General features: G+C 51.5%; 55 protein-coding genes, 2 tRNA genes and 5 pseudogenes (2 of these 62 running past the window's edge). 45 read left to right on the top strand and 17 right to left on the bottom strand.

All coding sequences use genetic code 11. The features are described from left to right. From H581_RS0118545 to H581_RS0118445, 20 genes and pseudogenes are all read left to right on the top strand, one after another. A pseudogene (locus H581_RS0118545) lies at window positions 1-190 on the top strand (ABC transporter ATP-binding protein) (its annotated part extends 665 nt beyond the left edge of the window); the annotation flags it as partial. After that, window positions 190-993 (top strand): ABC transporter permease, encoded by an 804-nt coding sequence (locus H581_RS0118540; protein ID WP_028611326.1) that lies wholly within the window; start codon window positions 190-192, stop codon window positions 991-993. The pseudogene H581_RS0118545 and the gene H581_RS0118540, both read left to right, overlap by 1 nt. A 5-nt stretch (window positions 994-998) precedes the next feature. Then, on the top strand, window positions 999-1781 hold the full coding sequence (locus H581_RS0118535; RefSeq protein ID WP_028611325.1) for an ABC transporter permease: 783 nt from the start codon (window positions 999-1001) through the stop codon (window positions 1779-1781). A gap of 175 nt (window positions 1782-1956) precedes the next feature. Then, entirely contained in the window at window positions 1957-2409 is a 453-nt protein-coding gene (locus tag H581_RS0118530) for a GyrI-like domain-containing protein (protein ID WP_028611324.1), read from the top strand. 122 nt (window positions 2410-2531) lie between these two features. Then, a complete protein-coding gene (locus H581_RS0118525) occupies window positions 2532-3326 on the top strand; it encodes a PhzF family phenazine biosynthesis protein (protein WP_028611323.1) in 795 nt (264 codons plus the stop codon). 4 nt (window positions 3327-3330) lie between these two features. After that, the gene (locus H581_RS0118520) at window positions 3331-3585 is read left to right on the top strand and encodes a DUF2164 domain-containing protein (RefSeq protein WP_028611322.1); all 255 of its coding nucleotides are present in this window, start codon (window positions 3331-3333) and stop codon (window positions 3583-3585) included. A 433-nt stretch (window positions 3586-4018) separates the two neighbouring features. After that, window positions 4019-5134 (top strand): acyltransferase family protein, encoded by a 1116-nt coding sequence (locus tag H581_RS0118515; protein WP_028611321.1) that lies wholly within the window; start codon window positions 4019-4021, stop codon window positions 5132-5134. A gap of 223 nt (window positions 5135-5357) precedes the next feature. After that, a complete protein-coding gene (locus tag H581_RS0118510) occupies window positions 5358-7142 on the top strand; it encodes a sensor histidine kinase (protein WP_028611320.1) in 1785 nt (594 codons plus the stop codon). Beyond that, window positions 7120-8709 (top strand): response regulator, encoded by a 1590-nt coding sequence (locus H581_RS0118505; protein WP_028611319.1) that lies wholly within the window; start codon window positions 7120-7122, stop codon window positions 8707-8709. Before H581_RS0118510 ends, H581_RS0118505 begins: the two co-directional genes overlap by 23 nt. Window positions 8710-8899: 190 nt before the next feature. Further along, window positions 8900-10258, top strand: a complete 1359-nt coding sequence (locus H581_RS0118500; protein WP_051250944.1) for an ABC transporter substrate-binding protein — start codon at window positions 8900-8902, stop codon at window positions 10256-10258. Between the two features lie 79 nt (window positions 10259-10337). Continuing rightward, window positions 10338-12776, top strand: coding sequence for a polysaccharide lyase 8 family protein (locus tag H581_RS0118495; protein WP_036718803.1), 2439 nt, complete (start codon window positions 10338-10340; stop codon window positions 12774-12776). Between the two features lie 43 nt (window positions 12777-12819). Further along, complete coding sequence (locus H581_RS0118490; RefSeq protein ID WP_028611316.1) at window positions 12820-13722, top strand: carbohydrate ABC transporter permease; 903 nt, start codon at window positions 12820-12822, stop codon at window positions 13720-13722. 13 nt (window positions 13723-13735) lie between these two features. Then, window positions 13736-14623: a carbohydrate ABC transporter permease gene (locus H581_RS0118485; RefSeq protein WP_245600062.1), complete on the top strand. Its 888-nt coding sequence runs from the start codon at window positions 13736-13738 to the stop codon at window positions 14621-14623. Window positions 14624-14785: 162 nt separating this feature from the next. Next, the gene (locus H581_RS0118480) at window positions 14786-16282 is read left to right on the top strand and encodes an IS1182 family transposase (RefSeq protein ID WP_281169547.1); all 1497 of its coding nucleotides are present in this window, start codon (window positions 14786-14788) and stop codon (window positions 16280-16282) included. A 265-nt stretch (window positions 16283-16547) separates the two neighbouring features. Next, on the top strand, window positions 16548-17501 hold the full coding sequence (locus tag H581_RS0118470) for an ABC transporter permease (protein ID WP_028611312.1): 954 nt from the start codon (window positions 16548-16550) through the stop codon (window positions 17499-17501). Window positions 17502-17525: 24 nt separating this feature from the next. Beyond that, window positions 17526-18410, top strand: a complete 885-nt coding sequence (locus tag H581_RS0118465; RefSeq protein ID WP_028611311.1) for a carbohydrate ABC transporter permease — start codon at window positions 17526-17528, stop codon at window positions 18408-18410. 89 nt (window positions 18411-18499) lie between these two features. Next, window positions 18500-20095, top strand: a complete 1596-nt coding sequence (locus H581_RS0118460; RefSeq protein WP_028611310.1) for an extracellular solute-binding protein — start codon at window positions 18500-18502, stop codon at window positions 20093-20095. Between the two features lie 289 nt (window positions 20096-20384). Next, window positions 20385-22643 (top strand): helix-turn-helix domain-containing protein, encoded by a 2259-nt coding sequence (locus H581_RS0118455; RefSeq protein ID WP_245600061.1) that lies wholly within the window; start codon window positions 20385-20387, stop codon window positions 22641-22643. A 147-nt stretch (window positions 22644-22790) separates the two neighbouring features. After that, window positions 22791-25394, top strand: a complete 2604-nt coding sequence (locus H581_RS0118450) for an exo-rhamnogalacturonan lyase family protein (RefSeq protein WP_028611308.1) — start codon at window positions 22791-22793, stop codon at window positions 25392-25394. A 24-nt stretch (window positions 25395-25418) separates the two neighbouring features. Then, window positions 25419-26684, top strand: coding sequence for an FG-GAP-like repeat-containing protein (locus H581_RS0118445; protein WP_028611307.1), 1266 nt, complete (start codon window positions 25419-25421; stop codon window positions 26682-26684). Window positions 26685-26800: 116 nt separating this feature from the next. On the opposite strand, the gene H581_RS0118440 is transcribed toward H581_RS0118445, so the two are convergent. Together H581_RS0118440 and H581_RS39690 are read right to left on the bottom strand one after the other, a co-directional pair. Then, window positions 26801-28030 carry an RNA polymerase sigma factor gene (locus tag H581_RS0118440; protein WP_028611306.1) on the bottom strand — a complete coding sequence of 410 codons (1230 nt, stop codon included), beginning with the start codon at window positions 28028-28030 and terminating at the stop codon, window positions 26801-26803. A gap of 375 nt (window positions 28031-28405) precedes the next feature. Then, window positions 28406-28513 (bottom strand): annotated as a pseudogene (locus H581_RS39690) (NUDIX domain-containing protein); the annotation flags it as partial. Window positions 28514-28673: 160 nt separating this feature from the next. Here H581_RS39690 and H581_RS0118435 point away from each other — a divergent pair. Together H581_RS0118435 and H581_RS37245 are read left to right on the top strand one after the other, a co-directional pair. Next, the gene (locus tag H581_RS0118435) at window positions 28674-29144 is read left to right on the top strand and encodes a GNAT family N-acetyltransferase (protein ID WP_036718801.1); all 471 of its coding nucleotides are present in this window, start codon (window positions 28674-28676) and stop codon (window positions 29142-29144) included. A gap of 123 nt (window positions 29145-29267) precedes the next feature. Then, window positions 29268-29423, top strand: a pseudogene (locus H581_RS37245) (IS1380 family transposase); the annotation flags it as partial. 205 nt (window positions 29424-29628) lie between these two features. Here H581_RS37245 and H581_RS37240 read toward each other — a convergent pair. From H581_RS37240 to H581_RS0118405, 5 genes and pseudogenes are all read right to left on the bottom strand, one after another. Next, window positions 29629-29860: pseudogene (locus tag H581_RS37240) on the bottom strand (PQQ-dependent sugar dehydrogenase); the annotation flags it as partial. A gap of 163 nt (window positions 29861-30023) precedes the next feature. Then, a complete protein-coding gene (locus tag H581_RS0118425; RefSeq protein WP_028611304.1) occupies window positions 30024-30770 on the bottom strand; it encodes an SDR family oxidoreductase in 747 nt (248 codons plus the stop codon). A gap of 269 nt (window positions 30771-31039) precedes the next feature. Beyond that, a complete protein-coding gene (locus tag H581_RS0118415; protein ID WP_028611303.1) occupies window positions 31040-31627 on the bottom strand; it encodes a TetR/AcrR family transcriptional regulator in 588 nt (195 codons plus the stop codon). Between the two features lie 264 nt (window positions 31628-31891). Next, window positions 31892-32719, bottom strand: a pseudogene (locus H581_RS34460) (transposase); the annotation flags it as partial. Window positions 32720-33253: 534 nt separating this feature from the next. Next, window positions 33254-34414, bottom strand: coding sequence for a GGDEF domain-containing protein (locus H581_RS0118405; RefSeq protein WP_028611302.1), 1161 nt, complete (start codon window positions 34412-34414; stop codon window positions 33254-33256). A 132-nt stretch (window positions 34415-34546) separates the two neighbouring features. Here H581_RS0118405 and H581_RS0118400 point away from each other — a divergent pair, with 132 nt between their 5' ends. The 3 genes from H581_RS0118400 to H581_RS0118390 are packed head-to-tail and all read left to right on the top strand — an operon-like array spanning window position 34547 to window position 40301. Beyond that, a complete protein-coding gene (locus H581_RS0118400) occupies window positions 34547-35680 on the top strand; it encodes a glycosyltransferase family 4 protein (protein WP_028611301.1) in 1134 nt (377 codons plus the stop codon). Window positions 35681-35731: 51 nt separating this feature from the next. Beyond that, the gene (locus tag H581_RS0118395) at window positions 35732-37021 is read left to right on the top strand and encodes a metallophosphoesterase family protein (protein ID WP_028611300.1); all 1290 of its coding nucleotides are present in this window, start codon (window positions 35732-35734) and stop codon (window positions 37019-37021) included. Then, entirely contained in the window at window positions 37002-40301 is a 3300-nt protein-coding gene (locus H581_RS0118390; protein ID WP_028611299.1) for an AAA family ATPase, read from the top strand. The genes H581_RS0118395 and H581_RS0118390 overlap by 20 nt, the downstream gene beginning before the upstream one ends. A gap of 28 nt (window positions 40302-40329) precedes the next feature. Here H581_RS0118390 and H581_RS0118385 read toward each other — a convergent pair whose 3' ends face one another. Then, on the bottom strand, window positions 40330-41370 hold the full coding sequence (locus H581_RS0118385) for a YkvI family membrane protein (protein WP_028611298.1): 1041 nt from the start codon (window positions 41368-41370) through the stop codon (window positions 40330-40332). 180 nt (window positions 41371-41550) lie between these two features. Beyond that, a complete protein-coding gene (locus H581_RS36535) occupies window positions 41551-42264 on the bottom strand; it encodes a hypothetical protein (RefSeq protein WP_051250940.1) in 714 nt (237 codons plus the stop codon). Window positions 42265-42496: 232 nt separating this feature from the next. Here H581_RS36535 and H581_RS0118375 point away from each other — a divergent pair, with 232 nt between their 5' ends. From H581_RS0118375 to H581_RS0118365, 3 genes are all read left to right on the top strand, one after another. Beyond that, entirely contained in the window at window positions 42497-43066 is a 570-nt protein-coding gene (locus H581_RS0118375; protein ID WP_028611297.1) for a xanthine phosphoribosyltransferase, read from the top strand. An 82-nt stretch (window positions 43067-43148) separates the two neighbouring features. Continuing rightward, entirely contained in the window at window positions 43149-43469 is a 321-nt protein-coding gene (locus tag H581_RS0118370; protein WP_028611296.1) for a hypothetical protein, read from the top strand. A gap of 112 nt (window positions 43470-43581) precedes the next feature. Beyond that, window positions 43582-43797 (top strand): hypothetical protein, encoded by a 216-nt coding sequence (locus H581_RS0118365; RefSeq protein WP_028611295.1) that lies wholly within the window; start codon window positions 43582-43584, stop codon window positions 43795-43797. Window positions 43798-43959: 162 nt separating this feature from the next. On the opposite strand, the gene H581_RS0118360 is transcribed toward H581_RS0118365, so the two are convergent. Next, window positions 43960-44046, bottom strand: a tRNA-Leu gene (locus tag H581_RS0118360). Window positions 44047-44238: 192 nt separating this feature from the next. On the opposite strand from H581_RS0118360, the gene H581_RS0118355 reads away from it, so the two are divergent. After that, window positions 44239-44661 carry an Rrf2 family transcriptional regulator gene (locus H581_RS0118355; RefSeq protein ID WP_028611294.1) on the top strand — a complete coding sequence of 141 codons (423 nt, stop codon included), beginning with the start codon at window positions 44239-44241 and terminating at the stop codon, window positions 44659-44661. Between the two features lie 122 nt (window positions 44662-44783). On the opposite strand, the gene H581_RS0118350 is transcribed toward H581_RS0118355, so the two are convergent. Further along, a tRNA-Leu gene (locus H581_RS0118350) sits at window positions 44784-44870 on the bottom strand. Between the two features lie 133 nt (window positions 44871-45003). On the opposite strand from H581_RS0118350, the gene H581_RS34450 reads away from it, so the two are divergent. Next, a complete protein-coding gene (locus tag H581_RS34450) occupies window positions 45004-45912 on the top strand; it encodes a divergent polysaccharide deacetylase family protein (RefSeq protein WP_084134616.1) in 909 nt (302 codons plus the stop codon). On the opposite strand, the gene H581_RS0118340 is transcribed toward H581_RS34450, so the two are convergent. Continuing rightward, window positions 45877-46584, bottom strand: coding sequence for an N-acetylmuramoyl-L-alanine amidase family protein (locus H581_RS0118340; protein WP_028611293.1), 708 nt, complete (start codon window positions 46582-46584; stop codon window positions 45877-45879). The two genes, H581_RS34450 and H581_RS0118340, sit on opposite strands and share 36 nt — an antisense overlap. Before the next feature lie 132 nt (window positions 46585-46716). On the opposite strand from H581_RS0118340, the gene H581_RS0118335 reads away from it, so the two are divergent. Continuing rightward, the gene (locus tag H581_RS0118335; RefSeq protein WP_245600060.1) at window positions 46717-46920 is read left to right on the top strand and encodes a YqzE family protein; all 204 of its coding nucleotides are present in this window, start codon (window positions 46717-46719) and stop codon (window positions 46918-46920) included. On the opposite strand, the gene H581_RS36530 is transcribed toward H581_RS0118335, so the two are convergent. The 3 genes from H581_RS36530 to H581_RS0118320 form a co-directional block, all read right to left on the bottom strand. Continuing rightward, entirely contained in the window at window positions 46911-47816 is a 906-nt protein-coding gene (locus H581_RS36530) for a hypothetical protein (protein ID WP_156889604.1), read from the bottom strand. The two genes, H581_RS0118335 and H581_RS36530, sit on opposite strands and share 10 nt — an antisense overlap. A 121-nt stretch (window positions 47817-47937) precedes the next feature. Continuing rightward, a complete protein-coding gene (locus H581_RS0118325; RefSeq protein ID WP_028611291.1) occupies window positions 47938-48894 on the bottom strand; it encodes a YqhG family protein in 957 nt (318 codons plus the stop codon). Continuing rightward, window positions 48891-50720: a DEAD/DEAH box helicase gene (locus H581_RS0118320; protein ID WP_028611290.1), complete on the bottom strand. Its 1830-nt coding sequence runs from the start codon at window positions 50718-50720 to the stop codon at window positions 48891-48893. Before H581_RS0118320 ends, H581_RS0118325 begins: the two co-directional genes overlap by 4 nt. Before the next feature lie 289 nt (window positions 50721-51009). On the opposite strand from H581_RS0118320, the gene H581_RS0118315 reads away from it, so the two are divergent. After that, a complete protein-coding gene (locus H581_RS0118315) occupies window positions 51010-53625 on the top strand; it encodes an adenosylcobalamin-dependent ribonucleoside-diphosphate reductase (protein ID WP_028611289.1) in 2616 nt (871 codons plus the stop codon). A 244-nt stretch (window positions 53626-53869) separates the two neighbouring features. On the opposite strand, the gene H581_RS0118310 is transcribed toward H581_RS0118315, so the two are convergent. Next, complete coding sequence (locus H581_RS0118310) at window positions 53870-55462, bottom strand: esterase/lipase family protein (RefSeq protein ID WP_051250936.1); 1593 nt, start codon at window positions 55460-55462, stop codon at window positions 53870-53872. 473 nt (window positions 55463-55935) lie between these two features. Between H581_RS0118310 and H581_RS0118305 the strand changes: the two genes are divergently transcribed. The 12 genes from H581_RS0118305 to H581_RS0118255 all read left to right on the top strand — a co-directional run bounded on the left by H581_RS0118305 (window position 55936) and on the right by H581_RS0118255 (window position 113381). After that, complete coding sequence (locus tag H581_RS0118305) at window positions 55936-56991, top strand: efflux RND transporter periplasmic adaptor subunit (RefSeq protein ID WP_036719286.1); 1056 nt, start codon at window positions 55936-55938, stop codon at window positions 56989-56991. After that, window positions 56988-57677 carry an ABC transporter ATP-binding protein gene (locus tag H581_RS0118300; protein WP_028611286.1) on the top strand — a complete coding sequence of 230 codons (690 nt, stop codon included), beginning with the start codon at window positions 56988-56990 and terminating at the stop codon, window positions 57675-57677. The genes H581_RS0118305 and H581_RS0118300 overlap by 4 nt, the downstream gene beginning before the upstream one ends. Continuing rightward, the gene (locus H581_RS0118295; protein ID WP_028611285.1) at window positions 57674-58861 is read left to right on the top strand and encodes an ABC transporter permease; all 1188 of its coding nucleotides are present in this window, start codon (window positions 57674-57676) and stop codon (window positions 58859-58861) included. The genes H581_RS0118300 and H581_RS0118295 overlap by 4 nt, the downstream gene beginning before the upstream one ends. A gap of 45 nt (window positions 58862-58906) precedes the next feature. Beyond that, complete coding sequence (locus H581_RS0118290; protein ID WP_028611284.1) at window positions 58907-59488, top strand: RNA polymerase sigma factor; 582 nt, start codon at window positions 58907-58909, stop codon at window positions 59486-59488. A gap of 4 nt (window positions 59489-59492) precedes the next feature. Next, window positions 59493-60170: a 4'-phosphopantetheinyl transferase family protein gene (locus H581_RS0118285; protein ID WP_028611283.1), complete on the top strand. Its 678-nt coding sequence runs from the start codon at window positions 59493-59495 to the stop codon at window positions 60168-60170. Between the two features lie 243 nt (window positions 60171-60413). Then, the gene (locus H581_RS34440) at window positions 60414-61205 is read left to right on the top strand and encodes a thioesterase II family protein (protein ID WP_051250932.1); all 792 of its coding nucleotides are present in this window, start codon (window positions 60414-60416) and stop codon (window positions 61203-61205) included. A 21-nt stretch (window positions 61206-61226) separates the two neighbouring features. Beyond that, entirely contained in the window at window positions 61227-81497 is a 20271-nt protein-coding gene (locus H581_RS34435) for a non-ribosomal peptide synthase/polyketide synthase (protein ID WP_051250931.1), read from the top strand. Window positions 81498-81611: 114 nt separating this feature from the next. Further along, window positions 81612-89330 (top strand): non-ribosomal peptide synthetase, encoded by a 7719-nt coding sequence (locus H581_RS0118270; protein ID WP_028611282.1) that lies wholly within the window; start codon window positions 81612-81614, stop codon window positions 89328-89330. A 36-nt stretch (window positions 89331-89366) separates the two neighbouring features. Continuing rightward, on the top strand, window positions 89367-97076 hold the full coding sequence (locus H581_RS34430; RefSeq protein ID WP_051250929.1) for an amino acid adenylation domain-containing protein: 7710 nt from the start codon (window positions 89367-89369) through the stop codon (window positions 97074-97076). Between the two features lie 21 nt (window positions 97077-97097). After that, window positions 97098-109790: a non-ribosomal peptide synthetase gene (locus tag H581_RS34425; RefSeq protein ID WP_051250928.1), complete on the top strand. Its 12693-nt coding sequence runs from the start codon at window positions 97098-97100 to the stop codon at window positions 109788-109790. Between the two features lie 19 nt (window positions 109791-109809). Then, a complete protein-coding gene (locus H581_RS0118260; protein ID WP_156889603.1) occupies window positions 109810-111603 on the top strand; it encodes an ABC transporter ATP-binding protein in 1794 nt (597 codons plus the stop codon). Next, window positions 111600-113381 (top strand): ABC transporter ATP-binding protein, encoded by a 1782-nt coding sequence (locus tag H581_RS0118255; RefSeq protein ID WP_036718798.1) that lies wholly within the window; start codon window positions 111600-111602, stop codon window positions 113379-113381. The genes H581_RS0118260 and H581_RS0118255 overlap by 4 nt, the downstream gene beginning before the upstream one ends. 58 nt (window positions 113382-113439) lie before the next feature. Here H581_RS0118255 and H581_RS0118250 read toward each other — a convergent pair whose 3' ends face one another. Next, complete coding sequence (locus H581_RS0118250; RefSeq protein ID WP_028611279.1) at window positions 113440-114918, bottom strand: alpha/beta hydrolase family protein; 1479 nt, start codon at window positions 114916-114918, stop codon at window positions 113440-113442. 232 nt (window positions 114919-115150) lie between these two features. Between H581_RS0118250 and ectB the strand changes: the two genes are divergently transcribed. Then, a protein-coding gene (gene ectB / locus H581_RS34420; protein ID WP_051250926.1) for a diaminobutyrate--2-oxoglutarate transaminase crosses the window boundary here: on the top strand, window positions 115151-115343 show its beginning. 1091 nt of this gene lie beyond the right edge of the window; the window shows 193 of its 1284 coding nt (coding positions 1-193); the start codon lies at window positions 115151-115153; the stop codon falls past the right edge of the window.

The following is a 115343-nucleotide window of genomic DNA, read 5'->3' as shown; positions in this document are numbered from 1 at the left end:
TCAAATCGCCGGCGCGGTCGTCGAATCGTGGTCGCCGGAACGCGCCGTGCTTCGGGTAGACACGGAGCAAGCCGTCATTTCCGATGTGTTAATCGACTTGTCCAAGCAAGTAGAACTGCTTGATGTCGCGATTGATACGCAGCCGATTGAGGATTTGATCGTTCAATTGTATAAGGAGCATCAAATATAATGAAAGCGTATGTATCGGTTTTTAAGCTTAGGCTTTTCCATGGCATGCAGTACCGCGCAGCCGCGCTTGCGGGCATCGCGACGCAATTTTTTTGGGGTTTCATCATCATCATGGTTTACGAGGCGTTTTACAGCCAAGGGAGCATTGACGCGCCGATTTCGTTGGATGAACTGATAAGTTATATTTGGCTCCAGCAAGCCTTTCTGGCATTCATCATCCTATGGTTTAGGGACAATGAACTGTTCCAGCTGATTACGACCGGAAATATCGCTTATGAGCTTTGCCGGCCAAGCGGCATTTACGGCTTATGGTACGCTAAGCTGCTCGCGCAGCGGCTGGCCAGCGCGCTTCTGCGCAGCATGCCGATTATTGCGGTCGCCCTGTTTCTTCCTCAGCCTTATCAGCTGCTTCCGCCTTCAGATCTATCTACATTTCTTTTGTTCGCAATGACGCTGCTACTTGGCTTATTGATCATGGTGGCGCTCTCTATGCTCATGTATATTTCCGTGTTTGTGACGCTGTCCCCATCGGGATCGCTGCTCATGTTCGCCGTCTTGGGCGAGTTTCTGGCAGGTATGGTTATTCCGGTCCCGCTTATGCCGATTTGGCTTCAAAATATTGTAAATCTGCTTCCGTTCCGCTATTCGGCAGACTTTCCGTTTCGCGTATATTCCGGTCATATACCGTACAATGATGCGCTGACCGGAATCCTAATTCAGCTTGCATGGCTTGCCGCGCTCATTGGAATCGGATGGTTCGCAATGGCAAAAGCGCTGCGTAGAGTCGTCGTTCAGGGGGGGTAGCGGCTATGAGGCTTTATTGGAAATATGTCGTCATTTTATTCAAATCCCAGATGCAGTACCGCGCTTCGTTCTGGCTGCTGGCGTTAGGACAATTTCTTGTTCCATTCTCCGTATTCGCCGGATTGTACTTCTTGTTCGAACGGTTTGAGCAAATTGAAGGCTGGCAGTTTCATGAGGTAGCGCTCTGCTTTGCCGTTATCCATATGTCATTCTCGCTAAGCGAATGCTTTGCAAGGGGCTTCGACAATTTCTCAGGGATGGTCGCTAATGCAGAATTCGATCGTGTGCTGGTCCGTCCGCGAGGAACAATCATTCAGGTGCTAGGCTCAAAATTCGAGTTTACCCGTGCCGGGAGATTGGTACAGAGCCTGCTGGTGCTTGCGTGGGCGGTCAGCCGGCTTCCGGTAGAGTGGACCTTGCTGAAGGCCGTTACGCTGATGTTGATGGTGATAAGCGGAACGTTTATTTTTACGGGCATCTTTATTCTGGCCGCGACGCTTTGTTTCTGGACCGTTCAAGGTCTTGAAATTGTCAATATTTTCACCGACGGCGGCAGACAGATGGCGCAATATCCGCTCCAAATCTATAGAAAATGGGTGACGAGGTTTTTTACCTTCATTATTCCGTTCGGCTGCGTGAACTACTTGCCGCTGCTTTACATTTTGGATAAAGCGCCCGGAAATGAATGGCTGTATATGCTCGCGCCGCTTGCGGGGATCGTATTTATTCTGCCTTGTTTATTCGTTTGGAGAATAGGAGTCCGACATTACCGCTCGACCGGCTCTTAAAACGTATCGTGAATCGGTATATAGCCGCGCGGCATATCGGGGATCGGCAAAAGCGAGACGGCGCATGGAACGGCTTGAATTCGAGTAGCCATTTACTAGCAAATCATGGTACACTAGGAGCAGAGAAAGCTCATCCTAGCGTACAAGTCCTGACAGATCCGAAGGAGGAAATCGCGTGGAAAACTGCTCCATCGTTACAAGGCCTGCACTCCATTTGGCTGGAATTAGCTACTGCGGTCCATATTCAACCTTTCCGGATGAGGCGATTCGGCTGCAGACCGAGTTTCTGACTCGAAAGCACGAGCTCGGAGATGCAGCCAAGTCTACCGTATTGTATAGTCCTTATTTCGGGAATGAGGTTTTTGCCACCTATTGGGCTTGTTACGAGGTGCAGCATCTTGATGAGGTTCCTCCCGGCATGGTACAGTTTACGATTCCGGCGCACCGGTATGCCATGGTCGCCTGTTCGAACAAACGGATCGGCGAAGGTTATGAGCAGCTGCATACGTGGATTAACGAAATACGGCTGGAAAAGCATGAAAACGCCGTATCGCTGGAGTTATTTTATATTGACGAGCATCATTTGGAGGAAGAGCCTGTCGAGCTGCTCATTCCGCTCAAAGGATAATCGTCGGAAAGGACTTGCTTGCAAATGGAACAGACCGCGGATGATACGATTCGCTCCTGCCCCGTTTGGGAAGCAGGTTCTTTTTTTGTGAGGCAGGACCAAGCAGAAGGGATGTCGAGAGAATGAGTTACGCGATCTATATCGCCGATGCATTTACGAATGAACGATTTAAGGGAAATCCTGCGGCTGTTTGCTTTCTGGATGAACCTTGCGAGGAGGAATGGCTGCAGCAGGTTGCCGCCGAAATGAATTTGTCTGAAACGGCGTTTCTTGTTCCCGGCGGGGAAAGCTTCGGCCTGCGCTGGTTTACGCCGGAAGCCGAGGTTGATCTATGCGGCCATGCCACGCTCGCGGCCGCGCATATCCTATGGCAAACCGGAAGGCTGGCCAAGGACGAAAAGGCCTGCTTCATGACCAGAAGCGGGCTGCTAACGGCAAAATTAGCAGGAGAATGGATTGAGATGGACTTTCCCGCTGAGACGCCGGAGGCGGCGGTTGCTCCCGAGGAACTGCTGCAGGGGCTTGGGCTTATTCCGCGGTTTGCCGGACGCAACCGCATGGATTATTTCGTCGAGGCGGATAGCGAGGAGACGGTGCGGACGCTTCAGCCCGACTTCGGCCTGCTCGCCCGTCTGCCTGCCCGCGGCGTCATCGTGACCAGCCGTGCAGACGGAGGCGGTGGTTACGACTTCGTATCCCGCGCTTTTTATCCCGGAACGGGCATTGATGAGGACCCGGTAACCGGCTCTGCGCATTGCGCGCTCGCTCCATACTGGGCGAAGAGGCTGCGCAAGGAAGAGCTGGTCGGCTTCCAGGCGTCAAGCCGCGGAGGCATCGTGAAGGTGAAGCCGTCAGGAGACAGAGTGTATTTGTCGGGACAAGCGGTAACCGTGCTACGCGGACAATTGGAGGAATGAAGCGATGATGGGATTAAAACTGCCTAAGGAGCAGAAGGAGAGGCTCGTCGCGAGCGTCCAGCAATATTTCGAGCTCGAGCGCTCGGAGGAGATCGGGTCGATCGCAGCGGAACAGCTGCTTGATTTCATGATCAAGGAAATCGGTCCGCATCTATATAACCACGCCATTCAGGATGCCCGCAAAACCGTGATCGAGCGGATGCAATCACTGGAGGATGAGCTGTATGCATTGGAGAAGCCGTTGACGGCGAAGCGTTAGCATTCGGGATGGCACTCGCGACGTCATATAAACGGTTTACAGAAAGGACGCTTCTTTTGAAGCGTTCTTTTTTGCAATAAAACCAACCGATACCGTGATCACCCGATTTTGATTTACCGTAAAAGGGTATTCAATACGAATTGTTTTATTGTATACTATTATTCGAAATGAATAATTTATTGTTTTTTGTCTCATTTAACCGGAAGAAACAACAAAAACATGAATTCCCGGATAGACAACGCGATTATGCTCTTTCGGTGATTCTGCCGCTGCCGGTTCCGATGAATTCATCGGTAACGCGATGTTATCCGCTTAAGGTATGGTTTAGACCTCAACCGGGTCTATGAATAATTGGAAGGACGGTGAGGTTCAACAGCTTGATGACAGTCAGAGTCTAATAGATGAATAACTTTTTGACGAAGGTGGTCTTTTAATGGATAAAAAAATATCTTTTGAGATACTCATATTACGCTGTGTCGGGTGTCTGTTTGTTGTTATGGTTCATGCATTAATATTTACGGGCAGGATCCATGAACAAAATGCTTTATTGAGTGGGGCAAGGCTTATTTTCAATGTAGGTACTCCCGTATTCATTTTCATCACCGAATTTCTTATTGCCAAAAATTATAAAGGGAGCTTGCCAACCCAATTTATTTCCAAGCGGATTAAATATCTAATTCCCCCTTATATCGTTATGGCGATAATAGGCTCTATTTATAAGGTTCATGAGAGCAGCGAACCGTATACAACACAAAACATACTTACCGCCGCTTTCAGAAATATTTTTATGGCAGATTATAACGGTTACTTTATCTTGATCATTATTCAATTCATCCTTATTCATTACCTGTTTCATAACAAGCTGAAAAAATGGTCCGCCAAAGTTGTGCTTCCTGTCTCTTTCGCCATAAATGCCGCCTATCTTGCTTTCTTTAATTTCGTTCCGCCTTTTGGCTTTGCGAGTGAGAATATCGCTGAGTATATCTGGTATTATACAAGCTGGCTGCCATTTATCGGATGGGCTTTTTATTTTGCTTTAGGATATTACTGCGGCAAGCACTACGACCAGTTTATTGATGTGATAAACCGAAACAAACGTTTGGTGCTGGCGCTGCCGTTCATCACCGTCATCCCGGTTTTAGCATTGAAATTCTTTGATATATCGCCTGTTAGCAGCTCCAAAGGGATTGGTTATTTATTGTTCGCCCCCTCGATCATTTTTCTGATTTTTTATATTTCGAATCGGATTAAAAAAGTTCCCGACTTCGTCGTTTCCATTTCGGATCACTCTTTCGGGATTTATCTGACACATAGCGTATTCATGAGAGTTTTTGTCGTTCTGTACTTGCCCTTTTCTACAAACATGAACCAATTTATTACAATTCCGCTCATTTACGTCACCTGCCTTAGCGTAGCGTGGCTCACTACGAAATACATGAACAAGGTCCCATTCGGCAAGTTCATCGTTGGACCTGTCAGAAATAATTTAAAAACAGTCAAGGGCGATAAGATGATCCAACCAGCCCGTGTCGCGGAGAGGCGGATTTAGAATCAGAGATTAAGAAAATAAGCGTACGAATAAGAAATGAGCTGTCTTGCCGGGTCTCTTTTGACCTGGCAGGACAGCTCTTTTTTATTATAGAATACGGCTTTTCCGGTCGGCTACGACATACTTATAATTACAGGCGCCGAAGGAGACAAGCAATTGCGCATCAAGTACGCGTCAATACAGCGGATTATTCGATAAGCTGTCGATGGAAGGAGGCCTCACAATGTCTTACCTGCTGCCTCGTACTTTACGCGGTAAAATTGTTCTATCTCTGATTATTCTTATTTTTCTTCCGGTCGTTTTTATTATCTACCGGTTTTACGACTCATCCAGGAAAATCTTGGAGACTACGCTGTATGAGTCCAATCAAACGGCCTTAGAGAGAAAAGGCCTTGCTATGAACGAAGTTTTAGTACGAACGGTAAAGGCGTCCAACCTGATTATTAACGATCCGGACACTTTGAAGTATTTGCGTGATTCGACAAACTGGACGACGGAATACTCGGCCTTCAACCGTTTTTCCAATCTTCAGCGTAAATTGTCCAATATACGCGATGTATTGCTCGACAGCGATGCGTATCTGGCTCTATATGATTTCAGAGGATATATCAATACCAGCTGGGAGGGTACGATAAGAGCCCAAAATGAAAGCCTGGACAATCAACCATGGTTTGTCCGTACCTTGGAACTATCCGGTTCGCCGAACTGGACGCTTCCTTTTATCATGAAGGAAACGGAGCATAAACAGCCGTTATTGCTATTAACCCGTTTAATTAATTCCGAATGGAAATCGGGTAACGGCGTATTGATGATCGGGATTCCGACACCTGTTTTTTTCTACTCAAGCGAGGAATTAAGGTTCAAAGATCAGTCAGGCATCCATTCGCTGCTGCTTGATAACGAAACGGTGTTGTTGGGCGATTCAACGTTTAGTCCCGGAAACCGCCTCGTTCCTCTTGACGAGATCTATCAAGACAGCAGCGGCATTTCCCGAATTCAGCTTGAAGACAAGCAATTTCTGGTCAACCAGACAAGGCTGTCCGGTACGGGATGGATTTTATTGCAGCTGACCGAGAGCAAGGCTTTTAGTTCACAGCTTAATCAAGTAAAAAACCGGTCGATCGGATGGGTGCTGTTGTGGTTCACGTTATTTGCGGTCGCTTTTGTAGGTCTTACGTTTCGGTTTACACATCCGATCAAGGAATTGATTAAATCGATGAACCGGGTCGGAAGAGGGGATCTGAATAGTCATGTTGCCGTACGCGGCAGTGATGAAATCGCATTACTCGGTTCCAATTTCAATAAAATGGTTGGCCAACTCCAGGAACTGGTTACTCATTTGTCTGAAGAGCAGCAGCGAAAGCAAAAAGCGCAATTTCAAGCCTTGCAGGCGCAAATCAATCCTCATTTTTTGCTGAACACATTAAATTCGATCAAGTGGATGGCCTTGTTGTCCGGCGCCAATCATGTAAGCGACATGATAACGAAGCTGGGGAAGCTGTTAACCTTCACCATGCGGCAGCATGAAGAGATCGTTACGATTCGGGAAGAACTGGATTATTTAACCGTCTATTTGGCCATGCAGGAAATCAGATACCACGATCAGATCCAAGTTGATGTGCAGGTTCCGGAAGTGCTGCAAAATTGTGAAATCGTTAAGTTTACGATTCAGCCGATTATTGAAAACAGCATCATTCACGGCAACCGGTTTCCATTACGTATTCTGATCTGCGCGCGGGCGGAAGACGATACGTTAATACTGACCGTAACGGATAATGGCGTTGGCATGAGCGAGGAAGCGAGACGGCAAGTCGTTGAACAAATGAATCAGCCACATGCGAAATATAGCGGGATTGGCATTCGCAACGTCAATGACCGGATTAGGCTGGAGTATGGCCCCGAATACGGCATATTTCTCGACAGCGTTCCGGATTCGGGAGTGAAAGTGAGTGTTATGCTGCCATTGCGAAGGAGGGGGGAAGTTGATGAGGATTTTAATCGTGGATGATGAAATATTGGTTCGAATCGGTCTCAAGACGATTATTCCTATGGCAGATGAAGATTTTGAAATCATCGGCGAGGCGTCAAGCGGACTGGAAGCTTTAACGATATTGGAACAAACGCCATGCGATATTGTACTTACCGATATCCGTATGCCTGGGATGGACGGGTTGGAGCTTCTGAAGAGCATTCATGAACGGTGGCCGGAGATCAAAGTGTTCATGCTGTCCAACCACAATGATTTTCATTATGTTCAGACCGCTCTGCGCCTGGGAGCTGTCGAGTATATTATCAAATTGGAGATGGATCCTTCCGAGCTGCTCGATAAACTGCAGACGATCCGAAGCCGGTTGTTTGCCGAGCGCCAAAAAAATGAGGAAGTAACGCGGCTGGAAAATAAGGTGAACCTGTACGGACGTGAAGTGAAGGAAAAGCGGCTGCGCGATTTGCTGATGCGCCGAAGCACAGAGCGTGAAATGGACGAGCTGCTCCGTGATTTTCAACTGTTGTCATTTGAAGCGCCTTATACGGTTGCAGTAGCGAAAATTGAAGACTATGATTCTCTGCTTGACCATAACCGTTTTCAAAGTGAACGTCTGCTAAATTTTACCGTTGCAAATGTCGTAGCGGAAATTTGCAAAAAGTATGGCGGCGCAGAGTTTGTCGAGCTGGAACGCGGTCAGTTTGTCATTTTGAAACCGCAGCTTGATCCTCTATTTCTGGAAGAAATTCGCCATGCCGTCCGTACTTTCTTAAAGCTGTCTTTAAGCTTTGGCGTTTCCGTCTGCCATACTAATCCGGAAATTACCAAAGCGTTTATGGAGGCGAACGAAGCGCTGGAATACCGTTTTTACCGGGGCCGAGGCCAAATAATTAGATACGGCGAGCTTCCGGAAACGATGACGGATATGGTGCAACCGTTTGACTTTACGATCTGGTTGAAACGGATTGAAGAGCATGACGAAGCGGGCATCCTCCAATTGATTTCGGATTGGGTTCTATCCTGCAGCAAAAATCCCGTCTCTACTCCGAATGCGCTGCGCGAACAATGGATTCGATTGGCGGACACGTTCGCTCTAAGCTTAAAATCGGAACAATTGGACATTTATTCGGTGACCCTTCACGAGGGGAAATATCCTCATCATGTGATTCGCGGCGCCGAGACTCAACAAGACATTTATGAGTGGTTTATTGGATGGGTTCAGGTGTTTTTGAATTACAAAAAAAAGCATGGCCGGCAAAGATGGCGTCCCGAAATCCAGCATGTGATCGGAATCATTAATGACAGGTTGCATTTGCCGCTAAAGGTATCCGATCTCGCTGCGGAAGTCGGTTTTACGGAAAATTATTTAAGTATTTTGTTTAAGAGAGAAACAGGCGAAACGATTACCGATTGCCTCACCCGGATTCGGATGAAGAAAGCAAGAGAGCTTCTGAAGGAACCCGGCTTGAAAATATATGAGGTTTCCGAGCAAATCGGCTACGCGGATCCGAATCATTTCAGCCGCAGCTTCAAGCAGCTGGAAGGGATGTATCCGACCGAATACCGCAAGATGGTTTTAGGCAGAAGTTGAGAAGAAAAGGTTGAACTTCACAAAGAATTATCCAGAATCATTTCTGCTCGAAGCGATATCTCCATCCATCCGGTGAAATAGAAAAGAATTCAGCAGAAGGCGGAAAGGTTACGCCATTTTCTTCTAGATGCCTATTCATTATGATGAAGGTGATCTTAAAGATTACTCAAAATGAGGAGGGGATGGAACAATGAAAAAGGCTTCCTTTCTTACACTGGCCATCATATTATCTATGGCCTTACTGGTTGCGGGCTGCAGTAGCGCAAACAGCTCCAACTCCGGGAACACGCCTTCTGCGGTTCCAAAAGAAGAAAGCAAGGGCGAATCGAAAGAGCCCGTCAAGCTTAAACTATGGGGCGGCGTCCCGGCGGAAAGCGGTCCGCAAGAGGTGGTAGACAGCTGGAACCAGGAAAATCCGGATATTCAAGTAACCTATGAGCGTTATGTGAACGACGATGCCGGAAACCTGAAACTTGAAACCGCTCTTTTATCTTCAACCGACGGTCCCGATATTTTTATCACCTATGGCGATGAAAGGATGACCAAACGCGTAGATGCCGGAATGGCGGCTCCGCTTGACGATTTAATCTCGAAAGCGGGATTTGACGTTGAGGGAGTCATCGGCAGCTCGGACATCAAAAAATTCGAGGATAAGTACTACTATCTGCCGGGAACGCGCAGCAAAGCAGTCGTCATGATCAACAAGAATGCGCTTGATGAAATAGGAGAGACAGTGCCGACGGATTGGACATGGGATGATTTTGCCGCGCTTGCCAAAAAGTTGACCAACGGAAGCCGAAAAGGAACGATGACGGATCCCGCGATTCATACTTTAGGGGAGATGACGCTGGCAAGCTCCAAACCGCAGGACTCTTATTTGACGCCCGAGGGAATGTCCAACTTTGACAGCCCTGCTCTAAAGAAAGGTTTGGAAATTGAAAAAGAGCTGGAAGATTCGGGTGCAATGACGAAATACACGGACGTAACTGTCGGCAAGCTGTCGCTTCAAAACGAGCTGCTGAACGAAAAGGTGGCCATGATGCCGGCAGGTTTGTATCTTCTTCGTTATATCAAGGATACGCAGAACTTCCCGCATGATTTTCCGGTCGTATTTGCTCCGATGCCGCAATATGAAAAAGGCGGAAATGTCAATCCGATGGGCGGTACCGGCGATTATATTTCGATTAATAAAAACAGTGCCAATCAAGAAGCGGCTATGAAATTCGTCAGCTGGTACCTTCAAGGCGGAAACATAAAAATGGTGCCTGGCGGACGCATACCTTCGAACAAAAAAGCGGACAGCGCAGAAATCGCCAAGCTGTTGATCGGAGATTTCGGCCATCTGATTGACACGGCTTCTTTGACCGCCATTCTTTCGGCAACTTATATTTATCCTACCCAATATAACGTACCGGTTCCTACGGAATTAAAAGATTCCATTTATAAAGACGAATTGGAAAAGTATTTGCTGGATGTGCAATCGATTGATGTGACGTTGGCAAATATGAAAAAACGTGCGGACGAAGCGATTCAAAAAGCAAAAAAGTAACCGGCAGGCCGGGTTGTGAAAGTGGGTTGAGCAGTATTTGTAACTGCTCAACCCACACCTATTCTAAACCGAATGGAGGATGAATAATGTGCGCCATATCGTTAAACCAGCTTTTGCCTTCCTTATCGTTCTGGCTCTCCTCGTATCGTCGGCTTTTACCGTTTCCGCAGAATCGGAGGCTGCCTATGACGAACTTCGGAAGAAATGGAAAGATGTATTGACAGGCGGAACCCTCTATGATCCAGCGACTCCGGAAATCGCCGCGAAAATCAGACAGATCGAAGATACGGCCATCGGTTACCGGGATTCACTTCAACGGGGAACGGACCGCATCGATTGCAATTGCCTATGGCCGGCAAGCTCCTCGGAACTTTCCGCCAGAACTTATATTTTTAAAAGCTATGACCGGATCAAAGCACTGGCTCTGGCTTACACAACCCGCGGGAGCTCGCTTCAATACGACGACGCCTTGAAGACGGATATTATCGAAGCGTTGGACTGGTTGAACGCGAATCGTTTCAATTCGGCCAAACCCGGCCCCGGCACTTCGCAATGGTGGTATGTTGAAATCGGATCTCCGCTGCGGCTCGGAGAAATCATGGTGATGATGTACGACGATTTGTCCCCGGAACAAATCGCCGCTTGGACGGCCGCGATCGATTATAACAGCCCCGTCTCCTATAGCTCTGTCGAAGAATATAAATATATGGCCGCCAATCGGGTTTGGCGCGCCATCGTCCATGCCCTGCGCGGAATTACCGGTGAAAGCAGCGATAAAATGATTCAGGCGCGCGACGGTTTGAGCGATGTCACCGATGGCCGAAACGGCCGGTTTAACGTTTTTGCATACGCAACCAATGGCGATGGTTTCTATCCGGACGGATCCTTTATACAGCATGGCATATTCGCTTATAATGGCGGTTATGGCAACTCCCTCCTTAAAGACCTTTCCGATGTCATGTATCTATTGAAAGACACCCCTTGGGAAGTCACCGATCCGAAGAGCGCCAATGTTTGGAATTGGGTCTATGATTCCTTCGAGCCATTGTTGTATAAAACCGGTTTAATGATGGATATGGTCCGGGGCAGAGAAGTAGCCCGCTACAATTTCCAGGATTCCGTGGCAGGACATAAAGTGACCGCTAGCCTTATTCGTTTGTCTCAAATCGCTCCGCAAGCGGATGCGGCAAAGTTTATAAGCCTGGTTAAATATCTGGTCAGCAATGACAGCGGATTTTATATCGATGCCTCCATCGAGATGAATTGGAGAGCGGGTGAAATCGTGAAGGATCCGGCGATCCCTTCCCGCGGTGACATCTTCTATAACAAAATATTCAGCAGAATGGCCCGTGCCGTGCATGTGCGTCCCGGATTTGGCTTCGGCATCAGCATGTTCTCCGATAAAGTCGCAAATTTCGAAAACAATTTTGAATTGCGCAAAGGTTGGTACTCCGGTTCGGGAATGACCTACACCTATACGGAAGATAAAGAACAATACAGCGATCATTTCTGGGCGACCGTTGATTATAAACGGCTCCCCGGAACTACGGTCGATACAAAACCAAGAACGGTCAACGTCAATGAATCGGTTCACGTGAACTCGGATAATCGGGTCGGCGGCGTATCGGACGGACAATTCGGAGTAGTCGGAATGGGCCTCACGGCGCCAGGGGCATCGGGCACTTCGCTAAAAGGGAATAAATCGTGGTTTCTCTTCGACGACGAAGTGGTTTCGCTTGGATCCGGCATTCAGCTGGACGATGAAGAGGCTTACTCCGTTGAAACCATCGTGGACAATCGGAAGTTGAATGCGTCCGGAGATAACGCGCTGACCGTAAACGGAAAGGCCAAACTTACCTCGCTCGGATCGGAAGAAACGATGAACAATGTTTCGTGGGCTCACCTGGCGGGAAATGTTCCGAATTCCGACATCGGATACTATTTTCCAGGAGGACGGACCGTTAAAGGTTCGCGTCTGGCCAGAACGGCTAAATGGGGTGACCTGAACGTCAATCTGAAACCGTCGCCGGATAATCCGATTACCCGCAATTATTTGACGCTGCGGCTCGATCACGGCATCAGCCCGGACAACGCCGCGTACCAATACGTAACGCTGCCTAATAAAACGGCAAAACAAACGGCGGATTATGCCTCCAAACCGGATATCAGGATATTGGCGAACTCACCGGACGTTCATGCGGTGAACGAGAAAAAACTCGGTATCACAAGCGCTTTTTTCTGGAACAACGAGAAAACCACGGCAGGCGGAATAACCAGCAACAAAGTCGCCTCCGTAATGATCAAGGAAAAGGACGGTGAACTGACCGTTTCCGCAGCCGACCCGACTCGTGCAAATCACGGAACGATTGAGATCGAACTTGCCCAAAAAGCAATCGCCGTCATTTCCGCAGACCCCGGCATTACGGTAACACAGACGGTTCCAACCATCCGCTTCACGGTTCATACCGCGGATTCGGAAGGAAAGACGTTCCAGGTGAAGTTCAAAATTCCCAGTTAACCTATGAGTACCGTATAAGTAAAGTAGATGAGGAGGCCATGGGATGAAACAACTTTGGCACAATGCGAAATTCAGGGAACAAATGGCCGGCTATTTGTTTATATTGCCTAATATGTCGGGATACTTGTTGTTCGTATTTTTTCCGATCGTCTTCAGCTTGTTTCTGGTATTTGTGGACTGGGATTATCTTAAAGGTTTCGATGGGGTTCGCTGGGTTGGATTTGGCAACTTTCAGGAACTGGGGGATGATACGAAGTTTTTAAAATCATTAGTCAACAACACGATTTTTACGATCGTCAGCGTTCCCGTTTCGATGCTGCTTGGTCTCTTGCTGGCAGTCGTCCTGAATAAATACGTTTACTTTAAACAACTTTTTCGTACCATGATTTTTTTGCCCTATGTAAGCAGCCTTGTTGCCGTTTCGATCATTTGGAGCATCATGTATAACGCACAGGAAGGTCCGATTAACGGATTCCTTCGCAGTATCGGCATTTCGAATCCTCCGGGTTGGTTGTCAAGCCCTCAATATGCTTTATTTGCGATTATTCTGATGTCGGTCTGGGTGACAATTGGTTACGCGATGGTTATTTATTTGGCTGGTCTTCAGGGAATTTCCAAGGATCTTTATGAAGCTGCGGATATAGACGGAGCATCTAAATTAAGGCAGCTTGTGCAAATAACGGTACCCATGCTCACGCCTACAACTTTTCTTATTGTTATCACCCTGGTCATTTGGTCTTTCCAGGTGTTCGGGCCAGTTGCCGTTATGACGCAAGGAGGTCCTATCGATTCAACCTATGTACTGGCCTATCACATCTATTTGCTCGCGTTCCGTTTTTACAAAATGGGCTACGCCGCAACGGTTTCCTGGATCCTGTTTACCGTCATCTTCGTCGTAACGATGCTTCAATGGCAGCTCCAAAAAAGATGGCAACAACATTTCTAAGGAGAGGGAAATTATGGAGGCCACAAATAAAATGGAAAAAACGGCTAACTTTATCAATAAACGTATAAGAAGCAAATCTGTTTCCTTCACCATGAAGGTATTCGTCAGCATCTTAATGGGCTTATTCGCATTGGTAATGATTATCCCTTTTCTCTGGATGATCTCGACTTCGTTTAAAGTGAACGGGGAGGTATTCGATTACCCGATTCAGTGGATTCCGACACAATGGAATCTGGATAACTATAAGAAAGTGTGGACGGGAGCTAATCCATTCTACATTTATTACTTCAATTCACTGAAGATTACCGTATTAACGGTAGCAGGCAATTTGTTTACAAGCGCCATGGCCGGTTTCGCCTTTGCTCGTTTGCAGTTCAAAGGCCGCAATTTTTTGTTTTTGCTTTATTTGTCCACGATGATGATTCCGAGTCAGGTGCTGCTGGTCCCGCGGTTTATTTTATTCGATACGATGAAATTGATTAATACGCACTACTCGTTGATCTTGCCCGGAATGTTTACCGTATTCGGAACGTTTCTTATGCGGCAGTTTTTCAGTACCCTCCCCGGAGAATTGCTGGAGGCGGCCAAAGTCGACGGAGCTGGTTATTGGCGTACATTTTGGCAAATTTGTTTGCCGCTTACCAAGCCTGCACTCATGACCTTATTAATCCTTACTTTTACGTGGCACTGGAATGATTACGAACAACCGTTGATTTTCCTTAGGGATAAAGCTCTCTATACGATTCCGCTCGGACTTACCAGCTATGTAGAGGAGTTTGGAACCGACTACGTTCTGTCAATGGCAGCCTCCGTGTCGGCTTTAATTCCTTTACTTATCGTTGTCGTCATTTGCCAGAAGTGGTTTGTGGAAGGAATTACCAGCTCGGGATTGAAAGGATAACGTTCGTAATATCGAAATCTCGACGGCTGATTTATCCGTAGCCGTACAATTAACCGCCCTTTCTTGGAGAGCCCTCCAAAACGAATACAGTTTCTGTAAAATGGAGCCCAGTACCCTGTCGGTGCTGGGCTTGTTGTATAATGGAAGAAAAGTAAAAGCGAGATGAGTCTGTTGTTACACGCCGGTAGACAATTAACTACATCATTCCATGCGGAATTATATAATCTTGTTCCTGAAGAACATTTGTTGCGAAAGATTCATTGCATTGTAGATTTCAGCTTTATCCATGAGTTGGTCGAAAACAGCTATTGCAAATACTACGGCAGACCGGCTAATGAGCCTGAACTGCTATTTCGTCTTCTCTTTTTGCAGATCCTTTACAACCTTTCGGATGAGCGTATCGTACAGGAAGCTCAAGTGAATCTAGCCTACAAGTGGTTTCTTGGTATTAATCCGGAAGACCCTTTGCCGGATGCCTCTCAATTATCGCGTTTTCGGAATCATCGACTTGGGGCAAGCCAAGTGGAAGACGTGTTGAAGCAAGTGGTGAGTCAATGTGTGGAGAAAGGACTCATTAAGAGTAAAACAATTATTTTAGATGCCACTCATACCCAAGCCGGAAGTCAAAAGCAGCGTCCTTTGGACGTGTTACGGGATGCTGCCAAACGTCTTCTGCGAGCGGTTGTGAAACGGCATCCGAAGCTGGAAAAGAAGCTTCCAGCCCTACCACGAGTAAAAAGTGAGCAAGAAGACGCAGCGCAGATCATGCTACATTACTTGGCTAAATTGGGTGAAACCGTAGAGGAACTGCTGCCCGATCATGAAGGAGCAATTAGCGACAAGGTTCAAATCGCTAAACAAATCGTAGCAGACGAGCGACTGCTATCCCATAAAGGCATTCTTTCCGCCATTGATCCAGACGCACGATTCGCTTGGAAAAGCCAAACCAAATCCTTCTTTGGATATAAAGAGCATTTAGCTATGTCGGAAGAAGAGATTATTACAGCGGTCGTAGTCACGCCAGGCAGCAACGATGATGGAAAACAACTACCCTTGCTGTTGTCACAGACGCGAGCAAACGGAATTACGGTAACGGAAATCATTGCAGATACAGCTTATTCTGGCAAAGATAATCTAGCGGAGATGAAAGAAGAATCGATTCAGCCTGTCGTTCCGCTAAACCCTGTTGTTCATCATGGAGGCGAGCGTCAAGGAGGGTTTGAATACAACAAAGATGCGGATTTTGTGATATGCCCTGCTGGTCAGCATAGTACTCGGAAAGCAATGCAAGGAAGTAAACAGAGCGGAAAGAGCCGCTCCCTTGTGTTTTATTTTGATGTTGAGAAGTGCAAGACTTGTCCGCTGAGCGAAGGCTGTTACAAACCAAACTCAAAAAGCAAGACATACTCGATTCGCATTATTGCGGAGCACTTCAAGGAGCAGATCGAGTTTGAGCTTAGCGATACATTTAAAGAGCGTATTAAGCGCAGACCGATTATTGAACACAAAAATGCAGAGATGAAGAGGTTTCACGGTATGGCAACAGCCAAATACCGGGGTCTATTTCGCATGCGAATACAGACGTATCTCACCGCGTTTGTTGTGAATGTGAAACGAATGGTAAAGCTAGTCGAGCAAAAGCAGCCCGCCCTCGGATGAGGAACGAGCTGCTTTTTTAGTATTCTCAATTACATTTCCAATTTGAAGCTCACTGTTACTCAAAAGGAAGTCTTTTGCAGTGCTCTCTTCTTGGGGCGGTTTTTTGCTTGCGATATTTTTGCCGGATTTGGACATTATTGCGCGACATCCGAGGAAGCCGCAACAGCACGGGGCAAAAATGTCTAATTGCCGGAAAACGGCCGCTGTTCCCATAATAGGGCTATACCGCTGATGCGGCATCAATTGTATCCGGAGGTGATCGAACATGAAGCAGATTGCTGCCGCCAACTCGAACCGGCCATCTCTAAAATCCCGGCCCGGCGTGCTGAGCAGGCTGAAGAAGGATAAGTGGCTGTATGTGCTCCTGCTGCCCGGCCTGCTGTACTTCCTATTATTCAAATATGTTCCGATGTGGGGTGTTCTGCTGGCCTTCAAAAATTATCAGCCGTTTACCGGCTTCTGGAAAAGCGAATGGGTGGGCGTGGAGCATTTCCGGGTTTTTTTCTCGAATCCCGAGTTTTTTATGCTGCTCCGCAATACGCTTCTGCTTTCATTATATAATTTGGTCTTTTTCTTCCCGGCCCCGATCGTCCTGGCGATTCTGCTGAACGAAGTGCGGCTGGCTGTATTTAAAAGATCGGTTCAGACGCTGATCTATGTGCCGCATTTTATATCGATGGTGATTGTAGCCAGCATGACCTACGTCTTCCTGACGACGGAGGGCGGGCCGGTGAACGAGCTGATCTTTAAATACACCGGCCAGAAAATCGAGTTTCTCGCAAGTCCCGACTGGTTCCGGCCGATCATTATTTTACAGACGATATGGAAGGAATGCGGCTGGGGCACGATTATTTTCCTCGCGGCGCTAGCCGCGGTGGATGTCGAGCAGTACGAGGCGGCTATCGTGGACGGAGCGAACCGCTGGAGGCAAATCTGGCATATTACGCTGCCCTCGATCCGCAGCACGATTATCATTCTGCTGATCCTGCGAATGGGCAACGTGCTCGAGAACGGCTTCGAGCAAATCTATTTGCTGCTTAACCCGCTTAACCGCGAAGTGGCGGAAGTATTCGATACCTATGTGTATATGATGGGAATCACGCAAGGAGCGTTCAGCTACAGTACGGCAGTCGGATTATTTAAAGCGGTCATCGGAGTCATTCTCGTGCTTGGAAGCAATTATTTGGCGAAGAGGTTCGGTCAATCCGGCCTTTATTAAAGCATTGGGAGAAAGGAGTTTACAATGGCTAAAACCTACAGAACCGTGTCGGGAACGGCATTCGATGCCGCCAATTACGTATTCCTTGGCTTGTTTGCCGCAGCGGCCATTCTTCCGTTTATTTATGTCATATCCGGTTCGTTCGCGACGGACGCCGAAATTACGAAGAGGGCCGTATTCCTCATTCCGGAGACGTTTTCTCTGGCGGCATATGAATTCATATTCTCGACCGGCACGATTATGAAAAGCATCGGCGTATCGATGTACGTCACCGTAATCGGAACACTCGTCAATTTGTTTTTTACGGTAACGATGGCCTATCCGCTCGCCCGCCGCAGTCTGATGGGACGCAACACGGTGCTGAATCTCGTGATCTTCTCCATGCTGTTCGGAGGCGGAATGATTCCGACCTATCTCGTCGTGCGCGAGCTAACGCTTCTGGACACTTATTGGGCGCTCATCCTGCCGGGGGCGATCAGCGCCTTTAACTTAATTATCGTCAAAAACTTTTTCCAGGAGCTGCCGCCGGGACTGGAGGAGGCGGCCAAGATCGACGGCTGCTCGGAGCTTGGCTTGCTGTGGAAAATCGTGCTGCCGCTGTCCAAGCCGGTGCTTGCAACCTTTACGCTGTTCTATGCCGTCGGCCATTGGAATGATTTCTTCGCGGCGCTGCTCTACATTAATAATCCGGAGAAGTGGCCGCTCCAGGTGCTTCTTCGCCAAATCGTCCTGCTCTCGCAGGCCGCGGCCGGAGATCTGAACGCGATGGATCCGAACTTTGTAAAACCGCCCGACCAATCGATCAAATTGGCGGTCATCGTCGTCGGCACGGTGCCGATCCTGCTTGTCTATCCGTTTCTTCAGAAGCATTTTGCCAAAGGCGTGCTGATCGGGTCGATCAAAGGTTAACCGAAGTAAGATCCTTCCGCCGGATGAAGCAAACGGCCAAGCGCGGGAGGTTTTACGATATAATACAAATATCTAAGGGAGGTACATGCATGAAAGGAAATCGAGATACGTTAAGCAAATGGGCTTCGTTGCTGCTTGTCGGCGCGCTCACGGCAGGGTCGCTCATCGGCTGCTCGCAGCCAAGCAATTCGGAGGGGAACGATCCGTCTGGTGCAGCTTCGCCGGAAGCGCAGCCGACGAACGCAGAGATGAAAGAAGAGACGCCGCTTAAGCTCAACATTATGCTTCCGATTTTCAAAACCAACTACCCGAAGGACGACAGCCCTGTTGCGGCGGAGATCGAGAAGCAGACTAACACGGACATTCATTTCGAATGGGTTCCGAACGCATCTTACGTGGACAAGTTTAATATTACGCTGGCATCCGGCAAGCTCCCGACTATCATGTATGTGCCCGACGTCAAGTCGCCAAGCTTCGTAAACGCCGCCAAATCGGGAGCATTCTGGGAAATCGGCGGTTATTTGAAGGACTATCCGAACTTAAGCGGCGCCAACCCGGTCATCTTAAACAATTCCTCCGTCGAAGGAAAAAATTACGGCATTTACAGGGGACGGGCGCTCGGCCGGAACGGCGTCTATTACCGGAAGGATTGGCTCGATAACGTAGGCCTGACGGTGCCGGAGACCATCGATGACTTCTACAATATGCTGAAAGCGTTTAAAGAGAAGGATCCGGATCAGAACGGCCAGGACGATACGTACGGCATGGTGCTCGTCAAGTGGACGGGCAATTGGTCGAGCGGTTTCGATAATATTAAATTATGGTTCGGGGCGCCGAACAGATGGGGCGAAATCGACGGCAAGCTCGTGCCGGATCATTTGACGGAGCCTTATTTCGAAGCCTTGAAATTTATGAAGAAATTGTATGACGAGAAGCTGATCAACCAGGATTTTGCGATTATGGATTCCGCCAAATGGACCGATCCGATCGTGAACAATCAAGCCGGCGTCATCATCGATGTGATCGACGGCGCTGCGCGGGCCGACGATAAAATCCATGCGGCGCTTGCGGCGGAAGGAAAGGATCAGCCGGATGTCCACTACATGGACGTCTTCGCGGGCGTGAAGGATAAGGACGGCGTGCTGCATACGCTGCCCACCTCCGGCTTTGCCGGCATGCTGGCTGTTCCGAAATCCGCCGTGAAAACGGAGGAGGAACTAAAGCGGGTGCTGGCGTTCTTCGACCAATTAAACGAGCCGGAATTGCAGACGATGCTTGGCTACGGTCTTGAAGGCACGCATCATACGATCGAGGACGATTCCGTCGTCGTCAGCAAAGATACGGTGCTGATGGAATCCGAGGTGGAGGGACTCAATCAAATGCTGACCTTTATTCCCGAGGACCGCGCCAGGAAGGTGAAGCAGACGCCGCTGCGGCTGAAGCAGACGGAGCTTCAGAAGGAAAATGAAAAATCGATTGTCGCGAATCCGGCCGAGCCGTTCATTTCGCAGGTGTATACGGAGAAAGGGGCGCAGCTCGACAATATCCTGAATGACGCGAGAATTAAGTTTATCGTCGGCCAAATCGACGAAGCCGGCTTCCAGGCGGCGCTCGATTTGTGGAAGAAGAGCGGCGGGGACGACCTGATCAAGGAAATGAATGAGCTCTACGCCGCCAGTAAATAAGCCTTAAGCGCAAGATAGGCAGGGCCCGTGCCGCATGGCACGGGTCCGTTGCCTTATTCTAATAGGACCAAAGTCAGTCCAACTCTTATGAAAAAAGGTCTTGTTCATTTGTCCGGTAAGATATATTCTTGGAAAATACAATTGAATGCGTTTACAAAACGATTTCTATTGGAAATCCATTTCTAATCGAGTTGGTGAGAATATGCTAAAGGGAATGAAATCAAGGTTTATACATAGAGGATCCGGGAAATCCGGCTCGAAAGGCAGGTATTACCGGAAAAGCCTGATCATGCTCCTGATCGTGGCCAGCATCCCAGGGCTCATTACAGGTGCGCTGGTATACGGTATGGCGGGCGGCAAGCTGAAGAGCGAGCTGCTCCATCTGCACAACAAGCAGATCGAGCAAAGAGCGCGCAATATCGACGATCAGCTTACGAATTTGGAGCTTATGCTCTCTCATTGGGCGTTTGACAGCAAATTCGATTACAGCCTCGAAAACCTGAACTTTATCCGCGATTTCGAGACGGCCCGCGATATAACGAAAACCTTAATCGTCATGCAGGGGTCTAACACGATGAATAAGGTGGTCGGCTTGTATTTGGGGGGAGAAGGGCAGCCGATTCTGTTCGATCCCGAATACGGCATCGTGGAGAGCAAGCGGGTGCAGGACATTTATGAAGGCCTGCTTCGGACGGATAAGGTTACGTATTGGACGGACATCTCATTTGATCCGCAGCGGCCTCAGGATAAAGAATTAACGCTGGTCCACCATATTCCCGGCGGCAGTCTGCACCCGTTCGGCGCGCTTCTCATCCGGCTGGATAACGAGAAGGTCGGCGATATGCTGCGCACGATGACGCCGTACGACGGCGGAGAAACCTTCTTCATGCAGGATAACGGACCGCTATATGCTTCTACCGGCGGGAACGGCCCGGAATCTCCTTTCCTTACTGCGCTAAGCGAAGGAATCGCTGAACGAGGCGCGAAGATGAGCTCCTTCTTCCTGGATTGGGAAGGCGCTACCTATACGGTCAGCTACGGCAAATTCACACGGATTTCGGACAGCTGGACATATGTCTCGGCCTCGCCGATCTCGAGCATCACGGCGCCTGTCGTCCTGATCTCCAAAATCATTTTTGCGGTGAGTCTCAGCGCGCTGCTGCTGGCCGCCCTTCTGGCCTGGCTTGCTTCCCGAAGCATCTATTCCCCCGTAAAAAGGCTCATGACGGTACTGCTGGCGGGAAAAGCGCTGCCGTATGGGCAGGAAGACGAATTTTCGCTTATCGAGCGGCAGTGGCATTATTTGAGCCGGGAAAGCTCGGAGCTCCACGCCAAGCTGTCGGAGCAGCTCCCGTACGTGAAGGAAAGCTTCCTGCATCAGCTGCTCCACGGTCATCTGTATGCCTATTCGGAGGAGGATCTACTGGATCGGATGGAGCGGTACAAATGGAGAGTAAGCCGTCACCGGTTTATCGTTCTCTACATGCAATTAACGGGCATCGCGAGCTTGGAAGGGAAATTCAAATACGGGGATGAGGGGCTCGTCACATTCGCGGCGGTGAATATGATCGAGGAGCTGGCCGCGCATCGCTTCGAGCAAAGCAAAACGATTAATTTCCACGATCTGGCGGCGGGGCTTCTCTTAATCGTTCCGAACGACGGCTCGTATGCGGATGAGATAGAAGCATTTGCGGGCGAGCTGACGCATGCCGTCAATCTGATTCTAAACATGCGCCTGACCATCGCCGTCAGCGAGCCGACCGGCAACATATCCGACCTGCCGATCATCTTCGAAGAGGCGAAACAGGCGGCCAGCCAGCGGAACTTCGAGAATGAAAACCAGCTGATCGAAATGGCGAAGCTTCATGCCGGAGGCGAGGGCGGCGAGGAAACGGCGTATCCTTTCACGCTGGAGCGGGAATTTATTCAGGCTCTGCGAACCGGCCAGGAATCGAGCGCTAACGAGCTGCTAAGCGCATTTCTCGAAGCGCTGTCGTGCAAAGGGGCGAAGGCGGTCGATGTGCAGCAGGGGATGCTTCATTTGCTCGGAAGCGTGCAGCACGCGATCATGGTGTCGGGGATTCAGCCGACCCGTCTGTTCAAATGCGTAAATATGTACGAGCAGCTGTCGCAAATCAGGGAGCCGGAGCTTATTCTTGCCTGGTTCAAAGAGCGGGTGTGCGTGCCGTTCCTGACGGAGCTCGGAGGACGGTCGGACTCCCAAGTCAAAAGGCTGATCGAGCAGGCTATGATCTATTTGCAGCAAAATTATATGAAAGACATTTCGCTCGACAATTGCGCGGATCATATCGGCACCAATCCTTTTTTCCTGAGCAAGACGTTCAAGCAGGTGACCGGAAAAAACTTTATCGATTACTTAACCGGGCTCCGGATGGACCGGGCCAAGGAGCTTCTGCGGGAGTCCGGATTGAAAATAAACGATGTGGCCGAGCAGGTCGGCTACCAGCACAGCTATTTTAACCGCATTTTCAAGAAGCTGGAGGGCATGACGCCAAGCCGTTACCGGGAGCTGAGCCAAGCGGAATAGACGGCCTGCAATATATTGCTAACCGGGCAATAATGTGCAAACCGCAACTGTTTCCGTTTCAAAAATGTCCAATTGTGCGCAAGCCGGATCCTCATTAAGCTGAAGCTTAACAAGCTTCAGTCCACTATCGAATAAGGAGGGGTTGCGATGACATCCCAATTACCCGTAAATCTGCGCTGGTTGAAAGAGCCGCCCGGCTTGGCCGCCGGATTGACCTGGGGGATTCCATGGAGAGAGGGGGAGCTGCGGCGAAACGATAAGCTTGCCCTGCGGAGCGTCGCCGGCGGTGAGCTGTCGGCTATGCAGAGCTGGCCGGCTGCTTACTGGCCCGACGGCAGCGTCAAATGGTCCGCTCATGCAGCGGCGCTGCCGCAAGCGTCTGCGGAGGGTTATGAGGTTATAAAGAGCGGAAGTCCGGAGGCTCCGCACCGCTTGACGGTGAAGGAAACGGATGAGTTCATCATCGTGAATAACGGCTTGATGATATGCAGCATAGGGAAGCATGGCGATCAGATTATCCGCAGTATTGTGCGGGACGGCAAGGAAATATGCAGTGGCGGCTCGCTTGTCTCCGTGAAGGAGGGCAGGAGCCATGTAACCGGCCTTCGCACGGTTCGCGAGGAGGATTTTATAGGACGCGTCCATAAGGCGGCGATCGAGCAGGACGGACCGGTGAGAGCGGTCATCAAGCTGGAGGGCAGCCACCGTTCAACGTCCGGGTCCCGTAAGTGGCTTCCGTTCTCCCTTCGACTATATATCTATGCTGGAGTTGAAACGGTACGTATTGTCCACACCTTTCATTATGACGGCAATCCGAATGAGGATTATATTAAGGCATTGGGAATGTCCTTTAAGGTCCCGATGAGAGGAGAGTTATACAACCGGCATGTGCGTCTTGCGGGAGACTGCGGTTTTTTCAGCGAATCGCCGAAGACGCTGCATACCCGCAGGACGAAGGGCAAATACCGCGAGCTCTATGAAAGGCAAACGCAGGGTCAATACGTCAGCTTCGATGAGGCGGATGATCGGTACTTTCTGGGATTGCTGGACGATTCGGCGGTATGGGATGACTATAAGCTGGTTCAAAGCTCATCTGATCATTACGGCATTTGGAAACGGACGAAGGAGGAATGCTGCTGGCTGAAGTCGGCGGAAGGCCAAAAGGCTGGAGGGATCGGGTACGTTGGCGGCGAGGGCGGCGGCATGGCCGCGGGGCTGCGGGATTTCTGGAAGAAGCACCCTTCCGGCCTCGGGATAAACGGTTCATCGAAGGAGGAGGCGCTTCTCCAGGTCTGGTTCTGGTCGCCGGACAGCGAAGCGATGGATCTGCGGCATTATGATACAAGAACGCATGTGGAATCGGCTTATGAAGGAGCGGAGGAGCTGCGGGCGACGCCGTACGGAATAGCCAATACCAGCGAAATGACGCTGTGGTGCGTCACGGAAACGCCGGGTCCGGAGCGGCTGAAGGCGATGCGGGAGCAGCTCGCGTCTCCGCCGCAGCTTGCGTGCGAGCCTGATTATTACCATCGGACGCGGGCGTTCGGCTTATGGAGCCTGCCGGACCGGAGCACGCCGGCGAAAGCTTTGTTGGAGGACAAGCTCGACGGCATCCTTGCCTTCTATCAAGCGGAGGTCGAGCAGCGGAGGTGGTACGGCTTCTGGGACTATGGCGATTTTATGCACAGCTACGATCCGGTCCGGCATGTATGGAACTACGATCTGGGCGGCTGCGCTTGGCAAAATACGGAGCTTGTGCCGAATATGTGGCTGTGGGTCATGTTTCTGCGCTCGGGCAGAGAGGATTTATTCCGTCTTGCCGAAGCGATGACCAGGCATACAAGCGAGGTGGACGTGTATCATTTCGGGGAATATGCGGGCCTCGGCTCCCGGCATAACGTCGTTCACTGGGGATGCGGCTGCAAGGAGGCGCGCATCGCGATGGCCGGGCTGCACCGCTATTACTATTACTTGACCGCAGACGAACGGATCGGGGATATCATGGACGAGGTGAAGGATTCGGATTTCTCGACCGTTGCCCTCGATCCGATGCGGGCGTATTTTCCTAAGGACGAGCATAAGACGCATATTCGAATCGGGCCGGACTGGGCGGCCTTCAGCTCCAATTGGATGACGAGGTGGGAGCGCTTCGAGGACACGTTTTATCGCGACAAAATCATAACGGGCATCGATTGCGTCAAACAAGCTAATTTCGGACTGATCTCGGGACCAACCTACGGCTATGATCCGAAGACAGGCGTTCTGACTCCGTTGGGCGATGACAATTGGGGACGTCATCTGGCGATATGCATGGGCGCGCCTCAAGTCTGGTTCGAGCTTGCAGCCATGCTGAAGGATCCGGAATGGGAGTCGATGATGGCCGAATTCGGCGTTTACTATAACCTGCCGCAGGAGGAGAAGGACAAAGTGACGGGCGGTACGGTCAGGCATGAGCATTTCGAGCATCCGGTTCTCAGCATCGCGATCGCGGCTTTTGGGGCGTTCTATAAGCAGGATGATAGAACGGCAAGGCTCGCCTGGAGGGTGCTGCTGCAAAATCCGTTTTCGCAAGCGCCACTACCCGATGCTGCCCGGAAGGTAACCTATGTCGGCGAACTGCAGGAGATTGACTGGATCAATACGAATGAAGCGGCGCAGTGGTCGCTGAATACGGTAATTAGCCTGGAGCTGATACCGGAATGGCTGACGGAGGAATTGGAGAACAGCGGAAGCCTGGCCGAACCGGTATAAGGAAGCGATAGAGGAGGGAATGGAATGAAGCAGGAAACAATGGATGCGGTTCTTTTGGGGAAAATCGATATCCGTGCGGCAGGGCCGAATTGTAAAATGCTGCTTGGCGATCTGAACGGCGACGGCCGCATGGAGCTGCTGCTGGTCCAGCCTGATAATCGGCAGGACGTACGGTATATTCCGCATAAGGTACAGTGCCTAACGGCATTTGATCTCGAGGGGAGGCAGCTATGGCAGAGCGGGACGCCGGATTTGGGCGCCGGCAGCCAGGGCTCGGACTATCCGGCCCAAATCTATGATATCGACGGGGACGGCAGGCTGGAGGTCCTATGCGTGATGGACGGTCAGTTCATGATCATTGACGGGAGAGACGGCAAGCTGAAGGAAAGCTATCCGCTGCCCGATCCGCACGCGCATGATTGTATCATCATCGCGAATTTGTCCGGCAATGACCGGGCCTCCGACATTATATTGAAGGACAGGTATCATAAGCTGTGGGCAATGGACCGAAATTTCAAGCTGCTGTGGACGCACGAAGGCATTCCCGGGCATTATCCGTGGGTTTACGACCTTGACGGCGACGGGAAAGACGAAGTGATGGCCGGCTACGATCTGCTCGACTCGGAAGGAAGGCAGCTGTGGAGCTGCAAGGACTTGGACGACCATGCCGATTGCATCTGGGTCGGCGACGTGAACGGAGACGGCGAGCCCGAGCTGGTGATCGGCGGAAGCGTGACCGTGATGGTTGACCGTACCGGCAAAGAGCTGTGGCGGCACGAGGGGTCGGTCGAGTCCCAGCATATTGCGCTTGGCCGTTTCCGCGACGATCTGCCGGGCTTGCAGGTCGCCGGATTAGACCGTCTGGTGCGCGAGGATGACGGCCGCGGGCTTAAAGGAAAGGATGCCTTATTCCTGCTCGATTCCGAAGGCCGGGAGCTGTGGAAGGAAAACCGCGAAACGGACGGCTGGCTGACCATTATCGAAACGCTGAGCAACTGGGAAGAAGATACGCCGGATTATATCCTCGCTTACCGCAGAGGCGGGGGCATATTTCCGACGCTGTACGACGGCCGGATGAATCCCGTCGTCCGGTTTCCATCGGACGGCTATGCCGTACATGCGGACCTGCTGGGGGCGGGGACGGAGCAGGTGATTATCTACGATAATGAGACAGCTTCCATCTATGCCGGCAGGCGGATGGAGCTGGCGGTGCAGCCGATCGGCTTGCTTCCGCGGCCGCAGCCGAAGAGGCTGTACAGCTCGACGCTGTATCCGGGAGGAGAAGCTTGAGCTGCTGCAGCAGCTGATCGCATGATAGGAATAAGCTTGAAGAGGGATAAAAGAATAAGAGGGGCTGTCCCTAAGTCTTTATGACGTTTGAGACAGCCCTCTAAGGGCCAGCGGATTTACAGTTTATTTTTTAAATGCCCGATCCATTGCTCATGCAGCTCTAACTCCGAACGTTTAAAGATTCCATTAAAATCATGGGGATTCCTAATCACTTTGTTTAATGCATCTAATCCATATTTCTCAACAATGAATTCTACAATTAAATAAGAAAACTGAAATCCCTTCATGGTTTCAAAATCCCAGGTATCGTTATTTAATTGTTGAAAAGACGGGATATCAAGATTTTGGATGGCATCTGCAGTCGTATTTTTAATAAATTCCGGGGTCATTTGTTTGGCTTCATATCCTCCAATCCCCTGACGCAACCATTTGGGAGAAAGGGGATTAATGTCACTGATTAACCACATTGTAAACAAGTGTACCGTTGATTTCAGAATAGATGGATACGTATGCTCCGGTCCCGGGTTCAACGGAGAAACTATTTTTAATATGCGCCCCTCATAAGTGCCCATGAACCAATTAGGGGCATTTGCTTCCCCGACAGCTTGATGGAAGGTCGGCAGATCCGGATAGATTTCAATGATCGTTTTTCTGGATGGACGGTGATTAAATTTGGATGAAATGGTTTCAACATTATTCTTTAGCTCCTCAAATAAGTCATGGTGCACCTTCTGCAGGCTATCGTACGCGTCATCGGTTTCACTTTTATTCACAATGGATATCAAATCTTGAATAGACATTATAGTAATGTCACCCCATTCTTTTAATTCTCTTCTTAATTTCTCTAATGACCGGTACAGCCTGTTTTTTACCGCGCTCTCGCGCATTCCAATGATCTTGGATATTTCCGGCAAGGTACAGTCGACAAAAAAACGCAATGAAATGATCTGTTGGTCCAGCTCATTTAGTTTTTTTAACGCAGAACTTATATCAATACGAATTTCAACATTCTTAGCAAAACCAAGAGAGATCGACTGTGATTCATAATCTGCAAAATCATAGGGAATTTCTTTTTTTCGCGATAAACTTCGATATTCATTTTTGACTGTATTCTGAGCAATTTTAATAATCCAAGTGAATAAATTAGAATTTTCTTTAAATGTATGAATGTTTTCTATAGCCTTTAAAAAAACTTGTTGCGTTAAGTCATCCGCGGCCATAGGATTCACTTTCAACGAGAGATATTTACGGAGCCTTATGCGATATTGCTCATAGTTGATTTCAAATTTTTTGATGTTTCCCAATTTATCCGGATAAACTGGGCTTTTGTCTTGAGCTCCAGACATGGTAAGAACCTCCTCTTGACCTTACACTCCATTAGACACCGCAGGGTAATAAAAAGCCACATTCAACAAAAAAATTCTTTTTTGGAGTGACCTTCATCGCTGCAAGAGGTAGTTGGCATGGTAGAACAAGGATATCAAATCTATTGGGGCGGTTGATTAAAGTGAAAGACTTTGCTTATGGGGGCAATCGTAATTAGTGTACCGGCGAGGTTTTAATGCGAGACAGATTATGCGTTATTCCATGGAAGTCTAACAAGCACAGCCAATCTTAAATCTTATTTTGTTCTTGTACCCTCTCGCATGCCCGCATTACTTCAATCGCACTTTTAAGTGCATTGGTATCCCTCAATCGACCCTTTTACGCAAGTATCTGATTCAAACTCCCGGCGCAATAACTTCACACACATATCCGGTTTCTTCTCTAACTTCTCTCAAGGCTGTGTCCTCGGGAGATCGATCTTGTGGTTCACTTCCCCCTTTGGCAAATGTCCAAGCATAACCTCCCTAAAATCCGCTGGGACGTGTAGCGTGAGTGCCATGGATCGCTAACTGGCGGAAGCCGGAGTAATCTGTATGTGACTAAGAAGGAATACGGTTATTGAAGTAGAATTCGTTATACAATAATCGTTTTGGAGGTTAATTGATGATTCGCCTGGCGGATGCAAAAGATGCTTACCTGGTTCATAAAATAATGCTTTCTGCTTTCGAGGAATATAGGAATATTGATGTTCCTTCCAGTGCTCTTAATGAGTCTATTGTTTCAATAGAAGAGTCGATAAAAAACGGGTCTGAAAATGCTTTGCTTTATTTTATCGACGAGATTCCGCGGGGTTCAGCAAGATTTAAAACGGAAGACAATTCACTTTATTTCTCACGTCTATCCGTTGCCCCAGAGGCAAGAGGGAAAGGTATTGCTAAATCCATTCTTACTTGGCTCGAAGAATACGCTAAGAAGAACGGGAATTCAGAGATTACATGCAGGGTGCGGATGGCAATATCACAAAATATTCAGTTGTATAAATCAGTTGGATTTTATATTACAAGAGAAGAAGTGGTTAATAACCCAAATGGTTTCCCGGTAAAGACTGTAATTATGAAGAAATCGATATACTAACCTCTTTTTCAACGAACGGTTACGATTATTCAACATGAATTCGGAATGTGGATAACTTAGACCTGTGGATAAGTCGCATTCGCATTAATATATTATCATTTATGGATATATCAGGGTAAGGGCATGACGTGGAGCCATCTCATCCAATTAGTTGGGATCAATCAAGAGTTACTACGCCGCAAGGCCCGACTGGAAGGCAAACGACTCGTGTGGATCGACATTGACGACACCGTCATCACACTCTTCGGCGAACAGGAAGGTGCGACCAACGGTTACAACCGTGTTTTTTGTCTGGCGCATGTGCCTCCGTTTGTGTTACCATGTTGCTAAGGACACTTCCTCTCCAGGTTATTGTTGGGTACTTTAACCATTTGACAAGAGGTATACGGTGTCCTGTTTTTATTGCAAAAAAATTAGCAACTTTTTGTGACCTACAAACCTGATATGACAATGATATGACAGGCTTTTTGCCGTTTTTATGCTTGTTACTTACCGAATCCATGTTAAAAAATGGTCTTCTCAAATTAAGTAATGTCCGTCGTTTTTGTGGTTCGCCATTCGATCGTAAAATCCATTCTTCGACTGTATCAATATGATCATATTGCGTTTCTCTATTTATCCACCTTAGGTTCAAGGTTCGGGGATACACGGGTTAGGCTTATAAGAGAAGGAAGAGCACCTGGACCTTGTGTTTCAGCCATTAAATAGTGAAGATAACAAAACTAAATAACTCAGACCCACTCTGCGTTCCCATACACCCTCAAACTGTCCACTACAGCCTACAGCCTGCACGGAACCTCCTGCCAACAGATCAAAGAGCCGCGGAATGCAGACAAACAATCGAGCTATCCTGACCCGTTGAAGCATTGTTTTCCTCACTTAGAACGAAATATGGTTGTTTATCTGCTTAACGGTTTCCTCGATCTCATCCCTGGACAGGCGCAGTGCTTTCTCTGATGTTCCGTAGCCGATTTCCTGTCTCCCATCCTTGAGTCCCTGATAGACCCCATCAATAAACTCATCAAGCGGAACTCCGAACGCATGAAACTCTATGCCTCCCAAGTCCGTATTGACTGCCGGCGGTGCCACCTCAATGACTTCAATCCCGGTAGCGGACAACTGGTAACGCAAACTTGTCGTGAACGAATGGATGGCCGCTTTCGTCGCGCTGTATATCGGAGCTGCCGCCATTGGGGTAAACGCCAGTCCGGAGGAGATATTGACGATTGCCGCACCCTTTTGCTTTGCAAAATGAGGAATAAAGAGCATCGCAAGTTGAATTGGAGCTTCCAAATTTATGGCGATTTCCTGCTGATAATGGTTCCAGTCCTTGCCCGATTCCATGAGATTCATCCTATGCTGTATTCCTGCATTGTTAACAAGAACATTAAGCCCGGGGAATTCGCTTTGAATCCATTTGAATATTGCCAGCCTTTCCGATTCCATTGCAACGTCACAAACCCGAACGTGAAGCTCCGGATGCAGGTGCCGAGCCTCCTGTAATTTTTCTTCTCTTCTTCCGCAAATAATGACTGTGTTTCCCGACTTCAAGAGCCGTTCCGCGAGAGCCAGCCCGATACCCGTTGATCCGCCTGTAATGAGAACCGTGTTTCCCGATAAATTCATGAATGCTTCGACTCCTTAGTTTATTTTATGATCTGACATCAAGTACACTTGCTTCTTCTTGATACAAATGAAATCGATTCCGCCAAGCCAAAAACCATCGTAATCAGACAAAGTAACCTGCATAAACGCTATATGTCGGAAGCATCACTCTCCTCTTTTAAATAAAATATACACCTGACATATAATGAATGTCAAATAACAGATTTTTATTTTTGTCATTACAAAATAAAAAAAATTGCACGAGATTGTCGTGCAGTGCATTGGGCTGCTTATTTCAAACCGGACATGAGCAGCTGCCAAACGTCGTCGAAGGCTTTGTCGATTTCAGAGTCCTTCCATTCCTGCACATGTGCAGGATGATGGAAACTGCTCGTAGCCTGGAACAAAGCACGGGCTTTGATTGCCGCATTCCCGGGCTTGAACTCCTTCGTTTCGACCCCATATTCCACAATCGATTGAATTTGGCCGATGAGCCCTTCGACGTGGGGCTTCATGCATTCATCCGCCTCAACTGATACGGCAGCATACATCGCGAACATCTCCGGTTCTTCCGCAGCGTTCGTTCGTTTTTTCGAGAAGAGCGTTTCAAACCACATTCGCAATCGTTCTTCGGCGCTTCCTCTCGTTTTCTCCGCTACCGCGTGCAACGGGAGCAAGATACTGTTATATAACCAACGCTCCGTAACGGCTGTAAGCAAAGCAGATTTACTTGGAAAGTGACGATATAACGTTCCATGGCTTACTTGAAGAAATCTCGCGATATCGACGACGGACGTTTTCCTCGGACCGTACCGCCGCAGAACTTGGTCCGCGGCGGCCAGAATCGTTTCCCTCGTTAGTGGCGCTTCGGCAGTCATCTTCGTCACCTCTCTTTGGATAATAAGTCTCAAAAATCATTATTACATTATTGTCATCTGAAATACAAGCCTGTACAATAACCGAGATTATCCCGATATACTCATCCAACTAAACGCTTACCGTTCCGTTGCTTAAAGACGTCAAACTCAATTGCGCTCATTTCTCGATAAATCCATTATATTCTGAATTTTACATTATAAAAATAATTGGAAATTTGGCATGTTGATAAATCTATCAAATGAAAGTTTTTTGAAAAATCAAGTGTCAGCTGCCGACCAATGCTCGTCCACAGCGGCGAACTGAATGCTCTCATCCCGCTCGGCGAGCGTTTCCCAGAAGCGTGGATGTTGCTCCAGATAGGCGATCGCTTTCTTCACGGTTGCCTTCTTCGGCAATTTGAAAATGTACTGCCAACCATTGGCTTCGGCATATTCCATAACGGCAGGATCGGCAAACCCGCAATCGGCACGGATACCTTCGATGATGTACTCCGGCGGAAGCATGGCTTCGACTTCTTTAACAAATGAAAGAAAGTCTTTCATGCCATTCGTGTTGCATGGATTCAGTTGCAGGTGGATAAGTTCCCCGGTTCCTGCCACAAACGCGACGCGCACCTTGTACGAAGGGCGACCGTGATAACGGAGGTTGTAACCGTTGGTCGCACCTTCCTGTTCGCCGAAGAGTGTGATGACGGTGTCGTCAATGTCGATCCACACGAGTCGTTTGCCTTCCAGTCGGGCCTTGCGGCGTAGTAACTCTTGATTGATCCCAACTAATTGGATGAGATGGCTCCACGTCATGCCCTTGAGCTGTCCGCGAAACGTGCTTTCTTCTGGGAAGCGCTGGATCTCTTTCACGATCTGATAGCCCGGATCGGATTGCAGCGCGTTCATGTGTAGAAAGCGTGTGTGTCCGAGTAGCGCACAATCGGTCAGATAGTCGATGAGCGCCGTTGCCGAATAGACGCAGTTGCATCCTCGTTCGGGTTGGAGGTGACTCGAGACGATATCCTTGAAGCCGACGAGTTCTTTGAACAACTCGATAAACTGAAAGTTACCAGCTTCCGTGACAGTGTCGTTATCGAATGACAAGAGGCACACAGTGTCCTATTTTTATTGCAAAAAAATTAGCAACTTTTTGTGACCGATAAACCTTGATTTGACGCTGTTTTCTTAGTTTTATAAGTGCCTACTTTCCGGATTTATGTTCAATAAAGCAGCGGCAGCTCAGTACAATATTCGTCCTAGGCTGCAGATTGTTTTTTAAAATAACAAGTCCGTTTATATTTCAAAAGTGTCCGATATCACCGGCTCAAAAAGCCTCTACAACTCTGGTCTTATTCTTTTCTCCTCGAACAAATCGTCAAAGACCGCTCGCGTAGAGCGGCTAACCGGAAATCCTCCCGTTAATAGGTGTCAGTCCGTTCAAATTTCCGTTCATTTCGCTCGTATGGCGGTTGCAGGGCGAATCAAAGGTAAAAGTGCCGTTCATTTCGCTCTATGGCGGTTGCAGGGCGAATCAAAGGTAAAAGTGCCGTTCATTTCGCTCGTATGACGATTGATGGACGATTCAAGGGTACTACTGGATCGATAACCGCCGCTCCGCTAGTATTTCGATCAAACCTGTTACTTTCTGGAGGATATCGCTTTGAACGCCGTCACTTTGTTTTTGCCAGTCGTCTTCGAATGGTACATCGCTTCATCGGCTTGCTTGATCATGTCCGGCACGGCTTTGCTCTCCTTGGTGGTACTGAACCCGACGCTGACGGTTACGATCGTCTCCTGTTCCACTCTTCGGCGGATCGATTCCGCAACAAGGTCGGGCTTTACCTTGCTAATGCCGATGCAGGCCAGCAGCTCCTCGCCGCCGTATCGGCCTGCCGCGCCAATCCCGCTCGACTCCTCCTTCATTATTTCCGCAACCTGCTTCAATACGCCGTCGGCCTTGTGGTGGCCTTGCGTGTCGTTCAGTCTTTTGAAATTATCAATATCACAGAAGATGACAGCCATCGGCTTCTTCTGGCTCAGCAGCTGTTCGGCCTTCGACTGAAAATGTCTTCTATTATACAAACCGGTCAAACCGTCCGTGATCGAGGATTGATAGGTGAACATAAGGCGTTCGATCACCCATTCGAACAAGAGCAGGAACAGCAGCATGTAATAGATAACCGGAAGCAGCTGGCCGAGTAGCGTCAGCCAAGCCAGTTCTCCGTGAAAGACGTAGGCGTTGGCCAAGCGGGCAAGCTCGCTGATGAAAAAAACGATCAGGCTCGCGACATATTTGGCATTCATATCCGCGCTTCTTGTTCCGAGCATGATGATGAAGATGACGATCAGTCCGTAAAAGTCGAGCGCTGGAAACGTAAAGGATTCGGATGTGACGGCCGTTTCCACTGAAAACGGGGTTATCGCAAATTGGATGCCTGCAATGACGAAAGCCGTCATAGTCATAATAATGAACGGAACAACTTTGAGCTGAGCGGAGCGTCCGGTATATAATTTCATAAAAACAAAGTTTATAATAATAAAAGAGACGATTTGCAAAATCGTAAAGGTCAAATAAATCCAAGGCGACAGCGACCAGCCCGGGTAAGCCAGCACGACCAGCAAACATTGCTTGACCATGATCAAAGGAATGGCTGTAATGAGCAGCCGGTAGATCTGTTTGTTGCGGTAGCTGACATACAGCCTAACCGACATGAAGAGCATCAATACGAGGATAACGATCACGGCCGAAGATGAAAAAAGCTGGCCGTTCGGTCCTGCAAGCCATTGCGAAATTGTCATTGTATAATCACCATTATCTAGTAGTAGGATTTGTAAGGTTAACAGCTTTACAGAAACATATGTTCTAATATATCATGTTTTACGTTAATGGAAAAGTTTCCACATACGTTTTTCTTGGAAAGGATGGGACGCATGAACATTTTACAAGCGTTGTTTTTTCCGCCGGAGCAGCCGGGCGGCGTATCGTCGATGGTCCCGTACATTCAGGAACGCTTTCTTAAGATGGGCTGGCAGATGGAGCTATTCTCGCTGCCGAAGCGCGTCAGGGGCAAAGGGCAGGAAGAAGTCGTTTTCGAGACATTTGACCATACGGTTTTTATCGGAAACAGCATTGTAGATAAATATATCCGAACCTACCGGGATTACGTCTGGTGGACGAGGCTTCGCATCAAAAAGAATTACGATATCATTCACGCGCATCATCCGATCGCAGCCTTGGTCATGAAGCAGCTGTTTCCGGATACGCCGCTCGCGGTTACGATCCACTCCAGCTACGAACGGGAGCTTATTCTGAATGGAAAAATAGCCGAGGGAGGGCCGGAGCATCAATTTCTGATGAGCTTGTACGGCGAGCTGGAGGCCAAGGCCGACCAGCTGCTGACGGTATCGGAATCCTTCCGCAGCTACATCGCGCCGCATATTAAGCATCCGGAACGGATTAAAGTGATCCCGAACGGCTTTGACGAAAAACGGTTTAAGCCGATTGCGCACGAAAACGCGGTCACGCAGCTCATCACCGTGTGCAGGCTAGTTCCGGCAAAGGGTCTCGATATTCTGCTTCACGCTTGCGCAGATCTGAAGAAGCAGGGGCATCCGTTCGTCCTTCATATTATCGGGGACGGACCGATTCGGGAAGAGTTGGAAGCATTAGCCGTGAAGCTGGACTTATATGACGATATTATTTTTTACGGCTACATGCTTCACCCCGAGGAGTTCATGCCGTTCTTCGACGTATTTGTCCTCCCTTCCCGCGCGGAGGCGTTCGGATCCGTATTCGCGGAGGCGGCATTATGCTGGCTTGCCCTCGTCGGAACGAACGTAGGCGGCATCGCGGAGCAAATCGATGACGGCGTGAACGGACTGCTTGTGCCGCCGGAGGACCCGGCCGCGCTGGCCGAAGCGTTGGAGAAGGTCGTTACCGATCCGGCTTTCCGGTATAATCTGGCAAGAGCGGGCTGGGATAAGGCCAAGAAGGTCTATTCGTTATCCAGAGTCATTTCGCAGCTCAAAAAGGTTTATGTCCAGATGAAGCCTGAATCACGCTAATTAAGTTCGAATTCATTTATATCGTCTTAGAAAATAAACGGGAGGGACGAGATGACGGTACCTTTTCGATTCATACATGCTGCGGACTTGCACCTGGACAGTCCATTCAAGGGACTGGCGAAGGCTCCTGATCCGGTCCGATCGCTGCTGGCCGAATCAACCTTCGCTGCCCTGCGGCAATTGACCGATACGGCGATTCGCGGACAGGCGGATTTTATCGTACTGTCCGGCGATTTATTCGACGAGGCCGACCGTTCCCTGAAGGCGCAGCTGCTGCTCGTCAGGGAATGGGAGAGGCTGGAGGCGCATGGTGTTGCGGTATTTGTCATTCACGGGAATCATGACCCGCTGAACGGCGCCCGGGCGGATGTTAAGCTGCCGCAAAACGTATATGTTTTTGGCTCGGACCAGATGGAATGCAAGCCGGCTTACCGCAGAAGCGGCGAGCTGGCTGCTTTTGTTTACGGAAGATCGTACGGTACGCGGATCGTGACGGAAAATATGGCGGCCGCTTACCGGACTCAGCCGGAAGGACCGTTCCACATCGCCCTGCTGCACGGCAATGTAGACGGTGACGGAATGCATGATCCTTATGCGCCATGCTCGATTGAGGAGCTGGCCGGCGGCAAAGGCTTCGATTATTGGGCGCTTGGCCACATCCACAGCCGCCGGGTGCTGCATGAGTATCCCCATGTCGTTTATTCCGGCAATACGCAGGGAAGGAATCCCCGGGAAACCGGGGCAAAAGGCTGCTATATCGTCGATGTGACCGCCTCCCGCTCGCTGAAGCTGACCTTCGCGCCGCTCGATACGGTGCGCTGGCTTTCGCATGCCGCGTCCATCGAAACGGCAGGCTCGGAACAGGAGCTGCTGCAGCAGCTGATGTCGGCAGCGGAACAGCTGGCGGAGGCGGCAGAAGGACGTTCGGTCATGCTTCGCCTGCGTTTGACGGGAAGAGGACCGCTGCATCGGCAGCTGTCGGACCCGATAATCGTTCGGACGCTGCTGGAGCAGCTGCAGCAGGCTTCTAGCGAGAACGAGCCTTGGGTGTTCGTCTATGATCTTACGGTTCAAACAGGCGCAGCCATCTCCTGGGAAACGTTGGAAGAGGAGGATAGCTTTGCGGGAGAGCTTTACCGATTAAGCGCCGGTCTCAAAGCGGACGAGGCGTTATGGCGTGAGTTTGCCAAGGAGGCGGTCAGCCCGCTTATCCAACACGCGAAGCTTGGGCGTATCCTGCGCGAGGAATTCGACGGGCTGCCGGCTCGATGGCTGGAGCAGGCGAACGAGCTGTCGCTCGGGATGATCGGGGGGGAAAGCGATGAAGCTGATAAAAGCTGATATTGACGGGTTCGGGCAGCTGCACGCGAAGCAAATTCCGCTGGATGCTTCGCTCATCGTTGTTTATGGTCCGAATGAAGCGGGGAAAAGCACGATATTCGGCTTTATCCGCTCCATGCTGTACGGCTTCGCAAAGCGCGGACAAGCCGTCGAACGCCAGGATCCGGTTAATGGCGGCAAGCATGGAGGGCGGTTGTTTTTTGGCGATCAAGCGGGAGAGAACTATGTGCTTGAGCGTTATTCGGCAGAGGGCACCGGGAAGCTGAGGCTTCGCGGACTGGCAGCGGACAGCGCGGAGGCGGAGACATCCGGAACGGGCGGACTTGACCAGGGCGCGTTATTGACGCAAGAGGAATGGGAGAAACGTTATTTAGGCGGAATCACCGAAAGGCTTTATCGCCAATTGTTCGCGATCACCCTGTCGGAGCTGCAGGAGATCGGCGCGCTGTCCGGGGACGAGCTGAGCCGCTATCTCTACCAGGCCGGATGGGACAGCGGCAAGTCGGTTGCGGCCGCAGAGAAAAAACTGATGCTGGAAATGGAGACGTTATTTAAGCCGCGGGGGTCGAACCAGCAAATCAATCAGCAGCTCAAGTCGCTCGAGCAGATAGAAGGGGAGCTGCGGCAGCGGGCCGACGCGATAGGCGCCTTCAATGAATTATCGTACGAATCGGATCAGATCGAGCTGTCCCTGCGGCGATTGGAAGTGGAACTGCCGCTTAAGGCAGCCAGGCATAAGCTGCTGCAAAAGGCTTGTAACGTCAGACCGCTGTGGATACGCAAGCGGCAGCTGCTTCTTGAGCGTCAGACGGTTTCCTACTCTTCCCGGCTGTCCGCGCAAGCGGCCAAGCGCTGGGAGGAGCTGCAAAGGCAGAGGGAAGCGGCCCGGGAGGAAGCGGAACAGTGCAGGCAGAAGGCTTTGCTGCTCGAGCTGCAGCTCGAAGCCGTTCATTACGATGATGAGCTCATTCAGCTGGCTGACGAGACGGAAGCGCTGCTGCAGAAGGCTGAGAGCGTTCGCAAGCTGCAGCTTGACGAAGCGGAGCTGGAAGCCGAGCTGCGCGAGCATGACGAAGCGGTTGCCCGTCTGGTGGGCAGCATCGCGCCGGAATGGACGGAGCGGCAGCTGCGCGAGCTGCAGGTGACGGTCGCCGACCGGGATTATGTCCGAACCGAAAGGCAGCGGGAGGCGGATCGGGCGCGGGCAGAGGAGCGGTTCGCCGCGGAGCTTGTTTCGCTGCGGCAGCAAGAGCGGGAGGCGGAGGCCGCTCTGGACGAAGCCGAAGCGGCCGTCAGGCGCGAATCTGCGCTCCGCGGTCAAGCGGCCGCAGGCGGGTTCGCGGTTGTGCCGGGCACGCAGGAGGCGCTGAAGGGGGCGTGGAACGCCCTCGACGCCGCGCTCCGCGAGTGGGAGCTCGAACGGGTGCGCGCTGCATCGGCTGCTGACGGCGGGAAGGCCGGCAGCGGAGCGGCAGGTGCGGGCCGGGGCGGAGCCGGCCCGCTGTGGGCTGCGGCAGCCGGCGCAGGCGGTGCCGCGCTGGCGCTCGGCGCGGCTGCGCTTAGCGGCGCTGCCGCGGGCAAAGCGGCCGGCGGAGCCGGCCTGGCTGCGCTGGCGCTGGCGGTCGCCGCGCTTGCGCTTGCAGCCGCTGCGTTGGCGCGCAGGCGCAGCGGAGGCAGTTCCGCCGCGCGTGCGGCAAGCGGCGGCGGGCGGGCGGCGCGCGGCGGCGCATACGCGGCCGGCGGGGAGCGCATCGCCGGTCGTGCGGCGATGCACGAGAGCGAGCAGCGCGTGCGCCGCGCGCTCGAGGCGATCGTGCGCGAGCCCGCGGAAGCGGCGGCGGCACTGCTCGCCGCGAAGCACCATGACTCGGCAGAGCATCTGCTCGCTGCCGAACAGGCGCGCACGCAGCTGCGCGCCGCAGTAGAAAAGCAGCTCGAGGCGATGCAGACGGCCGATCGCCTCGAGAGCAGCCGCGGCGAGCTGGCTCGCCGGCTCGATCGGCTGCGCGCGCTCGTGCGGGAGCGCAGCGAGGCCGCCGCCGCCGCCGCGCAAGAGGGACAAGCCGCCGCCCGGCAATGGGCCGGCTGGCTTGCAGGCCGCTCGCTGCCGGAGACGATGTCGCCGGCAGCCGCGCTCGAAGCGTTCGAGCTGGCCGGGCAAGCTTTGCAGCGGCTGCACCAATACGACCGGATGACGGCGAAGCTGGCCGCCGTCCGCAAGCAAATCGCCGCTTTCGGCGAGCAAGCGGCTGCGCTGTGCGGGCGGTTCGAGGAAGCGGACCGCCAGCTCGCGGCCGATCCCGCGCTCGCGCTGCGGCTGCTGCAGGCCGAGACGCGCCGCCATGCAGCAGCCAAACAGGAGGCGCACGGTATAGAAGCCCGCCGTGCCGAGATCACGCTCGCCATGCAAGCGGCGGAAGCGCGGCTGCGGGTGCTCGCGGCAGCCGTGCAAGCCGAGCTGGATGCTGCCGGCATGGAATCGGAATCGCAACACCAGACGGCGCTAGGGCACCGGCAGCAGCTGGACCTGCTTGATTTGGAGCTGTCGAAGCTGGAGCTGGAAATAACGGCGGGCATGTCTGACGGGCGGATCGCGGAGCTCGAGGAGCTGTTCGCGGACAATGACGAAGAGCAGCTCCAATGGCTGCAGGCACAGGCGCAGGCGGAGCTTGAACGGCTCGAGGACAGGAAGCGCGAACAGCTGGAGCAGCGGGGAAGGCTCAGGCAATCGATGGAGCATCTGTTGAAGGAAGAGGAACAGCGCAGGCTGCTCGACCGGAAGGAGATGACGGTCGCGCGGTTGAAAGCCGATGCGGAGCGATATGCCGTCTTGGCGGTTAGCGCCGCATTAATTCGCAGAACGAAGCGGATTTATGAGGAAGAACGCCAGCCCATCGTGTTGAAGAGCGCATCCCGTCTGATTGCCGGATTAACCGACGGCAAATATATCAGAGTACTGGCCGCGCCGGGAGAACCGGGCATCCGATTGGAAACGGGGGACCGCAAGATCATCGACAGCGCGATGCTGAGCAGGGGAACGGCGGAGCTGGTCTATCTGGCGATGCGCTTTGCGCTCGCGGAGGAGGCCTCTCAATCCGTGAAGCTGCCGCTGCTGCTTGATGATGTGTTCGTCAATTTCGACGGCGGGCGTCTACAAGCGTCTGCCAGACTGGCAGCGGAGCTTTCGAAGGAGAGGCAGATCATTATGATGACTTGCCATAAGCATATTCGCGACGCGCTGCTGGCGCATTGCGAAGGCGCGGCATTCGTTCAAATATAGATTTTCCTTTGCAACCGGCAAGTCCATTTTATTTGGCGGATACCTTCTTCCGAATGATCAGAAAGAGCCAGCCGAAGCTGATCATGCCGAACAGCGGATAGAGCGTAGACAGCAGCAAGCCGAAGCCGATTTGACTTGCAATGTAGCAGACGGCAAGGATCAGAAGGACGATGAGGCTGCTCGACCATTTCAAACGTTCGTGAAGCTGAAGGGTGAGTCCATAGATATTGGCGATCAGGGTCGTGAAGATTTCCGCGAAAATAATAAAAATATAAATGAATTGGACGTAGTGGCCCAACTCGCGGGCTATGCCGCCCATCGGGATGGCGAACTGCTGAATGCCGGGCATATGGACGGATAATGCGATATGACCGGCCAGCAGCATAAAGCCGATCCCGATCCCGCCGACCCACGAGCCGGCAATGATGGTCTTTCGGTCCTTGACCTCGGAACCCAGCGGGACAAGCACCGCTTGCGCCAGGGACAGATTGAAGGCGGTATACAGAAACGGGGATGCCCAGGTGGCAAAGATGGAATGATCGCTGGTCATCGTCAGGAATCTGTCGGCCTCAGGCGTTTGGAACGTATTCAATATAATAAGTACGGTGAAGAAAAGCATGACAGGCACGACGATGGCGTTCACCGTCAGAATGGCATTCAAGCCTTTGCGAAGCAGGAAGTAACAAGCTCCGACCGTGATAAGCAGGCCCGACTGGTACGAGATATTCCAATGCTCGTAGAAGATCGTGCCCGCCCCGGCGAGCATAACCGCGGTTACGCCTAACAGGATGACGAGCATGAAATGGCTGATCCATCTTCCATATTTCTCGCCGAACAGCGCCTTGTTCAGATCCTCGTAGGATTTGGCGCGTATTTCGCTTGCGATCAGCATCATTTTTGTTCCCAGCCATACGAACATCGCCGTAGCCAGTACAATGGTAACCGTGCCCCAATTGCCGAATCGGGTAAAAAACTGCAATATTTCCTGGCCGGTGGCAAAGCCGGCGCCAACGACCGTACCCATATACGTTGCCGCTATTTGCAGCACCTTTCCAAAACGTTTCCACATCGTCTTCCGTCCTCCGTTCCATGACGCTTCCTTATTAGAAAGGTATGTCCAAAACAGGACAGGCATGACTTTTTTCAAAATTAAGAACCGGAAGACCGGCTGCCCATCAGACATGAAAAAAGCCGGGACCATGCGCCGGAATTATTCCCGGCGCCTGCCTCGGCTATTCGTATGGCTCCGTCAATCGACGAAGAGGAGCTTGATGGAAATGATTTTGTTCCGTGCGGGATCGAGATCCAGCTTGAGCAAGGCTCCATCGGCTTCATATGTCAGCAAATATGTCGTTTGCTTCTCGGGCTTGCCGAGCAGCCGAATCGCCGCTTCGGGTTGGTCTCCGATCTGTAAGCCGTTGAGGCCCGCAGAAATATGATCCTCATAAATTTCCACATACTGCACGGTATCGCTGCCGTTAATGCCGACGGCGAAGCCTTCATATTCCAAAACCTCAATCTTGTCCGATTCTTCATCCAGCATATAGCTGTCAATCTCATTGCCGAACCGTTCTTTAATCTTCGCTTTGCCGTCGCCAATCGCAATGCCGTACAACGTCGGACGTGCGGCGTCCCAGTCTTCATCTTCGCTCCCGGTTGTGACGGCATTGTCCGCCGCTGCCTTATGTAAAGTTGATGTCTCCGTGCTTGTATCGCTGGTCGTATCGACGGGATTCGTATTGGGCTCACCGGTAGCCGGAATGACGCCTTCTTGCTCCGAATACGTTTTCTGAGGGCTGTCCGGCGCAGGATCCGACTGCTCGCTGCCGATTTCATTCTGGCCGATATAGGAATCCTGAGGAGCCGTTGTATGGCTCTGACAGCCTGCGAGCAGCACGAGCAGCATTGAAGTCGCAGCGATCAGGGCAGTCTTTGAAGTTTCTTTTCCGGAATGGACCATCATCCGCACCCCTTTTCATTCTATTTGGAAAACGCGTTCTCCTGGCGTTCAATATCCTTATTCTTATAGACGTTTTTTACAGGAGTAAAGTTGCTCTTTTTTACAATGATTTTGAAAATATTCCTAAAAATCGTCTCATATTTACAATGGGTTTGTTGGAACGCTTCAATAAGGTTGCGCTTGTCGCCTGACCTGTGGTACGTTAACGAAAAGGATTTTGGCGGAGGTATGAGAGATGGAAAGTTTAAAAAAACGCATATTGGAAGAAGCATCGGTATTGTCGAGCGACGTGCTGCGAATGGATGCTTTGATCAACCACCAGGTCGATCCCGCCCTGACGATGGAAATGGGACAGGAGTTTGCGAAACGCTTCGCGGAAGAGAAAATTACGAAGGTCATTACGGTTGAATCCTCGGGTATTCCGGCGGCCTTCGCCACGGCGCTTGTGCTGGGCGTGCCGCTCGTGTTCGCCCGCAGAAAGAAAACGCTCATCGCCGATCCGGATTCTTATTGCGAGCGGGTTCCTTCCTTCACGAAAGGCATGGTTACCGATATTATGGTGTCGAAGCAGTTTCTGACGGAAGAAGACCGCGTGCTTTTCATTGACGATATCATCGCGAACGGCGATGCCGCGCGAGGGCTTATCAAGATTATCGAACGCTCCGGCGCCGAGCTCGCGGGCCTGGGAATCGTGGTCGAAAAGTCGTTCCAGGCAGGCGGCAGAACGCTACGGGAGCAGGGCATTCGGGTCGAGCCGCTTGTACGAATTTCTTCGCTTCAGAACGGCGAAATCAAATTTGAGTAAGATGTTCCAGTACAAATGCTCTTTTCCCAATCGGCATTATCGCTTATAATGGAACAGAAGTGATCGAGGGGAGGCACAAGTTATGGGGGAAATGTCCGCAGAGTTTTTGTATGCAAAGCTTAACGACGCGAAGATTCATTTCGAACGCGCGCTGGATTGCAAACATACAGAATTTGACGATTTGTATCCTTATATGATCGAACATCCGCAATTTTTTTGGTATAAACGTTATGTTGCCTGGTCTGAGCTGCTAACAATCGTGAAGCTTTGTGACGAGCTGTCGATCGAATGGAGCGAGCAATTCACCGACCGTCAAGTCGAATATATCGGCAAGCGAGTCATGTCCTCGCGTGTGCTGGATGAGTGGTATGAAACCAACGATGCGAAAGAGCACGCGGGTTAATGAATCGCATATGACAAGGCAACGGATCTGGAATCGAACCTCAATGTATTGCGCAAGCAAGCATTGGGGTTTTTCAAAATAGGAATAAGCTTGGAAGCCGGAGGTCATACGAGTGGTAAGCGAAGAGCAATTGGATCAATTCCGTATAAGCGGCGAGACCGTCAGGGTAGTACGGGATGCAATGGAGGCTAATGACGTGGTTGGAATCGTCGTTGCATGGGACGAGTCCACGGTTGTCATACGCCGTCCGAACCGCCGCGTCGTCAAGCTGAGCCGGATGTATGCTTACATGCCGGCGTCCGGGGAACGCCCGCAGTTTTTTAATTAGAACCCTAAGGTCACCACCCGGGAAGATCCTTGTAGAATCAAGGTTTTTCCGGGTTTTCTTATTGCTTGGAAAATGATGTGCTTCACCGGATCCCTCCGAACATAATAAAAAAGCTCGTAATCTGCCTGCGAGAGCAATTACGAGCCTATTAATTGTAAGAGTTGGTGCGGTCGAGAGGACTCGAACCTCCACGGCTGTTACACCACTAGAACCTGAATCTAGCGCGTCTGCCAATTCCGCCACGACCGCAAATTGTGTGTCAACAGATAATATCATATCATTTTCAGATTCAAAGAGTCAAGCTTTTTTTATTTATGAGTTAAAGCTTTGCTTTTCTGCATTTTCCGCGGTTAAACGTTTGACTATGTAAGCCGCGTGTAACTATAATGCTTACATACATTTCGTTGTCCGGTCTGGATAACAAGAAAGGCGGTGGCCGCGATGACGAGCAATCGGTTTGCAGTAGCAGTCCACATGATGACGTTACTAGATACGAATAAAGCGGCGAGGCTGACATCTGACTTTATCGCGGGCAGTGTCAATACGAATCCCGTCGTTATCCGCAGAATTATGGGAATGCTGAACAAAGCCGGTCTTGTCGCTACTAGCGCCGGGGTGGCTGGCGCCGTTATAACGCGGCCTTCGAGCGAAATAACCTTATACGATATCTATTGCGCCGTTCATCATAACGGGCAGGATGAGCTGTTTGCCGTTCACGAGAAGCCAAATCCCGACTGCCCGGTCGGCCGCAACATTCAATCCAGCATCGAATCGGCTTTCGAGCAAGCCCGGAAGGCGATGGAGGATAAGCTGTCCCAGATCACGCTCGAGCAAATTGCGTCGGATGTTAAAAGTAAGATTTAATCCAGGTCCCGCATGGGGCCTTCTTTGTTTTGTGAAAAATGACAGGCTTACGTCTGAAAATAAAAAAAGCCTTGACCAGCTTCTTGTTTAAGCTGTCCAAAACCTTTGTTTTTGTTAGATATTGGTGCGGTCGAGAGGACTCGAACCTCCACGGCTGTTACACCACTAGAACCTGAATCTAGCGCGTCTGCCAATTCCGCCACGACCGCATGAAAGAAATGACGTTCCTTAGGATAGCACGCTGCCGTATCTGAAGTCAACATTTCTCGATAAGTTTAAATATTCAGCATATTTTAGAGCGCCTCCACAAACAATGAGAGTAAAAAAGAGGGGCGTGCATCGATGATCGCTAAGCAAACGGGTCGCAGCATCGGCAACGGCTTTCCGGAAAGCCGCAGCACAAAAAAACGCGTGATTTTTGGCACGGCGGCAAGGGCTGTATTAGTCGCAGCCATTATTGCGGTTGGCAGCGCGGCAAACCTTGCCCTCGTGAGCTCGCATCCCGGGCAGCCTATGCAAGAAGGCGACGCGCAGAACGCGCAAGAACGGCGTGCCGTTGCGATTGTCATCGATGACTTCGGCAACGGAATGGAAGGCACGGAAGAAATGATGAAGCTGCCTGTAAAGTTTACGGCAGCGATTATGCCGTTTATGCCGACGACCAAGCGGGATGCGGAAGAAGCGCACCGGCTTGGACATGACGTTATCGTCCATATGCCGATGGAGCCGGTGAAAGGGCTTCGGAGATGGCTTGGACCCGGTGCGTTGACGACCGATTTGCCGGATGCGGAAATCCGGAAACGCGTCGAGGACGCGATAGAGGATGTGCCTTACGCGATCGGCATGAACAATCATATGGGCTCTAAAGTAACGGCAGACGAACGGGTGATGCGAATCGTTCTGGAGGTCTGCAAGGAGCGGGGATTGTTCTTCTTGGACAGCCGGACAACCTATAAGACGGTTGTGCCGAAAATGGCCAAGGAGCTGAATGTCCGTATCGTATCCAATGACGTTTTTCTTGATGATATATACACGGTTCAGCATATATCCAAGCAAATCCAGGCGCTGCGCAAGCATTTGGAATCGCACATAAGCTGTGTGACCATCGGCCATGTCGGTCCGTCGGGTAGAAAGACCGCGTCGGTCCTCATGCGGTCTATCCCCGGCATGCGGCAAAACATGCAATTCGTCAAGCTTACGGAGCTCATTCCGAGCTCAATGAGCGATCCATTTATACTGCCTAATTCCTGAGGCGATGGCCGCAGCAATTTCGGTCTGGCGGCGCGGGTTGGTCAGCATATCCCGGTCGCGACTGCTGCTGATGAAGCCCATTTCGACGATAACAGTCGGCTGATGAATGCGATTGAGCAAATAATACGGCTTTCCTTCCCGGGGCAGGTAAGCCGTATTCTGCTGCCGATTCAGCATATCCTGGATGCAGAAGGCGAGCAGCGCGCTTTCTCCGCTTTTCTGATGAAGCACGAGCGGCCCGCGCTGCAAGCTGCTCTTTGACCAATTGACATGCAGGCTGACGAGCAGACCGCTGTTGATTTCCTCGGTCAGCTGCCGGCGCTGCGATAAGTCTTTGCGGTGTCTCGAGCTTGTCATATGCCAACGGTTCTCTTCGCTAAGCGCGTAATCCCCTGTCCGGTTTAATACCGCGGATATTCCCTGGCTTTGAAGCAGCAAATATAATTTTTTGGCGATTGCGAGATTAATGTCTTTCTCCAGAATATTTGCCGCAGATGCCCCGCCGTCGATTCCGCCATGTCCGGCATCGATAATGACAGCTGCGGAGGGAAGCGCCCAATCCTGGTTAGAAGCAGCATTCGGCCGGGGCGTATGTGCTCCGACTGCCGCGGCAGAACCGAAGACGGCAGCTGCGCATAACGCGGAAAGTCCGATAATGATTTTACGAAGCATCGCTATTTTTCCTCCAGCTCTAATTTGGTTTATGTGTAGCGTGGCTGTTTGGAGGAAAACTCATACATGTTTACATTCGATTCGGCCGGGGCAAACTTATCATATCCTGATAAAAAGTAAAGGCGGGTGAGAATGATGGCTACGATTAAAGGCGATGAGTACGTAAAGTATGTTGCGGAGCAGCTCCTGACTTATATCGATACGCCGAAGGAAGAGCGTAAACAAATAAGAACGTCAGCCAGAGCGCTCAGAGACCCTTGGCTGACGCGTTGGTTCGGTTGGGGACCGATGAGCATCATGTTATGGTGGAGAGGAATCATTCATCGTCAACGGTAAAAATGCCCGAGCCCGGCAAGAAGCGTCAGCGGGATATACCGGCGTTCCGAGCCGTCCTCGCTTGCTTCCAGAGCGATATAGATATGTCCTGAGTCCCATTTATTATAGCCGGCTACGGACCACACATACAGCATTTGACCATCGAACAGCTCGGCCGTGTAGCGAAGCTGTTCTTTATTGTTGATTTTGGCGAATAGCGTCGAATAGCTGCCGGCATGCAAGGCAAGAGGAGCCTTCGTTAACCAGGGCAGCTTGGCGTAGGGGTTAAATGACGGCAGCGTTAAATGTTTAATGAGTTTGGCGTCGTCAGGCGCTTGTATTGAACCCGCCTGAAGGTTTGCTGCTTCCGCGGCGGCGGCCAGCCATTCCTCCGGCTGTACGGGCAGAAGCTCGCCGCTTGCCGCATCCGTTATATAGTTATTTTGATTCTCCGTTATATTCCAGGCTGCAAGCAGCGGGTGAACGTACAAGCGTTCCGTTTGACCGGGAGGCTGCAGGAGCTCCAGCTGCTTGAGCGAGATCGCCAAGGTTTGCTCATCGAACAGCGGGTGACTGCCGGTGCCGTACTCGCCCAGCCGATATCCGCCTTCTTCGGTTGCATGCACGATTAAATAACCGACGGTTTCCCTTTTTTGCTTGACCAGAACAAGCCAGCCATGCATTCCGGGGCCAATGGGAGTGATTTCAAGCGACGCCTGCTTCCATTTGGCGAAATGCGGCTGCATCGCCAGCTCGTCTACAAAATGCTGAACCTGCTTCTGCAGCGGCTGGCGGGAAGCCGTTGCCAGAGCATATGCCGATGCCGCCGCAGACTGCTGCTGGATTCCGCCGGTATATAATACTAGTGCGGTCAAAACGCAAGCTGCTGTCAGCTTGATGAACTTTTTTCGCATCATTGATCACCTCGTTTCTATTGTAAAGGACAAGCCGTAAGAAGACTGTTGCTTCCTGTCACGCAATGGCGGTCATTAGACCGCCTTTTTTTGGCGTATCGCCGGAGAAATCGTCATATTAACGTCAATCTATGCCCTCCAAATGAAAGATCCCGCAGTTAATGGCGGAAGCGGTCACGCGAGGCTCGTATTGCCAGCGGATTTCGTCCTTGCGCTGGTTGAATTGCTCTTCAATGGCCGGTCTGTTTTCCTCCAGCGCATTCTGGATAAGGGGCTCATAATAGCTGCCGATCCGGTCCAGCTCTTCCTGAAGTCTGGCCGAGGCTTCCTCAGCCCAGCCGTAATCGTAGGCGCGGAGCTTGCGCTCAAGCGTCTGCTCCGCAATTCCGAGCGCTTTGTTGTAGGTGATCCCGTTTTTCGTGACATGGATATTGGCAGGCAGCCGAGGCGTAAGCTTATGCATGAGCAGCCGGTCATAAAAATGCTCCACACAATGTCCCGTAGCCAGAGAAACGCCGAAGCAATGGATTTCTTCGCGCTTTCGGTCGCAAGCGAACTCGACTCGCATATTCACTCCGAGCCATGCGGTATAAGGCGTAGAACTGAACGGATTGCCGCTGCGCTTATCCGGCTCCTGAAACAGAAATACGAAACCGCCTTTCGCTTTAGCTGCATTGAACAGCTGTTCCAGCTTTCGTGCGCCGAAATACAAATCCTCGCGCGGCACGCGGGCGGGTGCGGCCAGACTGCCGTGAATAAAGCCGAGCGAACGCCCGAGCGCCGCATTCGCTGCGGCGTCCTGCGCAGCCTCGGTATCCTGCTGCGGGGGGGACAGCCGGCTGGCTTTCTCCTCCTCGGCGGTGTCATATTTCTGTTTGTCGGTGACGAACAGGTAGGTCATCGTTTCCGGCTCCGCGCCGACCCGGTCGACAAAGCTCCAATAGTAAGGACGGTTCGTAAGCTCCCGGTCCGCATGCGGCGACAGCTTAACGGTAAAATGCGCCGGCGACTTCTCCAGTATTTTACATTCTGTGGCTTCCAAATAACGGTTTACAAACTTGTGTACCTGCTTCTCGTTCAAGGTCTCGCCTCCACGTCTTCTCCCAGTTTATCCAGATTAACGAGCAGATCGGGAGCGGCGGCCGCGTACGGATTCAGCCCGGTTTGGACTTCAGAGCGGATCTGGCTCAGCGAAGAGCCGAGCTGATTGAGCTGCTCCTTCAAAACCGTGTCGCTGCCGGCTTCCAGAAGAACCTTGGCCAGCTTCTGTTCGAGGCTGCCGCCGCCGCTCTCGAAGCGTTCCAGGATATGATCCAGCTCCCCGATGACGAGCTCGAACAGGTTGATTTTCTCATGCAGCAAATTAACGATATGCTCTTCGATCGTACCGATGGTACAGAGATTGTAAATTTTCACATCCTCCGTCTGGCCGAGACGGTGCACCCGGCCGATCCGCTGCTCTACCCGCATCGGATTCCACGGCAGGTCAAAGTTGATCATATGGTGGCAGAACTGCAGATTTATGCCTTCGCCGCCCGCCTCTGTCGCAATTAGCACCTGCGCGCGTCCCCGGAAGAGATCCATCATCCAATCCTTCTTGCCTCGGTTCATGCCGCCGCGGTAGGGGACGGCTATCATATTTTTCTCCCGGAAAAACTGCAGCAAATATTCCTGCGTCGCCCGGTATTCGGTGAAGATAATGACCTTCTCGTCATTGAATTGCTTGACGAGCTCCATGGCCTTCTCGGCTTTCGTATTCGCTTTAATCTGTTTTATTTTGTCGACGAGCTCCCATATTTTCGGCCGAACGGGAGAGTCCTCGGCTGTCTTCTTAAACAAGTTAACGAGCGTCAGGAATACGGCGTCCCGGCTGCTGCACACCTCTCTCTGGAGCGTAACGAGGGAGAGCATGCTCGATAAGTCGCCGCCGCTTTCCTCATAACGTTCCTTGACGAAGCCGGTTACCGCATCGTAGAGCGCTTTCTCTTCATCGGATAATGCGAGCGGCACATTTTTCACGAATCGTCTCGTAAAATGAATGCCTCCGTCTCCGCGCCGGTTGCGGATCATGATGGTCGAGAGCGCCTCCTGAAGCTGATCTTCGTTTTTCGGAAGCCGTTTGTCCACGACAAAATTAGCGGCGAATTCGCTTTGTCCGCCGAGCTGTCCGGGCTTGAGCAGCGTGATCAGGTTGTACAGCTCGTCGAGATCATTTTGAATAGGGGTAGCCGTTAGCAGCAAACAATACTTTTTGCGAAGAAGATTGGCAAACTGGTAGTTGGTTGTCTTCTTATTCTTCAGCTTATGAGCCTCGTCGATGATGATCAGATCGTAATCCGTGCCCAGCACCAGCTCGCGATGAGGATCCCGCTTGGCCGTGTCGATCGATGCCACGACGACGTCGTAGCCCCATGTATGCTCTTTCTTCTGGGCCACGGCGGGGATACCGAACTTCTGATTCAGCTCTCTCACCCATTGGAGCACGAGGGAAGCGGGAACAAGGATCAGGACGCGTTTAGCCAATCCGCGAACGATATATTCTTTCAACACGAGTCCGGCTTCTATCGTCTTGCCGAGGCCGACCTCATCCGCTAGAATCGCGCGTCCGCCCATTTCATGGACAACTTTGCGCGCGGTGCTGATCTGATGCGGCATCGGCTCGAAAGCCGGCAGCGACCGCAGGCACAGCAGCTGCTCGAAGCTCTCGATCCGCTTCGCCTGCTCGGCCTCCATCGTCAGCTGGTATAACGTCCAATCATCCCATGGACCGCCTCGAGCCAGTCGATTTTGCAGCTCTTCAAACCATGTTCGGTCACATTGCAAATCAATAAGCGGATGCAGCTTGCGTGTGAAGATGGCTGTGCCGGTCTCGGTTGAGGCAGCCTGCGGCTTCGTTGATTGTGACATTATGTAACAGCTCCTTCCGCGCTAAGGGGAATATGATGTCATCAGTATTGCCTTTTCATTCAATATTAATAAGAAGACCGGCAAAAAAAAGAGAAAGGACAAGCATATGAGTGAGAGAAAGAGCGTAGGAGGAATGGATTGTTAATTTCAGCCATAACGAAGGATGAAAATCTATATCTAGTGTGTTAAAATGAAATGGCTACACAATATCTTGTTATTCGGACTAAGTTTTAGCTGTAGTGGTAAGGCTTGGGCCGCAGCGGATATAGAGGAGGAATCGGTGAGGAATATGGTATCGACACGGGGCAAGCGGCTTGAAGGGCTTAGCGAAAAGATTTTTTTGGACAGGTACGCATGGAAAAATGCGGATACGAACGAGACGAAGGCAGGAGACGTCGTTCTCGTGCTGACGAAGGACGATCCTAAGTTTCCGGCAAAGGAAGTCGGCGAAGTTGTCGCCCGGGAAGGCGGCAAAGTCACGGTACGGCTGCAAAACGGCGATCTCGTCGAGTCCGGCATAGAGAAGCTTACGCTTACGATCGAGAAGACGCCTGAAGAAATGTGGGACCGTCTGGCGGGAGCCATGGCGTCGGTCGAGAGCACCGAGGAGAAGCGGAAGGAATGGCAGGCTAAATTCAGATATATTTTGGACGACTGGAAGCTCGTGCCCGGCGGCAGAATCGCGGCGGGAGCCGGCGCCAGCGAGGAGTTGACGCTGTTCAACTGCTATGTCATCCCTTCACCGAAAGATAGCCGGGGCGGCATTATGCAGACGCTGTCGGAGATGACGGAGATTATGGCGCGGGGCGGCGGCGTAGGGATGAACCTATCCTCCCTGAGACCCCATCGTTCCATTGTAGCCGGCGTGAACGGTTCATCCAGCGGCGCGGTATCCTGGGGCGGATTGTTCAGCTATACGACAGGGCTGATTGAACAGGGCGGAAGCCGACGCGGCGCCTTGATGCTGATGATTAACGACTGGCATCCCGACGTGCTTGATTTCATTACGGTGAAACAAACGATGGGACAAGTGACGAATGCCAACTTATCCGTATGCGTCAGCAATGCCTTCATGAAGGCGGTGAAGGAAGACCTTGAGTGGGAGCTTGTTTTCCCGGATACGAAGGAAGAAGGCTACGACGAGTTATGGACGGGAGATCTGGCGGAGTGGCGCCGTCTCGGCAAGAAGGTAAATCACTACAAAACCGTGCGCGCGCGGGACGTCTGGCACACGATCATTGAATCGGCCTGGAAATCCGCCGAGCCCGGCGTCGTTTTCATGGAATATTATAATCAAATGTCGAACTCCTGGTATTTTAACCCGATCATCAGTACGAATCCGTGCGGTGAACAAGGACTTCCGGGTTGGGGCGTGTGCAACCTGTCGGCAGTTAATTTATCGAAATTCTATGATGAAGAGAAGCATGACGTCGCTTGGGAAGAGCTGGCTAAAATAACGCGATGGTCGGTTCGTTTCCTGGATAACGTTATCGATAAGACGCCGTATCATTTTGAAGAAAACGAACGCAACCAGAAGCTGGAGCGCCGCATCGGGCTTGGAACGATGGGACTTGCAGAGCTGATGATCAAACTTGGCGTCCGATACGGCAGTCCGGAATCGTTGGAATTTCTGGATAAGCTGTACGGGTTCATGGCCCGCGAATCGTATATGGCATCGACGGAAATTGCGGCAGAAAAGGGCTCGTTCCTTGCATTCGACGCGGAGAAATACGTGCAAAGCGGCTTTATGAAGCATATGATCGCCGAATTTCCGGAGATCGGAGAGGCCGTGGCCAAGAACGGCATACGCAATGTGACTGTCATTACGCAGGCGCCGACCGGAAGCACGGGGACGATGGTCGGAACTTCAACAGGCATCGAGCCGTATTTCGCGTTCGAATATTTCCGTCAAAGCCGTCTTGGCTTCGATAAGCAGTATGTGCCGATTGCTCAAGCATGGAAGGATGCCCATCCGGGAGAGGAGCTTCCCGACTATTTCGTCACGTCGATGACCTTGTCGGCGGAGGATCACATCCGGGTACAAGCGGCCATTCAACGGTGGGTCGACAGCTCGATCTCGAAAACGGCGAATGCTCCGTCCGACTTCACGGTTGAGGATACGAAGCGGCTGTATGAGCTTGCCTTCGAACTTGGCTGCAAAGGCGTTACGATCTATCGGGACGGCAGCCGCGATGTGCAGGTGCTGTCAACGAAGAAGGATGAGGAAGCGGAAGAGAAGTCTGCGGAGAAGACTGAAGAGAAGGAAGCGGAAGCTTTGCCGGCAGCGGCAAGCGACGCTTCTTATGCAGAAGCCCGCGTAATGCCGGCTGTTCCTTCCATTACATCCGACCAGGTGCTTGATAAACAGTACAAACGTCGTCCTCAGGTGCTAAGAGGGGCGACCTACAAGGTGAATACGCCGTTTGGCATGGCATATATTACGATCAACGATTTGAACGGAACGCCAGGCGAGATTTTCCTGAACGTTGGCAAGGCAGGCTCCGACGTATTCGCAATGGCCGAGGCGTTAGGCCGGGTATGCTCGTTGTTCCTTCGTTACGGCGATCACGGCAACAAGGTGAATCTGCTCATCAAGCATTTGAAGGGCATCGGCGGCTCGGGAGCGATCGGCTTCGGCGTAAACCGGGTCGAGTCGATTGCGGACGCAGTCGCGAAATCGCTTGAGATTCATATGGAAAGCGGAAACGAGCAGGCGGCTTCTTATGAAACGGCTGCTGTGGCCCAGGATTCGGGATATACGGTTGAAGCTTCCGCGTCAGCTGCGGGCCATGATAAAGTCGAGATAACCTCAAGGGATCTTTGCCCTTCCTGCGGCTCCGCGACGCTGATTAACATTGAAGGCTGCAAGCAGTGCAGCAATTGCGGTTACAGTAAGTGTAATTGAGGCGGAAAATGCGCGGGGTGGCCGTCGCTATTTTGCAATTGGAATGGTTTCAAAATCCCTTGGGTGTTATGTTGAATAAATGTTTTTATTCAAAAATGTGTATGAAAATAAGACAGGCGTCTAATCAGATGCCTGTCTTTTTTAGAGGCATTATAACCGCAGTGGAGCGTTTAAGGCGAATCGTCTGCACTGGATATAGTGAAGCAGAGTTACAACGGCTACAATAAGAATTCGAACGGATTAATTATGGCGCATACGTATTGCCATTCTCATCGATATACACTGATTTTACGAGAGTACGGCGGTATTTGAAGCCTTCATCTGTCTCGCCTTCAATCTCTGCCGTAACGGTATAGACACCGCTGCCTTCGGAGGCAGGAATGTCAATCTCATCCGTTAATAGAGACTCCTGCTGCTTTACACGCTTGGATTGATTTTGCTTACGCTGATATTTGCCGGACTTATCGTCATTTCCGTTAACAAAGTCAACCTGATATCGGACGGTTGTCTTCTCATCCTTCAGGCCGTCAACTTCAAGCTTCAGCTTCTTGTTATCCCGAGCTTTATTAAGCTTTGCAGCTCTCTTGCCATTCGTATCATAGGAGATCGTCAGCAGGTAAGCGCTGGTTCCGCTGCTAGCCGCCGACGCTGTCCATTCGCCTGCTGCCGGTTTTGATATCGTTGCCGTATGATGCCAAGCTCCGTTTAGCAAGCCGTCATCGGCAACTGAAGATACGTTTATATTTTGACTGGACCCATCAGGGCCGATAATGTCCAGGCTATCGAGATTTTTGTTGCCGATCCAGTCAATCGTGACGGAGTCTACATTATTTTCAACCGTGAAGGCTTCTGCTGCTTTTCCGTCAAATTGGCCGCCGCGAATGAAGGTTTGGTTCTGCTGCTCCCGTTTTGGAGCCAGCGTCTGTACAAACTGCTCCTTCCCGGCAGCGACTTCATCAAGATTATAAGCGGAGATTCCTGATTGCAGTACCAGATATGGCTTAATCAAAGAAAACATATTAGCGCCTGTCTTCACGCTTGTATGATTCCACTCTCCGATCTTGACCATTGTCCCGTTCGGCAGATGAGCGCTGCTGACAGTCACAACGCCGTCATTCGCATCATAGTTGGACAAGAATAATCCGCCAAACAGCTGCGCGGTGCTGCCGGATTCATAATCGTTGCCGGCGAAGGTGTAAAATTTGTTCTTTCCGACATTCGCATGATTATTCGTAACGGATCGGAAATATTGCATGTAGGAGGTTTGCATGGAGTAGGTACCCGGATTTTGATAACCGATCAAGGCGGAAAGCCAGCTCGCCCAGCTGCTGTAAGCCAAATCTGCCAGCTGTGAGCCGTTATGCGGACTGCCTAGTGTAATGACGTTGGAGACGTATGGATAAGCATTGTAGTGAACGAGTGCGGTTTGCGTGTCGACGCCGCCTTTACTATGAGCGACAATAACGAGCTTTTTACCAAAATGATTGCTGATCTCCTTGATTTTCGCTGCCAGAAGCTTACCATTTGTCCACATGTTCTGGGAGGTGCCGGTAATATCATACAGGTTGATAAATGCGGTCTGATAGCCGTTATTGTAAGCATACTGGTACATATCATTGTCCTGATACCATGTGGATGCGCTTCCTTTTAGGCCGTGAACGAACAAGATGACCGGTTTATTCGGATTGATCGCGGCAGGATCTGTTCCTTTGCCCCATGCTCCGGAAACGCTGCTGACGTTCGGAGCCGTTATTCCGGCAGCTTGAATCGGGGCAACCCATACACTTAATGCGAGAATGAGCGTGAACAGCAGTGACGACACTTTTTTCAAATTCATTATTCTCCTCCTTATAGTTGAACTTCATAGAGATCATAGACGTTAATAATTTGAATGATATTAACTTGATTTGAATATATTGTTAATTTCACTCCAAAATTTATAAAATGATAGCATTCATAGCAAATTTGGTTCAAGATGAAAAAAACGAAAAACGTACTAAGCTGCTTGCAGCCAGTACGTTTTTTTTGTTTCTTAATATTTCGTTTTTATAAATAAAGCCCTCAGAGTCCTATAAAACATACAAGGACTTTTTTCCTTAATCATAGTCCTGAGAAAAATCGGATCTAGGACATTAGAATTATCGACTATGACCTGCAAACCAGAAATAGAAAAATTTACAATAAGTATAGGTTTGCCAATAAAAGTTTGTGTTATGATCTCGATTGAGAACTGGAAGAGTATGGACAGGAAGCCGCTTGGAAGGATACCCGTTTGATCATGCTTACTTACACAAAGAAAAGGTGGATGCAATGAAAAAGTGGATTTGGATCATTATTCTATGCCTTGTTATTGCCGGTATAAGCATTTTCTCTTTTATCGCTATGAATCAGCCTGTAACGGTCGTATTAGGGGAAGTCACTCAACAATCAATGGCGGAAAAAATATATGTGAACGGAAAACTGGAAACAAAAGAGACTACCTCATTGTATTCGGATACGAATGGGTTAATCAAAGAGCTGAAAGTGAAGGAAGGAGACAAAATCAAGAAGGGGCAGGTTTTAATTACGCTGAATATGGACAGCGTCGCGCAAACTTTGGCAGAAGAGCATGTTAGTTTGGAAATCACGCAAGAGGAGAGACTGGCCGCGAAGAAGGAGCATTTCGAGAAGTTCAGGCAGCAGCAGGTCGAGAATCCGGATGCGGTAGTTGAGCCCTTGAATTTAGAGCAATTCGATCTTCGGATCAAAAGCCATAATATTAGAATCCAAGCACTGGAGAAAAAAATGAATAAGGATGAGATCAAGGCTAATGCGGATGGAACCGTCACGGAGTTGTCTGTGAACAGCGGGCAATTGATAAACGAAGGCATGCCTATTTTGAAGGTTTCGGATTTTTCGGCCTATCAGGTCGTTGCCGATATTAATGAAATTGAAGCCGGTAAAGTAAAGCTCGGCATGCCTGTGTCCATCAGCGGAGAATCATTCGAAGAGGTTTATGAGGGCAAGGTATCCAAGATGGCAGCAACTGCCGTTGTGACGGACCCTGCCTATAAGGATGCCTACGTGGCTACAACCATAGCGTTACAGCGTATCGGTCCCGAGCTTCGCCCCGGCTACAATGTCAATGTAGAACTGGCGATTCCCGATCAAGAAAGGGTAGTTGTTCCGCTCGAAGCTGTCGTGCAAAGCGAAGGGAAATCTTACGTATATAAGGTTGAGCAGGATAAAGCAGTGAAGGTTGAAATTCAAACGGGGAAAGAAAATGACGAGTATTACGAGGTTATTTCCGGCGTAGGATTGGGGGATAAGATTGTCCTTAAAGACGTGGAATTGCTTGCAGACGGCAGCAAGGTGGTTGTCCAATGATTACACTCCAAGACATTCGAAAAGTATACCGGAACGGGCCTCTTGAGGTTGAGGCTCTAGCCTCTGTTAATTTGACGATCGAACGCGGCGAATTCGTTGCCATTATGGGATCATCGGGCTCAGGGAAATCAACTTTAATGAATATCATCGGCTGTCTGGATGTGCCTACATCGGGCAAATACGTTCTGGACGGCGAGGAGGTACATGCGCTGGATGAGGTTCGGCTCTCCTCCGTTCGCAACCGCAAAATCGGCTTTGTGTTTCAAAGCTTTAATTTGCTCGGAAGACAAACGGTTCTTCATAACGTGGAGCTTCCGATGATGTATGGAGGTTTAAACCGGATCAAGCGTACGCAGAGGGCACTGGAGCTGCTCGAAAAGGTAGGCTTGGGCGGTCGAGTCAAACATAAGCCTACTGAGCTGTCTGGAGGTCAGCGGCAGCGGGTTGCCATTGCCCGGGCCTTGACCATGGATGCTCCGATCTTACTTGCTGATGAGCCTACCGGCAATCTGGACTCCAAATCGTCGGAGGAAGTCATGGAGCTGTTCAAAAATATTCATCAAGAAGGCACGACCATCATTCTTGTCACGCATGAGCCTGATATTGCGGCGCATGCGGAGCGTGTCCTCTGGTTTGGAGACGGAAAGCTTCTGAGAGAAACACGAAAAGGATGTGCCGCTATATGAGTATGTGGGAAAGCATCCTGGTGGCGCTGGACAATTTGAGAGTCAACAAAATGCGTTCGTTGCTTACGATGATCGGGATCGTCTTCGGCGTCATGGCGGTAGTAACGGTCGTTTCGATCGGGCAGGCGGGGCAAGCTTCTGTTATTAATGAATTATCGAATTTTAGCGAAGGTTATTTCGTTGTTTTTAAAACAGCCGGTGAAGCAAATTCCAATGCCAACATCACATTAAGAGATTTGAACGAGGCGCGTAAAGTCGACGGCGTCAAATATGCTTCTACCAGCAGCAGCTTTCAAATGTCGGAAATGCGAGGAACCGAGAAACTGCAGCTTAACCTGTTGGCTACAACCTTCGATATGGTGAAAATGCAAAAAATCGATATGGTGGCCGGACGCTTTTTCAACGCGCAAGAGCAGCGCACGAAGCAGAAGGTACTCGTCGTAGAAGCGGATTATGCCGAGAAAGTTTACGGGTCAGCCGAACGTGCCTTGAACCGAAAGGTAAAGCTGTCGGGAGGAACTTTTCAAATTGTAGGCGTATATAAGCCGCAAAAGAGCTTGTTAGGCGATATAGGAGGTACGGCTTATAGCGTATATGCGCCGATCGAGTCGATGCCGGACTCAAGCGCAGGCCGGTATATCAGTTCATTGGAAATCGTATCGGAAACGCCCGAACAAATGGATGATCTGATGTTGGAAATGAAGGAATGGCTCGCTCTCAGACATAATGCCGAACCGGAGCATTTCACCTCGCAATCGGGGAAAGAAGCGCAGGATATGGTTTCCAGCGTCTTCGGTATTCTTCAGGTCGTCATCGGCTCAATCGCAGCCATATCTCTACTGGTAGGCGGGATCGGAATCATGAATATTATGCTCGTATCCGTAACGGAGCGAACGCGCGAGATCGGAATACGCAAAGCGATCGGGGCTACACCCGGCGCAATTAAGCTTCAGTTCTTAATCGAGTCGGTCATCCTTTCCTTTCTAGGCGGAATGACTGGCGCATTGCTAGGGTTACTAGTAGGAGCAGGTGTTTCTTTAGTCATGGACTTGCCTAGCGTTGTTTCCTTCTGGGCTATTGTGCTGGCATTCGGCTTTTCTGCAACCGTCGGCATCTTCTTTGGTTATTATCCGGCGAATAAAGCAGCCAAGCTGCAGCCGATCGAAGCGCTAAGATACGAATAAAAATTCGGACAATCGAACGTAGAAAGGCCGTGGGAGGAATGCCGGATGGATCATTCAGAGGAATTTGAACGATTTATTGAGCCGCATATGAAGAAAGTACATATTCATTGTCTTTATCTGGCCAGTTCCAAATGGGATGCGGACGATCTGGCACAGGACGTGCTGATTAAGGCTTATCAGTATTACCGGAAAGTCGGCGCATTCCAGCATCCGTTAACGCTGCTTAACAAAATTGCCCGGAACCTGTGGATTGATCAGCTTCGCAGACGCCGTATAAGGATCGTACCTATAGAAGCGGCTGCCAAGCAGCCTTATACAGATCTGAATTATGCGGCAGTAAGAGGGCTTGTAGAATGGATATCCGAGCATTTGGCCGAGCATGAAGTTATCATGCTGCTGCTATCGGAAGTGTTTCATTATTCGTATCAGAATATAGCCGATGAACTGCAGTGTTCAGTCGGATCAGTCAGAATGGTGCTGCATCGTTCCAAGCAGTCGCTGCGGGTTGCGCGAAGCCCGCACCGCAATCGGCTCAATGGCAAAATGATGTCGGACTATCATATCGACAGATGGACGCAAGCCATCATGAATGACGAGCCGGTTATGGACGAACAGATGGAGGCTTGAAAGAATGCTTCAAATCTTTGCTGTCCAAATGAAGGAGAAAATGAGTCCGGCTGTGTTTAATCGTTTGTTAAATGAATCATCCCTGGAAAGACAAAAAAAAGCGCAGCGTTTCGTCAAATACGAAGACGCTGCGAGAAGCTTAATCGGGGAGAGACTTGCAAGGGAGGCAATCGCAAGGCATACGGGTATGTCAGTCTTTGACATTCGATTTGCCGAGAATAAATACGGTAAACCTCATGTTATCGGATGGAGAGAATCGCTCTATTTCAATGTTTCACATTCCGGGGAATGGATCGTCTGCGCCATTGACATCCGGCCTGTAGGCATTGATGTGGAACGGATTATACCAATCGATTTACAAATCGCGCACCAGTTTTTTTCAAAACAGGAGTGCGTGCAGCTGATGTCGATGCCTGCAGAGCAGCGCCTTCCCTATTTCTTCGAAATATGGACGATGAAGGAAAGCTATATTAAAGCAGACGGCAGAGGACTTTCGATTCCGTTAAACTCATTTTCGATAAATATGAGCCGCTCATCCGCTGAGCTTTTTATTGAAAACGGACGAAGCGCCTGTTATTTCAAGCAGTACGATATCGATGTCTCCTACAAGCTGGCAGTTTGCAGTGTGAGAGCAGTATTTCCGGAGAGGATCATTACAATGGAGCATGCTTCATTTTGGTAAAACAGGCGTTACGGTCTCCTTTTATAATACTTTTAAATCTGATCAGGTAAAATTTTGCCTTTTTCAGGTCTTCTTTTTGCTGCGAACATTTTTATTATATATGTAAAAGTATGGTGTAAAAGTATTATTAATTTATTAAATTTATTATTAAAAATTTATCTTAATGATAATATTCAGATTACAATCATAGGTTAATTTAGAAATAAAGGTTTAAATTTCATGAACGAATGAAGGGGTGGAATAATGGCAAATAAGCTTCATTCTTGGTTTGTTCCTGCAAATGTTAATTCACACGCAAAGCTGCGGCTATTTTGTTTTCCTTACGCAGGCGGGGGGGCAAGCGTTTATCGCGATTGGCATAAGTTTTTTCCAAAGGAAATCGAGGTTTGTGCGGTTCAACTGCCAGGAAGAGAAAGCAGAGGCTTAGAGGCTCCAATCCATTCTCTGGACCAACTTGTACTAGCGATTACCGAAGAAATCCAACCACTGCTTAACATGCCTTTTGCATTATTCGGTCATAGCATGGGAGCGCTGTTAGCTTTCGAAACAGCCCGCCAATTAATCAGAAAAAATAAGAGAACCCCCGACCATCTATTCGTTTCAGGTCGATCCGCTCCTCATCTCATCCATCGAAATACGAAGCTTCACTTACTCCCGGATAACGAACTTAAGAATGAATTAAGGCTCTTAAACGGCACTCCGGATGCCGTACTGCAAAATAATGAGCTAATGGATCTTCTAATGCCGCGACTGAGGGCAGACTTTGAGGTTTGCGAAACGTATTCATACGCGGTTGACGAGCCAATCCATTGCCCGATAACCGCTTACGGCGGAATGGATGACCATGGGGTCAGTTTCGAATCGTTGGCTGCGTGGAAAGAACATACCTCTAATGACGTTGATTTGAAAATGTTCGAAGGCGATCATTTCTTTCTACATAGCGAGCAAGAGCATTTGACGCAAAGCCTGAGCAGCAGTATTTTTCAAACGGCCAAATCCTTACAGAGAAGCTTTATTACCGTACCAGCTAGATAGGTATGAAATGGAGGGGTATAGATGAATACGCAATCCGCTTATCCGTTAACCGAGGCTCAAAAAAGGATATGGTACACGGAAAGGTTTTATCCGGGTAAGGGCATATCCAACATTGGAGCAATTATAAGCTTCCGGACGGAGCTGCCTTTCGATGCCGAGCTGATGAAGCTGGCGATCAAACATTATGTTCGTCTCCATGACACGATGAGGCTGCGAATGATCAATGATCCCGGCAGCGAGCCGGCGCAGTATGTGGCAGCTTATACACCATTTGAAGTAGATATCATTGATTTTTCGAAAAGAAGCAAAGTTGATTTGATGCAATGGGCCAATGATCTAATACGGCAGCCAATGCTCTTTTTTGATGCAGATCTTTATTTCTTTGCGATAGCTAAAACAAGCGAGCATGAGGGCAGCTTCGTCACAAAAGTAAATCATATTTTGTCAGACGGTAACGGAATGGTCATTACAATAAGCGAGATTATCGACATATATCTTGATCTGGTTAACGGAAAGGGAGTTCAGGAAGGTTCTCGTCCGTCTTATCTGGCGTATATTCCGGACGAGCTTGAATATAAGCAATCGAATCGCTGGAACAAAGACAAAAAATTCTGGAGCGATACTTTCGCTTCATTGCCGGAATTTATTTCGCTCAAGCCAACCGACAGCTACAATATCCGCACAGAGGCTGAGCGGGAAGTAATGGTTATTCCACCGGAACTCGAACGACAAGTTCGAGATTTCTGCCAAACGAATAATTTGAGTATTTTAACCTTGTTTTTATCCGTTCTATACACGTATTGTTATCGGATCACAGGGCATGAGGATCTGGTTCTCGGGACATTCTTCGCTAACCGTACCAACGCAAAGGAAAAGGCGCTTCCAGGCATGTTTGTCAGTACGACGCCGGTACGTGTTAAGCTCAATCCGGAGATGGATTTCCTCTCCTTCTCTCGCACCGTTCTGAAGGAGCAGACAGGAGTGCTTCGGCATCAGAAATATCCTTATAACATGATTTTGAGCGATATAAAATCCCGAAAAGCCGATGTAAGCTCGCTGTTTGGTCTAACCTTGGAATACATCGTTATGGGCTGGCAGGAAAAGGACGGCATCAGCTACGTGGTAGAGCAGCTCTTCTGTGGACATGAGCTGAATGACTTGTTCGTATCCGTGAAGGATCAATGGGATACGGGCGAGCTGCTGATGGTATTCGATTATCGTACAGAAATGTTCACCCAAGAAGAAATACGAAATATGAGCCGGCACATGATATGTTTGCTCAATGATGCGGTATTAAATCCAAGCAAACCACTAAGAGAATTAGAAATTTGCCCGCCGGAAGATAAAAAACTTATAGTAGAACGGTTTAACAATACCGACGCAATATCTGCGCCGGGATTAACTGCGATCGCGTTATTTGAGAAGCAAGCTGTACGCCTTCCGGATAAAACGGCAATCAAGTTCGGGGACGTCCGGATGACTTACCGCGAGGTGAACGAGCGGGCTAACCGGCTGGCCCGGATGCTTATGGACAGAGGCGTCAACCGCGATGATCGGGTAGCGATACTGATGGATCGCAAGCCGCTTATGGTGGAATGTATTTTGGCGATATGGAAAGCTGGCGGCGCTTATGTACCCGTCGACCCAGCCTATCCGAATCAGCGAATCATTGACATGATCTCGGATTCGGGAGCGAGCTGCGTTTTGACGGAGACGTTATTTGCAAGCGGTGAGCTGCAAAAGCTGCTTCCGGAGAATGGATTTTTATTGCTGGATGAAGCTTCATCGGAGCTTTTGACACTCGATGACAGGAATCCGGAGGTTGAGATCGTCCCGCAGCAGCTGGCATATATGATCTATACGTCCGGTTCGACCGGGAAGCCCAAAGGAGCCATGTTGGAGCATGCCGGTATGCTTAACCACATCGAAGCGATGGCTGAAGAGCTGGGAATGGATGAAACATGCGTCATGGCTCAGAATGCGCCGCATTGCTTCGATATATCCGTATGGCAGTTTGTAACGGCGCTTACGCTCGGAGGGACTACGGTTATCTATCCGAATGAACAGATATTGAACCCAAGAACGTTCCTTGCTCAGGTAGAGCAGGACGGCATTACCGTGCTTGAAGTGGTTGTATCGTTCCTGTCTGCTCTGTTAGATATGGAGCTGGAGGTTCGATTGCCGGCAATGGCAAATTTGCTGGTTACCGGAGAAGCTGCGAAGTTTGACTTGGCTCGGCGCTGGTTCAAGCGATATCCGCATGTGAAGCTGATTAATGCTTATGGACCTACAGAGGCTTGCGATGATGTAACCCTGCACATCATGGATAAAGCACCTGAAGGGGAGGTTATGCCGATCGGAAAGCCAATTCGTAATCTCAAGGTCTATGTCGTTGACGGACAGATGAATTTGCTTCCAATCGGCGTAGTCGGCGAGCTCTGCGTATCAGGCATAGGAGTTGGACGCGGCTATTTGAACGATGCTGAGAGAACGGCAAAGGCGTTTCTGATGGATCCGTTTCAGAGTGATTCCGGAGTAAGACTATACCGGACAGGTGATTTGGCGAGGTGGCTTCCGGATGGAAGTCTGGAATATATGGGAAGGATCGACCATCAGGTCAAAATCCGCGGACATCGGATCGAATGCGGTGACATCGAAGCCCGTCTCATGCAGCATGAAGCCATTAAAGAAGTGCTGGTGCTGGATCGCAGCGACTCCAACGGCAACAAATATTTGTGTGCGTATTTTACCGGGAAGTGGGAGCTTGCCTCTGCGGAGCTAAGGGAGTTCATTTCGTCGGATCTTCCTAATTATATGGTTCCTTCATATTTCGTGCAGCTGGAAGCATTCCCGCTTACCGCGAATGGCAAGATCGATCGCCGGGCGCTGCCGGAGCCGGCTGCCGAGCTTGGCGGAGCAGCTGCCGAATATGTCGCTCCACGGAGCGATGCAGAGCTGATTTTGGCGAATATTTGGCAAACTGTGCTGGGCGTCGACCGAATTGGCACTCGCGACAATTTTTTTGAGCTTGGCGGAGATTCGTTGAAGGCCATGGTTATCATGGCTAATCTTTATAAGCAGTATCGGGTGGAATTACCTTTGCGTGAACTGTTTGAAGCATCGACGGTTGAGGGGCTTGCTGTCAGACTTTCGCGTTATTTGCAGCAGACGGACACTAATCGCCTACAGACAATTGAACCTGTTCAAGGACAAGAGTTTTACGAGGTTTCCTCCGCGCAGAAGCGTATGTTTTTGCTTCATTTATTGGAGGAAGGGAGTACGGCTTATAACCTGCCCGGCATGCTCTCGATCGAAGGTCCTCTGGATGCTGCGCGTTTACGGGATTCGCTTAGATTGCTCGTTCACAGGCATGAAGCGCTGCGCACCTCCTTTGTCGTAAAGGACGGAGTTCCCTTCCAGATGGTGCATGCGCAGATCGAGTTGGAAGTGCCGATGATAGAAGCTTCTTTAGACCAATTGCCTCAGATCACACGCGGGTTCATTCGCCCCTTCGATTTAAACGGGGCACCGCTATTGCGTGTCCTGCTGGTGAAGCTTGGCGAGGAGCAGCATGCATTATTTATTGATATGCATCACATTATCACAGATGGCGTATCCGTTCAGTTGTTTCTGCAGCAATTTGGAGCCTATTATCGAGGAGCCCGGTTGCCTGCGCTTGAAATACAGTACAAGGATTTCTCCGCTTGGCAAAATCGCTTGCTGAACAGTGAAGCCATGAAGAACCATGAATTCTACTGGATGAAGCAGTTGTCAGGAGAATTACCGGTTCTTGCTTTTCCAACGGATTATCCAAGGCCTTCCGTACAAAGCTTTGCTGGAGCCCGGATTTGGTTTTATGCCGAGACAACCTTGACAGACGCCATTCGCAAGCTTGCTTCCGACACGGGGACGACGTCCTTTATGGTTATGCTCGCCGCCTATCAAGCGCTGTTGTTCAAGTATACGTGGCAGGAAGATCTTATCGTAGGCACTCCGATTGCCGGACGATCGGTTGCCGAGGTCGACAGTATATTCGGAATGTTCGTCAACACGTTGAACATACGTACGTTTCCGCAGGATAATAAGACCTTCCTGCAATTTTTGCAAGAGGTGAAGGAAACGCTGTTTCAAGCATACGAGCATCAGGATTATCCGTTTGACGCTCTTGTCGAGAAGCTTGAGCTCGGGCGGGACAGCAGCCGAAACCCGCTGTTTGACACGATGTTCGTTCATATGAATAACGATATCGTCGAGATGGAATTCGAAGGTTTACGGTTAAAGGTTAATGAGCTGGATGAGGATGTCGCCAAATTCGATCTGTTATTGGAGGCTTCCGAGCAGTCCGGCCATATCCGCTTTAAGCTGCAATACTGCAGTGAATTGTTTAAGAAGGAAACGATGGACAGGCTGTCTGTTCATTATCTGAACTTGCTCAAAGCCGTAACGTCCGCTCCTGAAAGCGCGCTTGGAAGCATCCCTATGATGAGCATGGAGGAAAAGCAATTACTGCTGCATGATCTTCATCCTGTCAAGGCGGTCTATCCGCATTCGGCTACAGTCGTCGCCTTGTTCGAGGAACAGGCGGCAAGAACGCCGGACCGTATCGCGGTTTCATACGATGGACAGGCGCTCACCTATCGCGAGCTGAACGAACAGGCTAACCGGCTTGCGGGAACGCTGCGCAATTGCGGTGTGTCACGCAACAGCCTTGTCGCGATTCTAGTCGAACGATCCGAGAGGATGATCACCGGCTTGCTTGCCATTATCAAAGCGGGGGGCGCTTATGTGCCGATTGACCCTGCCTACCCGGCGGACCGCATTCAATTTACGCTGCATGACAGCGGAGCAACGGTGCTCCTGACGGAAACCGGGCATTTTGGATCTGCAGCGGCATATAACGGAATCGTTATCGATTTGCAGGATGATGCCGTCTATGCGGAAGAGACTGGCAACTTGCCGCAAATAAACGAACCGGATGATCTTCTCTACATTATCTATACGTCAGGTACGACAGGGCTGCCGAAAGGCGTAATGATCACGCATCGCAACGTCGTGCGTCTGCTTGTGCATGATCAACTGCAATTCGAGTTTGGCGAAACGGATGTATGGACCATGTTTCACTCGTTCTGTTTTGACTTCTCGGTGTGGGAAATGTATGGCGCGTTGTTATTCGGGGGCAAAACCGTGATCGTGCCTAAGCATGTGGCGCAAAATTCGGCGGAGTTCGCCGAGCTGCTTCGCGAGGAGCAGGTCACCGTTTTGAATCAGACGCCGACAGCTTTCTATGCGCTCATTCACGATGAAATGAAGAGGGCGGATAAAGAGCTTGGCGTACGATATGTCATCTTCGGCGGCGAGGCGTTAAGCCCTGCGATGCTACGTCCATGGCGCGAGAAATATCCGGATACGAAGCTGATTAACATGTACGGCATTACGGAAACGACGGTGCATGTGACGTATAAAGAAATCGGCGACGAAGAGATCGCCTCGAATGTAAGCAATATCGGGAAACCGATTCCCACGCTTACCGCCTACATTTTCGACCGGAACAAACAGCTGGCGCCTATCGGCGCGGTCGGAGAGCTGTATGTCGGGGGAGACGGGGTGGCGCTTGGCTATTTGAACCGCGATGAGCTGACGGCTGACCGGTTTATGATGAACCCGCATGTGCCTGGCGAGAGAATATACCGTTCCGGAGATTTGGCCCGGATGATGCCCAGCGGGGAGATGGAATACCTTGGCCGGATCGATCATCAGGTGAAAATTCGCGGATATCGGATCGAGCTGGGTGAAATTGAATCCGTCCTATTGCAGATACCGGCTATCAGGGAAGCGGCTGTGGCGGTTTCGAACGATACCCATAACCAGAAAATATTAGTCGCTTACTATATAACCGACAGCCAAACTAACGATATTGAAATACGCACGTACCTATCCGGGCATTTGCCGTCCTATATGATTCCGTCGTTCTTCGTACAGCTTGAACGGATGCCTCTGACAAGCAACGGCAAGCTGGATCGGGGAGCGCTGCCGAAACCGCAGAAGCTTACTGCAGCCGGCACGGTTCAAACTGCTCCGCGGACGAAAACGGAAGAGCGAATGCTAGCGATCTGGAAGGAAGTTCTGGGTGTAGATTCATTAGGAGTCGAAGACGACTTCTTCCATAACGGCGGGCATTCGCTCAGCGCGGCGATGCTTGCGGCCCGCATATTAAAAGAATTCGATACGAAAATTCCGCTGCGCACGATCTTCAGACATCCGACCGTCGCGGAACTTGCTGCCGGCATCGACGATAAGGCCGGTTCCGCAGCAGCGATGAATGCCGAATTAACGTCTGTCTACTCCGCTATCGAACCGGCGCCGCTTCAAGCCTATTATCCGCTTTCCTCGGCGCAGAAGCGTCTGTTTGTACTGGATAGGTTGGAGGGAGCGGGCACCGGCACGGCCTATAACTTGCCTGCCGCCATGCTGCTCCAGGGGCAGGTTGACCGCGATCGGCTGCAGCGCGCCTTCGCCGAGATGGTTCGCCGGCACGAATCGCTGCGTACGTCGTTCGAGCTCGTAAACGGCGAACCGGTGCAGTTCGTTCATGAGGACGTTGATTTCGCCATCCTCCACAGCGCTGTTGACGAGTCGGATATTCCATACGCGGTTGAGCGGTTCGTCCGTCCGTTCGACTTGAGCAAGCCGCCTTTACTGCGAGTCGGACTGGTGAAGTTGGCGGAGGAGAGCCATCTGCTTCTAATTGACATGCATCATATCGTTTCCGACGGCATATCGGTTGCGGTCATCGTGAATGAACTGATCCGTTCTTACGCCGGCGAATCTTTGCCCGCACCTCATTTGCAGTACAAAGATTATGCCGTATGGCAGCAAAGCTGGCTTACGTCGGAGGAGCACGGCATCCAGGAACGGTTTTGGCTTGATACGCTGTCCGGCGAGTTGCCGGTTCTGGAACTGCCGACCGACTTCAAGCGCCCGCCGGTGCAAAACTTTGAAGGCGATACGGTCGTGTCCGGCATTGATGGTGAATTGACGGCCCGTTTGAACCGATTGGCCGCGCAAACCGGAACGACGTTATATATGGTGCTGCTTGCTTCTTATCAGGTGATGCTGGCTCAGTATTCGCGTCAAGACGACATCATAGTGGGTACACCGGTGGCGGGACGGCCGAACGCGGAAGTCGGGGACGTCGTAGGCATGTTCGTAAATACGCTGCCGGTCCGCTGCCAGCCGGAAGGAATGCTGAGATTCACGGATTTTCTCGGGCAAGTCAAGGAAAGGACGCTGCTGGCGTTCGAGAACCAGCAGTATCCGTTCGAGGAACTGGTGGAGAAGCTTAACGTTCGCCGGGACTTAAGCAGGAATCCGTTATTCGACACCATGTTCAGCTTGAACAACATCGAGATGGAAAAGCTGGAATTTCCAGGCGTTCAATGCGTCCCGTATCCCGTCGATGAAAAAAACGCCAAGGCTGATTTGTCGCTGGACGCTCGTGAAACGGAGGATGGCCTTAAGCTTGTTCTGGAGTTTTGCACGAAGCTTTACCGCCGGGAAACGGCGGTGCGCATGATGAGCCACATGATTCAGGTGCTTCACTCCGTCGCGGCCGATCCGACCGTTACGCTCGGGGAGATCGACATGATGACCGAGCCGGAGAAATGGGAAATTTCGCATTCCTTCAACGCAACCGAAGGAGAATACCCACGGGATAAAACGGTCCACCGCCTTATCGAAGAACAGGCGGAGCGGACGCCGGAGGCCGTTGCGGTAACCTTCGGGGAGCGAAGCATGACTTACCGGCGTTTGAACGAACAAGCGAACCGGCTGGCCCGGACGCTGCGCCAGCATGGGGTCGGCGCGGATACGCTTGTCGGACTGCTAATGCCCCGCAGCGAGCGGATGCTGGTTGGGCTGCTGGCCGTGCTCAAAGCCGGCGGGGCTTACGTGCCGATCGACCCGGATTATCCTCGCGACCGCGTGGCGTACATGCTGGAGGACAGCGGCGCGAAAGTGCTGCTGACGGAAAGCGGGCAAGCCGGAGGAGGGGCTTTCTCCGGAGATGTCGTGTTGGCGGATGACGAAGCGGCGTATGCGGAGGATGGAACTGCGCCGGATTCGATTTCGGATTCGAGCCATCTCGCGTATGTCATCTATACGTCGGGTTCGACCGGCAAGCCGAAAGGGGTCATGTTGGAGCACCGCACCGTGGGCAATTTTATTCATGCCATGCAGCGGACATTCGAATTCGGCCCCGGCTTGACAATATTGTGCGTGACGACCATCTCGTTCGATATTTTCGTTCTTGAAACGCTGTACGCTTTAAGCGTCGGCATGCGTGTCGTCATGGCATCGGAAGCGGAGCAGCAGGATCCGCAGCTGCTGGCGGGCGCGATTCGCCGCGAACGGATTGATGTTATGCAGACGACGCCGTCCAGAATGCAGCTCCTGCGCGACAGTGCGGAAGGCTTGGCTTGCCTGACCGGGCTGAAAGCGATCCTTGTGGGCGGCGAGGCGTTCCCCCGCCAGCTGCTGGCCGAATTGAAGCGCGCAACGCAAGCCGGCATCTATAACATGTACGGTCCGACGGAAACGACCGTCTGGTCGGCGGTCAAACATTTGACCGAAGGAACGGAGATTAATATCGGTTACCCGATATTAAATACGCAAATCTATATCGTGGGCGAGAAAATGCAATTGCTGCCAGTCGGGGTGCCGGGCGAGCTTTGCATCGCAGGCGACGGCTTGGCGCGCGGTTATTTGGGGCGAACGGACTTGACGGAGGAGAAGTTTGTAAGCAATCCGTTCGCACCCGGGAAAAAGATGTACAGAACCGGCGACTTGGCGCGCTGGTTGGCCGACGGGAGCCTGGAATATATCGGACGCAGCGACTATCAGGTCAAAGTGCGCGGTTACCGGATCGAGCTCGGGGAATTGGAATCGGTTCTGGCCCTGCATCCGCAGGTGAAGCAGGCGGCTGTCATTGACCGCGCCGATTCCCAAGGCAGCAAGTATTTGTGCGCCTATTTTGTGGCGGAAGCCGGCGAGACGGTTGCCGACGCGCGCAAATTTATGGCGGAACGGCTCCCGTCCTATATGGTGCCGTCCTATTTCGTCGAATTAGTCGATATGCCGCTCACGCCGAACGGCAAAATCAACCGCAAAGCATTGCCGGAGCCGACAGGCGCGGATGGCGGAAGCTTGACGGACTATGTGGAGCCGCGAACAGAACTCGAAAAAAGCTTGTCTGAACTGTGGCGGCATGTGCTTGAAGTTCCCAGAGTCGGAGCGCATGATCATTTCTTCGAGCTCGGCGGCCATTCCCTTAAAGCGATGACGCTGCTGTCGCGAATATCCGACGAGTTCGGCATTGATGTGCCGCTGCGCGTGTTGTTCGAATCGCCTACCGTCGAAGGACTGAGCTCTTATATCGAAGCGGCGAACGCCGCGGAATCGGGCGGGCCGGCCTCCATTTCGGGCGTTTCGATTCGGAGGGAACCAAAAAGGGAATATTACCCGGTTTCGTCCGCGCAGAAGCGGATATATATTTTACAGCAGTTTGAAGGGGAAGACAGCACGAGCTATAACATGCCGGAGGCGATGTGGATCACCGGTCCGCTGGATGCAGGCCGTTTCGAGGATGCGTTCCGCGCGCTGATTCGAAGGCACGACTCACTGCGCACTTCCTTTGCTTCCATGGAAGGCGAAGCGGTGCAGATTGTGCGCGCGTACGAGGATACGGCATTCTCTATCCAATATAGCGAACGGGAAGAAACGGAAGCTCTGAACGTATCAGCCGAATTCGTCCGGCCTTTCGATTTGGGCGGCGCTCCGCTTATGCGGGTGGAATTGGTGAAAGTGAATGACCGGCGCCACCTATTAATGATAGATATGCACCACATCGTTACGGACGGATTATCCAGCCGCATTTTGCTTGACGAATTTGCAAAGTTGTATCAGGGCATGGAATTGCAGGAGCCGCAGTTGCAATATACGGACTATTCGATCTGGCAAAACGATCGGTTGCAATCCGATCGCCTTCTGCCTCAAGAAACGTATTGGCTCAGCCAGCTGGCAGGCGAAATTCCCGCGCTCAATCTCCCGACGGATTATGCGAGACCGGTTGTTCAGAGCTTCGAAGGCGACCGCCTCGTTTTCTCGGCAGAACCGGATTTGGTAAAGAAGCTGCAGCGGCTCGGGGTCGAAACGGGTTCAACCCTGTACATGGTGCTGCTTGCAGCTTTCCATGCAATCCTGTACAAATATTCCGGCCAATCCGACATTGTGATCGGCACGCCGGCGGCAGGAAGACCGAACGCCGCTGTGCAGAGCATGATCGGCATGTTCGTAAACACGCTGGCGATACGCAGCCGTCCGGCAGGCATCATGAGCTTCCGCGAATTGCTTCTGCAGGTGCGCCGATTGTCTTTGGAAGCGTTGGAGCATCAGGAGTATCCGTTCGAACTGCTTGTGGAGAAGTTGGCCGTGCGCCGCGATTTAAGCCGAAATCCGTTGTTTGACGTCATGTTCAGCCATCAGACGGTGAACGGCTCCGAATTTTCGGTGGAGGACCTGGCTTTTGCCCCGTGCGTTATTGAAAACAAGACTTCCAAATTCGATTTGTCGCTGGATGCTTTCGAGTCGGAAACGTCCCTGACGTTCGAATTGGAGTATTGTACCAAGTTGTACAACCGGAATACAGTCGAGCGCATGGCCGGAAATTTTGTTCGAATACTTGAATCGGCCGCTGCCGATCCCGACATTAATCTGGCGGAGATCGAGATGTTGACCGAGCAGGAGAAGCGGCTGCTGCTGGAGGAATTTAACGATACCGGCCGGACGTACCCGCAGCATCTGACGTTCCATCGCGCATTCGAGGCTCAGGCGGCGAAAACGCCGAACCATATGGCGGTAACGGCCGGAATCGAATCGCTCTCATACGATGAGCTGAACAGGCGCGCCAACCGGCTGGCGCATGTGCTGCGAAGCAAGGGAGTCGGTCCGGACAGCATCGTCGGCGTAATGGTAGGCCGGTCGGTCGATATGATTACCACCGTGCTCGGAGTGATGAAGGCCGGAGGAGCCTATTTGCCCATCGACCCGGAATATCCGACGGACCGGATCGCTTATCTGCTTGAGGACAGCCAGGCGACTTGGCTTGTCACGCAGCGCGGTCTGCACGAATCCGCGCAATTCCCCGGCGAGGTCATCGTTGTGGAAGAGGCGACCGCGCCCGGCGGTAATGATTCGAATCCGGTGGATGCGACCAACCCGGCGGGTAAGACCGAACAGCACCATTTGGCTTATATCATCTATACGTCAGGCACGACGGGCAAGCCGAAAGGCGTCATGATCGAGCATCGCCAGTATATGAACGTGGCCTATGCGTGGAAAGAAAAATACGAGCTGGAACAGTTCCCGGTTCGGCTGCTTCAGATGGCAAGCTTCTCGTTCGACGTGTTCGCCGGCGATATGGCCCGCGCTCTGCTCAGCGGCGGTCAACTCATCGTTTGTCCGAACGACGTCAAGCTCGATCCTGCTTCGCTTTATGAATTGATCCGGGAGCATGAGGTCAACATTTTCGAATCAACGCCGGCCCTGATCGCGCCTCTAATGCAGTACATTTACGAGAACGATCTGGAAGTAAGCTTCCTGAGGCTGCTTATCCTCGGGGCTGATAGTTGTCCTGTTGAGGAATTCCGCAAGCTGCTCAGCCGTTTCGGCGGAAAGATGCGCATTATCAACAGTTACGGCGTGACGGAAGCGGCGATTGACTCGAGCTACTATGAGGAACCGCTCGAGGCGCTGCCGGCTGCCGGAAGCGTACCGATCGGCAAGCCGCTGCCGAATATGACCTACTACGTGCTCGACGCCGGGCTCAGGCTGCTGCCGGTCGGCGTGGCCGGCGAGCTGTACATCGGCGGGGCCGGTGTGGCGCGCGGCTACTGGGGACGCAAGGATTTGACGGCCGAGAAATTCGTTCGGAATCCGTATTCGCCGGGTGATCGGCTGTATCGGACCGGCGACTTGGCCAAGTGGATGCCGGACGGCAATCTCATGTTCCTCGGCCGCGACGACCATCAGGTGAAGGTGCGCGGCTACCGGATCGAGCTGGGGGAAATCGAAGCCCGCTTGCTGAAGCATCCGGACATTCGCGAAGCGGTCGTCATCGCCCGCGAAGACGGCTACGCGCAAAAATATTTGTGCGCTTATATCGTGGCTGCCAAGCGGCCGTCGCTGGAGGAGCTTCAGGCCCACTTGACCGCGGAGCTGCCGGCTTATATGGTGCCTTCGCATGTGGTGGAGCTGGAGAGGATGCCACTGACGCCGAACGGAAAAATCGACCGTAAGGCGATGCCGGAGCCAACCGGAAACCAGCTGAAATCGACTGAATATGCCGCGCCGTCAACGTCTACCGAGAAGCGGCTTATCGAGGTGATGGAGCTTGTCCTTGGAACGACGGGAATCGGCGTGAACGACGATTTCTTCAAGATCGGCGGACATTCTCTTAAAGCAATGGCGCTCGTCTCGCATATTCATAAAGCGTTCGGAATTGCCGTGCCGCTGCGAATCGTATTCGAAGCGCCGACGACAGCGTTGATGGGCCGATACATTGATGCTGCGGAAGTCAACAGCACAGGAACGCGGTTCGCGGCAATCGAGCCGATTGAGCTGCAGGAGGCCTATGAGCTTTCATCCGTACAGAAGCGCTTGTTCATCCTGAACCAAATCGAAGGAACCGGCACGAGCTACAATATGCCGGATACGATGATCATGGAAGGCATCATTGATCCGGCCCGAGTGGAAGAAGCGCTTCGGAGGCTCATTCGCCGTCATGAATCGCTGCGAACATCCTTCCATATGCGCAATGGCAAAGCGATCCAGCAGGTGCATCAGGATATCGAATTCCATGTTGAATTCTCGGAGGCTCTTCACGCAACCGACGATGAGCTGAAACGATTGACGGCTCTCTTCGTACGGCCGTTCGATCTCGGTCAAGCGCCGCTAATTCGCACCGGTTTAGTGAAGCTGTCCGAGGATCGCCACATATTCCTGTTCGATATGCATCATATTGTGTCTGACGGTTTGTCGATGGGGATTGTTTTGAGCGAGTTTGCAGCTTTGTACGGCGGCGAAGAGCTGCCGGAGCTGAAGATTCAGTATAAGGATTTCGCCGCTTGGCAAAACCGGCAATTTACGCCTGAATTTTTAAGGGAGCAGGAGGCTTACTGGCTTGAGTCGTTATCAGGCGAGCTCCCGGTATTGGAGCTTCCGACGGATTATCCTCGCCCGGCACTGCAAAGCTTCGAAGGATCGCGTGTTGCTTTCGACTCAGGCATGCAGCTTCGGAACGAGCTGAACCGTCTCGCAGCGGAAACGGGTACAACGCTGTATATGGTGTTATTTACCGCATACAATGTGCTTCTTGCCAGATACAGCGGACAATCCGACATCATCGTGGGAACGGCGACTGCTGGCCGCTCGCACGCGGATCTGGACGGAATAGTCGGCATGTTTGTAGGCACACTGGCGGTACGAACAGAGGTGAATCCGGAGCATACATTCCGTGATTTACTAATGAACGTGAAAGCCCGTATGCTGCAGGCGTATGAGCATCAGGATTATCCGTTCGACCAGTTAGTCGAGAAGCTTCAGGTCAAACGAGATTTAAGCCGAAATCCGGTCTTCGATACGATGTTCATTTTGCAGAACACGGATGAGCAACGAATTCAGCTGGAGGATGTTACGTTTCTGCCGTTCGAAACGAAGGAAACGATGACGAAGTTCGACCTGACGCTGGAGGCGACGGAAACGCAGGACGAAGTGGCGTTCGTGCTCGAATACAGCTCGAAGCTGTTCCGTCCAAGCACGATTGAGCGGATGTCGAAGCATTTGATTGTGCTGATGCGTTCAGCAATGCTGCAGCCGGATGTTAAGGTGAACGAGCTGCGGCTGCTGTCTGAGGATGAGGAACATCGTCTGCTCATTGATTTCAATGATACGGCGGCCTCATATGAGGCAGATGCGAAGCTTCTGCATGAATTAGTGGAATCGCAAGCGAGAAGGACGCCGGAGCTTCCTGCAGTCATAGTCGGCAATGAATGCTTGACCTATAAAGAATGGAACGGGAGGGCTAATCGATTAGCCCGGACGCTTCGCGCCAAAGGAGCAGAACCTGATCGAACCGTCGCTATATTGGCGAATCGTTCCTTAGAAATGACTGTAGCCGTGCTGGCGGTGCTGAAGTCAGGTTCGGCCTATGTTCCGATTGATCCGGATTATCCGCTGGACCGTATTCGCTACATGCTGGAGGATAGCGGCGCAGGTCTGCTGCTGACGCAAGGTGCGCTGCCGGGCGACATCTCTTATCCGGGCCAAACGATCGATCTGCTTGACTCCGATTCCTACAATGATGACGATACCGATCTTAAGCCAGTGAACAGTCCGCAGGATCTGGCCTATATTATTTATACTTCGGGAACAACCGGACGTCCGAAAGGGGTCATGATCGAGCATCGCAGCATCGTCAATACGATTGCTTGGCGGAAAGAAGAATACCGTTTTAGTCCCGGCGACCGTGTTCTGCAGCTTCTCTCCTATGCATTCGATGCGTTTGCAGCCAGCTTCTTTGCTCCTATGGCGGCTGGCAGTACTTCCGTCATTGCAAGCGACGAGGAAGCTAAGGATCCGCTAGCTTTGAAAGGCTGTATAACGAGCCATACAATCTCTCATTTCAGCACCGTGCCAAGCTTATACGCGGCTCTGCTGGATATGCTCAGCGATAAGGAAGCCTCGCTGCTTAAAGCGGTCACGCTCGGGGGAGAGAATGTCCCGGTCAGCCTGATCGAGAAGAGCATCACTTTGAATGACCGGCTGACTCTGTTTAATGAGTATGGGCCTACGGAAAGCAGTGTCATCACGACGATTGAAAGCGGGCTTCATCCGGGTAAGCGGGTCACAATTGGCCGTCCGATCGCAAACACCCGCGTCTATATCGTAGACCAACATATGCAATTACAGCCGGTCGGCGTATATGGTGAGTTGTGTATCGGCGGTACCGGGCTTGCAAGGGGCTACTTGAATGAGCCGGAAATGACCGCCGCAAAGTTTGTGACAAGTCCTTTTGCTCAAGGCGAAAGAATCTACCGTACTGGAGATATGGCGCGTTGGCTCGAGAACGGAACCATTGATTTCGCCGGAAGAATGGATCATCAAGTTAAAATTCGCGGATACCGGATCGAGCTCGGCGAGATTGAAGCGAATCTGTTGAAGCTGAAATCGATTAAAGAAGCAGTCGTAATCGCCCGAGATGACGACAGGGGACAGAAATATTTGTGTGCGTACATCGTATCGGATGACGAGCTTGCTGTCCTGGACGTCAGGTCGGGCATAGCGCGGGAATTACCGGCCTATATGGTGCCGTCCTACTTCATCCAGCTGTCGCAGCTGCCGCTTACTCCGAACGGCAAGCTCGATACGAGGGCGCTGCCTGCACCCGATCCCGAGCTGTTAGGAAGGCTGGACTATGCTGCTCCGGCAGATGAGCTGGAAGAGAAGCTGGCATCTATGGTTCAGGAGCTGCTGCAGCTTGATCGTGTCGGAATGTCCGATCATTTCTTCATGATCGGCGGGCAATCGTTGAAAGCAATGCAGCTCGTTGCCCAGCTGTACCGGGAGTTTAAGGCAGAGGTGCCGCTGCGCGTTATTTTCGAGAGCGCAGCGATTAGAGATATAGCCGATTTTATACGGAAGACCGCTTCGTCTGAGGATCTGTCTCTGCAGCCTGTACAGCCGAGTTCGAATTATCCGTTATCGTCGGCGCAGAAACGATTGTACGTGCTGGATCAATTGGAGGAGTCGGGAACCGGCTATAACATGCCGGGAGTGCTGCGTCTGAATGGACCGCTCGACCTCAGCAGGATCGAAGCCTCGTTCCAGCAGCTGGTGAAGCGTCATGAATCGCTTCGTACGACGTTCCATACGGTTGAGTTTGATCCGATTCAGATCGTACATTCGGATGCCGAGCTTCGCATCGAATGGATGGAAGCCGGGGAGGCGGAAGCGATGCCGCTCATCGAATCCTTTGTAAGGCCGTTTGATTTAAGCCAAGCTCCGCTGCTGCGGGTCGGACTTATTAAGCTTCATGTTGAAGAGCATTTACTGCTGTTTGATACGCATCATATTATTTCGGACGGCATTTCCATGAATGTGCTTATTCATGAGTTTACGCAGCTTTATCGCGGCGTGGAGCTGGAGAAGCTAAAGATCCAGTATAAAGATTTTGCCGTCTGGCAGCATGGCCTGTTCCAGGCAGGGGTGATGCAAAAGCAGGAAACCTATTGGCTGGAGCGTTTCGGAGATGAGATTCCGGTGCTGGAGCTGTCTACCGACTTTCCGAGGCCGGCTGTGCGCAGCTTGGAAGGCGACTATTACGATTTCGAGGCGGATGAACAATTGCTGCGCGAGCTGAAAGAGCTGGCAGCAGCTACTGGAACGACGCTGTTTATGGTCCTTTTGGCTGCTTATAACGTCCTTATGGCCAAGTATACGAATCAAAACGATATTGTCGTCGGCACGCCGATTGCCGGCAGAACGCATGGTGATACGGAAGGCTTGATCGGTATGTTCGTAAGCACGCTCCCTATGCGAAATCGGCCGGAAAGCGGGAAGACGTTCCTTCACTTCCTAAACGAAGTCAAACAGAATGCCTATGAAGCATACGACAACCAGGATTACCCATTCGAATCGATGGTAGAGAAATTGCAGCCTCATCGCGATCTAAGCCGAAATCCGCTGTTCGACACCGTCTTTATGTTGCAAAACATGGAACATGAAGTGTTGGAAATCGAGCAAATGACAATCGAACCGTATGCGTATGAGAACAAAATCGCGAAGTTCGACCTGACGCTCGCCGCGGTAGAGGAAGAAGACCGGCTTGCGCTTAGCTGGGAATACTGCACAGCGTTGTTCCGCAGGGAAACGATGGAACGGATGGCCAAGCATTTTGTACAGACGCTTCGGGAAATAACACGAAATCCGGGCTTCACACTCGCGCAGATTGATATTCTTGATGACGCTGAGAAAGAACGGATGCTGGTCGAGTTTAATGCTGCCGCATCGATTCAGACGCCTGCAGATACGCTTCATGGACTATTCGAGCTTCAAGCGGAGTCGGTGCCGAAGCAAATTGCGCTATCGCTCGGATCCGAACGGATGACTTACGAGGAGCTGAACGCAAGAGCAAATCGATTGGCCCGTACGCTGCGCGGCCTGGGAATCGAGCCGGAATCGGTAGTCGGCATTACGGCCAATCGTTCATTCGAAATGATCGTCGGCATGCTTGCGGTTTTGAAGGCGGGCGGCGCCTATATGCCGATCGATCCTGCCTATCCGGCAGAGCGGATCTCCTTCATGCTGGAGAACTCAGGCGCAGAATTCGTGCTGTCGCATGCTGAATTCATTCCGGCATCCGGGACTGAAACGTCAGCCGTTTGGCTGGATCTCAACGATGAGACTCTGTACGCGGATGACGGGTCAAATCTGGTATCTGGCAGCAGCCCAGGCGATCTTGCTTATATCATCTATACATCAGGAACGACCGGCAAGCCGAAAGGCGTTATGATCGAGCATCGGAGCATCACCGGAAATATCTGGTGGCGCAGGAACGCGTACGGCTTAACGACATCCGATAGCGTGCTGCAGCTGTTCTCATTTGCATTCGACGGCTTTATCACCAGCTTTTTTACACCGATTGTATCCGGTTCAACCGTCGTTCTGCTACATGAAGATGAAGCGAAAGATCCTGTGGCGATCAAGAACATGATTGTAAATCACAGCGTCACGCATTTCATCAGCGTACCGAGCTTATACGCGGGAGTTCTGGAGTGCTTAAACCCAGAGGAGGCCGCTTCGCTGCGCATGGTAACACTGGCCGGTGAGAGAGTAACAGACAAGGTCATTGCGCTTAGCAAATCCGTTAATGACAGGATTGAGCTAATCAATGAATACGGTCCTACGGAAAGCAGCGTAGTGGCCACCATCGAACGCGATTTGCAGCCTGGAAGTCCGATCACCATAGGCCGTCCAATCTCTGGCACCCGTATCCGCATCCTTGGTGCGGACGGTCAAATCGCGCCGATCGGTGCGGTTGGCGAGCTATGTATTGCCGGAGAAGGGTTAGCGCGCGGCTACGTCCGCTTACCGGAAATGACGGGAGAACGCTTTACTACGGATGCTTATCAGCCTAATACCCGCTTGTACCGTACAGGAGACGCCGCTCGCTGGCTCCCTGACGGCAGGATTGAATATATCGGCAGAATTGACGATCAAGTTAAGGTTCGGGGATACCGGATAGAGCTTGGGGAAATCGAGGGAGCCCTGCTGCAGCTGACCGGTTTGAAGGAAGCGGTAGTAGTAGCCAGGGACGACAATGGAAGCAATAAGTATTTATGCGCTTATGTAACGGCGGAGTTGAAAGTGGATCCAGCAGCGATACGGGAAGAGTTGTCTCATCTGCTTCCTGGTTACATGCTGCCGGCCTTTATCGTTCAGCTTAATTCTCTTCCGGTTACCGCGAACGGCAAGGTAGACCGCCGTGCTTTGCCTGATCCGGATCGAACAGGCGGTGCAGCTGACGCTTATCAGGCGCCCGTCAGCGAGAATGAGCAAATTTTGGCCGATATTTGGCAGGAGGTGCTCGGAACTGACCGCATCGGTACGAAGGATCACTTCTTCCAGCTGGGCGGAGATTCCATCAAAGCGATTCAAGTCGCGGCAAGATTGAATAAGCACGGATTGCGATTCGAGGTGCGCGACCTGTTCCGCTATCCGACCATTGCGGAGCTGAGTCATCATCTAAGGCTGACGGAACGAACGATCTCACAAGCAGCAGTTGAAGGCGAGGTGCCGCTAACTCCGATTCAACATTGGTTTTTTGAAAACAGCTTTACCGATCAGCATTATTGGAACCAGGCAGAGCTCGTTTACAGGCCTGAAGGTTTTGACGCCGACACGCTTCATCAGGTGTTCCGAAAGCTGACGCAGCACCACGATGCCTTGAGGTTGCGATTTGTCACTGACAGCGGCGGCACTGTGAAGCAGCATAATGAAGGAACGGATGGCGAGCATTTCACACTGGAGCAATTCGACCTGCGGGGGCGGACGACAGAACAAATTCAACTAGCCCTAACGCATGCGGCGACCAGGATTCAGCGCAGCATGAATCTGACTAACGGACCGCTGGTTAAGCTTGGACAGTTCCGGACGGATAACGGCGACCATCTGTTGATTGCCATCCATCATTTGGCGGTTGACGGCGTTTCCTGGCGTATTTTGTTCGAGGACTTGGAGGATGCCTACAGGCAGGCCGAGCAAGGCCGGGATATCATACTCCCGGATAAAACAGACTCTTACCGATACTGGGCTGAACAGCTTGAGATTTACGCTTCCACCGAACGGCTGCGAAACGAAGCTTCCTATTGGAACAAGATTGGACAAACGGCTGTTGCAAAGCTGCCAAAGGATAAGCGATCGACCGATAATCGCGTGAAGCATATGCGCAGCGTCGGCAGGGAACTGGCTCAGGAGGCGACCGAAAAGCTCTTGAAGGGCGCTCATGAAGCTTACAGAACAGAGATTAATGACCTGCTGATGGCTGCACTCGCATTGGCATTGAAGGATTGGAGCAAGGGAGATACGTTTGCGGTCAATCTGGAAGGGCACGGACGCGAAGCGTTTACCGAAAAGCTGGACATTACGCGTACCGTAGGCTGGTTCACATCGCAGTTCCCGATTGTCCTCGATGCAAGGCATGCAGATGATCTGGGCTATTTGATTAAGCTGACGAAAGAAACGCTTCGTAAAGTACCGAATAAGGGATTGGGATACGGCATTCTGAAGTATATGTCCGATCAATGGCAAAGCTTCGAGCTGGTGCCGGAGATTTCCTTCAATTATTTGGGGCAATTCGTCGGGAATTCCGAGAGCGGCAGCATGAGGACGTCTCCTTATGATTCCGGCTTACCGTTCAGCATGGAATCGGAGCGTACGGTCTCTCTCGATGTGACGGGACTTGTATCGGACGGCAAGTTGAAGCTGGAACTGCATTACAGCGCCGAGGAGTACGAGCATGCGACGGCTGCAGGGCTGATTGACCTGCTTACGGATCGCTTGCTCGAAATTATCGACCACTGTATCCGCCGGGAAATCCAGGAACTCACACCAAGCGATCTGGGCGATGACGAGCTGACACTGGAGGATCTTGACAGTATTTTGGAATCCATTGAATCGTAAATCCGAAGCCGTACATCCTCCAGCAGACATTTGGTTCGCTGGAGGACAAACGGTTGACTTCCGATGCTGGAAAGACGCTTAAAGCGAATAAACCAACTTCACGCGAGGTGAATAATGAATAAAGCAAATGCGATTCAGAAGGTGTACCCCCTTACTCCGATGCAGGAGGGGATGCTATTCCACTCGATCATGAACAGCAAGTCCAGCGCCTATTTCACTTTAATGGAAGCGACGTTAAGCGGCAGCGTGGATCCGGACCTGTTCGAGAAGAGTTTAAACGGCATCATGAACGAATTCGACATACTGCGTACCGTGTTTGTGCATCAAAATTTGCCGCGGCCCCGGCAAGTCGTCTTTCATGAGCGGAGCACGAAGCTGCATTATGAGGATCTCCGCCATTTGGCGGAGGCTGAGCAAACTAAATATATCGAATGCTATAACGAAGCAAATGGCTCCCGCGGGTTTCAACTATCGAAGGATGTGCTGCTTCGAGTCGCTTTGTTCCGCACATCAGAGCATACATACCGGTTAATGTGGAGCCACCATCATATCTTGATGGACGGCTGGGGTTTTGGCGTCGTCATTCAACGGTTGTTTCAAATTTATGCGGCATTGCGGACGGGAAGCGAGATACCTCAAAACATCGTTTATCCGTACGGCGATTACATCAAATGGCTGGAAAACAGAAGTAAAGAAGAATCTCTTAGCTATTGGAGAAATGCGCTCGAAGGCTTTGAAGAACAGACATCATTGCCGCGTCGGCTGCCTGGCGGCCCATCGGAGGAATATCGGCAGGGCCAGCATGAATTTGCGATCGACCCGGCGACAACGCTGCTCCTTACACGAATGGCAAGAGGCTGCGGAGCGACAATGAACAGCTTGTTTCAAGCCATTTGGGCGGTGCTTCTCAGCAAATATAACAGGACGCGCGACGTCGTTTTCGGCTCGGTCGTATCGGGCCGTCCTTCGGATGTGCCTGGAATCGAGCAGATGGTCGGACTATTCATAAATACCGTTCCGGTGCGCGTTCGCGTCTCTGACGGTCTTACATTCGCGCAGCTGCTGGCGAATATTCAAATTGAAGCAATAGAGATGGAAGCGCATAGCTACTTGCCGCTATACGAGGTGCAAAATCAATCCGAATTGAAGCAGGCGCTGCTCGATCATATTTTGATATTCGAAAATTATCCGTTGGGCAAGGATGTGGAAGGAGAGAAGGCCGAGGAGACGATCGGCTTTCAGACACAGGTCGACCGCGTGTTTGAACAAACGAATTACGATTTGAATGTCGTAGTCGCTCCTGCCGAGGAGCTGTCTATCAAATTCAGTTATAACCGGAACAAGTTCGATTGCTCATTCGTCCACCGGGCAGAAGGGCATCTGCGCAGCATCATCGCGCAAATACTGGATAACCCGGCAATAGGGCTGAGCGAACTCGAATTGGTTACAGCGGAAGAGAAGCTGAAATTGACAGAACAGTTTAATGCGACGAAGAAGGTTTATGAAGATCCGAAGCTCGTTCATGCCTTGTTCGAGAAGCAGGTACAACGTACGCCGGAGCATACCGCGGTGATCGGAGCCGGCGTAGAGCTGACTTACCGGGAACTGAACGCCGAGGCTAACCGTCTGGCGCGGACGCTTCGTGTCAAAGGCGTTGCAGGAAGCATTATAGCTGTAATGGCTGATCCTTCACCGGATATGGCGGTGGCGCTGCTCGCCGTGCTCAAGGCCGGAGCAGCTTACTTGCCGATCGATCCTGCGCTTCCGGCGGATCGTGTCCGTTACATGCTGGAGGCTAGCTGCGCCTGCTGTCTATTATCCGACCCTCACTACGTCCAGCTTGCCGAAAGCTTTGGCGGGACCGTGGTTGATATTAGCGATACAAGCGGTTATGCGGAGGATACATCCAATCTGGAGATTCCGGTACAGCCGAACGATTTGGCTTATATCATTTACACATCGGGCACGACGGGCAAGCCTAAAGGGGTCATGATCGAGCATCGCGGCATTGCGAATACGCTGCTCTGGCGAAAAGAAGAGTATCGATTCAGTCCGGAGGATCGTACGCTCGTCTTTTTGTCCTACGCATTCGACGCTTTCGTCAGTACGTTCTTCACGCCGATCATTGCAGGCTCGTCCGTTCTGTTAGCGAAGGCTTCGGAGGCCAAGGAACCGTTCGCGCTGAAGAAGCTTATTGCGGCGGAGCGAATTACGCATTTCAGCACGGTGCCTGCCATGTTCGCTGCGATTCTTGATGTCCTTGATCGGGAAGAAGCTTTATCGCTCAAAGCGGTGACACTCGGAGGCGAGAAGGTAACGGAGGATGTCGTTAACCGTGCGAGGAGCGTAAATCCAGGTCTTGAATTGATTAATGAATACGGTCCGACGGAAAACAGTGTCATAACGACCTGCTTGCGCCACGTCGAGGACGGCAGGCGGATTACGATCGGCGCTCCGATTGCCAACACGCAGGTATGGATACTAGGAAATGACAGGCAGCTTCAGCCAGTCGGCGCAGTTGGCGAGCTCTGCGTTGCCGGCGTGGGACTGGCCCGCGGATATTTGAATCAGCCTGAGCTGATGAAGGATTATTTTGTACCACATCCATTCGATGAAGGGGCCGGCTTGCTTTATCGTACGGGCGATCTGGCGCGATGGACGGAGGACGGCCAGATCGAATTTGTAGAACGGATCGATCATCAAGTGAAAATTCGCGGCTACCGGATCGAATTGGGCGAGATCGAAGCCGTGCTTCGCAAGCAGGCGGCCATTAAGGACGCTGCAGTGCTCGCCGTGCAGGACGGCTCGGGATCGAAGCAGCTATGCGCATATGTAACGGCGGAAGAAGGAGCCGAATGGGATGAAGCTTCTATAAAAAGGATATTGGGCATAGAGCTGCCGTCCTATATGAATCCTGCCTATTATATTAGACTAGAACGATTGCCATACACATCCAACGGCAAGCTGGACCGCAAGTCGTTGCCGGTTCCGGAAGCAAACACTACAGGGAACCGGGAATATACGGCACCCGAAACCTTGCTTGAGGCGCAGCTTCAGCCGATATGGGAACAAATTTTGCAGGTAGAGAATATTGGCGTCACGGAAGATTTTTTTCAGCTGGGAGGGCATTCGCTCAAAGCGATGCTGTTAGCCGCCAGGCTCCAGAAGGAACTGCAGACGGATATTCCGCTGAAAGAGCTGTTCGAGCGTCCGACGATTCGCGGCATTGCCCGCTTCATTGAAGGAGGGAACCGGGAGGAAGGCTCGTTTGCCGCCATTGCACCGGCTGAGCCAAAGGAAGTCTACCCGTTAACATCGGCGCAGCGAAGAATGTTTGTCATCCATCAGTTTGAGAACGTCGGCACGGCGTACAACATGCCCGATGCCTTGCTGATGGAAGGACCTCTTGATAAGCAGAGGCTTACGGACGCCCTTCAGAAGCTGATCGACCGGCATGAGCCGCTGCGGACCTCGTTCGAATTGCAGGGGGAGGAGCCCGTTCAGCGTATTCATGCATCCGCAGCGCTTGAACTTAACCTATTTTATGCATCCGATGCGGTGCCGCCTGAACAAATCGTGCGCGATTTCGTTCGCCCCTTCGATTTGACGCAGGCTCCGCTCATGCGTGCAGGTCTCGTTCATTTGGAGGAAGATCGTCATCTGCTTCTTCTGGATGTGCACCATATTATTGCCGACGGTATGACCATTGGGCATTTGATACAGGATATGGGCGCGCTGTATCGCGGTGAACAGCTGCCTGCGCTGAACATTCAGTATAAGGATTATGCCGTTTGGCAATCCAAGGATGCGAACTCGGAGCGGATGAAGAAGCAGGAGGCTTTCTGGCTGGATCAATTCACAGGCGGCGTGCCTGTGTTTGATTTGCCTGCCGATTACCCGCGTCCGCTCGTGCGTGATTTTGCAGGTAAGCGATATGAATTCGCGGCCAATGAGCAGTTGACCGCTTCGCTGCGCGAATTGGCGGCAGCTTCGGGCTCAACGCTGTTTATGGTGCTGTTTGCAGCCTATAACGTGCTGCTTGGCAAATATACCGGTCAGGAAGATTTTGTCGTCGGTACGCCGACAGCCGGCCGGGCTCATGATGAGCTGCGGGATATGACCGGGCTATTCGTAGGCACGCTTGCGCTCCGTACCAGGCCAAAGCCTGAGCTTGCTTTCCGTCATTATCTTGCCGAGGTTAAACGGCATTGTCTCGAAGCGTTCGAACATCAGGATTATCCGCTCGAAGAGCTGCTGCAGCAGTTGGGCATTCCGCGCAGCATGAGCCGCAATCCACTGTTCGACACGATGTTTCTTATGCAGAACATGGATTCAGCCGATCTGCAGCTTGAAGACTTAAGGTTGACGTCCTACCCGCAATCCAATGATATGGCGAAGTTTGATCTGACTTTTGGCGCGATTGAGCAAGATGAGTCGCTCCAGTTCAGCATCGAATATGCCGCTGCATTGTACCGCCCGGAGACAGCGGAGCGGTTAGGAAACCATTACACCCGGCTGCTGCATGCGATTGCCGCTCATCCGGAGAAGACAATAGCCGAGCTGGACGTGTTAGACAGCAGCGAAGTCGAGCTATTGCTAAACGGATTTAACGATACGGCGGCAAGCTATCCGCATACGGCTACGATTTCATCCTTATTCGAACAGCAGGCATCCCATCATAGCGGGCTTATTGCCGTCTCGGATGCGGATCGGGAGCTTACCTATCGTGAGCTGAACGCACGCGCCAACATGCTGGCAAGGCGTCTTCGGGAAGAAGCGGGCGTTACGCGTGACAATCTTGTAGCCATCCTGATGGAACGTTCGACCGATATCATCGTTGCCATGCTCGCCGTTCTGAAGGCGGGGGGCGCCTATGTGCCGATCGATCCCGCTTATCCGGAGGAACGGATTCAGTACATTTTGGAGGATAGCAAGCCGAAGGCGCTGCTTACGCAAACGTCCTGTCTCCACCTTATTCACGACGAAGCGGGCATCGTTTTCGATCTTCACGACAGTTTAACCTTCACGGGTAACGAAAGTGATTTGGAAGCGGTCAATGAGCCGCATGACTTAGCCTATATCATCTACACGTCCGGAACGACCGGACAGCCGAAGGGCGTTATGATCACTCATCGGAATGTTGTAAGGCTGTTAACGAACAATCGGCTTGTATTTGATTTTAATGAGCGGGACGTATGGACCATGTTTCATTCGTACTGCTTCGATTTCTCGGTATGGGAAATGTACGGCGCTTTGCTATACGGCGGCCAGGTTGTAGTTGTTCCGCGCCATACCGCGCAAAATCCGCAGGAATTTGCGGAGCTGCTGAGGCAGAAGAAGGTGACGGTGCTGAATCAGACGCCGACTGCTTTCTATGCGTTAATTCAAGAAGAATTGCGCAGGCAGGACCAGGGCTTAACGGTACGGTATGTCATTTTTGGCGGGGAAGCTTTGAATCCGGCTATGCTCCGTCCTTACCGCGACCAATATCCCGATGCAAAGCTGATCAACATGTATGGCATCACCGAAACGACCGTGCATGTCACTTACAAAGCGATAACAGATCGCGAAATTGCGACCAATGTAAGCAATATCGGGACGCCGATTCCTACGCTTACCTGCTATATTTTCGATTCCATGCAAAAGCTTGTTCCGATTGGCGTAAACGGCGAGCTGTATGTCGGCGGGGATGGAGTAGCCAGGGGGTATTTGAACCGGGAGGAGCTGTCGAAGGAACGTTTCGTGCCGAATCCGTATAAGTCTGGCGAACGGCTGTACAGAACCGGCGATTTAGTTCGCAGAATGGCAAACGGAGAGATGGAGTATCTTGGAAGGATCGACCATCAGGTTAAAATCCGCGGTCATCGAATCGAGCTGGGAGAGATCGAGACCGTACTTATTAAGCATCACAAAGTAAAAGAGACGACGGTTATCGCGCGTGAGCAGGAGGACGGAAGTAAAGCGTTATGCGCTTATATCGTTGCCGAGGAAGAAATGACCGTCATCGAGCTGCGGGAATTTACGAAAGAATCGCTGCCCGATTATATGGTTCCGGCCTATTTTGTCCAACTGGACAAAATTCCTCTCACCTCAAATGGCAAAATCGACCGGCAGTCGCTGCCCGAACCGGATCTGAGCATGACGATCGGGACCGCGTATATCGCACCGGAGTCGATTCGGGAACAGCTGCTGGCGGACATTTGGCAAGGCGTGCTTGGCGCCGCTCATATTGGTTCGTCTGATCATTTCTTTGCGCTTGGCGGCGATTCTATTAAAGCGATACAAGTAGCTGCCAGACTCGGAGCGCATGGCCTGAAGCTGGAGATTAAGGATCTGTTCCAGTACCCGACAATCCGTGAACTTGCTCAGCGGCTGAAGGCCGTGACCCGCAGCATCCCGCAAGGACCTGTCTCGGGCGATGCCGAGTTAACCGCGATTCAGCATTGGTTCTTTAAGCAGCGCTTTACCGATGCCCATCATTGGAATCAATCGGTCATGCTCTATACGCCGGAACGGTTCGAGGAAAAGGCGATCCGATCTGCCATTGATGCGATTGTTCGGCATCATGATGCGCTGCGCTTCGTATTCCGTCCAAATGGGGAAGGCTCCTTTACGGCCTTCAATCGGGGGCAGGAGGAAGAAGGAACGTATACTTACGAGTATATGGATTTAACCGGCGAGAAGGATGACCGTTCGGCGCTTGCACGACATGCCGAGCAGCTCCAGAGCTCGATCAATCTATCGGCAGGACCATTGTTCCTGACCGCGCACTACCGGACAATAAGCGGCGATCATTTGCTGCTGATCGCCCATCATCTTATCATTGACGGCGTATCATGGCGGATTTTGTTCGAGGATCTGGAACAGGCATACAGCCAAGCATTGATCGGGGAACCGATTCGACTGCCGCTCAAATCCGACTCGTTCCTCTATTGGTCGGAGCAGCTCCGTAAGTACGCGGATAACCCGATTCTTCTAAGGGAAGCAGATTATTGGCGAGAGCTGGAGGAGAGAGGCGTGATTCCTCTTCCTCGCGATCGACATGCGGATCGCGGTGATTTCCAGGCATTGCGGACGGCACAGTTCGAGCTGGATGAGCAAGAAACGGATCAACTGCTGAAGCGAGCCGGACGTGCTTATCACACGGAGATCAATGATTTGCTCTTGACCGCGTTAGGTCTTGCCGTGAAGGAATGGTCCGGCATCGATCAAGTCGGGATCAACCTGGAATCGCACGGGCGAGAACCCATCTCGGAGGCGCTGGACATTTCGCGTACAGTCGGCTGGTTCACATCCCAATATCCGGTTGTGCTGGATATGAGCGCGGGAGGCGGCAGCCATTTAGCAAGGCAGATTAAGCTGACGAAGGAACAGCTTCGCGCCGTCCCGGGTAAAGGCATCGGCTACGACCTATTGAAATATATGACCTCCCCGCAATCGAAGCCGGCTCTTCGCTTCGACCTTGAGCCGGAGATTTGCTTCAACTATTTGGGGCAGATTGACGGAGACGTGACGAACGACGTCTTCAGGATGTCGGATTACGATAATGGGTCTCCCGTAAGCCCAAAGGCGGAAAACAGCTTCGCATGGAACTTCGGAGGCATCGTTGAGGATGGTCGATTATCCATGAAATGCCATTACAACGGCTTGGAATTTTCGGAAGAGACGATGAACCGTTTTATGGGCGCTTATCGCGCGCAGCTAAGCAGCGTAATCGCCCATTGTACCTTGCAAGAGGATGCCGAGCTGACGCCGAGCGATATTAGCTCGAAAGGGATGACCATTAACGAATTGGAAGACATTTTCGATCTGCTGGAAGATAAGTTGAAATGAGAATGCGAGCGAATATGCTTGTCAGAGAGGTGCGGAATGTCAACTTTTAGGAAAGAGCAAGTGAAGGATATTTATTATTTGTCTCCGATGCAGGAAGGTATGCTATTTCATACTTTAATGAGCCGGGATGCCTCTTATTTTGAGCAAATGACCGTTCGCATTCGCGGAGAGCTGAATGTCGCCTTGTTCGAGGAAAGCATGAACCTGATTGTTGAGCGGTACGACGTGTTTCGGACTACTTTTTTATACGACAAGGTCAAGCGCCCGATACAGGTCGTCTTGAAGGATCGTCCGTTAAAAATTCAATTAGAGGACTTGTCTGGATTAACCAAAGAGGCGCAAGAGGTTAGCCTGGAGTCCGCCAGACAAAAGGATCGTGAGGCAGGCTTCGACTTGTCCCGCGATATCCCGATGCGCATGATTGTCTTCCGTCTTGCAGCGGACGAATATGAAATGATCTGGAGCCATCACCATATTCTAATGGACGGCTGGTGTCTCGGGATCATTATTAACGAATTGTTCAGCATGTACGGATGTCTGAAACGGCGGGAAACGCCTGCACTCGCGCCTGCGCAGCCCTACAGCGATTACATCAAATGGCTGGAAAAACAAGACAAGGAAAAAGCGTTAGCCTACTGGCGGGAGCTGCTTGGCGACTATGAGCAGGGGGTATCGCTTCCGAAACGCAAAGCCGCTTCAAACGTTCAAACGGGCAGCTATGAGCAGGCAGAGTTGCGCTTCGGCTTCGGTCTTGAGCTTTCCCGCAAGCTTCAGGAGCTGGCAAGCAGCCTTCAGATCACGTTAAACAGCTTGTTCCAAACGTTATGGGGCGTGATGCTGCAGCGGTACAATCATTTGGATGACGTCGTATTCGGCTCTGTCGTATCCGGCCGTCCATCGGAGCTGCCCGGTATCGAAACGATGGTCGGGCTGTTTATTAACACGATTCCGGTTCGCATACGCGCTTCGGGGAATGATTCGTTCGCGGAGCTGGCGGCAAGCGTACAGAGGAAGGCCATCGAATCAGAAGGCTATGACTACATGCCGCTGTACGACATTCAAAACTTGACGGAACTAAAAAATAATCTGATTAACCATATTATCGTGTTTGAGAATTATCCGGTTGAAAAGGAAGTTTCAGAGAGCGGTTCGGAGGATGCGCTCGGCTTCGATATAGGCGATGTAAGCATGTACGAGCAGACAAGCTATGACCTGAACATCATGGTGCTTCCGAGCGACGACTTGACCGTAAAGCTTATTTTCAATGCCTCCGTATATGATCCGATGCTGCTTCAAGCCATTGAAGGCCATCTCATTACGTTGGCTGAACAAGCTGCTGCAGACCCGGGCCTGCCTGTCCGCAGCATGCGAATCGTTACCAACGAAGAGCAGCGGCTGCTGGAATCGTTTCACGGCGAGGCTTGCGACTATCAATCGGAGCACACGGTTCACCGTTTGTTTGAAGAGCAGGCAGCTCGTTCGGCGGAAGCGGCGGCTATCGTGTCCGGCGCTGAGCAAATCACCTACAGTGAGCTGAATGAAGCGGCGAATCAGATGGCGCACAGATTACGGCGGCAGGGCGTCGGTCCAGGCAAGCCGGTCGGCATCATGGCTGACCGTTCGATTGCCTATGTGACGGGAGTGCTTGCCGTACTGAAGGCCGGCGGCGCATTCGTGCCGATCGATCCGGACCTTCCGGCAGAACGGGCTGCTTATATGCTGGATAACAGCGGAGCGGAAATGTTTCTGATTCAAACGGATATGATTGACCGGGCATCGGCGTTCGTTAGAGAGGGTATCACGCTTCAACTGCTGCAGGACGAGCTGTATGCACAGGAATCATCGGATAATCTTCCTCCGGCAGCAGGCTCTAACGATTTGCTTTACGTGATCTACACGTCCGGCACGACCGGACTGCCCAAAGGGGTCATGCTTGAGCATAAAAATATGGTCAATTTACTTTCCTATGTATGGACGAAAACGACCGTTCCTTATCATACAAAGGTACTGCAATATACAACGATCAGCTTCGACGTCTGCTATCAGGAAATCTTTTCGACTTTGCTGGCAGGAGGCACGCTTTGTTTGATCGATAACGATACGAAGAGCAGCGTAGAAAAACTAACGGCATGGATCGGCGAGCAATCGATTCCCGTCTTGTTCTTGCCGGTGCCCTTTCTCAAATTTATTTTTAATGAAAAGGATTATGCAGCGCTGTTCCCGCATTGCGTGAAGCACATTATAACCGCAGGCGAGCAGCTTGTCGTCTCGGATGGACTCCGAGCCTATTTGCGGGAACGAGAGGTTACGCTCCATAACCACTATGGTCCATCGGAAACGCATGTTGTTACGACACTATCGCTCGGTGCGCTGGATACGATAGCTGAATTGCCGGCGATCGGCCGGCCGATTTCCAATACAGGCATTTATATTCTAAATAGCGGAATGCAGCTTCAACCCGTCGGCATACCCGGCGAACTGTTTATCACCGGAGAAAATGTCGGGCGCGGCTATATCGGAAACGCCCAATTAACGGCTGAAAAATTTTTGCAGAACCCTTACCGCAGCGCGGAGCGCATGTATCGTACCGGCGACCTTGCATGCTGGCTGCCGAACGGGGACATTGAATTGCAGGGCCGCATGGACCATCAAGTGAAAATTCGCGGTCATCGTATCGAGCTTGGCGAGATCGAGTCCCGGCTGCTTAATCACCCTGCGATTACGGAAGCGGCGGCACTCGCCTACGAAGATAATCAAAAAAGTAAATATTTATGCGCGTATTTTGCAGCATCAGAAATGCTGACCACAGCCGGGCTGAGGGATTATATGCTTGAGGCGCTTCCTGATTACATGGTGCCGTCGTTCTTCGTCCAGCTTGAGCGGCTGCCGATAACGCCTAACGGAAAGACAGATCGGAGAGGGCTACCGATGCCGGAGGGAAGCCCGGATACAGGCGCTGCCTATGTCGCCCCGACGAATGAGCTGCAGCGAAAGCTGGCGACGATTTGGGAAGAGGTGCTCGGAGTCGCCCAAGTCGGTATACGCGACAGCTTCTTCGCGCTGGGCGGTCATTCCCTTAAAGCGATGATGCTCGTATCCGGCATAAGCAAGCAGTGCGGAGTCGACGTTCCGCTTAGAATTTTGTTCGAGAGACCGACCATTGAAGCGCTGACCCCCTATCTTGCAGATGATAAACAGGCTGATACCGACTACGTTCCGGCTGTTCCGCAGGCGAAGAAGCAGGAGTTGTACCCGGTATCGTCCGCGCAGAAACGGATGTTTGTACTTAATCAATTGGGCGGCGCTCATACGGGTTATAACATTCCCGGCATATTCCTGCTTGAGGGAGAAATCGATATTGCACGCTTTGAAGAGGCGATGCGGAAGCTGGTTGATCGACATGAATCGTTGCGCACCTCCTTCACGCTAACCGATGGCGAGCCGGTGCAGCGAGTGCATGACAGCATTCCCTTTAACGTGAACAGGATCGATATCTCCGATCAGCCGGAAGCGGCGCATGAGCCGGCGAAGCTGATCGAACGCTTTGTCCGTCCTTTCGATCTGCATGCAGCGCCGTTATTTCGCGTAGAGCTGGTTAAGCTGGCTGCAGACCGTCATTTGCTGCTTTTCGATCTGCATCATATTATTGCCGACGGCGTTTCGCTCGGCATTGTCATTAAAGAATTTACGGCATTGTATCATGGCGAGGAGCTGCCGGAGCTGCGTATCCAATTTAAGGATATTGCCGTCTGGCAAAACAGCCTGGTCGGATCGGAGGCTTTCAGCAGGAAGGAAGCGTTCTGGCTGGAGCAATTCTCAGGCGATTTGCCGCTGCTTGATCTTCCGGCCGATTATGCGCGGCCAGCCGTTAGAAGCTTTGAAGGCGACCATTTGTCTATGCTCGTCGAACCTGAGCTTGCCGCAGCGCTTGACGAGCTGGCAGCGAAAGAAGGCGCTACGCTCTATATGGTGATGCTCGCCGCATACTTCAGCCTGCTGTACAAATATACCGGTCATACGGACATGATCGTCGGTTCACCGGTTGCCGGACGAACGCATGACGATATGAATCATGTAGTCGGGATGTTTGTGAATACTTTAGCGCTGCGCGCAAAACCGGCGGGGGACAAGACGTTCCGCGCTTTAATGAAAGAAGTGAAAGAGACTTCATTGCTGGCATTCGAGCATCAGGATTACCCGTATGAAACGCTGCTGGAGAAGCTGGATATGCCTCGTGATCTGAGCCGTAACCCATTGTTCGACGCGGTGTTCATGGTTCAGAATCTATCGGAAGGAGCAGAGGATCCGGATGGATTAAAGGTAACCCCCTGTGAATTCGAAAATAAATGGTCCAAATTCGATTTGACGCTCCTGGCGGAGCCGTCAAGCCAAGGGATAACGCTTGGCGTTGAATTCAGCACGGCTTTATTCAAGAAGGATTCGATGGTGCGATTTCTGAGCTATTATTCGGAAATATTAAAGGCCGTTGTTCGCCAACCCGAGCAGACTCTGGCCGAAATAAATATGCTGACGGCTGAAGACAGCCTGATGCTGCTGGAGGATTTCAACGATACAAGCGCAGAAATCCCGGCGGAAGGGACTGTCAGCGCACGGTTTGAGCAGCAAGCAAGCCGTATGCCTCATGCGGCTGCTTTAAAGCTTGGCAATTATTCATTGTCCTATGCGGAGCTGAATGCGATGGCTGACAGAATGGCTGCCAGACTTCGCCGTAATGGCGTTAGAGCGGAAGCGATAGTCGGAGTGATGATGGAGCGGTCCGTCGAGATGGTCGTGTCGATGCTCGCTATCGTTAAAGCCGGCGGGGCCTATCTGCCAATCGATATCGATTATCCGGCTGAACGGATTCAGTACATTGTACAGGACAGCGGTGCGAAGCTGCTTGTAACCAGACAACGGGACTTGGATCAGGTCCGGGGAAGCATAGACGCGTATAGCAATTTGCTCGTGTATGAGGAGGACAATGACTTCGTTGTTCATCATGACGGCCAGGCTGCCGCCGGCTCTCTCTCGAGCGATGATCAAGCACAGGAAGAGCAGAAGCAGCCATGTACTCCTAAAAGCCTGGCATACGTCATCTATACATCCGGTACGACCGGAAAGCCGAAAGGGACGCTGCTGGAGCATAGAGGACTTGTGAATTTACAGCATTATTTCCAAAACCATTACGGCATTGGCGAGGGAGATCGAATCGCCCAGTTCGCGAGCAGCTCCTTCGACGCATCGGTTTGGGAAATCGTTATGGCGCTGTTCACCGGAGCAAGCCTGCATATCGTTCCTAAGGAATCCTTGAACGATTATGCAAGCTTCGAAGCCTTTATGAATGAGGAACAAATAACGGTTATTACTCTGCCGCCTGCATTCGCCATACATCTGGAGCCGGAGCGGCTGCCTTATTTGCGGCGTCTCATTACAGCCGGTTCTGCGGCTTCGAGGGAGCTGGTCACACGGTGGATTGACCGTGTCAGTTACGTCAATGCCTATGGCCCGACAGAGACGACGATATGCGCGACTGCTTGCGAGATAGACGAGAAGCTGCTTGCAGCTTCTATAAGCGTACCGATCGGCAAGCCTATCACGAATACGAAAGCATACATTGTCAGCCATGATAACCAGCTGCAGCCCATCGGCGTACCGGGGGAATTATGCATCGGAGGCGCAGGTGTGGCCAGAGGTTATTTAAACCGGCCGAAGCTGACCGACGAGAAATTTGTTCCCTGTCCGTTCATACAAGGCGAGCGGATGTACCGGACCGGAGATTTAGCACGCTGGCAGCCTGACGGCAGCATCGAATATTTGGGTCGAATCGATCATCAGGTGAAAATTCGCGGCTTCCGCATTGAGCTTGGTGAAATTGAAACGGCCATGCTCCAGAAAAGCAGCGTTGATGAAGCTATCGTTCTGGCTCTGACTGACGAACGAGGGGATGCCTATCTATGTGCTTTCTATACGGCTCAAATCTCTCTAGATCCGGCCGGGATGCGTGAGCACTTGGAGGCCAAGCTGCCGGGCTATATGCTTCCGGCGCGCTTCATTCCATTAGAGAGGATGCCGCTTACCGCGAATGGCAAAATCGACCGTCGCGCTCTGCATGAAACAGCCGGAACGATTTTTGCGGACGGCACGCTGCATATCGCGCCTCGAACGGAAACGGAAGAGAAGCTTGCCGGTTTATGGTCCGAGCTGCTTGGTGCCAAGCGAATCGGTATACACGATGATTTCTTCAAGCTCGGCGGTCACTCGTTGAAAGCGATGAGCCTTATTTCGAAGATTATTCAAGTCTTTGGCGTGAAGCTGGAATTAAGCTCGCTGTTTGAACGTTCGACACTGGAAGCATTGGCAGCAGCGATCGACCGCAAGGAGCGGATAGAGACAACCGCAATTGTACCGCTTCCGAACAGCCCGCATTATGAGGTATCGGCTGCTCAGCGCCGCATGTATATCATGCACCAGTTCGAAGGTGAAGGTACTGGCTACAATATGCCAGGCGCGATGATCATAGAGGGAGAAATAAACCCTGACCGGCTGCAGGACGCTTTCCGCAGCATCATTCAGCGTCATGAGACATTCCGGACGACCTTCCATTCGACCTCCGGAGAGCCGGTACAGAAGATTCATATGGAGGCGCCGTTCGAGATTTCTTACCGGCATGCCGGCGAGGCTGAACTCGGCAGCGTGCTGAACGAATTTGTGCAGCCTTTCGATCTGGAGCAGGCACCTCTGCTTCGTGTCGGACTCGTTATGCTTGAGCCGGCCAGACATCTGCTGATGTTCGACATGCATCATATTATTGCCGACGGCGTCTCGATGGCTATTCTGGTTCGCGAGTTTGTCGAGCTTTATGCGGGACGCGAGCTTCCAGCTCTAAACCTGCAGTATAAAGATTTCGCAGCATGGCAGAACCAGCTGTTTGCCTCCTCTGCCAATGATCGTATGAAAGCTTTCTGGAAAGCGCAATTTGAGGGCGGCGTTCCGCAGCTATCGCTTCCGACCGATTTCGGAAGACAGGAGAAGCGGGATTTTGCAGGCGATTCGATTACGTTTGGCACCATTCCGGGTCTAAAGGATAAGCTTCTGCTTCTAAGTGAAGAAACGGGTTCAACGGTATTTATGGTGCTGCTTGCAGCGTACCACGTACTGCTCTCCAAGTACTCTGGTCAGACTGACATCGTTATCGGCGTACCGGCTGCCGGACGGCCGCGTGCCGAGCTCGATCAAGTTATGGGCATGTTCGTTAATACCTTGGCTCTACGGAACATTCACGATGCCGATTTAACCTTCTCGGCATTTATTCTTCAAGTAAAAAAACGGACGCTGGAAGCCTTCGAGCATCAGGATTTTCCTCTTGAACAGCTAATAGCCGAACTTGATCTGCAGCGCGACTTAAGCCGCAACCCGTTGTTCGATACGGTGTTCAGCCTGCAAAATATTGCGGGCGAGGCGGAAGAGATCGACGGTTTGCGATTTGAGCCGTATGAATTCGAAAGCTCGATTGCGAAGTTCGATTTGACGCTGTCGGCGGTTGAAGAAGAGGCGGACTTCAGATTTTCCTTCGAATACGCTGCTGCGTTGTTCAAGCGAGATACGGTTATTCGGCTGGCGCAGCATTTGATCAAGGTGCTGGAGACCGTAACGAACGATCCGAGCATCCGCATCGGCGACATTCAGCTGATCGAAGCCGGGCAAATGGATAATTTACTGGGAGAAGACGTTCAGTTTCAATTCTGATTCGGTTGGAGGAGACTCGCAATGATCGATAAACGCGCGCAACAAATGCTGCTGGCAGGCGGCCGTTACGATAAGGAACAGCAATATTGGGCCGATAAGCTTCAAGACGACATCGGCATGAGCGAGCTTCCGCGGATGATGATGCGCGGGGGCTTAGCCTCGGCCGCTAAGGAAGCCGGCAGCAGCACCTATAGTTTCGGTATTCATCGTCATGTTGTAGATGAAGCTGCTGCCGGCAAGCTGAGAGCTGCCGCAAGCACCGGATACGGCCTGTTTATGCTACTGCTATCCGGCGTCAGTTATTTGGTGCACCACTATACATCCGCCGGTCAAGCCCGGATCGGGGTGCCGGTGTTTAAGCAGCATAAAGAGTTGAAGGAGCCGGTAAATCAGCTGCTGGTCATTCATACCGAATTAAAGGGCGACTATACCTTCCGCGATTGGGCAGGTCATGTCCGGCAAGCCGTGACGGAGGCTAATGAGCATCAGAACATTCCCTTTCACACTTTGGCCGAATATGCGCAGATTGCGTTGTCGGAGGATGGAACGGCTGAATTGCCGACTCTGGTCATGCTGGATGGTGTCCATGACAGAAGTTATGCGGAAAAAATCAATACAAGTCTGGCATTTGTGTTCAGCATGGAAGAGGATCGTCTGGAGGTTGCCATTGAATACGACTTACATCGCTATAGCGAGCAATCCATTCAATCGTTAGCCGTTCATCTCAGCCAAGTGCTGAGAGCGATTGAAACGCCTGACGAACCGTTATCCCGGTTAAGCTTGCTGACTGAGGAAGAACGTAATCTCCTGCTGAACACTTTTAACGATACGTCGATTGATCTGCCCCAAGGACGAACGCTGCATGCGCTTTTTGAGGAGCAAGCCCATCGATCGCCCGAGAGAACCGCCGTTCAATTTGGCGGCGAACGTCTTACCTACCGCGAGCTGAATGCGCGCGCCAATCAGCTTGCGCGCACGCTTCGCGCTCGCGGAGCAGCAGCGGATACCGTCGTTGCCGTCCTGTCGGAACGCTCGAACGAAATGATTGTTGCGCTGCTTGCTGTTCTGAAGGCAGGCGCTGCATACTTGCCGGTTGATCCTGCTTATCCGCAGGAGAGAAGGGCATATTTGCTCCAAGACAGCCGTGCCAATCTCGTATTGGCGCAAACCCGTCTGCTCGCTGAGAGCGGTTCGGTGCAGACGCTCGATCTGGGCGACGCGGCTTCTTACGATGCCGATGATTCCGATCTGGCAGCTTTGGCTGGCCCTGAGCATATGGCCTATCTCATCTATACGTCAGGAACAACCGGGCAACCAAAGGGTGTTGCCGTAGAGCATCGCGGAGTCGCGAATTCGATTCAATGGCGTGCTGCCGAATACGGTCTTACGGAACAGGATGTTGTGCTTCAATTGTTCTCGTTCTCGTTCGACGGATTTGTGACAAGCTTCTTCACGCCGATCGTCGCCGGGGCATCAGTCGTGCTTGTTTCCGAAGAGGAAGCGAAGGACCCGTTGGCCATTAGAAGGCTCATCACCGCTGAGGGAGTGACGCATTTTATCAGCGTGCCCAGTTTATATGGCGTCATCATAGACGGCATGAAGCCGGAGGATGCCGTCTCGCTGCGGATCGTAACGTTAGCTGGAGAACGAATTCCGGATTCCCTTCTTGAGAAGAGCAGAAGGATTGCGCCGCAAACGGAGCTTGTGAATGAGTACGGGCCGACAGAAACCAGCGTAGTCGCTACGATTTGCCGTCAGTTACAGGCGGATGAAGCGGTGACGATCGGAAGTCCGATTGCGAACACAAGCATATATATCGTTAACGAGCATTTGCAGCTTATGCCGGTAGGCGTTCCCGGCGAGTTGTGCATAGCGGGTGCCGGCCTGGCCCGCGGTTATTGGATGCGGCCGGAGCTGACCGCGGAGAAATTTGTGAACTGTCCCTACTTGCAAGGGCAGCGTATGTACCGTACCGGAGATTTGGCCCGCTGGCTTCCGGACGGGCGGATCGAATATCTGGACCGGATCGATCATCAGGTCAAGATTCGCGGCTATCGCATTGAGCTTGGCGAGATCGAAGCAGCGGTGCTTAGTCAGCCGTCCGTCGAGGAAGCGGTTGTCATTGCCCTTGATGATGCCGACGGACAAAAAACCTTATGCGCTTATTTGACTGCGGAAGACGAGCTTGCTCTCCTGGACATTAAGGAGAGACTCGCATCTGAGCTTCCATCGTACATGGTGCCGGCGCACTTCGTTCAGCTTGCATACATGCCGCGCTTGCCAAGCGGCAAGCTGGACCGAAAAGCGCTTCCGGAACCGGACTTCACGGCGTCAGTTCCGGGCGATGCTGCGGGATATTTCCCGCCGTCGAATGAAACGGAACAAAAGTTATGCACGATGTGGCAGGAGCTGCTTGCGCTGCCGGTCATCGGAACGAAGGATCATTTTTTCAAAAAAGGGGGACATTCCCTCAAGGCGATGACGATGATCTCGCAAATTCATCAAACATTCGGCGTAGAGGTTCCGCTCCGCGTTATTTTCGAATCGCCGGTCATTGAAGCGATCTCGGCTTATATTATCGGACAGAGGGAGTCGGGACTCGGTCATTCCTATTCGGATATTGAGGCCGTGACGCCAAGAGCATATTACCCGGTATCTTCGGCTCAGAAGCGGATGTATGTCGTCAGCACGCTTGCGGGTTCAGGGACCAGTTACAATTTACCAGGCTTCATCCTTATCGAAGGAGAGCTCGACGTTCCTCGTCTGCAAGGAGCTTTCCATCAATTAGTTAATCGTCACGAAACGCTACGGACACGCTTTGAGACTGTGGACGGAGAACCGGTTCAGATCGTGGAGGAATTGGCTGAGCTTGACGTTCCTTATTCGGAAGCCGATGAATCCGAAACGGAGCGCTTGACGGAGGCTTTCGTACGTCCGTTCGAGCTGAATACCGCGCCGCTGTTCCGGGCTGAGCTGGTCAAATTAAAGGAACATAAACATTTGCTGATGTATGACATGCATCACATTATTTCAGACGGCGTGTCGGCTGGTATTATAGTCAAGGAATTTGTAGAGCTGTATCAGGGCTCCGATTTAGAACCGCTGCGCGTTCAGTATAAGGATTACGCGGTGTGGCAGCAGGAGCGGCTTGGTTCAGCCCAATTGAAGACACAGGAGCACTATTGGCTGAATCGGTTTTCGGACGAGCTGCCGGTGCTTGATCTTCCGACCGACTTCCCGCGCCCGCCTGTGCAAAGCTTTCATGGCGGCGTCGTAACACAACAGGCTGACCGGTCGCTGCTCGATCTGCTGCAAGCACTTGCGAAGCAGACGGATACGACACTTTATATGGTGCTGCTCGCAGCTTATAACGTCATGCTCGCCAAATATTCGGGAAAAGAAGATATCATCATCGGATCCCCGACCGCAGGCCGCCAGCATGCGGATACTGAGCCGATGATCGGCATGTTCGTCGGTACGCTTGTCATGCGCAACAGGCCGGAAGCGGATAAAACATTTGCTTCCTTCCTGCAGGAAGTAAAGGAATCTACGCTCGAAGCGTTCGATCATCAAGGGTATCCGTTCGAGTCTTTGATCGAGAAGCTCGGGCTTCAACGGGATATTAGCCGTAACCCTCTGTTCGACACGATGTTTATCGTACAGAACATGGATCTTGAAGCGGCCGGGCTGTCTGGTCTAAGTTTCATCCCGCTGAACTCTGAGGCGCGGGTTTCCAAGTTCGATTTGTCCCTGCAGGCGAGAGAAGCGGAGGAAGGACTGCTGCTTAGCGCAGAGTACAGCTCCGCGTTATATAAGGAGGAGACCGTCCAGCGGATGCTGGGGCACTTTATCGAAATATTAAAGTGCATCGCCGCACGGCCTGATCGTTCTATCCGTGATATTGAAATGATTACCGAGGGGGAGAAGCAGGTTATACTGCGGGTCTTCAATGATACCCGTACCGCTTATCCGCGCGATGCCTCCATTGCAGAGCTATTCCGGAATCAAGCTCAGCTTACCCCGGAGCATGCCGCAGTCACCTATTGCGGACGAATCATGAGCTACAGAGAGCTTAATGCCTGCGCAAATCGAATAGCCCGCAAGCTTCAGGAGGATGGGATTGGCCGCGGAGATACGGTAGCCGTATATGCTGACCGATCGCTTGCGCTGATCGTCGGAGTATTAGGGATTTTGAAGGCAGGGGCTGCCTTCGTCACGCTTGATCCTTTATTTCCTGAGGAACGGATTCGATTCATGCTGGAGGACAGCGCAGCTTCGGCATGCTTGACATTCGGAACGGAGCCGATAACGTCCACGTCATTAACGATCAATTGGATTGATCTGACACGATGGTTGTCATCCGAGTCTGCCGAGGAAGATGACTTGCACGTGGCGATTGCGCCTGACGATCTTGCCTACATCATGTATACGTCAGGTTCTACCGGCAATCCGAAGGGCGTCATGGTAGAGCAGCGTAACGTTGTCCGACTGGTAAAAGGGACGAACTACGCTTCCTTCGATCCGGACGGATGCTTGCTGCTGACGGGTTCTGTCGGCTTTGATGCCATTACGTTTGAAATCTTTGGCGCATTGCTGAACGGATTGACTCTGCATATCGTGGACAAGGATGTTCTGCTGCATACGGAACATCTGGCTGCCTATATTCATGAGCATCGGATCACATTGATGTGGTTGACGGCGCCGCTGTTCAACCAGCTTTCGGAAGAACGTCCCGACATGTTCGCAGGCGTCAGGCAATTAATTATCGGGGGCGACGTGCTTTCTCCGCGCCATATTAATCGCGTGCGCCGCGGCACGCAGGGCATTACACTGATTAACGGTTACGGTCCAACGGAGAATACGACGTTCTCAACTACCTACGCAATCGATACAGACTTTGAGGATTCCATTCCGATCGGCCGGCCGATTAGCAACTCGACTGCTTATATTATGAATGAAGCCGGTCATCTGCAGCCGGTCGGCGTACCGGGCGAGCTTGTTGTTGGAGGCGACGGCGTCAGCCGCGGGTATGCGAACCTGCCGGAAATGTCAGCAGAGAAATTTGTTCCGAATCCGTATGAGCACGGCGAACGGATGTATAGAACGGGGGATCTTGCCCGTTGGCGCGCAGACGGCATGATCGAATATTTGGGCCGGATTGACCAGCAGGTGAAAATTCGCGGTTACCGGATTGAGCTTCATGAGATCGAAACGGGATTGTTGAAGCAGCCGGGAATGAAGGAAGCATGTGTCGTTGCCGGCGAGGATCTGAACGGTCAAAAGGCATTATGCGCTTATTATGTCAGTGAAGCTAATTTGGAAGTATCGGAGCTTCGTGCGGCGCTGGCTCAGCAGTTACCGGCGTATATGATACCGCTATGTTTCATACAGCTGGAACGGTTTCCGCTAACCGCTAATGGGAAAATCGACCGCCGCGTTTTGCCGAAGCCGGATTTCACAGCAGCCGCAGCTCTTAGCGCCGGCTATGTGTCTCCTCGTACCGCTACGGAATCGCAGCTTGCTGCGTTATGGGAAGAAGCGCTCGGCATCCGGCCGGTCGGCGTGACGGATGATTTCTTCGCGCTTGGCGGTCATTCCTTGAAAGCGATGACGCTGATCGCTCGTATGAAACGGCGCTTTGGCGTTGACGTTCCGCTGCGGAAGCTGTTTGAAGCGGCGACAATAGAAGCTTTGGCCGTCTATATTGATCATGCGGATAAAGCTGTACAGGCTGCTGTCGGCAAGGCGCCGGAGCAGCCGCATTATCCGCTGACGCCGGCCCAGGAACGATTGTTTGTGCTAAGCCGGTTCGAGGGAGCAGGCATTAGCTATAACCTTCCGCGTGTGATGACGATAGACGGTCCGCTTGAATGGGAGCATTTGCAGCTGGTATTCCGCAAGCTGGTTACCCGTCACGAAGCGCTTCGCACCTCATTCGTCCTCGTAGACGGCGAACCCGTACAGCGTATTGCGCCGGACGATGACATTCATTTTGAAGTGATCAGGCGGCAAGCGGAGGAAGCGGAATTGACCCAGCTTGTCGATGCATTTATTCGACCTTTCGATTTGGAGAAAGCCCCGCTTCTTCGGGTAGAGCTGATCGAGCTTTCAGCAGAGAAGCATGTGATGATGTGCGATATGCATCACATTATTGCCGACGGAGTGTCGATGAGCCTTTTCATGAAGGAATTCGCCGAGCTTTATGAAGGTGCGGAGCTGCCTGCTCTTCGCATTAGCTATAAGGATTTTGCAGTATGGCTAAACAGCGGGGAAGGCAAGTCCGCCTTGAAGCTGCAAGAGCAATATTGGCTGGAAGCTTTCGCGGAGGAAGCTCCGCTTCTGGCATTGCCGACCGATTACCCGCGTCCCGCCGTACAAAGCTTCAAAGGCGCCAATCATGCCGTCCAAGCTGGAGGCGCGCTGAAAAACGCTTTGAACGAAGCGGCGGCAAAGACGGGGACGACCTTATATATGGTGCTTCTTGCGGCGTACAATGTGCTGCTTCACAAATACAGCGGCCAGACCGACATCGTTGTGGGTACGCCGGTGGCGGGACGCCCGCATGCGGATGTGGAGCCGATTATCGGTATGTTTGTTAATACGCTAGCCTTGCGCAGCTATCCCGAGTCCTCCAAAACGTTCGGGCAGCTGCTGGAAGAAGTGAAGCAATCAGCGCTCGCGGCGCTGGACAATCAGCACTACCCGTTCAACACACTCGTGGAAAAGCTGAACCTGCCGCGTGATTTAAGCCGGAACCCGCTCTTTGATACGATGTTCAGCCTGCAAAATATCGATATGGACACGCGGGAGCTGACGGGGCTGCGCATTGAGCCGTTCCATTTCGAAGGCGGCGCGGCCAAGTTCGATTTATCGCTGGAAGCAACGGAGACGGAAGACGAGCTTATTATAAGCTTCGAGTACGGAACGGCCCTTTTCAAGCGCGAGACGATCGAGCGGATGGGCGATCATTTTCTTCATATATTGAAAGAGATTGCCGCTAATCCCCACCTGCCGATTGCTGAGATCGATATGATGTCTGTAGAGGAAAAGTCTCAATTGACGGAGCGTTTTAACGATACGGCAGCGGAATTTCCAGCTGAAACGACCATACATGAAGTGTTCGAGGCTCAAGCGGACAAAACGCCGGACGCTGTCGCCGTAATGGACGGCAGCCGGACGTTTACTTACCGCGAGCTGAATGCTCAAGCTAACCGGTTGGCGCATAAGCTGCGTGCAAGCGGCGTCGGTCCGGATCGGATCGTACCGCTTATGCTGGAACGCGCTGCCGAGATGATTATCGGCATTCTCGCTATTCACAAAGCCGGAGGAGCTTATCTGCCCGTCGATCCGGATTTTCCGGAGGAGAGAATCCGGTACATGCTTGAGGATTCCGGAGCCGAATGGCTGCTGACGCAAACGAGGTTTGTTGCAAAAGCGCATTCTCTGCCGGTTGGTGAAATGATTGACCTCGATGATCCTGCAGCCTATGCGGACAGGGAAGCCGGAAATTTACAACCGATCGCCGGACCGAGCCATCTCGCTTATGTTATTTATACGTCAGGCTCAACCGGCAAGCCAAAAGGCGTCATGATCGAGCACAGAGCTGCGATCAATCGGATTCACTGGATGCAAAAGGCGTATCCGATAAACGAAAACGACGTTATTTTGCAGAAAACACCGTATACCTTCGACGTTTCCGTCTGGGAAATGTTCTGGTGGGGCTTTACCGGCGCAAAGGTTTGCTTCCTGAAGCCGGGAGGGGAGAAGGACCCCGAGGAAATCGTTCAGGCGATTGAGCGCAGCCGCATAACGACGCTGCATTTTGTTCCATCGATGCTTAGTATTTTTCTGGATTATATTGCGCGCGGTTCGCATGCGGAGCGGCTGTCGAGCCTGCGCCTGCTATTTGCCAGCGGTGAAGCGCTGCAGCCTGGCCAAGTGAGTCGATTCCATTCCGAGCTTTACAGCCGGCATGGCGCCAAGCTGATAAACCTATACGGTCCGACTGAGGCTGCCGTCGACGTCTCGCACTTTGACTGCTCGACGAGTGATAGATCGGGTATCGTTCCTATTGGCAAACCGATCGATAACATTCAATTGTATGTGGTGAACGGGGATTTTCGCCTGCAGCCGGTTGGCATCCCGGGAGAGCTGTGCATAGCCGGTGTCGGATTGGCACGGGGTTATGTGAACAAGCCGGAGCTGACAGCGGAGAAGTTTGTAGACCACCCGTTCACGCCAGGCACGAAGATGTACCGTACCGGCGACTTGGCCCGCTGGCTGCCGGACGGAAATATGGAATATTTGGGCAGGCTTGACTTCCAGGTCAAAATTCGCGGTTACCGGATTGAGCTTGGCGAGATCGAAACCGTGCTGCTCAAGCATGAGGCTGTTCGCGATACCGTTGTTGCCGCCTTGCAGGATAAGGAGAAGCTAAGCTTCCTGTGCGCTTACTTTACGGCTGACCGCGAGCTGAACGTTAACGAGCTTCGCGGGCATATAGGCAGCTCACTCCCGGCCTATATGATTCCTGCGCAGTTCGTTCAGCTTGAAAGCTTGCCGTTGTCGCCCAATGGCAAAATAAACAGGAAAGCTTTGCCTGAGCCTGAAGGACAGCTGGCTACCGGCGCGGCGTATATCGCACCCCGCACGCCGACGGAGGAGCTGCTTGTCGGCTTGTGGCGGGAGGCTCTCGGCATCGAGCGCATCGGCGTACTGGACAGCTTCTTCGCTCTCGGCGGCCACTCGCTCAAAGCAATGGCGCTGCTCGCACAGATGCATAAGGCATGCGGAGTAGAGGTTCCGCTTCGCTATCTGTTCGAATGGCCAACGATTGAAGCGGCTGCGCGCTATATCGACGAGTATGCCGAGCAAACCTACAGCCCGATCAGACCTGCGCCAAAGCAGGAATTATATGCGGTGTCATCGGCACAGAAGCGCATGTACATTCTGGACCTGTTCGAAGGAAAAGGGACAAGTCTTGCCTATAATATGCCGGCTGTCATCGGGTTTGAAGGGATTATGGATGAAGCTCGATTTGAACAGGCTCTGCAAAGGCTTGTTTCCCGGCATGAGCCGCTTCGAACGTCCTTCCATCAAGCGAACGGAGAACCGCTTCAGCGGGTTCACGACAAGGTTGACATGTATCTGGAGCGCCATCAAGCAAGCACCGAGGAAGAGGCGGGTCAATTAATCGAAGAATGGTTCCGCCCATTCGATCTGGCTGAGGCTCCCCTGCTGCGCGCGGCCCTGTTCCGGATCTCGGAGCAAAAGCATGTATTTGCCTATGACATGCATCATATCGTTTCGGATGGCGTATCGGGTTCCATCTTCCTGCAGGAGCTCATCCAATTGTACGAAGGAGAGGACCTGCCGGCACCCGCGCTGCACTATAAGGACTTTGCTTTATGGCAGAACGAATGGCTGGAAAGCGAGGCTTTTGTCAAACAAGAGCAATTCTGGCTGAATCAATTTGCAGGGGGAGACGTTCCGCTGCTGGAACTGCCTGCCGACTATGCTCGACGAGCCGTGAAGAGCTTCTCCGGCGCCGTCGTTGCATTCGAAGCAAATACCGAATTGGCGCACAGACTTGAAGGGTTGGCGCAAGATTCCAGAGCGACCTTGTACATGGTGCTGCTTGCCGCCTACAAGGTACTGCTCTCCCGTTATTCGGGTCAAACGGATATCGTCGTCGGAGCCCCGATCGCGGGACGCTCGCACGCCGATACGGCAGGCATGCTTGGCATGTTCGTTAATTCATTGGCTATGCGCAGCTCGTTAAGCGCGGAACGGACCTTCAGGGAGTTCCTGTCGGACGTGAAGCAAAATGCGCTGGATGCTTTCGAGCACCAGGATTATCCGTTTGAAATGCTGGTCGAGAAGCTGCAGCTGCCGCGCGATCTAAGCCGTAACCCGTTGTTTGACACTGTAGTGGTTTGGCAAAATGCGGGGTCTGAACGCAGCGATGCGGCCGAAGCTCCGCATTCGCAAAGCGAGCTTCGCATCGTACCGTTCGGTCAGGAGCATAGCATATCCAAATTCGATCTCTCCTTGATAGCCGCGCCAGGCGAAGGGACTTTGCGTCTAAGCTTTGAATATTGTACGGACCTGTTCCGGGAAGAGACCATTAATAGTATGGCAGGCCATTTCCTGCGCATCCTTGAGGCTGCGGCGTATTTTCCGGATTCGGTTATCGGACAAATTGATTTGATAACTAACGAGGAGAAGCGGTGGCTGTCCGAAAACAATGCGACCGAACGAGAATACGCAGGCTCTAACCTGCTGCATGGGCTGTTTGAGGAGCAGGCGAGCCGACTGCCTGCCCAGCCGGCCATCGTGCAAGGGGAGTCATCCTTGACTTACTCAAAGCTGAATGCGAGGGCGAATCAATTAGCCCGCACGATCCGAAGCTACGGCGTTCAAAGTGGCGATATTGTCGCTATTTCAGCAGATCGGTCACTCGATATGGCCGTAGGCATGCTTGCCGTCATGAAGGCAGGTGCCGCGTACTTGCCGGTCGATCCCGATTATCCTGCCGACCGTATCCGTTATTTGCTCAAGGACAGCAGAACACCGCTCTTGCTCGCAAGAGCAAGCGCGATACAGGCGGCAGACTACGAATTCAGCGGCAGCATTCTTAATCTGGAGTCGGAAGACAGCTACGATGCGGATGACTCGAATCCGGAATGGACCGTGTTGCCTCAGGACTTGGCGTATGTGATCTATACCTCCGGGACTACCGGCGAACCGAAGGGCGTCATGATCGAGCATCAAAGTATTGCGAATTCCGTGAAATGGAGGCGGGCTGAATTCGGATTCGGACCGGAAGACAAGGCGCTGCAAATCATGTCGTTCGCCTTCGATGCGTCCGTCAGCAGCTTGTTTACGCCGCTTGCTTCGGGCGCCGTCAGCTATCTCGTGCCGAAAGAGGAAGCGAAGGACCCGGCAGCATTGAAAAAATATGTTTCCGACCTTAAAATCACACATCTTAACTGCGTATCTAGCTTATTTGGCACCATCATCCATTTGCTTGAGCCGGACGAGGCTGTATCGCTTCGTCAAATTACGCTCGGCGGCGAGCCTGTCAGCGGCGGCTTGGTAGAGCAAACGAAACGTAAAAACGCAAAGGTAGAGCTAATCAACGAATACGGGCCTACCGAAAGCAGCGTAATGTCCACCTATATGCGCGGACTTGATCCGGACCGAAGCATTACGATCGGCAAGCCGATTGCCAATACAAAAATCTATATTGTGAATGATCGGATGCAGCAGCAGCCGGTTGGAGTCAGAGGGGAGCTTTGTATTGCGGGCATCGGTCTCTCACGCGGTTATTGGAATCAGCAGGAGCTGACGGAGGAGAAATTTGTCCCGTGTCCATTTGTCCCGGGCGAGCGCATGTACCGAACAGGCGATGCGGCGCGCTGGCTGCCTGACGGCATGATCGAATTCGCGGGCCGAATTGACCGGCAGGTGAAGGTACGCGGCTATCGCATTGAACTTGCCGAGATCGATGCGGTGCTGCTGAAGCTTCCTGCCGTACGCGAAGCGTCCGTTCAAGCGCTTAACGATGCGGGCGGCGAGAACTATTTATGCGCTTATCTAGTCGTCGATGACGAAGAAACGGTCCATGCAGCCAAAGCTGCCGCAATCAAAGAGCTTCCGGCGTATATGGTACCCGCTTATTTCATTCGGCTGAAGAAGCTCCCTTTAACGCCAAACGGCAAGATCGATCTCAAGGCATTGCCGCTGCCGGACGTTAATGCTTTGCGCGAGCCATATACTGCTCCGAGGAATGAAGAGGAGCAGAAGCTAGCGCAAATATGGGAGGAGCTGCTCGGTATCCCTCAAGCCGGCATACATGATAACTTTTTCGAGGTTGGCGGCAATTCACTGAAGGCCGCTATGTTAACGGTTAAAGTGTATGAACGACTGCGGGTGGAGCTTCCATTCCTTGCCGTCTTCCAGCAACCGACGATAGCTGAACTTGCCGGTTTCATAGCCCGCCGCCGTATTCAGCGAAGCGAGGAGCAACCGATTACGTTACTCAACGGTCCGGCGGAACGACATTTGTTCTGCTTCCCGCCGATTGCCGGTTACGGCTTCGTATATCAGAAGCTTGGCGCGTTGCTCGAAGAAGCAGGCATTGCCGTTTACGGCTTCGATTTCATTCATGAAGATGACCAAATCGAGCAGTATGTCAAATACATTCGCGGCGTACAGCCGGAAGGCCCTTATCTTCTTCTCGGTTACTCAGCTGGCGGCAACCTTGCTTTCAATGTAGCCCGGATGCTCGAAGCCGAGGGGAGCAGCGTATCCGATCTGATCATGCTCGATGCCGAGCCTAAGAAGAAGGCGATCAAGCAGACGGCACGGCAAACGGAAGAGAAGGTCGGTGAAATTATCGATCAGGAAGCAGCGGGCACGCAATATGGAGCCTATCTGCAGAATGGTATGATCCGCGATACGATCTACCGGCACATCGTAGCCTATATGTCATTTCTGAACAAGCTTGACAATAAGGGCAAGCTCGCCGCCGACATCCATTTCATCGAGTCCGAAGGCAAGGAACTGAGCCTGCTTCAGCGTCAGCTTGACTGGAGCAAGCATACTACCGGCCGGCATCTCAAATATAAAGGAGCCGGAACGCACGAGGATATGCTCGAGCCTGCCTATATAACGGCTAACGCAGAATTGATCAGACAACTGCTTCGCTGATCGGGAAAGGGGCTGCATCTTGGTTAAACTGTTCAAGTATATGAAGCCTTACGGCTTTTGGATTGTACTCAGCATTGCGGCATCGCTGACGGTTGCAGCTATCGATATTTGGCTGGGACTATTCATCGAAAGGCTCGTAGAGGACGCGACAGGCATCTTTGCACGCAGCTTTGGCCCGACTCTCACGCTTCTTGCAGCGCTAACGATTATTGGCGCCGCCGCCAGCTATGCGATCAAGTACGCGCTGACCCGGTTCAGTGCATGCGCCTTGCGTGATATACGAAGCGATATCGTAAGTCATTTGGAGCGATCGACGGTTGCTGCGCTGGAAAGCCGGCATTCCGGCGATTTGGTATCGCGATTGACGAATGACACAACGGTGATCCAACAATTTTTTATGATGCATTTTTCAAATCTGTTCTACATGCCAATCGTCTTTATCGGTGCACTGACGGTGTTGCTTATGACAAGCTGGAAGCTGGTTTTATTCAGTCTCTTGTTCCTTCCCGTTGCCATCGTGATTACGAGCGTGCTTATATTTCCGATGAACAAGATGTCGGAGCAGCTACAACAGTATTTGGGCTCGGCCAATGCGATCGCTCAGGATACAATCGGCGGCATTCCGATGCTGAAGGCGTTCAATATGTTCAAAGCGATGTCGTTGAAGTACAAAGCCGCAATGGAGCTCGTTCTTATGAAAGGCTTGCAGGTTGAGAAAAGACGGGCATTCATTGCGCCCATCAGCCTGCTCCTTATGTCGAGTCCGATTATTTTCAGCGTCTCATACGGCGGTTATTTGATCGGAGAGGGGGAGCTGTCAGCAGGCAGCATGGTGCTGTTTCTCTACATGCTTAATTTCTTGATGCAGCCGCTTTCGATGGCCCCCGTGCTATCCGCCCAAATACAAGAGGTGAAGGGAGCCGCGAAGCGTTTATTCGAAATGCTGGACCTGCCGCTTGAGCCCTCTGAGCGGGAGACGCAAATGATCGATATGGCTGTCTTGCCGCTCGAGTTTGACAGCGTATCGTTCGCTTATGAAAGCAAGCCCGATGTGCTGGAAAATATTTCTTTTAAGGCGAATTCGAAGCAGACCGTGGCGTTAGTGGGCCCAAGCGGCAGCGGAAAAAGCACGATTTTAAAGCTGATATGCGGTTTTTACGGAATGGAGGAGGATTCGGAGGCGGCTGTAAGCGGCGTGCGGCTATCCGGCGATATTCGAGTGTTTGGCCGTCCGCTTCAATCATGGAACCCTGTTCATCTGCGCGATCAGCTTGCGCTCGTTTCCCAGGACACCTATTTATTTCCGGTCAGCGTTGCAGACAATATCGGCTACGGTCGACCCGGAGCAAGCCGCGAGGATATTATCGATGCCGCAAAAGCAGCGGGCGCTCATGCCTTTATCGACATGCTTCCGGAAAGATACGAGACCGTGCTCGGGGAACGCGGAGCGAGGCTGTCCGGCGGAGAACGGCAGCGCCTCGCGATCGCGCGCGCGATTCTGAAGGATGCGCCGATATTGCTGCTCGACGAAGCGACCTCCGCTCTGGATACGCAGTCGGAGTCAATCGTTCAGGAAGCATTGGAACGCGTCATGAAGGACAGAACGGTGCTGGTCGTCGCGCATCGCCTCTCGACAATCAAGGAAGCGGATCTCGTTCTGGTGCTCGATCAAGGCCGAATCGTCGAACAGGGAACGCATGCTTCCTTGCTGGAACAAAGAGGTCTGTACATGAAACTGTATTATAAGCAATTCGCCGCTCTCGAAAGCCGCGTTGCGAAGCAAATAGCGTCAGGAGAGGGGGCCCGGGGATGATCGGAGAAAAGCCGCTGCTGAAAAAAAGCTTGGCGGAGCTGAAGCGGATGATCGGCTTGCTCGGTTCCGGAAGAAAACTATATTTTGCCGGCTTGATTGGCGACAGCATGGTTAACGGCAGCATTACCATTATGATGGCGTTTGTATTCAAAAATTTACTTGACTTCTCGGTACAGGGAGACCGGCAGCTCTTTTACAATTCGATCGCTTTCGTAAGCGCCGCTTTTCTGGCTATTGCTCTGCTATCGCCGGTTTTTTCCTACCTGTATATGAGGGTCGTGAAGCGAACGATGGTGAACACGCGGAGACGGCTGTACGATCATCTCGGAGAGCTGCCTCCAAGCTTCTTCGAAACAAGGCATTCGGGAGATCTCATCTCCCGCTCGACCAGCGATGTTCAAACGATGGAAAATATTTACGTAGAGAACCTGAAATCCATTTTAACCGACGTGTTTACGCTGCTTGGTTCGATTATTTCCATGTATATACTCGATTGGCGGTTTGCCCTTGCCTTAACGGGATTTGGAGCAGCCGGCATCGCCGTTAACCTGGCCTTCGCCAGTCCGCTCCGCGGAACGGGCAACAAGCTGCAGCAGCGGCTCGGCAACTTAACGGAACGATTAACGGATATTCTGGCCGGCCTTCAAATGATGAAGATGTTCAAGCTGCAGACCATCATTACCGGTAAATACAATGAAGCGAACGAACGAGTAACGGCTTCTTCCATGGAGCAGGGGCATCGTAATGGATTACTTGAGGCCGTAAATTACTTAATCAATTTCATAAGCTTCGGCGGAATTCTAGTAGTCGGTATATTTATGTTCGCAAGCGGTGCGCTAGAGCTGGGTACGATGGCTGCCATCGTACAGCTGGAGATGGGAGTCACGATGATTTTCCTGCAGGTTGGCAGCGTCATTTCCATGATGCAGAGCTCGCTGGCAGGAGCGGCGCGCGTATTTGAGGTCATCGATCAGGAGCCGGAGAAAGAGCGGTTTCCGGCTCTCTCCGGGGAATCATTGCTAGGCAGGGAAACGATGCTGGAGTTTAAGGATGTAAGCTTTTCCTACGAACCGGGTGCTCGGGTGCTGGCTGGATTTAATTTAACCGTCCAGCAAGGGCAAGTAGCTGCGCTCGTAGGGGCGAGCGGCAGCGGCAAAAGCACATTGTTCAAGCTGCTGCTCGGGTTTTACTCTATCGATAGTGGCGCAATCGGTATTGCCGGCAAACCGTATTCGGAGTATACCTTAGCCGAAATTCGCGGATTGATCGCGTATGTGCCTCAGGATGCCTATTTGTTTGAGGGCACAATCGAAGAAAATATTAGGCTCGGCAAGCCGGACGCGTCGCGCGAACAAATGGTCGCAGCCGCTCAGGCTGCTTATGCACATGAGTTTATCGAAGCGCAGCCGGAGGGATATGCAACGATGGTTGGCGAGAGGGGGGCTAAGCTGTCCGGCGGCCAGCGCCAGCGCATTGCCATTGCGAGGGCATTGCTGAAGGATTCGCCGATCCTGCTGCTCGACGAAGCCACCTCCGCCCTCGATAACGAATCCGAATATTGGGTACAGCAGGCTTTAGAGAAACTGATGAAGAACCGCACGGTGCTTGTCATTGCGCATCGATTGTCAACCATACAAGAGGCAAGCGTCATATACGTGATGGAGCAGGGGGAGGTGTTCGAGAAAGGAACCCATGAGGAGTTGATCAATCAGCGCGGCTTGTACGCCGGTCTGTATAAACATCAGTTCGACAACGAAAAGGAATATGCAGCCGTGTAAAGTTTTGAATGATGAATGAGAAAGGAGCCAGAACAATATACGTTCTGACTCCCGTGACCTAGTATCGCTTCAAAGCTGCCTCCGGATAATCTGTGGATTGCTCCGCATCCAGAAGAGGAGTGTCCAGACCTTGCAGATGCTTTTGGAAAAAAGCGACCGTATAAGCATTAACAACCTTATGCGCACGTCTAGGCGATAGCGGCATCTTCTCCATAATGGGAAGAGCCGGCGACCAGAAATAGTAATCGCTGAAGCTCATGTGACGGGTACGCTGCAAAGTTAATTCATATGCACCTGAGCCCAATGCCTGCTTCATTCGCATGGGCAGCTCAACGGACAATCGATCGAATTGCTCGCGCGTCATGTTCATTTCTTCTAATTGCGAATCGGCAGGCACAACGGGATCGGTCACTATTTCGAAAGGTTTGGTGTCCATCAGCATAAAAGGCTTGCCCGTACCTCCGGATTTATGTGTACGGCCAAACATGGTGCCGTCCATATTGATTGCCGCCTTAACTCTTGGGTCCGTGTACAATACTTGGGCGGCGTTCGCACCGCCGAAGGAATGACCAAACATCCCGACATGATTCAAGTCGATTTTGCCGCTGAACAGATTATTCGAGTCTTTGTTGTTCAGATTCTCCAGCTTATCAAGCACGAAGGTTGAGTCTTTGACCCATATGTCAGAAATAAGGCGATCCCATGCGTCAAGATCGGTCATGCCGGGCAGGCTGGCAATCGTTACGAATTGCCCGTCAGGCAGAACGGTTGCAAGGGCGTTATAGGTATGCTCGATACTGGCTACGATAAACCCTTGGCTGGCTAACTCTTCAAATTGGAACGTATTCGAGAACCGTGCTCCCGGCAGTCCGTGCGAAAACAGGATAAGCGGATATGACTGCTGTTTGCTTGCGACAGCCGCATTCGGGTAGGAGTTCGTCTTGACGAGTTCAAGGTATTGGAACAAAAATTTAGGGATTTGAAGCTTGGTTTTTACTTCCGCCGCGATGACCGGAACATTTTTGACATAAGGTGCTTTGCCTTGAAGAGGCTTGGCGATATCGGCGGGATACCAAATCTGGACCAGCACTTCCCGGTGATCGTTAGGATCATCCGTATAGGTTTCCTGTCGATTCGGATCAATCATTGCGTATTCTACCGTTCCGACAGCGTAGGGTCCGGTTGGCTGATCGAAGCCGAATACAGGCAGCAATGTGGGGAGTGCGATGGCGATAATGATAAATACGGCAAGCAAGGAAGACAAGATAATCCGCTTTACCGGCCGCTGTTTCGTGCGCACGAATGATAGGCCTGCACGGCTTCCTTGCCGCAGCATGCGAAAGATGCCATAGAGTGTCAAAGCGTAAGCGGGAATCATTTGCCAACGGTACCCGTTAATCGTCAGGTGAAGAGCAACGGATATGACCGTAAGTAAAGCCATCGAAATTATCATCGATCGGGTCATGCTTTTGCCGAAACGTGTCCGTAAGATCAGAAATAGGCTAATGAATAAAACCAAAACTTCAAAGATCTTCATTTCAACCTCCTTATAAGGGCATTTGTTTCTCAGCCTTTGCTTTTATCGCAGAAGCCCAACCATATTGTATACTCGCGCCGATAGAGTTACAAGTTTTTATTTTAATTATAAAAATTAACATTATATTAATAATATCAAGCACATGTCAATTCATAATTAATTTACTCAACGATGATATTATGTTAAATATTGTTTGGTATATTGGTAGAAACAGGTTAAGGGAGTGGAGAAAATGAACGTTTTTGAAACCATGGAATCGAATGTGCGGTCCTATTGCAGGTCTTTCCCGGATGTATTCGTGAAAGCGAAAGACTCGAGGATATACGCCGAATCCGGAAGATCATTTCTCGATTTCTTTGCCGGAGCCGGAGCTTTGAATTACGGCCATAATAACGACTTTATTAAAGAGAAAATCGTATCCTATT

Origin of the sequence: Paenibacillus harenae DSM 16969, assembly GCF_000422465.1 — a bacterium.
In the GTDB taxonomy this organism is placed as follows: Bacteria; Bacillota; Bacilli; order Paenibacillales; family Paenibacillaceae; genus Pristimantibacillus; species Pristimantibacillus harenae.
This window is presented reverse-complemented; position numbering and strand designations above follow the sequence as displayed.

Excerpts from the sequence above, each read along its gene's own strand:
- H581_RS0118440 (WP_028611306.1), bottom strand. The coding sequence starts at position 28,030 with ATGTCTGGAGCTCAAGACAAAAGCCCAGTTTATCCGGATAAATTGGGA.
- H581_RS34425 (WP_051250928.1), top strand. The coding sequence starts at position 97,098 with ATGATCGATAAACGCGCGCAACAAATGCTGCTGGCAGGCGGCCGTTAC.
- H581_RS0118470 (WP_028611312.1), top strand. The coding sequence starts at position 16,548 with ATGAAGCAGATTGCTGCCGCCAACTCGAACCGGCCATCTCTAAAATCC.
- H581_RS0118485 (WP_245600062.1), top strand. The coding sequence starts at position 13,736 with ATGGAGGCCACAAATAAAATGGAAAAAACGGCTAACTTTATCAATAAA.
- H581_RS0118290 (WP_028611284.1), top strand. The coding sequence starts at position 58,907 with ATGGATCATTCAGAGGAATTTGAACGATTTATTGAGCCGCATATGAAG.
- H581_RS0118400 (WP_028611301.1), top strand. The coding sequence starts at position 34,547 with ATGAACATTTTACAAGCGTTGTTTTTTCCGCCGGAGCAGCCGGGCGGC.
- H581_RS0118340 (WP_028611293.1), bottom strand. The coding sequence starts at position 46,584 with ATGCTTCGTAAAATCATTATCGGACTTTCCGCGTTATGCGCAGCTGCC.
- H581_RS0118525 (WP_028611323.1), top strand. The coding sequence starts at position 2,532 with ATGAGTTACGCGATCTATATCGCCGATGCATTTACGAATGAACGATTT.
- H581_RS0118355 (WP_028611294.1), top strand. The coding sequence starts at position 44,239 with ATGACGAGCAATCGGTTTGCAGTAGCAGTCCACATGATGACGTTACTA.
- H581_RS0118540 (WP_028611326.1), top strand. The coding sequence starts at position 190 with ATGAAAGCGTATGTATCGGTTTTTAAGCTTAGGCTTTTCCATGGCATG.
- H581_RS0118295 (WP_028611285.1), top strand. The coding sequence starts at position 57,674 with ATGAGTATGTGGGAAAGCATCCTGGTGGCGCTGGACAATTTGAGAGTC.
- H581_RS0118370 (WP_028611296.1), top strand. The coding sequence starts at position 43,149 with ATGGGGGAAATGTCCGCAGAGTTTTTGTATGCAAAGCTTAACGACGCG.
- H581_RS0118395 (WP_028611300.1), top strand. The coding sequence starts at position 35,732 with ATGACGGTACCTTTTCGATTCATACATGCTGCGGACTTGCACCTGGAC.
- H581_RS34440 (WP_051250932.1), top strand. The coding sequence starts at position 60,414 with ATGGCAAATAAGCTTCATTCTTGGTTTGTTCCTGCAAATGTTAATTCA.
- H581_RS0118250 (WP_028611279.1), bottom strand. The coding sequence starts at position 114,918 with ATGAAGATCTTTGAAGTTTTGGTTTTATTCATTAGCCTATTTCTGATC.
- H581_RS0118435 (WP_036718801.1), top strand. The coding sequence starts at position 28,674 with ATGATTCGCCTGGCGGATGCAAAAGATGCTTACCTGGTTCATAAAATA.
- H581_RS0118520 (WP_028611322.1), top strand. The coding sequence starts at position 3,331 with ATGATGGGATTAAAACTGCCTAAGGAGCAGAAGGAGAGGCTCGTCGCG.
- H581_RS0118305 (WP_036719286.1), top strand. The coding sequence starts at position 55,936 with ATGAAAAAGTGGATTTGGATCATTATTCTATGCCTTGTTATTGCCGGT.
- H581_RS0118450 (WP_028611308.1), top strand. The coding sequence starts at position 22,791 with ATGACATCCCAATTACCCGTAAATCTGCGCTGGTTGAAAGAGCCGCCC.
- H581_RS0118515 (WP_028611321.1), top strand. The coding sequence starts at position 4,019 with ATGGATAAAAAAATATCTTTTGAGATACTCATATTACGCTGTGTCGGG.
- H581_RS0118320 (WP_028611290.1), bottom strand. The coding sequence starts at position 50,720 with ATGTCACAATCAACGAAGCCGCAGGCTGCCTCAACCGAGACCGGCACA.
- H581_RS34435 (WP_051250931.1), top strand. The coding sequence starts at position 61,227 with ATGAATACGCAATCCGCTTATCCGTTAACCGAGGCTCAAAAAAGGATA.
- H581_RS0118505 (WP_028611319.1), top strand. The coding sequence starts at position 7,120 with ATGAGGATTTTAATCGTGGATGATGAAATATTGGTTCGAATCGGTCTC.
- H581_RS0118335 (WP_245600060.1), top strand. The coding sequence starts at position 46,717 with ATGATGGCTACGATTAAAGGCGATGAGTACGTAAAGTATGTTGCGGAG.
- H581_RS0118495 (WP_036718803.1), top strand. The coding sequence starts at position 10,338 with ATGAATAATGTGCGCCATATCGTTAAACCAGCTTTTGCCTTCCTTATC.
- H581_RS0118465 (WP_028611311.1), top strand. The coding sequence starts at position 17,526 with ATGGCTAAAACCTACAGAACCGTGTCGGGAACGGCATTCGATGCCGCC.
- H581_RS0118445 (WP_028611307.1), top strand. The coding sequence starts at position 25,419 with ATGAAGCAGGAAACAATGGATGCGGTTCTTTTGGGGAAAATCGATATC.
- H581_RS0118500 (WP_051250944.1), top strand. The coding sequence starts at position 8,900 with ATGAAAAAGGCTTCCTTTCTTACACTGGCCATCATATTATCTATGGCC.
- H581_RS0118285 (WP_028611283.1), top strand. The coding sequence starts at position 59,493 with ATGCTTCAAATCTTTGCTGTCCAAATGAAGGAGAAAATGAGTCCGGCT.
- H581_RS0118510 (WP_028611320.1), top strand. The coding sequence starts at position 5,358 with ATGTCTTACCTGCTGCCTCGTACTTTACGCGGTAAAATTGTTCTATCT.
- H581_RS0118270 (WP_028611282.1), top strand. The coding sequence starts at position 81,612 with ATGAATAAAGCAAATGCGATTCAGAAGGTGTACCCCCTTACTCCGATG.
- H581_RS36530 (WP_156889604.1), bottom strand. The coding sequence starts at position 47,816 with ATGATGCGAAAAAAGTTCATCAAGCTGACAGCAGCTTGCGTTTTGACC.
- H581_RS0118480 (WP_281169547.1), top strand. The coding sequence starts at position 14,786 with ATGAGTCTGTTGTTACACGCCGGTAGACAATTAACTACATCATTCCAT.
- H581_RS0118300 (WP_028611286.1), top strand. The coding sequence starts at position 56,988 with ATGATTACACTCCAAGACATTCGAAAAGTATACCGGAACGGGCCTCTT.
- H581_RS34430 (WP_051250929.1), top strand. The coding sequence starts at position 89,367 with ATGTCAACTTTTAGGAAAGAGCAAGTGAAGGATATTTATTATTTGTCT.
- H581_RS0118310 (WP_051250936.1), bottom strand. The coding sequence starts at position 55,462 with ATGAATTTGAAAAAAGTGTCGTCACTGCTGTTCACGCTCATTCTCGCA.
- H581_RS34450 (WP_084134616.1), top strand. The coding sequence starts at position 45,004 with ATGATCGCTAAGCAAACGGGTCGCAGCATCGGCAACGGCTTTCCGGAA.
- H581_RS0118415 (WP_028611303.1), bottom strand. The coding sequence starts at position 31,627 with ATGACTGCCGAAGCGCCACTAACGAGGGAAACGATTCTGGCCGCCGCG.
- H581_RS0118375 (WP_028611297.1), top strand. The coding sequence starts at position 42,497 with ATGGAAAGTTTAAAAAAACGCATATTGGAAGAAGCATCGGTATTGTCG.
- H581_RS0118390 (WP_028611299.1), top strand. The coding sequence starts at position 37,002 with ATGAAGCTGATAAAAGCTGATATTGACGGGTTCGGGCAGCTGCACGCG.
- H581_RS0118535 (WP_028611325.1), top strand. The coding sequence starts at position 999 with ATGAGGCTTTATTGGAAATATGTCGTCATTTTATTCAAATCCCAGATG.
- H581_RS0118460 (WP_028611310.1), top strand. The coding sequence starts at position 18,500 with ATGAAAGGAAATCGAGATACGTTAAGCAAATGGGCTTCGTTGCTGCTT.
- H581_RS0118490 (WP_028611316.1), top strand. The coding sequence starts at position 12,820 with ATGAAACAACTTTGGCACAATGCGAAATTCAGGGAACAAATGGCCGGC.
- H581_RS0118385 (WP_028611298.1), bottom strand. The coding sequence starts at position 41,370 with ATGTGGAAACGTTTTGGAAAGGTGCTGCAAATAGCGGCAACGTATATG.
- H581_RS0118405 (WP_028611302.1), bottom strand. The coding sequence starts at position 34,414 with ATGACAATTTCGCAATGGCTTGCAGGACCGAACGGCCAGCTTTTTTCA.
- H581_RS36535 (WP_051250940.1), bottom strand. The coding sequence starts at position 42,264 with ATGATGGTCCATTCCGGAAAAGAAACTTCAAAGACTGCCCTGATCGCT.
- H581_RS0118455 (WP_245600061.1), top strand. The coding sequence starts at position 20,385 with ATGCTCCTGATCGTGGCCAGCATCCCAGGGCTCATTACAGGTGCGCTG.
- H581_RS0118255 (WP_036718798.1), top strand. The coding sequence starts at position 111,600 with ATGATCGGAGAAAAGCCGCTGCTGAAAAAAAGCTTGGCGGAGCTGAAG.
- H581_RS0118315 (WP_028611289.1), top strand. The coding sequence starts at position 51,010 with ATGGTATCGACACGGGGCAAGCGGCTTGAAGGGCTTAGCGAAAAGATT.
- H581_RS0118425 (WP_028611304.1), bottom strand. The coding sequence starts at position 30,770 with ATGAATTTATCGGGAAACACGGTTCTCATTACAGGCGGATCAACGGGT.